This is a genomic window from Paenibacillus sp. J2R1T-4, from assembly GCF_059692235.1.
The window spans coordinates 57,086-172,428 of the sequence record NZ_JCAUBA010000010.1 but is presented as its reverse complement, the minus strand read 5'-3'; the positions used below and the strand labels follow the sequence as shown (position 1 = coordinate 172,428).

110 protein-coding genes, 1 tRNA gene, 1 pseudogene and 1 other annotated feature (2 of these 113 running past the window's edge) are annotated in these 115,343 nt (G+C 46.5%); of the genes and pseudogenes, 36 read left to right on the top strand and 76 right to left on the bottom strand.

Annotated features, from left to right (window positions below; translation table 11 throughout):
* On the bottom strand, nucleotides 1-686 hold the 5' portion of the coding sequence (gene selD / locus AC58QD_RS18125; protein WP_497335890.1) for a selenide, water dikinase SelD. The gene continues 361 nt to the left of window position 1, outside the view; only the first 686 of its 1,047 coding nucleotides appear in the window; its start codon is at nucleotides 684-686; its stop codon lies beyond the left edge, outside the window.
* Between the two features lie 66 nt (nucleotides 687-752).
* Entirely contained in the window at nucleotides 753-1,607 is an 855-nt protein-coding gene (locus AC58QD_RS18120; RefSeq protein ID WP_497335758.1) for a helix-turn-helix domain-containing protein, read from the bottom strand.
* A gap of 183 nt (nucleotides 1,608-1,790) precedes the next feature.
* On the opposite strand from AC58QD_RS18120, the gene AC58QD_RS18115 reads away from it, so the two are divergent.
* Complete coding sequence (locus AC58QD_RS18115; RefSeq protein ID WP_497335756.1) at nucleotides 1,791-2,435, top strand: bifunctional 4-hydroxy-2-oxoglutarate aldolase/2-dehydro-3-deoxy-phosphogluconate aldolase; 645 nt, start codon at nucleotides 1,791-1,793, stop codon at nucleotides 2,433-2,435.
* A gap of 68 nt (nucleotides 2,436-2,503) precedes the next feature.
* On the opposite strand, the gene AC58QD_RS18110 is transcribed toward AC58QD_RS18115, so the two are convergent.
* The 5 genes from AC58QD_RS18110 to mobA all read right to left on the bottom strand — a co-directional run bounded on the left by AC58QD_RS18110 (nucleotide 2,504) and on the right by mobA (nucleotide 5,903).
* On the bottom strand, nucleotides 2,504-3,133 hold the full coding sequence (locus AC58QD_RS18110; RefSeq protein WP_497335888.1) for a helix-turn-helix transcriptional regulator: 630 nt from the start codon (nucleotides 3,131-3,133) through the stop codon (nucleotides 2,504-2,506).
* Nucleotides 3,134-3,196: 63 nt separating this feature from the next.
* Nucleotides 3,197-3,661 (bottom strand): DUF86 domain-containing protein, encoded by a 465-nt coding sequence (locus tag AC58QD_RS18105; RefSeq protein ID WP_497335754.1) that lies wholly within the window; start codon nucleotides 3,659-3,661, stop codon nucleotides 3,197-3,199.
* Between the two features lie 693 nt (nucleotides 3,662-4,354).
* Nucleotides 4,355-4,669: a hypothetical protein gene (locus tag AC58QD_RS18100; RefSeq protein ID WP_497335752.1), complete on the bottom strand. Its 315-nt coding sequence runs from the start codon at nucleotides 4,667-4,669 to the stop codon at nucleotides 4,355-4,357.
* A gap of 231 nt (nucleotides 4,670-4,900) precedes the next feature.
* Nucleotides 4,901-5,137 (bottom strand): hypothetical protein, encoded by a 237-nt coding sequence (locus AC58QD_RS18095; protein ID WP_497335750.1) that lies wholly within the window; start codon nucleotides 5,135-5,137, stop codon nucleotides 4,901-4,903.
* Between the two features lie 133 nt (nucleotides 5,138-5,270).
* Nucleotides 5,271-5,903, bottom strand: coding sequence for a molybdenum cofactor guanylyltransferase (gene mobA / locus AC58QD_RS18090; protein ID WP_497335748.1), 633 nt, complete (start codon nucleotides 5,901-5,903; stop codon nucleotides 5,271-5,273).
* A 173-nt stretch (nucleotides 5,904-6,076) separates the two neighbouring features.
* On the opposite strand from mobA, the gene ilvD reads away from it, so the two are divergent.
* The 3 genes from ilvD to AC58QD_RS18075 all read left to right on the top strand — a co-directional run bounded on the left by ilvD (nucleotide 6,077) and on the right by AC58QD_RS18075 (nucleotide 8,948).
* Nucleotides 6,077-7,762: a dihydroxy-acid dehydratase gene (gene ilvD, locus AC58QD_RS18085; RefSeq protein WP_497335746.1), complete on the top strand. Its 1,686-nt coding sequence runs from the start codon at nucleotides 6,077-6,079 to the stop codon at nucleotides 7,760-7,762.
* Nucleotides 7,763-7,930: 168 nt separating this feature from the next.
* A tRNA-Ala gene (locus tag AC58QD_RS18080) sits at nucleotides 7,931-8,003 on the top strand.
* A 348-nt stretch (nucleotides 8,004-8,351) separates the two neighbouring features.
* Nucleotides 8,352-8,948, top strand: a complete 597-nt coding sequence (locus AC58QD_RS18075) for a TetR/AcrR family transcriptional regulator (protein WP_497335744.1) — start codon at nucleotides 8,352-8,354, stop codon at nucleotides 8,946-8,948.
* A 112-nt stretch (nucleotides 8,949-9,060) separates the two neighbouring features.
* Here the strand turns inward: AC58QD_RS18075 and AC58QD_RS18070 are convergent, their stop codons facing one another.
* Genes AC58QD_RS18070 through AC58QD_RS18060 form a run of 3 tightly spaced genes read right to left on the bottom strand, consistent with a single transcriptional unit; the run spans nucleotide 9,061 to nucleotide 10,665 of the window.
* Nucleotides 9,061-9,606 carry a phage tail protein gene (locus AC58QD_RS18070; RefSeq protein ID WP_497335742.1) on the bottom strand — a complete coding sequence of 182 codons (546 nt, stop codon included), beginning with the start codon at nucleotides 9,604-9,606 and terminating at the stop codon, nucleotides 9,061-9,063.
* 16 nt (nucleotides 9,607-9,622) lie between these two features.
* Nucleotides 9,623-10,117, bottom strand: coding sequence for a phage tail protein (locus tag AC58QD_RS18065; RefSeq protein WP_497335740.1), 495 nt, complete (start codon nucleotides 10,115-10,117; stop codon nucleotides 9,623-9,625).
* 44 nt (nucleotides 10,118-10,161) lie between these two features.
* Entirely contained in the window at nucleotides 10,162-10,665 is a 504-nt protein-coding gene (locus AC58QD_RS18060; protein ID WP_497335738.1) for a phage tail protein, read from the bottom strand.
* Nucleotides 10,666-10,860: 195 nt separating this feature from the next.
* On the opposite strand from AC58QD_RS18060, the gene AC58QD_RS18055 reads away from it, so the two are divergent.
* Nucleotides 10,861-15,402, top strand: a complete 4,542-nt coding sequence (locus AC58QD_RS18055) for an S-layer homology domain-containing protein (RefSeq protein WP_497335736.1) — start codon at nucleotides 10,861-10,863, stop codon at nucleotides 15,400-15,402.
* A gap of 232 nt (nucleotides 15,403-15,634) precedes the next feature.
* On the opposite strand, the gene AC58QD_RS18050 is transcribed toward AC58QD_RS18055, so the two are convergent.
* From AC58QD_RS18050 to AC58QD_RS18040, 3 genes are all read right to left on the bottom strand, one after another.
* Nucleotides 15,635-16,063 (bottom strand): VOC family protein, encoded by a 429-nt coding sequence (locus AC58QD_RS18050; RefSeq protein WP_497335734.1) that lies wholly within the window; start codon nucleotides 16,061-16,063, stop codon nucleotides 15,635-15,637.
* Nucleotides 16,064-16,202: 139 nt separating this feature from the next.
* Nucleotides 16,203-16,526 (bottom strand): TfoX/Sxy family protein, encoded by a 324-nt coding sequence (locus AC58QD_RS18045; RefSeq protein ID WP_497335732.1) that lies wholly within the window; start codon nucleotides 16,524-16,526, stop codon nucleotides 16,203-16,205.
* A 32-nt stretch (nucleotides 16,527-16,558) separates the two neighbouring features.
* Entirely contained in the window at nucleotides 16,559-17,353 is a 795-nt protein-coding gene (locus tag AC58QD_RS18040; protein WP_497335730.1) for an SRPBCC domain-containing protein, read from the bottom strand.
* A gap of 293 nt (nucleotides 17,354-17,646) precedes the next feature.
* On the opposite strand from AC58QD_RS18040, the gene AC58QD_RS18035 reads away from it, so the two are divergent.
* From AC58QD_RS18035 to AC58QD_RS18025, 3 genes are read left to right on the top strand one after another with little or no spacing between them, the layout of a single operon-like run.
* Complete coding sequence (locus AC58QD_RS18035) at nucleotides 17,647-18,201, top strand: NUDIX hydrolase (protein WP_497335728.1); 555 nt, start codon at nucleotides 17,647-17,649, stop codon at nucleotides 18,199-18,201.
* A gap of 49 nt (nucleotides 18,202-18,250) precedes the next feature.
* Nucleotides 18,251-18,508 carry an EamA family transporter gene (locus tag AC58QD_RS18030; protein WP_497335886.1) on the top strand — a complete coding sequence of 86 codons (258 nt, stop codon included), beginning with the start codon at nucleotides 18,251-18,253 and terminating at the stop codon, nucleotides 18,506-18,508.
* Nucleotides 18,505-18,636, top strand: coding sequence for a hypothetical protein (locus AC58QD_RS18025; protein WP_497335726.1), 132 nt, complete (start codon nucleotides 18,505-18,507; stop codon nucleotides 18,634-18,636). Before AC58QD_RS18030 ends, AC58QD_RS18025 begins: the two co-directional genes overlap by 4 nt.
* 12 nt (nucleotides 18,637-18,648) lie before the next feature.
* Here the strand turns inward: AC58QD_RS18025 and AC58QD_RS18020 are convergent, their stop codons facing one another.
* From AC58QD_RS18020 to sda, 8 genes are all read right to left on the bottom strand, one after another.
* Nucleotides 18,649-21,372, bottom strand: coding sequence for an alpha-L-rhamnosidase (locus AC58QD_RS18020; RefSeq protein WP_497335724.1), 2,724 nt, complete (start codon nucleotides 21,370-21,372; stop codon nucleotides 18,649-18,651).
* 218 nt (nucleotides 21,373-21,590) lie between these two features.
* On the bottom strand, nucleotides 21,591-22,718 hold the full coding sequence (locus tag AC58QD_RS18015) for a hypothetical protein (RefSeq protein ID WP_497335722.1): 1,128 nt from the start codon (nucleotides 22,716-22,718) through the stop codon (nucleotides 21,591-21,593).
* Nucleotides 22,719-22,966: 248 nt separating this feature from the next.
* Nucleotides 22,967-23,080 (bottom strand): AgrD family cyclic lactone autoinducer peptide, encoded by a 114-nt coding sequence (locus AC58QD_RS18010; RefSeq protein WP_497335884.1) that lies wholly within the window; start codon nucleotides 23,078-23,080, stop codon nucleotides 22,967-22,969.
* Between the two features lie 17 nt (nucleotides 23,081-23,097).
* Nucleotides 23,098-23,619, bottom strand: coding sequence for an accessory gene regulator ArgB-like protein (locus AC58QD_RS18005; RefSeq protein WP_497335720.1), 522 nt, complete (start codon nucleotides 23,617-23,619; stop codon nucleotides 23,098-23,100).
* The gene (locus AC58QD_RS18000; protein ID WP_497335718.1) at nucleotides 23,612-24,265 is read right to left on the bottom strand and encodes a hypothetical protein; all 654 of its coding nucleotides are present in this window, start codon (nucleotides 24,263-24,265) and stop codon (nucleotides 23,612-23,614) included. The genes AC58QD_RS18005 and AC58QD_RS18000 overlap by 8 nt, the downstream gene beginning before the upstream one ends.
* Nucleotides 24,266-24,446: 181 nt before the next feature.
* Nucleotides 24,447-25,505, bottom strand: coding sequence for a CotH kinase family protein (locus AC58QD_RS17995; protein WP_497335716.1), 1,059 nt, complete (start codon nucleotides 25,503-25,505; stop codon nucleotides 24,447-24,449).
* 70 nt (nucleotides 25,506-25,575) lie between these two features.
* Nucleotides 25,576-25,860, bottom strand: coding sequence for a hypothetical protein (locus tag AC58QD_RS17990; protein WP_497335714.1), 285 nt, complete (start codon nucleotides 25,858-25,860; stop codon nucleotides 25,576-25,578).
* A 111-nt stretch (nucleotides 25,861-25,971) separates the two neighbouring features.
* The gene (gene sda, locus AC58QD_RS17985; RefSeq protein ID WP_497335712.1) at nucleotides 25,972-26,124 is read right to left on the bottom strand and encodes a sporulation histidine kinase inhibitor Sda; all 153 of its coding nucleotides are present in this window, start codon (nucleotides 26,122-26,124) and stop codon (nucleotides 25,972-25,974) included.
* Nucleotides 26,125-26,382: 258 nt separating this feature from the next.
* Here sda and AC58QD_RS17980 point away from each other — a divergent pair, with 258 nt between their 5' ends.
* The gene (locus AC58QD_RS17980) at nucleotides 26,383-27,036 is read left to right on the top strand and encodes a response regulator transcription factor (RefSeq protein ID WP_497335710.1); all 654 of its coding nucleotides are present in this window, start codon (nucleotides 26,383-26,385) and stop codon (nucleotides 27,034-27,036) included.
* The gene (locus AC58QD_RS17975; RefSeq protein WP_497335708.1) at nucleotides 27,036-27,962 is read left to right on the top strand and encodes a polyprenyl synthetase family protein; all 927 of its coding nucleotides are present in this window, start codon (nucleotides 27,036-27,038) and stop codon (nucleotides 27,960-27,962) included. Before AC58QD_RS17980 ends, AC58QD_RS17975 begins: the two co-directional genes overlap by 1 nt.
* 6 nt (nucleotides 27,963-27,968) lie before the next feature.
* Here AC58QD_RS17975 and AC58QD_RS17970 read toward each other — a convergent pair whose 3' ends face one another.
* A complete protein-coding gene (locus AC58QD_RS17970; protein WP_497335706.1) occupies nucleotides 27,969-28,943 on the bottom strand; it encodes a CobW family GTP-binding protein in 975 nt (324 codons plus the stop codon).
* A gap of 87 nt (nucleotides 28,944-29,030) precedes the next feature.
* Here AC58QD_RS17970 and AC58QD_RS17965 point away from each other — a divergent pair, with 87 nt between their 5' ends.
* Nucleotides 29,031-29,207, top strand: a complete 177-nt coding sequence (locus AC58QD_RS17965) for a hypothetical protein (protein WP_497335704.1) — start codon at nucleotides 29,031-29,033, stop codon at nucleotides 29,205-29,207.
* 48 nt (nucleotides 29,208-29,255) lie between these two features.
* Here the strand turns inward: AC58QD_RS17965 and nrdR are convergent, their stop codons facing one another.
* Entirely contained in the window at nucleotides 29,256-29,735 is a 480-nt protein-coding gene (gene nrdR, locus AC58QD_RS17960) for a transcriptional regulator NrdR (RefSeq protein ID WP_497335702.1), read from the bottom strand.
* Between the two features lie 108 nt (nucleotides 29,736-29,843).
* Between nrdR and AC58QD_RS17955 the strand changes: the two genes are divergently transcribed.
* Nucleotides 29,844-30,053 (top strand): alpha/beta-type small acid-soluble spore protein, encoded by a 210-nt coding sequence (locus tag AC58QD_RS17955; RefSeq protein WP_497335700.1) that lies wholly within the window; start codon nucleotides 29,844-29,846, stop codon nucleotides 30,051-30,053.
* Nucleotides 30,054-30,117: 64 nt separating this feature from the next.
* Here AC58QD_RS17955 and AC58QD_RS17950 read toward each other — a convergent pair whose 3' ends face one another.
* The 5 genes from AC58QD_RS17950 to polA form a co-directional block, all read right to left on the bottom strand.
* Nucleotides 30,118-30,708 (bottom strand): lytic transglycosylase domain-containing protein, encoded by a 591-nt coding sequence (locus tag AC58QD_RS17950; protein WP_497335698.1) that lies wholly within the window; start codon nucleotides 30,706-30,708, stop codon nucleotides 30,118-30,120.
* Nucleotides 30,705-31,301 carry a dephospho-CoA kinase gene (gene coaE / locus AC58QD_RS17945; protein ID WP_497335696.1) on the bottom strand — a complete coding sequence of 199 codons (597 nt, stop codon included), beginning with the start codon at nucleotides 31,299-31,301 and terminating at the stop codon, nucleotides 30,705-30,707. Before coaE ends, AC58QD_RS17950 begins: the two co-directional genes overlap by 4 nt.
* Before the next feature lie 17 nt (nucleotides 31,302-31,318).
* A complete protein-coding gene (locus AC58QD_RS17940) occupies nucleotides 31,319-32,044 on the bottom strand; it encodes an MntP/YtaF family protein (protein WP_497335694.1) in 726 nt (241 codons plus the stop codon).
* A gap of 62 nt (nucleotides 32,045-32,106) precedes the next feature.
* A complete protein-coding gene (mutM, locus tag AC58QD_RS17935; RefSeq protein ID WP_497335692.1) occupies nucleotides 32,107-32,967 on the bottom strand; it encodes a DNA-formamidopyrimidine glycosylase in 861 nt (286 codons plus the stop codon).
* Nucleotides 32,968-33,027: 60 nt separating this feature from the next.
* Nucleotides 33,028-35,679, bottom strand: coding sequence for a DNA polymerase I (polA, locus tag AC58QD_RS17930; protein ID WP_497335690.1), 2,652 nt, complete (start codon nucleotides 35,677-35,679; stop codon nucleotides 33,028-33,030).
* Nucleotides 35,680-35,870: 191 nt separating this feature from the next.
* Here polA and AC58QD_RS17925 point away from each other — a divergent pair, with 191 nt between their 5' ends.
* Nucleotides 35,871-36,650 carry an HAD family hydrolase gene (locus tag AC58QD_RS17925; RefSeq protein ID WP_497335688.1) on the top strand — a complete coding sequence of 260 codons (780 nt, stop codon included), beginning with the start codon at nucleotides 35,871-35,873 and terminating at the stop codon, nucleotides 36,648-36,650.
* 5 nt (nucleotides 36,651-36,655) lie between these two features.
* Here AC58QD_RS17925 and AC58QD_RS17920 read toward each other — a convergent pair whose 3' ends face one another.
* The 6 genes from AC58QD_RS17920 to AC58QD_RS17895 form a co-directional block, all read right to left on the bottom strand.
* On the bottom strand, nucleotides 36,656-38,908 hold the full coding sequence (locus AC58QD_RS17920) for a GGDEF domain-containing protein (RefSeq protein ID WP_497335686.1): 2,253 nt from the start codon (nucleotides 38,906-38,908) through the stop codon (nucleotides 36,656-36,658).
* Between the two features lie 51 nt (nucleotides 38,909-38,959).
* Nucleotides 38,960-39,622, bottom strand: a complete 663-nt coding sequence (gene phoU / locus AC58QD_RS17915; protein WP_497335684.1) for a phosphate signaling complex protein PhoU — start codon at nucleotides 39,620-39,622, stop codon at nucleotides 38,960-38,962.
* Between the two features lie 27 nt (nucleotides 39,623-39,649).
* Nucleotides 39,650-40,402, bottom strand: a complete 753-nt coding sequence (gene pstB / locus AC58QD_RS17910) for a phosphate ABC transporter ATP-binding protein PstB (protein ID WP_497335682.1) — start codon at nucleotides 40,400-40,402, stop codon at nucleotides 39,650-39,652.
* Between the two features lie 59 nt (nucleotides 40,403-40,461).
* Entirely contained in the window at nucleotides 40,462-41,331 is an 870-nt protein-coding gene (pstA, locus tag AC58QD_RS17905; protein ID WP_497335680.1) for a phosphate ABC transporter permease PstA, read from the bottom strand.
* The gene (gene pstC / locus AC58QD_RS17900; protein WP_497335678.1) at nucleotides 41,331-42,245 is read right to left on the bottom strand and encodes a phosphate ABC transporter permease subunit PstC; all 915 of its coding nucleotides are present in this window, start codon (nucleotides 42,243-42,245) and stop codon (nucleotides 41,331-41,333) included. Before pstC ends, pstA begins: the two co-directional genes overlap by 1 nt.
* A 97-nt stretch (nucleotides 42,246-42,342) precedes the next feature.
* Nucleotides 42,343-43,329, bottom strand: coding sequence for a PstS family phosphate ABC transporter substrate-binding protein (locus tag AC58QD_RS17895; RefSeq protein WP_497335676.1), 987 nt, complete (start codon nucleotides 43,327-43,329; stop codon nucleotides 42,343-42,345).
* A 240-nt stretch (nucleotides 43,330-43,569) separates the two neighbouring features.
* On the opposite strand from AC58QD_RS17895, the gene AC58QD_RS17890 reads away from it, so the two are divergent.
* Nucleotides 43,570-44,091, top strand: a complete 522-nt coding sequence (locus tag AC58QD_RS17890; protein WP_497335674.1) for a hypothetical protein — start codon at nucleotides 43,570-43,572, stop codon at nucleotides 44,089-44,091.
* Nucleotides 44,092-44,255: 164 nt separating this feature from the next.
* On the top strand, nucleotides 44,256-45,995 hold the full coding sequence (locus AC58QD_RS17885) for a methyl-accepting chemotaxis protein (RefSeq protein WP_497335672.1): 1,740 nt from the start codon (nucleotides 44,256-44,258) through the stop codon (nucleotides 45,993-45,995).
* Nucleotides 45,996-46,497: 502 nt separating this feature from the next.
* On the opposite strand, the gene AC58QD_RS17880 is transcribed toward AC58QD_RS17885, so the two are convergent.
* Both AC58QD_RS17880 and pnpS read right to left on the bottom strand, forming a co-directional pair.
* Entirely contained in the window at nucleotides 46,498-47,214 is a 717-nt protein-coding gene (locus AC58QD_RS17880) for a response regulator transcription factor (protein WP_497335670.1), read from the bottom strand.
* 117 nt (nucleotides 47,215-47,331) lie between these two features.
* Entirely contained in the window at nucleotides 47,332-49,155 is a 1,824-nt protein-coding gene (gene pnpS / locus AC58QD_RS17875) for a two-component system histidine kinase PnpS (protein WP_497335668.1), read from the bottom strand.
* Between the two features lie 183 nt (nucleotides 49,156-49,338).
* Here pnpS and AC58QD_RS17870 point away from each other — a divergent pair, with 183 nt between their 5' ends.
* On the top strand, nucleotides 49,339-49,554 hold the full coding sequence (locus AC58QD_RS17870; RefSeq protein WP_497335666.1) for a CsbD family protein: 216 nt from the start codon (nucleotides 49,339-49,341) through the stop codon (nucleotides 49,552-49,554).
* Between the two features lie 64 nt (nucleotides 49,555-49,618).
* Here the strand turns inward: AC58QD_RS17870 and AC58QD_RS17865 are convergent, their stop codons facing one another.
* Nucleotides 49,619-51,151: a fumarate hydratase gene (locus AC58QD_RS17865; protein WP_497335664.1), complete on the bottom strand. Its 1,533-nt coding sequence runs from the start codon at nucleotides 51,149-51,151 to the stop codon at nucleotides 49,619-49,621.
* A 122-nt stretch (nucleotides 51,152-51,273) separates the two neighbouring features.
* Between AC58QD_RS17865 and AC58QD_RS17860 the strand changes: the two genes are divergently transcribed.
* Nucleotides 51,274-52,122 carry a polysaccharide deacetylase family protein gene (locus AC58QD_RS17860; RefSeq protein WP_497335662.1) on the top strand — a complete coding sequence of 283 codons (849 nt, stop codon included), beginning with the start codon at nucleotides 51,274-51,276 and terminating at the stop codon, nucleotides 52,120-52,122.
* 24 nt (nucleotides 52,123-52,146) lie between these two features.
* Here the strand turns inward: AC58QD_RS17860 and AC58QD_RS17855 are convergent, their stop codons facing one another.
* From AC58QD_RS17855 to AC58QD_RS17825, 7 genes are all read right to left on the bottom strand, one after another.
* On the bottom strand, nucleotides 52,147-53,022 hold the full coding sequence (locus AC58QD_RS17855) for a polysaccharide deacetylase family protein (protein ID WP_497335660.1): 876 nt from the start codon (nucleotides 53,020-53,022) through the stop codon (nucleotides 52,147-52,149).
* On the bottom strand, nucleotides 53,015-53,680 hold the full coding sequence (locus AC58QD_RS17850) for a class I SAM-dependent methyltransferase (RefSeq protein ID WP_497335658.1): 666 nt from the start codon (nucleotides 53,678-53,680) through the stop codon (nucleotides 53,015-53,017). The genes AC58QD_RS17855 and AC58QD_RS17850 overlap by 8 nt, the downstream gene beginning before the upstream one ends.
* Before the next feature lie 87 nt (nucleotides 53,681-53,767).
* Entirely contained in the window at nucleotides 53,768-54,814 is a 1,047-nt protein-coding gene (locus tag AC58QD_RS17845; protein ID WP_497335656.1) for a GNAT family N-acetyltransferase, read from the bottom strand.
* A gap of 7 nt (nucleotides 54,815-54,821) precedes the next feature.
* Entirely contained in the window at nucleotides 54,822-55,142 is a 321-nt protein-coding gene (locus AC58QD_RS17840; RefSeq protein WP_497335654.1) for a hypothetical protein, read from the bottom strand.
* Between the two features lie 26 nt (nucleotides 55,143-55,168).
* A complete protein-coding gene (locus AC58QD_RS17835; protein ID WP_497335652.1) occupies nucleotides 55,169-55,552 on the bottom strand; it encodes a DUF2304 domain-containing protein in 384 nt (127 codons plus the stop codon).
* Nucleotides 55,553-55,558: 6 nt separating this feature from the next.
* Nucleotides 55,559-56,263, bottom strand: a complete 705-nt coding sequence (locus tag AC58QD_RS17830) for a glycosyltransferase family 2 protein (protein ID WP_497335650.1) — start codon at nucleotides 56,261-56,263, stop codon at nucleotides 55,559-55,561.
* Nucleotides 56,242-57,498 carry a glycosyltransferase family 39 protein gene (locus AC58QD_RS17825; protein ID WP_497335648.1) on the bottom strand — a complete coding sequence of 419 codons (1,257 nt, stop codon included), beginning with the start codon at nucleotides 57,496-57,498 and terminating at the stop codon, nucleotides 56,242-56,244. The genes AC58QD_RS17830 and AC58QD_RS17825 overlap by 22 nt, the downstream gene beginning before the upstream one ends.
* 256 nt (nucleotides 57,499-57,754) lie before the next feature.
* On the opposite strand from AC58QD_RS17825, the gene yfbR reads away from it, so the two are divergent.
* On the top strand, nucleotides 57,755-58,360 hold the full coding sequence (yfbR, locus tag AC58QD_RS17820) for a 5'-deoxynucleotidase (RefSeq protein ID WP_497335646.1): 606 nt from the start codon (nucleotides 57,755-57,757) through the stop codon (nucleotides 58,358-58,360).
* A gap of 19 nt (nucleotides 58,361-58,379) precedes the next feature.
* On the opposite strand, the gene AC58QD_RS17815 is transcribed toward yfbR, so the two are convergent.
* From AC58QD_RS17815 to citZ, 11 genes and pseudogenes are all read right to left on the bottom strand, one after another.
* Complete coding sequence (locus tag AC58QD_RS17815) at nucleotides 58,380-58,778, bottom strand: hypothetical protein (RefSeq protein ID WP_497335644.1); 399 nt, start codon at nucleotides 58,776-58,778, stop codon at nucleotides 58,380-58,382.
* 354 nt (nucleotides 58,779-59,132) lie between these two features.
* Nucleotides 59,133-59,870 (bottom strand): annotated as a pseudogene (locus tag AC58QD_RS17810) (protein phosphatase 2C domain-containing protein); the annotation flags it as partial.
* A gap of 23 nt (nucleotides 59,871-59,893) precedes the next feature.
* Entirely contained in the window at nucleotides 59,894-61,057 is a 1,164-nt protein-coding gene (locus AC58QD_RS17805; protein ID WP_497335642.1) for an extracellular solute-binding protein, read from the bottom strand.
* Nucleotides 61,058-61,161: 104 nt separating this feature from the next.
* The gene (locus AC58QD_RS17800) at nucleotides 61,162-62,886 is read right to left on the bottom strand and encodes an ABC transporter permease (RefSeq protein WP_497335640.1); all 1,725 of its coding nucleotides are present in this window, start codon (nucleotides 62,884-62,886) and stop codon (nucleotides 61,162-61,164) included.
* Nucleotides 62,873-63,973 (bottom strand): ABC transporter ATP-binding protein, encoded by a 1,101-nt coding sequence (locus AC58QD_RS17795; RefSeq protein WP_497335638.1) that lies wholly within the window; start codon nucleotides 63,971-63,973, stop codon nucleotides 62,873-62,875. Before AC58QD_RS17795 ends, AC58QD_RS17800 begins: the two co-directional genes overlap by 14 nt.
* A gap of 75 nt (nucleotides 63,974-64,048) precedes the next feature.
* Complete coding sequence (locus AC58QD_RS17790) at nucleotides 64,049-65,107, bottom strand: ABC transporter substrate-binding protein (protein WP_497335636.1); 1,059 nt, start codon at nucleotides 65,105-65,107, stop codon at nucleotides 64,049-64,051.
* A 156-nt stretch (nucleotides 65,108-65,263) separates the two neighbouring features.
* Complete coding sequence (locus AC58QD_RS17785) at nucleotides 65,264-66,847, bottom strand: response regulator (protein ID WP_497335634.1); 1,584 nt, start codon at nucleotides 66,845-66,847, stop codon at nucleotides 65,264-65,266.
* A complete protein-coding gene (locus tag AC58QD_RS17780) occupies nucleotides 66,840-68,660 on the bottom strand; it encodes a sensor histidine kinase (RefSeq protein ID WP_497335632.1) in 1,821 nt (606 codons plus the stop codon). Before AC58QD_RS17780 ends, AC58QD_RS17785 begins: the two co-directional genes overlap by 8 nt.
* 293 nt (nucleotides 68,661-68,953) lie before the next feature.
* Nucleotides 68,954-69,895 carry a malate dehydrogenase gene (mdh, locus tag AC58QD_RS17775; protein WP_497335630.1) on the bottom strand — a complete coding sequence of 314 codons (942 nt, stop codon included), beginning with the start codon at nucleotides 69,893-69,895 and terminating at the stop codon, nucleotides 68,954-68,956.
* Nucleotides 69,896-70,070: 175 nt separating this feature from the next.
* Nucleotides 70,071-71,369: an NADP-dependent isocitrate dehydrogenase gene (gene icd / locus AC58QD_RS17770; protein ID WP_497335628.1), complete on the bottom strand. Its 1,299-nt coding sequence runs from the start codon at nucleotides 71,367-71,369 to the stop codon at nucleotides 70,071-70,073.
* Nucleotides 71,370-71,548: 179 nt separating this feature from the next.
* Nucleotides 71,549-72,661: a citrate synthase gene (citZ, locus tag AC58QD_RS17765; RefSeq protein ID WP_497335626.1), complete on the bottom strand. Its 1,113-nt coding sequence runs from the start codon at nucleotides 72,659-72,661 to the stop codon at nucleotides 71,549-71,551.
* Between the two features lie 217 nt (nucleotides 72,662-72,878).
* Between citZ and AC58QD_RS17760 the strand changes: the two genes are divergently transcribed.
* Complete coding sequence (locus AC58QD_RS17760; RefSeq protein WP_497335624.1) at nucleotides 72,879-74,420, top strand: Ppx/GppA phosphatase family protein; 1,542 nt, start codon at nucleotides 72,879-72,881, stop codon at nucleotides 74,418-74,420.
* Here AC58QD_RS17760 and ppk1 read toward each other — a convergent pair.
* Nucleotides 74,386-76,497 carry a polyphosphate kinase 1 gene (gene ppk1 / locus AC58QD_RS17755; protein ID WP_497335622.1) on the bottom strand — a complete coding sequence of 704 codons (2,112 nt, stop codon included), beginning with the start codon at nucleotides 76,495-76,497 and terminating at the stop codon, nucleotides 74,386-74,388. The genes AC58QD_RS17760 and ppk1 overlap by 35 nt on opposite strands.
* A 159-nt stretch (nucleotides 76,498-76,656) precedes the next feature.
* Between ppk1 and ytvI the strand changes: the two genes are divergently transcribed.
* Nucleotides 76,657-77,778: a sporulation integral membrane protein YtvI gene (ytvI, locus tag AC58QD_RS17750; RefSeq protein WP_497335620.1), complete on the top strand. Its 1,122-nt coding sequence runs from the start codon at nucleotides 76,657-76,659 to the stop codon at nucleotides 77,776-77,778.
* A gap of 5 nt (nucleotides 77,779-77,783) precedes the next feature.
* Here the strand turns inward: ytvI and AC58QD_RS17745 are convergent, their stop codons facing one another.
* The 9 genes from AC58QD_RS17745 to AC58QD_RS17705 form a co-directional block, all read right to left on the bottom strand.
* Nucleotides 77,784-78,179: an FxsA family protein gene (locus AC58QD_RS17745; protein WP_497335618.1), complete on the bottom strand. Its 396-nt coding sequence runs from the start codon at nucleotides 78,177-78,179 to the stop codon at nucleotides 77,784-77,786.
* A gap of 133 nt (nucleotides 78,180-78,312) precedes the next feature.
* Entirely contained in the window at nucleotides 78,313-78,801 is a 489-nt protein-coding gene (locus tag AC58QD_RS17740; RefSeq protein ID WP_497335616.1) for an acyl-CoA thioesterase, read from the bottom strand.
* A 385-nt stretch (nucleotides 78,802-79,186) separates the two neighbouring features.
* Nucleotides 79,187-79,930 (bottom strand): putative endonuclease domain-containing protein, encoded by a 744-nt coding sequence (locus AC58QD_RS17735; RefSeq protein WP_497335614.1) that lies wholly within the window; start codon nucleotides 79,928-79,930, stop codon nucleotides 79,187-79,189.
* Between the two features lie 95 nt (nucleotides 79,931-80,025).
* Nucleotides 80,026-81,780 carry a pyruvate kinase gene (pyk, locus tag AC58QD_RS17730; protein ID WP_497335612.1) on the bottom strand — a complete coding sequence of 585 codons (1,755 nt, stop codon included), beginning with the start codon at nucleotides 81,778-81,780 and terminating at the stop codon, nucleotides 80,026-80,028.
* A gap of 94 nt (nucleotides 81,781-81,874) precedes the next feature.
* Nucleotides 81,875-82,849: an acetyl-CoA carboxylase carboxyltransferase subunit alpha gene (locus AC58QD_RS17725; protein WP_497335610.1), complete on the bottom strand. Its 975-nt coding sequence runs from the start codon at nucleotides 82,847-82,849 to the stop codon at nucleotides 81,875-81,877.
* The gene (gene accD, locus AC58QD_RS17720) at nucleotides 82,842-83,717 is read right to left on the bottom strand and encodes an acetyl-CoA carboxylase, carboxyltransferase subunit beta (RefSeq protein ID WP_497335608.1); all 876 of its coding nucleotides are present in this window, start codon (nucleotides 83,715-83,717) and stop codon (nucleotides 82,842-82,844) included. Before accD ends, AC58QD_RS17725 begins: the two co-directional genes overlap by 8 nt.
* Before the next feature lie 48 nt (nucleotides 83,718-83,765).
* Nucleotides 83,766-83,954 carry a glutamate decarboxylase gene (locus AC58QD_RS17715; RefSeq protein ID WP_497335606.1) on the bottom strand — a complete coding sequence of 63 codons (189 nt, stop codon included), beginning with the start codon at nucleotides 83,952-83,954 and terminating at the stop codon, nucleotides 83,766-83,768.
* A gap of 103 nt (nucleotides 83,955-84,057) precedes the next feature.
* Nucleotides 84,058-84,567, bottom strand: coding sequence for a phosphatidylglycerophosphatase A family protein (locus tag AC58QD_RS17710; RefSeq protein WP_497335604.1), 510 nt, complete (start codon nucleotides 84,565-84,567; stop codon nucleotides 84,058-84,060).
* 209 nt (nucleotides 84,568-84,776) lie between these two features.
* Nucleotides 84,777-88,475 (bottom strand): DNA polymerase III subunit alpha, encoded by a 3,699-nt coding sequence (locus AC58QD_RS17705; protein ID WP_497335602.1) that lies wholly within the window; start codon nucleotides 88,473-88,475, stop codon nucleotides 84,777-84,779.
* A 116-nt stretch (nucleotides 88,476-88,591) separates the two neighbouring features.
* Here AC58QD_RS17705 and AC58QD_RS17700 point away from each other — a divergent pair, with 116 nt between their 5' ends.
* Nucleotides 88,592-88,894 carry a YtpI family protein gene (locus AC58QD_RS17700; protein ID WP_497335600.1) on the top strand — a complete coding sequence of 101 codons (303 nt, stop codon included), beginning with the start codon at nucleotides 88,592-88,594 and terminating at the stop codon, nucleotides 88,892-88,894.
* Between the two features lie 16 nt (nucleotides 88,895-88,910).
* Here the strand turns inward: AC58QD_RS17700 and AC58QD_RS17695 are convergent, their stop codons facing one another.
* A complete protein-coding gene (locus tag AC58QD_RS17695) occupies nucleotides 88,911-90,242 on the bottom strand; it encodes a DRTGG domain-containing protein (protein ID WP_497335598.1) in 1,332 nt (443 codons plus the stop codon).
* Nucleotides 90,243-90,493: 251 nt separating this feature from the next.
* On the opposite strand from AC58QD_RS17695, the gene AC58QD_RS17690 reads away from it, so the two are divergent.
* The 3 genes from AC58QD_RS17690 to AC58QD_RS17680 all read left to right on the top strand — a co-directional run bounded on the left by AC58QD_RS17690 (nucleotide 90,494) and on the right by AC58QD_RS17680 (nucleotide 91,354).
* Nucleotides 90,494-90,865, top strand: coding sequence for a LytTR family DNA-binding domain-containing protein (locus AC58QD_RS17690; RefSeq protein ID WP_497335596.1), 372 nt, complete (start codon nucleotides 90,494-90,496; stop codon nucleotides 90,863-90,865).
* 116 nt (nucleotides 90,866-90,981) lie between these two features.
* On the top strand, nucleotides 90,982-91,194 hold the full coding sequence (locus AC58QD_RS17685; RefSeq protein ID WP_497335594.1) for a hypothetical protein: 213 nt from the start codon (nucleotides 90,982-90,984) through the stop codon (nucleotides 91,192-91,194).
* Nucleotides 91,184-91,354, top strand: a complete 171-nt coding sequence (locus tag AC58QD_RS17680) for a hypothetical protein (protein WP_497335592.1) — start codon at nucleotides 91,184-91,186, stop codon at nucleotides 91,352-91,354. Before AC58QD_RS17685 ends, AC58QD_RS17680 begins: the two co-directional genes overlap by 11 nt.
* A 200-nt stretch (nucleotides 91,355-91,554) precedes the next feature.
* Here the strand turns inward: AC58QD_RS17680 and AC58QD_RS17675 are convergent, their stop codons facing one another.
* The gene (locus AC58QD_RS17675; protein ID WP_497335590.1) at nucleotides 91,555-91,836 is read right to left on the bottom strand and encodes a hypothetical protein; all 282 of its coding nucleotides are present in this window, start codon (nucleotides 91,834-91,836) and stop codon (nucleotides 91,555-91,557) included.
* Nucleotides 91,837-92,095: 259 nt separating this feature from the next.
* Here AC58QD_RS17675 and AC58QD_RS17670 point away from each other — a divergent pair, with 259 nt between their 5' ends.
* The 5 genes from AC58QD_RS17670 to AC58QD_RS17650 all read left to right on the top strand — a co-directional run bounded on the left by AC58QD_RS17670 (nucleotide 92,096) and on the right by AC58QD_RS17650 (nucleotide 98,390).
* Entirely contained in the window at nucleotides 92,096-93,466 is a 1,371-nt protein-coding gene (locus tag AC58QD_RS17670; RefSeq protein WP_497335588.1) for a YheC/YheD family endospore coat-associated protein, read from the top strand.
* A gap of 129 nt (nucleotides 93,467-93,595) precedes the next feature.
* Nucleotides 93,596-94,597: a YheC/YheD family endospore coat-associated protein gene (locus tag AC58QD_RS17665; protein ID WP_497335586.1), complete on the top strand. Its 1,002-nt coding sequence runs from the start codon at nucleotides 93,596-93,598 to the stop codon at nucleotides 94,595-94,597.
* Nucleotides 94,594-95,961, top strand: a complete 1,368-nt coding sequence (locus tag AC58QD_RS17660) for a YheC/YheD family endospore coat-associated protein (RefSeq protein WP_497335584.1) — start codon at nucleotides 94,594-94,596, stop codon at nucleotides 95,959-95,961. The genes AC58QD_RS17665 and AC58QD_RS17660 overlap by 4 nt, the downstream gene beginning before the upstream one ends.
* Nucleotides 95,962-97,125, top strand: a complete 1,164-nt coding sequence (locus AC58QD_RS17655; protein WP_497335582.1) for a YheC/YheD family endospore coat-associated protein — start codon at nucleotides 95,962-95,964, stop codon at nucleotides 97,123-97,125.
* A 53-nt stretch (nucleotides 97,126-97,178) separates the two neighbouring features.
* A complete protein-coding gene (locus AC58QD_RS17650; RefSeq protein WP_497335580.1) occupies nucleotides 97,179-98,390 on the top strand; it encodes a YheC/YheD family endospore coat-associated protein in 1,212 nt (403 codons plus the stop codon).
* A gap of 71 nt (nucleotides 98,391-98,461) precedes the next feature.
* Here AC58QD_RS17650 and AC58QD_RS17645 read toward each other — a convergent pair whose 3' ends face one another.
* The 4 genes from AC58QD_RS17645 to AC58QD_RS17630 form a co-directional block, all read right to left on the bottom strand.
* Nucleotides 98,462-99,817, bottom strand: coding sequence for an ABC transporter permease (locus AC58QD_RS17645; protein WP_497335578.1), 1,356 nt, complete (start codon nucleotides 99,815-99,817; stop codon nucleotides 98,462-98,464).
* Nucleotides 99,814-100,521, bottom strand: coding sequence for an ABC transporter ATP-binding protein (locus AC58QD_RS17640; protein WP_497335576.1), 708 nt, complete (start codon nucleotides 100,519-100,521; stop codon nucleotides 99,814-99,816). Before AC58QD_RS17640 ends, AC58QD_RS17645 begins: the two co-directional genes overlap by 4 nt.
* Nucleotides 100,522-100,729: 208 nt before the next feature.
* Nucleotides 100,730-101,254 carry an ADP-heptose synthase gene (locus tag AC58QD_RS17635; protein WP_497335574.1) on the bottom strand — a complete coding sequence of 175 codons (525 nt, stop codon included), beginning with the start codon at nucleotides 101,252-101,254 and terminating at the stop codon, nucleotides 100,730-100,732.
* A 1-nt stretch (nucleotide 101,255) separates the two neighbouring features.
* Nucleotides 101,256-101,924 carry an HAD family hydrolase gene (locus AC58QD_RS17630; protein WP_497335572.1) on the bottom strand — a complete coding sequence of 223 codons (669 nt, stop codon included), beginning with the start codon at nucleotides 101,922-101,924 and terminating at the stop codon, nucleotides 101,256-101,258.
* Between the two features lie 237 nt (nucleotides 101,925-102,161).
* On the opposite strand from AC58QD_RS17630, the gene AC58QD_RS17625 reads away from it, so the two are divergent.
* From AC58QD_RS17625 to nagA, 3 genes are read left to right on the top strand one after another with little or no spacing between them, the layout of a single operon-like run.
* The gene (locus AC58QD_RS17625; RefSeq protein WP_497335570.1) at nucleotides 102,162-103,019 is read left to right on the top strand and encodes a MurR/RpiR family transcriptional regulator; all 858 of its coding nucleotides are present in this window, start codon (nucleotides 102,162-102,164) and stop codon (nucleotides 103,017-103,019) included.
* A 6-nt stretch (nucleotides 103,020-103,025) separates the two neighbouring features.
* Nucleotides 103,026-103,754 carry a glucosamine-6-phosphate deaminase gene (nagB, locus tag AC58QD_RS17620; RefSeq protein ID WP_497335568.1) on the top strand — a complete coding sequence of 243 codons (729 nt, stop codon included), beginning with the start codon at nucleotides 103,026-103,028 and terminating at the stop codon, nucleotides 103,752-103,754.
* Nucleotides 103,751-104,926 (top strand): N-acetylglucosamine-6-phosphate deacetylase, encoded by a 1,176-nt coding sequence (gene nagA / locus AC58QD_RS17615; protein WP_497335566.1) that lies wholly within the window; start codon nucleotides 103,751-103,753, stop codon nucleotides 104,924-104,926. Before nagB ends, nagA begins: the two co-directional genes overlap by 4 nt.
* Nucleotides 104,927-105,120: 194 nt before the next feature.
* Here nagA and AC58QD_RS17610 read toward each other — a convergent pair whose 3' ends face one another.
* From AC58QD_RS17610 to AC58QD_RS17600, 3 genes are all read right to left on the bottom strand, one after another.
* Entirely contained in the window at nucleotides 105,121-105,396 is a 276-nt protein-coding gene (locus AC58QD_RS17610; RefSeq protein ID WP_497335564.1) for a hypothetical protein, read from the bottom strand.
* Between the two features lie 124 nt (nucleotides 105,397-105,520).
* Nucleotides 105,521-106,147, bottom strand: coding sequence for a hypothetical protein (locus tag AC58QD_RS17605; RefSeq protein WP_497335562.1), 627 nt, complete (start codon nucleotides 106,145-106,147; stop codon nucleotides 105,521-105,523).
* On the bottom strand, nucleotides 106,144-106,698 hold the full coding sequence (locus AC58QD_RS17600; RefSeq protein ID WP_497335560.1) for a hypothetical protein: 555 nt from the start codon (nucleotides 106,696-106,698) through the stop codon (nucleotides 106,144-106,146). Before AC58QD_RS17600 ends, AC58QD_RS17605 begins: the two co-directional genes overlap by 4 nt.
* A gap of 535 nt (nucleotides 106,699-107,233) precedes the next feature.
* Here AC58QD_RS17600 and AC58QD_RS17595 point away from each other — a divergent pair.
* The 3 genes from AC58QD_RS17595 (at nucleotide 107,234) to AC58QD_RS17585 (ending at nucleotide 110,234) form a co-directional block, all read left to right on the top strand.
* Entirely contained in the window at nucleotides 107,234-107,770 is a 537-nt protein-coding gene (locus AC58QD_RS17595) for a hypothetical protein (RefSeq protein ID WP_497335558.1), read from the top strand.
* 24 nt (nucleotides 107,771-107,794) lie between these two features.
* Nucleotides 107,795-108,685, top strand: coding sequence for a helix-turn-helix transcriptional regulator (locus tag AC58QD_RS17590; protein ID WP_497335556.1), 891 nt, complete (start codon nucleotides 107,795-107,797; stop codon nucleotides 108,683-108,685).
* 106 nt (nucleotides 108,686-108,791) lie between these two features.
* Nucleotides 108,792-110,234: an amidase family protein gene (locus AC58QD_RS17585; protein WP_497335554.1), complete on the top strand. Its 1,443-nt coding sequence runs from the start codon at nucleotides 108,792-108,794 to the stop codon at nucleotides 110,232-110,234.
* A 147-nt stretch (nucleotides 110,235-110,381) separates the two neighbouring features.
* On the opposite strand, the gene AC58QD_RS17580 is transcribed toward AC58QD_RS17585, so the two are convergent.
* Both AC58QD_RS17580 and AC58QD_RS17575 read right to left on the bottom strand, forming a co-directional pair.
* Complete coding sequence (locus AC58QD_RS17580; protein WP_497335552.1) at nucleotides 110,382-111,572, bottom strand: hypothetical protein; 1,191 nt, start codon at nucleotides 111,570-111,572, stop codon at nucleotides 110,382-110,384.
* A 5-nt stretch (nucleotides 111,573-111,577) separates the two neighbouring features.
* Nucleotides 111,578-112,864 (bottom strand): DegT/DnrJ/EryC1/StrS family aminotransferase, encoded by a 1,287-nt coding sequence (locus AC58QD_RS17575; protein WP_497335550.1) that lies wholly within the window; start codon nucleotides 112,862-112,864, stop codon nucleotides 111,578-111,580.
* 1,265 nt (nucleotides 112,865-114,129) lie between these two features.
* Nucleotides 114,130-114,418, top strand: a binding site (T-box leader).
* A gap of 44 nt (nucleotides 114,419-114,462) precedes the next feature.
* Here AC58QD_RS17575 and ileS point away from each other — a divergent pair.
* On the top strand, nucleotides 114,463-115,343 hold the start of the coding sequence (ileS, locus tag AC58QD_RS17570; protein ID WP_497335548.1) for an isoleucine--tRNA ligase. It continues 2,218 nt past the right edge of the window; the window shows 881 of its 3,099 coding nt (coding positions 1-881); the start codon lies at nucleotides 114,463-114,465; the stop codon falls past the right edge of the window.

The following is a 115,343-nucleotide window of genomic DNA, read 5'->3' as shown; positions in this document are numbered from 1 at the left end:
AAGCCGGTCACGTCGGTGCAGGCGTGCACCTCGAAGCGCTCCATCGTCTCAGCCGCTGTCTTGTTCAGCGTCGTCATGACACCCGTTACGCGGGCGATCTCATCCGCGCTCAACTGATCCTTCTTGATCGACGTTGTCAGAATGCCAACTCCGATCGGCTTGGTCAGGATCAGTTGATCGCCAGGCTGCGCCCCGGCATTGGTGCGGACACGGTCCGGATGCACCGTCCCGGTCACCGCAAGACCGAACTTGGGCTCCTTGTCATCGATCGAATGGCCGCCGACGAGCGTGGCGCCTGCTTCTCTGACTTTGTCGCCCGCTCCGCGCAGGATGTCCGCTAGCACGGACTTGTCCAGGGTGTGGATAGGAAAGGCCACAATATTAAGCACGGTAAGCGGCTTGCCGCCCATCGCATACACATCGCTGAGCGCATTGGCAGCCGCCACTTGTCCGAAGTCATAGGGGTCGTCCACAATCGGTGTGAAGAAATCGACGGTCTGAACAATGGCAAGCTCGTCCGTTAGCTTGTATACGCCTGCGTCATCGCTGGTATCCAGCCCCACCAGCAGATTGGCATTAGGCACCGACGGCGGCAACGAACGCAATACTTGCGATAGATCGGCTGGTCCTATTTTACAACCGCATCCGCCTTTTGAAGACAGAGACGTTAATTTGACTTTCTCCATTGATCCGCTCATTATGTTCCTCCTCTTGACTTACGAATGAAGGTGAGTCAATCCGTAAGCATGGTCTTAGTTATCTGTATCTGTATCTGTAAGGGTAGGCTCTCCATCCAGGTCTCGGTAGCGTTTGCGGTATAGATTGGGAGATAAATTAACGACACCTTTGAATGTTCGATAGAAAGTCGATAGGTTCTCGTAACCCACCTCGAAACAGATCGAAACGATATCTTTATCCGATTCCTGAAGAAGCTTCTGTGCAACCTGAACCCGCACCTCGGTTAAATACTGGGTAGGCGTCAGCTGATACTGGTCTTTAAAAATTTGGTTGACATGCCGGGCGCTTATCCCTAGCTTGCTGCCGAGATCTCCTGCCTGCAGCGGCTCGTAATAATTCATATCAATGTAGGAGCGGATGCGTTCGGCACGTAATTGATTGGAATCACTGATCGGTAATGGATTCTTAGATCGAGCGAGCAAGAGCAGCATCTCAAGCAAATAGATTCGCATAGCCCAGCCGCCAAGCTGGCTCGGTCGAGATTGCTCGAACAGCATTTTGCGGAGCAATTGCCGAAGCTCACTCGCGGTGAACCCGTTAAGCTGCATATAGGCAGACTTTGGGAATGACGCGTTCAATAACTCACTGCGTACGGATGAATCCAGCATGCCGCTGTCAAAAGCTAACACAAGAAGAGTCAATCTGCCATCCGAAAATATAGAATGATTGGATTGAGGAGTCAGTACCACCGCATTATCCATCGTAAAATCATAGGTTGTCCCGTCTGCCGTAATTTTACCCTGTCCTTCCAGTGCAAACAGCATCTGGTGCACCGAATGATGGTGCGGATCGATATGATCGCCTTCCTGATGCTTGCTCTCATATAAAGATACGCCGCTCGGAGGCAGCGATATGGGTCGGAGCTTCATCCTCTGGCCTCCACCTCTATCGTCACAATAATGGGTTAACCTTGTTCTTGTTCATTGTATGCTTTGACTAGCCCGCATTCAAGCGGAACCGTGCTTTTTCTACAAATGTGAGGGTGCATTCGGCGGCTCCGATCCATTTATGTTATAATACGATCATTCTACTAAGATCGGAGTCACGAACCCATGAATCGCGAACAAGGCTTGAAGCAGGTTGAGAACACCAGAATCGTAACGATTGTGCGAGGAGTAGAGAAGCAGCATATCCTTCCTTTGGCAGAAGCATTGCTTGCAGGAGGCATTACCGTTGTAGAAATCACCTTGAATACGCCCGGAGCACCAGAGATGATTGGGCAGCTTCAGCAAGCTTATGGAGACCGGATGTATATCGGAGCGGGAACCGTGCTTGATGTAAATGATGTAAATATAGCACTGGAAGCGGGAGCTTCGTTCATCGTTACCCCTAACACAGATGAAGCAGTCATTCAGCGTTGCGTTGAAGTCGGTGTACCGATCTATCCTGGAGCCATGACTCCAACAGAAATTGTTCGTGCCTGGAAAGCTGGAGCAACTGCAGTGAAGATCTTCCCTAGCGCAAGCTTAGGAATCGGGTACTTGAAAGAGCTCCAAGGTCCGCTGAATCATATTCCAATGATCGCAGTTGGCGGGGTAAGCGTAGATAACATTCAAGAATTCATCCGTATCGGTTGTCAGGCAGTAGGGATCGGCGGCTCCTTGATTAACTTGAAAGAAATCCAAGCAGGCAATTTCGCGTGGATCACTTCCAAAGCCAAAGCACTAACGGAACAAACCATCCCAGCTCGACAGTAATTAATTAGGCTCATATAGAACCTCCCTATTCCAAGACTTACGTCTGGAATAGGGAGGTTGTTCTATTACTATTGAGATTGAATAACGTAGACACATTTGCCGCCGCCTTTAGCCATGCATTCCGTTTGCTCCACCTCAGTCCCAAGCAATCGCTCGAACAACTCAAGCTCACAACGGCAGGCTTGGTTGAATTGACGGGCAACCTGGGCAATGGGACAGTTGAACTCCTGCAATATATATTGGCCCTCTGTCCCCTGCTTCCAATCGACCATATATCCATTCGCATTCTGAATGTCTGCAAGCAGCGCTACTTTGTCTTCCAGAGCCTTTCCCTCTAATGATTTGGCATATTTGTTCAACAGCTTATCCCGGCGTTTCTCGAAGAGACGGTCAATCTTCTCCTCCCCTTCATCCTCGGACAGCTCCATTAATAGATCTAGCGCTAGTACGTTATAATTTTTGGGAAAGAGGGAATCCGCGGCTTCTGTTAACCGGTAGCTATGCGTAGGGCGTCCCATCGGTTGTCTGACAATAAAAGAATCAATCAAGGCATCCCGCTCTAACGTCTGCAGATGGCGTCTGACAGCCATTTCAGTTACCCCGAGACTTCTCGCCATCTCGCTGACGCTTAGAGGGCCTGAAGTCTTCAACATCGTTAAAATGGTCTTTTTAGTAGAGGATTCATGTTCCAAGTCCATATCCATCTGCCTCCCTCCTTGATCGATTCTCTATGCATGACAACCAATAAGCTTGATTTGGTGTTAAATGTGTCCTAATTCTTTGGCGATAAATCGTCTTACTCCCAACTCAAATTGCGGAAGCAATCCTGATAGCTGCTGAATTAATGGGTGCAAACCTTGTGCATCCCAAGTCATATACTCCTGCACGAGCGGCCTGCGAAGCTTAACGAGCTCCTGCAGCTGAACAACCTGCTCATCCGGAAATACATCTTCTACACGCAAGATTTCTATAATATCCTCATAACTGCTTGCATCCCGCAGCAGAAATCCATCAATTAGCAAGCTTCCAACATCGGTTACAAGTTCAATCGCAAGATGCAGCGTTCTCTCCTGTGCCAATCTGGCTATAAGCGGTAGAAGAAGAGAGTCGGAACCCTTCGCTCCGTCCGCTGCCGCCCCTTGCTGCTGGATTTCACCGCAGGCCTCGATCAGAACAGGTATAACGGCTAATCGTTGCTCGATTTGTTCTATATTGACATAATACATGAGAGGTATACGCCTACTTTCTCATCCGCTTCTTTTTGTTCCTTTTCGCCCACAAGATGACAATTAGGAACGTGAGCACCACAACGAGCACAAAAAACATTGCTTCGCCCATGTCTTTCATGTCAACCTTGACTGCTAGCGGTAAGCCAACCATTTGTTTCACCTTCTATCGTCGATCTTTGCTATCACCTATGTTTAGTTTAGCCCCCGCTGAGCCCATCGTCAAGAAACGACCCGGGGATAGCCAAAAAACCGCTTGAGAAGATCACTCTTGCGGTTCTAGGCGGTTGAGACCGCTGAATATCGTGGCCAGTTGGATTATAGTGGCATGCTGCTTACAAATAAGCCATTTTACTACTGTTTATTTGCGCCTTTTCATCATTCCAGCACTAATTAGCCAATCTCAGTATCCTCTAATTTCACATTCTGGACCGATTTTCCTCAAAACCAAGCCAATAACAAGAAGTAAAACTTGCTATTCCAGAAAAAGCGCTCACTTCCGCCCAAATAACCTATACTATCATGGCTAACTGATCTCCAAAGAACCTAAGTAGTAATATGAAACTTGTCACTCCAAGGTTTGCTTTCTAATATAACCAAAAAACCGCATTTGCTAACAGCAAAAGCGGTTTTTTGCCCATCTCCACAGTGTAAACGAGTTACTTTCCTACCCACACGTATATCACAAGTGTATCAAGCTTGCAGAACATTCATACTTTCAATATGCTTCTTCGTCTCGGGTGTCCCCACTTCATGTATGAACTGATAGATTCTGAGCAAGCCCTCATCATACTCCTCAACACGCGCTTCCGCTGGCTTTTTGTCGGACATATAGCCGAACATACTGCTCACTGAATGCGAATCCGCTTGGGACCATACATCCATCATATCTTGAAGCAGAGCCACTTGTATGTCAGTCGCTTCTATCTCGAATTCAAAAGCAGCCGCATGCGGGTCATCCAGAATATCCCCTGCTTGTACCGATACATAGTATGTTTTTTTGTTCATGGGAATCCTCCTCCTTTACCATTCGTGAAACAAATGAAATGCAAACACAAAAGCTCCACAATTGTTGGCTCTTCAACTCTTCCCCTAATCCGATGATGATGTTACGCATGTGTTAATCATTATGGATTTCGTGTATAGTGAAAGAACATCGTTATAGAAAAGGCAGGGATTTTCATATGGTAGGCATCTGGATTCTAGTTGGTATTATGACTATAGTGATTGTAGCAATCTTTATGTTCGCTCTGAGTAAAGGGTATTCTCGTAAGTGGGATGAATAAATGGCATAGCGACAACCGTGTTGTCCTTAGGCTTCAATTCGAGCATCTGAATGGAAACTGATGCCTTCTGCTCCTTAATAATCTCCAATTGATTGAAGCAACGGCTTAGAGCACTCACCTTTTCTTCAGCTTCTGCTCTGGTTAAGGCGGAACCTAGCTTTTTACCTTTGTACCCAATGTAATACGGCATCTTTGTTCATACCTCCCGGTTTAGAGAACGGATATGGATTCATTCTTATTGTGCTAGACGAGATGTCAACATCAAATGTTACAAAAGGATTCGTATCTCTTTCCAGATTTGCGTCTGAGATTTAATATCCATTTTATTCCTTACGTTTGCTTTCTGAGGTAATTCGGAGCTCATCGGCCTGTACTTGCTGCCATTCTGCTGGCGTGTTCGCATTAATAGTGAAGTTCGTTGGAATACTAGCTTCAAGGAATGATTGTTCCTCAACCTTCACCCAGCGAATATGATCCAATAATCCCATTACACGATAACGCTGTTGGAGTAACAACTGTTCAACCTGCAGCGCGGCGCTTTTCCTATAAATGCCATGTAAGGGATGCAGCTTACCCCCAATTTCAGGGATAGCCGCTGCAAGCTCTTTATTTTGTATTAGTTGGTCATACATGAATCCGGCAGCAAGGTGCGATACAAACGGCATGTCACAGCCCGTAATCCATAGCACGGAATGACTTGCATGCTTGAATGCGGCATCCATTCCTCCGAGTGGTCCTGCGTCCTTGGATAGGTCGGATATGATGTCCACGTTTTCCGGTAAATGCTCCCTATATAGTCCAGGCTCGTTCGCTACTACCAGGAGTTCGTTACAAATTGGATGCATGCGGCGTATGATTCTGGTCACCATCACTTCACCAGATAAAGTTAACAGCCCCTTGGGCTGACCGCCCATTCTCCGGCTCAATCCTCCAGCTAAAACAACTCCAGTTATCATAAGAAAGTTATGCTCCAATCTGTATTTTGCTTATTACCCTATTATACAAACTTTGAAACGACCACCTCAAGATTACTAGATTGGATGAGATGTTCACTTGTCAGATAGGTGGATTTTCGATACTATAAAAGGTATATGTATGGGGTTGCTTTCATCTAAGGGAGGAAAAATAAATGTCTAAGGCCAAAATGAGATCCGATATGATTAAAAAAGGCTTCGACCGCGCACCGCACCGCAGCTTACTGCGTGCCGCTGGTGTTCAGGAAGAAGATTTCGGTAAACCATTCATCGCAGTATGTAATTCTTATATTGATATTGTACCGGGCCACGTTCATTTACAAGAGTTCGGTAAACTGGTAAAAGAAGCGATTCGCGAAGCGGGTGGTGTTCCATTCGAATTCAATACGATCGGTGTTGATGATGGTATTGCGATGGGTCATATTGGAATGCGCTATTCCTTGCCAAGCCGTGAGATTATTGCAGATTCCGTAGAAACAATGGTTGCTGCTCACTGGTTCGACGGCATGGTCTGTATCCCGAACTGTGACAAGATTACACCCGGCATGATGATGGGCGCATTACGCGTGAACATCCCAACTGTGTTTGTCAGCGGCGGCCCAATGAAAGCCGGTAAAGATAGCAATGGCAAGTCGATTTCTTTGTCTTCGGTATTCGAAGGTGTAGGCGCTTATCAAGCGGGTAAAATCGATGATAAAGGTCTTCTTGAGCTAGAGCAGTATGGCTGTCCGACTTGCGGCTCCTGTTCCGGTATGTTTACCGCCAACTCCATGAACTGTCTGGCTGAAGGTCTTGGCCTTGCCCTTCCTGGGAACGGTACAATTCTTGCAGTTGCGCCAGAACGCCGCGATTTCGTGAAGAAGTCTGCTAAACAGCTGATGGAATTGATCAAACAAGATATCAAACCTCGCGACATCGTAACCATTGAAGCGATCGACAATGCATTCGCACTCGACATGGCAATGGGCGGATCGACTAACACCGTGCTTCACACATTGGCTTTGGCTCATGAAGCAGGCTTCGAATATCCAGTTGCACGGATCAATGAAGTGGCTGCGCGTGTTCCTCACTTAGCCAAGATTGCACCGGCTTCCGATTACCACATCGAAGACGTGCATAATGCTGGCGGCGTATCCGCTATTATTAATGAATTATTCAAGAAGCCAGGCGCCTTGAACGGGGATTGCATCACAGCTACTGGTAAGACGCTTCGCGAGAATGTGGCGGGCTGTGATATCCTGAACCATGATGTAATTCGTCCAATCGATAACCCGCATAGCGAGCAAGGCGGATTGGCCGTATTGTTCGGTAATCTTGCTCCTCAAGGCTCCATCATTAAAGTGGGTGCTGTAGACAAGTCCGTAGGCGGTCGTCACGTTGGTCCTGCGATCGTGTTCGAATCCCAAGAAGAGGCATTGTCTGGGATCGCGAACGGCAAAGTCAAGGAAGGCCACGTTGTCGTTATCCGTTACGAAGGTCCTAAGGGCGGTCCTGGAATGCCAGAGATGCTTGCTCCGACCTCACAGATCGTCGGTATGGGCCTCGGCGCCAAAGTCGGCTTGATCACTGACGGACGCTTCTCCGGCGCATCCCGCGGGATCAGCATCGGCCACATCTCTCCTGAAGCCGCTGAAGGCGGCCCGATCGCATTCGTCGAAGATGGCGACATCATCGACCTCGACTTGGTCAATCGCAAGATTGATCTGCAGATCAGCGACGAAGAGATGGAACGTCGCCGCGCGAACTGGAAGCCGTTCGAGCCGAAGGTGAAGACTGGCTACCTGGCCCGTTACTCCAAGCTCGTTACTTCCGCAAGCACAGGCGGAGTTATGAAGATCTAATTGATTATTTGGGAGCTCCTTAAGTTGGGGGCTCCTTTTTATTATTTCACTATCAATAGCTCATTAGGTTAGCTCAATATTAATCCGATTATTCTAAATCGTCTGACTTTAAACAAGCTTCTTGCAAAACGCGATACCTCCATTGTATAATGTAAAAAGTCACTTCGCGGGGCCTTAGCTCAGCTGGGAGAGCGCATCGCTGGCAGCGATGAGGTCAGGGGTTCGATCCCCCTAGGCTCCATAAAGAAAAAGCCACCTACGGGTGGCTTTTTTCTTTATGTGCACTTGGGGAGCGAACCCCTGAAAGGGGGGCGTCCCGCGCGCAGGGAGCCGAAGGTGGACGAGCACGGCGTCTGAATCTACCGCTAAAAGTCCTCGTCGAGTCCCTTCGTCAGCCTATAATCAAGATTCATACATCCCCCTAGGCTCCATAAAAAGAAATGCCACCTTTGGAGTGTATTTTGTTTGTCAAATCAACATCGTAAGATTTAACGATTATTGCTATAATAGAGCCAAGCCTCTCATCGAAGAGGCTATTTCTTCTAGCATACGAATACTACCTACGGATTCATGGCAAGGAGCGGTAAATTTGAAGAAAAATAAATTTCAACTAAAACGAGAAGCAACCTATCAACTCCTGATCGAAGCAGGCATGACTTGTTTTTCGGAAAAAGGATACGCCGCTACGACGCTCGGGGATATCGTGGCGCGTACCGGGCATACGAAGGGCGCGTTTTACGGTCATTTCGAGAGCAAGGAGCAACTGTTTCTGCATATCCTGGATTACCAGTTGCAAATCACGAACGGCTGGACGAACGTTCCCAAAGATTTTAGCCCGGCCGACACGACGCTGGAAGAAGTGCTAGTGATCACGCTAACACGGCTTGGACAGATGTTGAAAGGGATTCATAACTGGATCTTGGTGCTGGTCGACTTCTACCAACAAACGAAACATCTACCGGAAATTCAGGCCAAGCTTAAGGAGAAGTACCGGGAATGGGTGGCCGGGATTGAGGTTTTAATCACGGTGTTGCAGGAGCAAGGATGGGTCTCAAGAGAGAAAGATACTCGTCTGATCGCCATGCAAGTGATTGCCTTCAACGAAGGGTATACCATTTTTTCGGTTCTGTTTGAAGGTACGAATACGGATGCACTTATTAAAGGACTGTCCAAGCTGATGTCATAGTGTCCCGAGCTTTCAACAATACCGTCTCCTAGAAGCAACACAGAGCTATCCCAAGTCATCGCATGCGACTAAGGGACAGCTCTCTTTTTGTGTTCAAACCCAGTTCATATGTTTAGTCTGCGTTTGGAAACTCGCCTTCCACCGAAATGATGAAATTTAAAGCAAGAAACGCCTGCATATTATTGTGAGGCTGGTTGTCGCCTGTAGGCTGGAGTGCCTTCGGGTTCATTGATACATTGGAAGTTTGGGAATAAAAGGGGGCCGATATAGGAGGACGACCCGCTTCCGGACCCTGTGCCCATATGTTTCCAGAACCAGCCGTAGTCGAACCTGGTTTAGCAAAACCATTAGCCTGATGAGTATGGTTGGGTAGCTGCTCTACCGACAATCCCACCGCAGGTTCCCCGCCCTTATCATTGATGCTGCGCGGAGTTAACCCAGGCCCATGCCCTTGGTGGATGGGCACTCGGCCGCTAAGATTAGGAAGAGCGAATGTTTGGGGAGACGAGCCTCCGTACTGATTCCCTATGACAGTGTATAACTTATTGTACTTGGAGATCGGCACCTCCTGACCGTTGCAGAACAACCATCCGTCCGGAGCGTAATTTCCTGCGAAGATTCGAATTTCTCCTATGTAAGCGTCATATGTGTCGATCATAACAAAATTCCTCCTTCTAAGGTCGATCTGGGTAGATCCCTACTAAAGCAATACAGTAGTTAAGGACTAAATAGGGCTGCATATTGTTGTGAGGTTGACTATCTCCGCTATGGGCTATAGCAGTGGGGTTCATACGCAGATCGGCTGTCTTGCTGAACATAGAGGGTGCGTTCGCCCAGAAGTTGTTAGTAATCGTGCCTGTGAAGGCAGTTGACGAAGACCCCCTAACAACATGCGTATGACTGGGCATTTCGGGAATCGTCAGGGCATGAGCGTTTTCACCGCCTGCTCTCCCTAGAGGAATGGCATCGTTAGGGTGGACGGGTACTCTTTCACGCAAATCGGGCAAAGCAAAAGTCGTGGTGCCCTCCCCACCGTAAGTTGTACCTAATAAGGAAAAAAGAGCTTGATTCTGATTTCTAGCCAGGTGCTGCCCGTTGCATAAAGCCCAGCCTTTGGGAGCGAATTTCATCGGAAATAACCGGATTTCTCCTAACATGGGTTCTGACATTCTGATTCCTCCTCAATGTCGAATGGGATTTTTATTTACACAGACTATGATTCTACGGGGAAAATCCCCCATGTCGAGATCATAAAAGAGATCGTGGTGAAAGGCATCATGTTATTGTGGGGCAGGTTGCCTCCGCTACCTGCTACGGCTGACTCATTCATCGCTGAGAGCGGTGTTGTAATAGAGGTATATGTAGTTGTTGTCGACTGAGCCCAAAATTGATTTTCCGGGTTCCCCGTTTCTCCCTTGGCCGTTTGAACTTGAGCGTAATGGGTATGAGCGGGCAATTCATTTGTCTTTAAGGTTACCTCCTCAAGTCCTGCCGATTGGCCCAGTGCAAAGCTGCTGCTTTGATGGACAGGCGCTCTTCCCCGAAGATCAGGCAGGCCAAAAGTGCTGATCCCGTCCCCGCCATAGGTTGTTCCGAGCAAGGTATACAGCGCCTCGTTCCCTGAAATCTGCAGCAATTGACCGTCGCATAATGCCCAGCCTCGGGGAGCGCGACTGCCTGCGAACATTCGAATCTCGCCTAAATAACTCTCAACCATAAATTTCCTCCTCACATGGGATAAATAAGTCTTATTAAAAATATATGTGTAATATTGGGAATCCGTCAACAATTAAATACTGTCCGGAATGTAAATACTTTTCAAATGTAAAATATTAGTATAGACTATCAGAGATAGAGGACGCATTTTTTGTTATTTTGCTAGAATTCGGATGGTTTAAAGGAGGAAAATTTTGTGCAAAAAGAAATACAAACATTCCAGCGACTGCCCTTGATTTTTATTGTGGTTCTATTTGTTGCGGTTATTTTTATGCACGCAAACAAGGTACATGCAACTGCTATCGGTCTAACTAACGGAACCTATGACTTTGGCGGTACGGTAGGGGCCGATAATAGCGGAGGCCCAGGATTTGCAACCTTTTCCGACAAATTCGTTGTTAGCAATGGGTTTAGGGTGGATGGAACTCAGCTCTGGTCCGAAAAGCAGAATGCTGAAAACACAACCGGCACTCTTGTGATCAAAGTCGAGGGAACGACGACCGGATCTTTTACATTCAAGGATCTAGGAATAAGCTCTTATGATCCCGTTGGTGATGCCTCCGATCTTAGTTTGCTATCCGTAAATTTCAAAGATTCGAACGACAACGATATTGCAACTCTGACAAATTCGGGGACCGTGGACCTTAATCAAACCACTTCCCAACTAAGCCATTTATTAAATGGCGGTGCTCCGTATACGTATAACAATGTAGCTAAGATTACGATTTCATGGGATTTCGTAAGCAATCCTGCGCCATCTAACTTGAATTTGGACAATATCACGATTTCGAATGTCAGTGCTCCGACGTACACCATTGGCTCGTTGTCGAATCAGACACTGACCGTCTTGCCAGCGGGTTACACATCGGGGACGCAGCAAACGAAAACGGTGACGGTAACGCGCACGGGAACAGGCAACTTGGCGAGCTTGACGACCGCGCTCAGCGGGACGAACGCGAGCAGCTTTACGATCACGCAGCCAGCAGCGACAACGCTCAACAGCGGGACGCCGTCCACGACCTTCACCGTGAAAGCGAAGGACGGCCTCCCTGCCGGAACGTATACGGCTACCGTATCGGTATCGGCCGCCAGCATGACACCGGCGACCTTTACGGTGACACAGGTTGTGAATCCCCCGCCGACGTACACCATTGGCTCATTGTCCAATCAGACGCTGAACGCGCTGACGGCGGGTTATGCATCGGGGACGCAAGAAACGAAAACGGTGACGGTGACGCGCACGGGAACAGGCAACTTGGCGAGCTTGGCGACCGCGCTCAGCGGGACGAACGCGAGCAGCTTTACGATCACGCAGCCAGCGGCTACGACACTCAACAGCGGGACGCCGTCCACGACCTTCACGGTGAAAGCGAAGGATGGTCTCCCTGCCGGAACGTATACGGCAACCGTAACGGTATCGGCCACCAATATGACGCCGGTGACCTTTATGGTGACGCAGGTAGTCAATACGCCGACATACACCATCAGTGCGCTGTCGAACCAGACACTGAACGCGCTGACCGAAGGCTACGCATCGGGGATGCAGGATACGAAAACTGTGACCGTGACGCGAACGGGAACAGGCAACTTGGCGAGCTTGGCGACCGCGCTCAGCGGGACGAACGCGAGCAGCTTTACGATCACGCAGCCAGCAGCGACAACGCTCAACAGCGGGACGCCGTCCACGACCTTCACGGTGAAAGCGAAGGATGGTCTCCCTGCCGGAACGTATACGGCAACCGTAACGGTATCGGCCTCCAGTATGACGCCGGTGACCTTTGTGGTGACGCAGGTTGTTTATACCCCGCCGACGTACACTATTGGTGCGCTTTCGAACCAGACACTGAACACGCTGACCGAAGGTTACGCATCGGGGATGCAGGAGACTGGCACGATGACCGTGACGCGCACAGGAACTGGCGACTTAGCGAGCTTGGCGACCGCGCTCAGCGGGACGGACGCGGGCAGCTTTACGATCACGCAGCCAGCCGCGACAACGCTCAACAGCGGGACGCCGTCCACGACCTTTAGTGTGAAAGCGAATGACGGTCTCCCTGCCGGAACATATACGGCAACCGTGACGGTGTCGGCCACCAGCATGACGACGGTGACCTTTACGGTGACGCAGGTTGTTAATACCCCGCCGACGTACACCATCAATGCGTTGTCGAATCTGTCACTGAACGCGCTGACCGAAGGTTACGCATCGGGGACGCAGGAGACTGGCACGATGACCGTGACGCGCACGGGAACTGGCGACTTAGCGAGCTTGGCGACCGCGCTCAGCGGGACGGACGCGGGCAGCTTTACGATCACGCAGCCAGCCGCGACAACGCTCAATAGCGGGACACCGTCCACGACCTTTACGGTGATAGCGAACGTCGGGCTCCCTGCAGGGACATATACAGCAACGGTTACGGTGTCGGCCACCAGCATGACGACGGCGACCTTTACGGTGACGCAGGTTGTTTATACACCGCCGACGTACACCATTGCTACGTTACCGAACTTGACGCTGAACGCGCTGACGGAAGGCTACGCAGCGGCTGCGCAGGAGACTCGAACGATGACCGTGACGCGCACGGGAACTGACGACTTAGCAAGCTTGGCGACCGCGCTCAGCGGGACGGACGCGGGCAGCTTTACGATCACGCAGCCAGCCGCGACAACGCTTAACAGCGGGACGCCGTCCACGATCTTCACGGTGAGAGCGAACGACGGGCTCGCCGCAGGAACATATACGGCAACCGTGACGGTGTCGGCCACCAGCATGACGACGGTGACCTTTACGGTGACGCAGGTTATTTATACCCCGCCGACGTACACCATTGCTACGTTACCGAACTTGACGCTGAACGCGCTGACGGAAGGCTACGCAGCGGCTGCGCAGGAGACTCGAACGGTGACCGTGACGCGCACGGGAACAGGCGACTTAGTGAGCTTAGCGACCGCGCTCAGCGGGACGAACGCGAGCAGCTTTACGATTACGCAGCCAGCGGCGACAACACTTAACAGCGGGACGCCGTCCACGGTCATCACGGTGAAAGCGAATGACGGGCTCCCCGTCGGGACGTATACAGCAACGGTAACGGTGTCGGCCACCAGTATGACGCCGGTTACCTTTACGGTGACGCAGGTTATTTATACCCCGCCGACGTACACCATTGCTACGTTACCGAACTTGACCCTGAACACGCTGACGGAAGGCTACGCAGCGGCTGCGCAGGAGACTCGAACGGTTACCGTGACGCGCACGGGAACAGGCGAGTTGGCGAGCTTAGCGACCGCGCTCAGCGGGACGAACGCGAGCAGCTTTACGATCACGCCGCCGGCAGCCACAACGCTCAACAGCGGGACTTCGTCCACGACCTTTACGGTGAAAGCGAACGACGGTCTCCCTGCCGGAACTTATACGGTAACGGTTACGGTGTCGGCCACGAACATGATACCGGTAACATTTGTAGTGACGCAGCTTGTTAGTAGCCGAATAAGTGGCGACAGTGGCGACAGTTCAACTTCTCCGGTTGCGCCTATCATAACCAATTCGGTCATCGACCAAAATGGCATAATGCTTGACCCGGATAAGATTGACACCACAAGGCCCACCGTCACGCTTGAATCTACACCAAAGGACGGCGTGTTCTACGTCAGCATTCCGGCAAGTAGTTTAACTAGATTAGAAGACAAGAACGTCAACTTTATCATTGAGATTAAAGCACCTTACGGCAGCTACCAGGTGCCAGTCAATTTAGCGTCGCTCATCCCGGGACTAGTGGACGTTCTAGCTGCAAAAAACCTCAAGGCCGAGGATATCAGCTTCAAGATCATGCTGTCCGACAAGTCGAAAAACAAGGATATTCAAGCTGCGTTTGCGAGCGGCTTGCCGAATGGCAAAAGCTTGGGTGCGATTGTGGACTTTCAAATGGATATCGTGGTCACCAAGACAGGACAAAACATCGGAAAAGCTGACAAGTTCAGCAAGCCGCTTATAAGAGTGATTCCAGTGCAGAAGAACATGACGGGCATGCCGGAGCAATGGGGAGCATTCCGGTATAACGAAACAACAAAAAAGTTTGAATTTGTCGCTGCGACAAAGGAACAGATCGGCGGCGTGTGGGTTGTAATGATTAGTTCATATTCCAACAGCGTGTACGTCGTGGCGCAAAATACGGCGAGCTTCACCGATATACAGATGCATTGGGGCCAATCGTTTGTAGAGCTTGCCTCAGCGAAAGGGCTTGTTGACGGTGTTGGTGACGGTCAGTACGCCCCTGACAAAGCCGTAACAAGAGCTGAATTCACCGCCATGTTAGTTCGGGCGCTAGGACGCGGTACATCAACCGTCAGTTCAGCACCCTATGTCGATGTAAAGTCCGGCGCGTGGTATATCGACGAGGTAGCCAAAGCGAAGGAGCTTGGACTCTTGAACTTTGTAAGTGGCGATAGCTTCAAGCCTGATCAGCCGCTGACCCGCGAGGAAATGGCGAGCATGCTCGCGGCAGTTTTTGCTCTAGAGAAACTGCCGATAACAAAGGAGCTTGTCAGCTTGGACAGTTACAAGGATATTGGAAGCGTGGACGCGGCCTATTTGGAGGACGTTCGCCTGATGGTCAAGCTTAAAATCATGACTGGCAACCGTACAGATGCATTCAGTCCGAAGGGGGAAGCGACACGCGCACAGGCGGCAGTCGTGTTCATTAGGACACTACAAGCGCTTGGATGGACGGATATAAATTAGAAACTCATATTAGAATCCCGCTTGAGTTACTCTTCACAATGTGAAGCTGAGCAAGAAGCACGGCATCTAAAACGGTAAACATACAGAAAAAAGCTCTGTCGATAACTAAGCGACAGAGCTTTACTGTTGTACTTGTATTATTCTAAAACTAGGTGTCGCAACACAGTATGGGCAAATTTCGGGATTGAATCGTCGTGCCAAGCACCAAACGGAGCAGCATGGTAACGATCATTTATTGCTGTTGGCCTTCTGTGTATATTTGGAAGGTTACACCGAACTTGTCAACTACAATAGCGTACGCTGGGCTAAAAAAAGTTTCTTGCATCGGCATGTTAACAATACCGCCTTGCTGCAAGCCATCATAAATTTGTTGAGACCTTTCCTTGTCTTTCGTTGAAATGCAAATGGTCACTTGATTGCCACTTTGAAATGGTGTGCCTGGAAAATTATCCGAAAACATAAGATCCGTTTCCCCAACTTTAAGCATTGCATGTCCAATTCGGTTCTTAGCTTCTTCCGGTAAAGGAAATTCAGGGTTTTCCGGCATCTCTCCGAAAGTTTGGCTAAAAAGAACTTGGGCATCCAATGTTTTTACGTAAAAATCAATAGCTTCCTTAGCATTTCCGTCCATCATTAAATAGGGGGATAAGCGTAATGTCATAATTAACAGCTCCCTTGTTTCTAAATTATTGTTAATAAATCGCTTGTGTCGTGCTTCGATGCGTACTTGTTACTGAAATCAATCCTGACTTTTATAATACCCATACTCCGATTATAAGTTATAGAACATACGTTTGCAATCATTGCTCGTTAAGGCTTTTGACATAATTCATCGCTTTAAAGGATAGATCTTCCCAACTCTCCGAATGACTCGCTGGCACTTCAACCCAACCATTCATTTTACGTCCAGGCATGGGTTCGAAGTTACGGACTCCCTCCAACACGAACATGCTTTCATAGAGCGAAGGAGAGATCTTGAAGACCATCTTCTCATTATGAAGCATGGCAAAAGCTTTTCCGTTAGTCTTTAGGCATTTCGCGCCGAACATAGATCCTTTGGCGACATTATCCGTGTGTTTCATATGATCCGCTATTTCAGTAAATTTATCCAAAGCTTCGGTCATTATTAATCCCCTTACCTTCTTTAATATACTTATTAATTTTGACCTTCTACATATTGTTTCAAAAGATTACCGAGCAGTTGCTTCCAGCCTTGTGCATGATTTTCTTTCCAATCGGGATCGATCAAACCGGATGCCGTATGCGATAGTTTCAAAATCGTCGTACCTTCCCGTTCTTCCAAAAAGTAAGTGTAACAGCTGTTTACCGCGCCCCTCATACCAAGGTGACCGTGTAGACGAATCTCTTCCGGGAACTTGATATAATAGATGGTCCCCCACACGGCGCCTTCATGGTCTCCCCATGTTTCGAGAAATTGTCCGTTGACTTTGGGCTCGAAAGAAAATTGCGAGCTCTCTCCACCCAGACGGAACGCCCACCACTTGCCGATATCCTGAGTTAATGCTTGGAATACCTTCTCTCGTGAAGCTTTTATCGTCACTTCCTGTTCAATTTGAAAAAAACTATGCTCAAGTTGCGTATCTTTCATATTGTTATGTTCCTCCCTCTCATTCTCGATGAAGTTCTTCAAATCCATTAATGATTCAGCGAATGTCGCTTCGTATCGGCTGACCCATCTATTCATCAATTGTTGCAAAGGAACCGGGTTTAAGAAGTTTAATCTGGAACGTCCTTGCCGCCGAACCAGTATCAAGTTGGATTGCACTAGAATTTCCAAATGTTTCATAATCGCAAAACGTGTCACAGTTTGGAATTGTTCAACCAATTGTCCTGTTGTTTGTGGACCGTTCTTCAAGATGTCTAACATATTTCTGCGGATCGGATGACCCAACGCTTTAAATACATCGGTAAGTTCATCTGCATCGCTCATAGCGCGTGAATCACGTCTCCTTTCTATTCTGTCTCCTATCACCTCATTATGTTACTAAATAGTCACATTTAATTTGTGACCTAATAGTAACATATCAGATGAAGCATAATCAACAGTGGTTCATATTCAAATATTTCCTGAGCCCGCAGCAACCCAGTATGTATAATAGCTCCATTTTGATTTATGTATTTTACGAATAAAGGGAAATTCCGGAAAATGTCGAATTGTACAGCTCATTAACATGTAGGATGAGATACTACTATGCACTACTATGGCACTCGGAGGTAATTGGGATGGAGTATTTTGATGTATATGATAGAAATGGCAATCAAACAGGAGATGTTGTTGAGAGAAAGGAAGCACATACAAATGGAATTTGCCACAAAGTGATTCATGTATGGGTAATCAATTCTAAGGATGAACTGCTTCTACAAAAAAGAAGTAAGAACAAGGACTTGAATCCTGATATGTGGTATGTATCTCTTGGTGGTCATATACAGAGCGGTGAGGATAATAAGCAAACAATAATAAGAGAATTTAGCGAAGAACTTGGATTAGATGTATCTTTACAGATTAATGATGTCAGTTACTTGTATACTTTCAAGGAACTTATAATAGCAAATGATGGAGCTTTTATTGATCATTCTTTTTATGATGTCTATATTCTAAGAATGGATTTGAATTTAGAGGAATTAATACTTCAGGATGATGAAGTGCAGGAAGTGAAATTCCTTAAATATGATGATTTTAAGCTGGCTGTACAAAACCGCGATAAAGATTTATGGGTACATGAAGAAGGATTTTCTCTGCTGTTCCATCATTGGGATAAACATAATTTCAAAGATTAGTTATTTGATTACTTAAAGTAAGGGGCGTATGATAGTACCTTAGAGTTTTATATTTAATAAAGGAGAACTAAGGGACATCATAAGAGAATTATCACGCTCCAAGACAATTGGTCTTATTACATTTTTAGTTTTTGTATGGGGGATTTCCTGGCCTATTTACAAAATTGCTTTAGCCTACACACCTCCTCTTTTGTTCGCTGGTATGCGCACATTATTAGGAGGTTTTCTGTTAGCTTTTCTAAATGTAGCTAAGTGGAAACAGATTCGTTGGAGGGAAAATTGGCTGATATATGTGGAGGTTCGATGAGTGAACGTCGGGAAGTCGTGGATATGTGTATGCTGATTTTCTATATACCCGCAAAAGGGAAGCTCGGAATATGGGAGTATACTGAGGAATTAGCTGTCAAAGGATACTTATCCTTGACAGCTTTTTAGGATAAGAATATGTCAATTCTTGTGGATCATAAACTGGTACTCGCCAGAGCCTACATACAAGTAGATAGCATCCGAGGTACGTTGCTCGATTGTCACCCCTATCGCTGTCTCGATCCCTCTGCCGCTCTCTTCAACATGCTCACTGAGTCGGGCGGGAAGACGGACGGTCGCGGTCGTGCCTGCAGGGATGCCCACATCAATGAACAGTCGGTTATCCTCCAGCCGCCAATTGCAAGTGATCGGCCCTTGGATCGACTCGTAGCGGCAGTTGACATAGGCCAGTCCGCCGCCGATCCGAGGATGAATGCGGATGTGCTTGTAGCCTGGCACTTCGTCGTCCAGATCGATCCCGCCCACGAACCGGTAGATCCATTCTCCAACCGAACCAAGCGCGTAATGATTGAAGGAGTTCATTCCCGGCCGCTGAAAGCCTTTCTCCTCCGTCCAACCGTCCCACCTTTCCCAGATAGTAGTTGCGCCTTGGAGAACGGAATAGAACCAGGAGGGATAGCCCGTCTGTGTGAGTAGGCGGTAAGCGATATCCTCATGTCCGGACTCGACCAACACCGTAAGCAGCCACCGGGTTCCGTGAATGCCTGTGGAGAGGTGCCAGTCGCGTTGTTCGAGTAATTGCAGGATGCGGCTGACGGCGAATGAACGCTTACCTTCAGGAAGCAGCTCCATGGCTAGCGCCATCGTGTAGACCGCCTGGGTATCGCCCTTGATCTTTCCTTCTGCATCCACGTAGGCCGTGTTGAAAGCAGCCTTGATGTCGGCTAGCAGCAGCTCATACCGGGCAGCATCCTCACTCTTGCCGATTACCGTCGCCATTCGAGCTAATAGTCCTGTGGAATACGCATAATAGGCCGTGGCGAATACGTCATACGGCGTAGTGGAAAATGGCGACACGTTCGTGAAGTCGCCTAATCCCGATGACTCCGAAATGGAGAGCCAATCTCCAAACTGCGGCAAATCTTCACGTAGATGCCCGGGATGCATGTCCCCCAGAAAACGTATCCACTTGGTCATCGCCTCGTAGTGCCGCTCAATAATTCCCTTATCTCCATACACCCGGTACATCATCCAAGGAATAATGACACCGGCATCCCCCCAACCTGCGGAGGCTGTATGATCATAAGTCATGTCCCCACCATGCTCCGTCTTTCCCCCCGGAATGAATGGAGCGAAGTCCGTAAAGGCTCCCGTAGGACGCTGCGCATCGGACAGATCAGTCAACCATTTGGTAAAGAACGGGGCGACATTCTGGAAATAACTCGATGTTCGGAAAAACACTTGAGCGTCTCCGCTCCATCCAAGACGTTCGTCCCTTTGCGGACAATCGGTGGGGACACTTACGAAATTCCCACGCTGCGTCCATTCGATGTTGTCTAACAGCCGGTTGAGAAGCGGACTCGACGTTTCCATCTGACCCGCTTTGTCCAACGCGGAATGGTACACAACACCTGTGAGATCTGACGCTTGCAGCTCACCGGGATATCCGGAAATCTCCACATATCGGAAGCCGTGCAGAGTAAAGCTTGGCTCATATACCTCTACACCGCTGCCGTTCAGCGTGTAGATATCCGTCTGTCGTGTCAATCGCAAGTTATCCGTATACAACGCCTTCGTCTCATCCAGCGCTTCACCGTGACGAAGCGTTATGACGGTTCCAGCTTCACCTTGCAGGCGAATGCGAATTCGGCCTACCATGTTCTGCCCCATATCCACAAGCCAGACACCGCTCAGGTGACGCGTGATGGATTGTGGCGCCAATTCCATCATGGCTTGGACGGGGGGACAGCTGTCGGATACGATATAACCTTTATACTCATAGAATACGTTCGCCATAGACCAACCACTGTCATCGAATCCCGAAGTCTTCCAGCCCGGCATTTCCAACCGGGCATCATACGTTTCGCCCATGTGATAATCGGTAGCGAGCAGCGGACCAAATGATACCTTCCATGAGGGATTAGTGACAATCGATTGCTGCGACCCATCCTCGTACTCAATGTTCAACTGAACGAGGATGCGCGGGTCCTTGCCATACCGATGATAGCCGAACATGCCGATATAGCCCGAATACCATCCGTGACCGAGCAGGATGCTTATGGCATTATCTCCCCCATTCAGCTCTCCAGTCACATCATACATCTGTGCAGGGACTCGGATATTGTACTCCGTCCAGTCCGGCACCAGCCGGTCGCCGCCAATTCGGTTACCATTCATGTACAACTCATAAGCGCCAAGAGCAGCACAATGAAGTGTTGCTCTAAGGATGCGCCGTTGTGTATAGAATGTGCTTCGCAAGTATACGGCTGGCTTAGGCTCAGCATGTGTGGGGGCATGGTTCGATTTCAACCCAATCCACTTGCCTTCCCACTCCCTGCGAGACAGTAGTCCCATCGACCAACTCGCCGGCTCGCTCCAGACGGATCGGGTACCATTTTCGTCCCAGACCATCACTTTCCATATATAGGTTTGGCCAGATAAAAGCTCTGCGCCAGCATACCGAATATGTTGGGACTGCACGGATTCGACTCTCCCCGAATCCCAAGCGTCGCCAATATCGCGAATGAGCCCCTCTAAGCTAGTCGCAACGAGCACTCGGTAAGCACTCTGCCCGACTCCTCTCCGGTCCGAATTCAGCACCCAACTCAATTCAGGTTGCTTGCCAACTAAACCAGTCGGATTGTGCATGTAGTTCGTTAGCAACCGATGGATATGTACACTCATCTTCTGTTCCTCCTTAAAGAACGTCTCCCTGTGTTGACCATCTCACTGGGTTGAATAGTACCAAGATCCCTTCTAATGTAAACTACATTGTAAGCGGTTAACATTCTGAATTTTTACCTTTTTATTAGATTTCTTTACATTCTCAAAAGCTTACACTTTCCAAATAAGCACAAAAAAGTGGAGCATCTCCAATCATCCGTGGAGATCTCCATCCAAGCTCAATAAAACTTACTCCAATCAACATGATATAGCCTGTCAATCGGATATGTTGTCGTAGAACGATAGGCTGCTGCTCCGGATTCAAACAAAACGGTAAGCGTATGTTGTCTCTCGACCACCCCTTCTGCCAGCGGCGGAGCGACCACATTCGCCTTCAGACTGAACCTATCCAAGAACCATGACGGCACGGTAATCCCGTTCACTGTTGAATAGTAGTGGGGAGATTGGCTTAATACATCCTCGAAGAACAGTAATCTGGAGTCCACGGTTCGACCATACGAGCGGCTCAAGACGATACTGTTATCATATAGAATTGCCGCTCCTTGCAATTTATCAGGTATGGACACAATATAGTCTGGGGTGACGGCAGTAGAATCATCGTTTTTTGTACCGGATGGCAACCTTCCAGTTGCATCAAGTGCAAACCCCACCATCCATGCGTGATTGGTGGTTCCGGCGCGAGTCACTTTATAATGCGATACGTCTGTTACAAAACGAGAATAATTATGATGCTCCCCGATCCACAAAATACCGTTCGCATAAGTTGTAAAAGATGAGCGCACCCCCGTCCGAAATCGATCCTCTATATAGACCCGATTGTTAAAATCCATCTCTTGAATACTATGCAGAGGGATGCGGTTCACATAAGCACCTGATACAACCCACACGTCCGTTGGAGTAACTGCAATCCCACCTGCATGTCCCAAATATGGAGTACCGTCCGAGTTATAGATCGACATCGATTTCACAAAAGTACCCGTTGCAGCATCGACCACAGTAATCATAGCTGCTTTGTTTTTACGGTAAGAAGATATCAGAAACCAGTCCTGAGTACTATCATAGGTTATTCCTTGTGGAATCAAGTCCTGAGCAAGACCAGGAATGACTGGGCCCCTCTTGCTTGCTCCGAAGAATGTATTATACCTAACAGGTTGTGATCTCGGGAGCAAAACGGACTGTTGGGTTATATTCTCAATTAAAGCCGCTGTTCTCATGTCCATTGGCGATGACAGGGCTTGAAATTTATCGTTCGCTTGAACGTTGAACGGAGGCTTAATAATGATTGCTGCTCCTGCAAATAGCATACTAAACAAAACAATGAGTCTAAAGCGCCTTCTCACTGTCATAAGGATTCAACCAGCTCCTTGCAGCAAATGATATTGTAATTCTTCTTAGTTGTAAGCGCTTTAGTAATTTGCGACAAAGGAGCTACTTTTATGTATGTATATGTCCAAAATGTGCGGCGGTATTATTACTCGTTCGTAGTGAGACTCGCTAAAGGGAAGTTTAAGTGTTCGTTATTCAATCTAGGATCAAAGAAAAAAAGGTAGAAGCTCAGCGCCTCTATCCTTGTTGGTTCATTTTTAAATGAATATTATTTTCTAAGAAGTTCTTGTGGTACTTTTGGGTTATGTACCCATAATGGGCAAGCAACACTAACAAATGCTACAGCGACTACAGACAAAACTGAGGACGAGTATTTAGCCATTAATTTTTTCAATGTTTTCACCTCCTTTTTTGAAAATTAATTAGTGTAAGCGATTGTACAAAAAATCCAAATGATAGAACGGGAATCGTGAAAATAAAGTTGCTAGATACTAGCAATAAACCAAATACTTTTAAATGAGGGTAGTATTTTGGCGGAATTCTTGTTTGTCCCTCAATATTTGCAGGTGCAAAAATCAGAATTAGAATTAAGCTAATAACTTGGAAAATAAACATCATTTGATATGTAATGGGTATTTGTGGAAATAGACTTGCCATACAAGTGGATACAATTGTACATTTAACTGAAGAATCAAGATGGAATCCACCAGTGGCACTTCTTAATATAATAAAAGCAAGTGAGAACAAAATGGTTTCTATTAACTTACCAGTAAATAATCCAACAGATAGGGCAATAATTATTGTTATTGATGTATTAATTAACAATATTAGTGCATATCGCATTACATCTATACTAGCCGTCTTTTCTGGATTAGCGTTCTTAATGCTTGTAGCTATCCTTCCAGCAATTGAATCAATCATTACTGTATTCCTTTCTAATTGAAAGATAGATAATTACAATAAATATTGCAATTAGTACCCCTGTCATTAATAATAATAAGGGTTTATTTTCAAGTTCAATTAAAACTGATATAGCTATTGTGCCAAGAATAATAAAATAAAGAAAAATTTTATTGAGCCCTTTATAAGCAACAAATGCACGTTGTCCATGAGGGACGTATGCAAATCCAAAATTTTTCTTTTTTATCAGAAATGTAATGGTGAAAGCTAGTAGGCAAGAAATGATTTGGATCAGATAACCACCCCAAGTGTTTGGTTGAGTTTCACCAAATGTTACAACTCCTGAAAAACTCAGAATAACTAAAGTGATGGTTTGAATTATTCCATATGCTAAAAAGCCTGTTACAGACATGATCCCTGAGTAAAAAACTTGTACCTGAAAGATGTAATACAAGAATGCAAAAATTAGAATTATATGCACAATTGGGCCTAAAAAATCTTGATCGAAACCATATCTTAAGGAATAGGAAACGAATGATAAAACTCCACATATAAATAAGACACTATTATGGTAAAACTTGTATTCAAATCTAAACAATGCAAACATTATAGCAAATATAGCCAGGTATTCCATAGAAGAGAATAAAACAAACAACAAAAAATCCATTAGACTCAATACCCCTTTATAATAGGAAAAATTCTACTACTATAAATATACCACTTTTAGCACTATTGACAATACAATTCTTCTAGCCTAGCAAGATAATTGCTAGTTCTTGACATCCTATGTAACAAAAACAGCCAATAAGGCCCGAAACCTTATGGAATCTAGGACTTCGGGCCCAAAATTACACTTTTATCCCAATTGCGTCGTTTATGATTTCCCTCCTTTCTTGAATGTACGTCCTAATAAACTTGGGTTCATTTCGGAACAAAGAATAGGACCATTTGCGTTCCTTGTCTTTATAAATATAAGGAGCAATACGTTCCACCATTTCCTCTATTACTGGGTCTAGCTTTCTCAGTGTGAATGTAGAATCTAGGTGGGTACTGAGGATTTCCTTATAGCGCGAATGAGCTCTAGGAATGGCTAACAATTTTCGAGTTAACTGATTATAGCCTCGGACCCGTACTAAATCGCTTCCACAAGTATTACCATAACAGTTCCTTCCCCAAGTACCTTCGTAGTCCCAAGGAACCATTCGGTAACAGCCTTTCAATTTATGCCTATAGATTGCGTAATTCTGATCAAATCCGTCATAATTCCCAGTAAATACGGCTCCAGCCAGCCAGTGCAAGTAATTGTTAACATCTAGTTTACTGTACAGGAATGGCTCCAGCTTGGAGGAGGGCAGCTTATTCAAATTGGAGATAAATGTCTGCAAGTTTCTTCGCTCCAAGTCCCCCCCAATAATAAGCTCATATCCTGCCGTCATGGACTTTTTGACACTATGCGTATCGGGATCCATTCGACTGAAATTAGCCTTGTCGTTCACTGCATACAGAAGTGCCCGTACTGGAATATGCCTACGCAGGAAGAACCGCGAGTTAACCGCTTCAATCTCAAGATAGACCCCTATGTTTCTACCGTTAAGCCTCACTAAACAATGATTCGTCTTAGGACTAGGTACACCAATCCATTCAAAAAAACGGAAAGACAAGGCATTGCGGATCATCGAGGGGTCATCATATTCAGCATTAAGATGAATCGTCTTGCCTTTTCTTATAATATCATACGATTTCTTAGGATAATCTCGTGTATGTCCGCCACGATAACGAAGCTTGATTGGTTCCCTGACACCGCCGACGATCATAAAGGCAGCCACGAATTTATTATTCCACACATTGTGTTCCAACTGCCTAAGTTCATCCTCTTCAATAACAATTTGTCGAACAGGCAGATCCATTACGACCCTCCCCCTTCCTCCGTTAGATACAAAAAAGCCTATCTAGGTTAGATAGGCTTAATAACATGCTTTACTCTATGCCGTCACATTCGCAATCGCCACGGCTCTTGTCACGCCGTCTTCCAAGACTGCGATCCGGATTAATGCCATTACTTCTGCGGCGGCAAATTATCGAGCCGAATGGAGGGAAGGGAGGGAAACAAACCGACCCTATGCCTCGCACACCGCGACTGCGATCAACACGACTGCGATCACCGCGACTGCGATTAACACGACTGCGATGACTTTTACTGCGATTCCCTCTACTGAAATGGCCTCCAAGATTACGTGTTCTTACAACTCTACGAATAGACATATGAAACTACCTCCTAGTTTGAGATAGTACATAGTATGAGAGTTACTATAAAAAGGACACAGTTACTAGTATAGTAAACTGTCCATTTATGAAATTAAGAGAGTGGAAGGTTTATAACCACATCAGGTTCTTATACTCGTTATTGACTTTAAGTTTGCGCTTCTCTATTTCGGAGTATAGCAAGTGAATAAAATCAGCTTCAAGCTCCATTTCAACGGCCTGCAAATACACATCAATTAAGTGATCGTCTCTGAGTTTGTTCATGTTACTTCCCTTCTAATTCTGTAATTGCTTCCCATCTCTTACTACTATAATAGTACTAGTTGCAATCAAACTCAGCACATTCCTACTGCAACACCGTGCATTCTTATTTACAATAATTTGCATTATATCCTGCATTAAGATGTAAAACGGAGAGCTTATGCAGAAGCTTGCCCCCAATATACAATTTCACTATCATTTGATAAGATTATGAAAGATTAAGAGCCCTAACCCATTCCTGTCTAAGAGGTGATGTCTGTTGTGAGCAAGTTAATGAAGGTGCTTGTAGTGGATGACCACCCTTTATTTGCCCAAGCCACGAAACAATTATTGGAGCAAATTGAACGAATTGAGGTAGTTGGAGTTGTAGGAAATGCCCACCAATGCATGAATGCCATACATACGCACGATCTTGATATTATCTTCCTTGATTACCAATTGCCCGATCAATTCGGGACAGAACTCGCAGCGACGATCAAGGAAAACTTCCCGCACATCCACATCGTAATTTTTACTGGTAAAGACATTAGTGATCTCATGAATAATTTTCTGGAGCTTCAAGTTAGCGGCATTCTGTCCAAAGAATCAAGTGAAAGCACGATTATTCAATTAGTGCATTGCATCATGAACAATCATACGATGATCCCCCTGTCTCTCTTTCACCAGCTTAGACGTGTCACCCGAAGATTGGATGTTGAGTCCATTCTAACTCCTGATGAAGTACAAATTATGGTTTTGCTTGTCAGAGGTGAAACCCACGAACAAATCGCCGCGTTTATCCGCATTAGCAAAAGGTCCGTCGACAATTATTTGAAGAAAATATATCAAAAGCTCAATGTCCAATCCCGCATTCAAGCCATTGAGAAGTTCATACAAAGTGATTACTATGTACATTCAATTAAAGGGGAATCATAATGAATGCGGAAACTTTGCTAGAATTGAACCGAATAGCCGATCGGTATACATCAGGCAGCACTCTTAACGCCCTACTTAAACTTTTTTTTCAGCGCAAAATCGTAGAGCAATCTATCTGGGCCGAGCTTACGACGGTAACGCATCGTATGTTCATGGGTTCTTCCCCGAATATCACTCGAATTGCTGCCGTGACAGAGATGTTATTACTCGCATTGGACGTTGTGGATGATCTGCAGGACGGAGATAATCCCGATGTCCCTTGGATGCAAAGCGATCCTCGTTACGCCCTGAACGCTGTGTTGTCCCTTATTTTCGCAACGCTTGGAGAACTTGGCTCCCTTGTACAACACGAAAGCGAGCCAATAGCACTTCTGAAGATTAGCAATCTGTTGTCTGCCTCTGTTCTTGGTCAACATCTCGATCTAAGCAATTCGATCCAATCCGAGCAAGATTATATGACTATGATTCGAGAGAAATCAGGTTCACTTCTAAGACTTTCATGTTTTATTGGCTATTCAACTGCTGGGGTTCAAGACAAGGCAACATCCGAAGTAATGGACGAGTTGGCCGATACGATTGGAATTATATGTCAGATCAGAAATGATATACAAGATGTAAAAAATTGGGAAACGAAAAGTGATTTATTGCAGAAGAAAAAAACATTACCGGTGTTGTATATGTTAGCCGATGAGGGAGAAGGATTTGCACCCCTTCAGAATTATTACGAGGGAAAAATCAGTCAAGCTGAGTTTCTGAATCACAAAGAAGCATGCATGGAATATATAGAACGATGCGGCTGCATAGAGTACGCCTTAATTATTATGACCCTGTTCAAGAACAGGGCCGATCAATTACTAGAGCTCCTGGACGTTGACTCTGAGTGGAAGATAGTCTTTCGCAAGCTGACTCTCGGTTCATCCTCTTGAAGACTCTTACAACAATTCCTCCAGATTCCGCTTTACTACTTCCGCATCAAAATGTTCTCCGATAAACACTGCCACATCAGGAACTTCTTTCTGAGGCATAATCTTCATGAAATCCAGTTGACGGTAAGCATATTGGAACATGAATCTTGAATTGGTATCGGTAAATGTTAGTATTCCTTTGGCTCGATACACTTCTGCAGGCATCGTTTGCATGAATTGTTCGAAGCGTTCACTATCTACTGGCTTATCCATATAGTGAGTGAATACCATTACATGGTTATGTGAAGGGTGAAAAGGAAATAGCGGCTTGGGCCCTTCAACATCCGGCACATTGTTTTTTTGCTCTGACCTGCTAGGACGGCTGCTCAAGCTCCATACCAGATTCCATTCCAACTCACATTTTACGGTCTGTACGATCTGCGCTCGTTCGTTCCATTCCTGGATAAGAGTAAGCAGTGATTGTGCTTGCTCCGATGAAACTAGATCCATCTTATTCAATACAATGAGGGATGCGGCGCGCAGCTGTTCCTTCATTAATCGATATGTCTGACCTTTTGCCGTCTCATTTTGTTCCAGCAGGTGGGCAGCATCCATGACGGTTACGATGCCTTTAACATCCATTCTTACTAACAATGAAGCTTCTGTAACTCCATCGAGAAGCTCCATCGGATTAGCTACCCCTGAGCACTCCACGAATATTACATCTGGTTGGTGTTCCTCCGCCAGTCTAAGAATCTCCATGCTCAAATCTCCGCTGACCGTGCAGCATATGCAGCCGCTTAACATTTCCTTCATCGGAATATCGGCTTCAACCTCTAGTCCATCCAGATTGACATCGCCAATCTCGTTCATTAGGACAGCCGCTTTCATCCCTTGCTGCTTGGCTTGCTCAAGCAAATGAAGAAGAAGGGTTGTTTTCCCGCTTCCTAGAAAACCTGCCAATATATAGACCGGAATTAAGTTATTGTGCTTGTTGTCCATTATATGCATCCTTACCTTTCGTAACGTATCCGTATAGTCGTTCCTGAATCATGGGATTCTAATCAGCGAAGGAGGTGGCACCCTAAGATGGATCCAGAAGAAATCAAAGCAATGGAACCGAAATACACGGGTAACACCAGACATTTGACAGAAGGCGAAGCTGCTGCCATCAAGAATAACGATCCCACATACGATGATAATGAGGATAGCTTGCTTGAGGACATACCAGCAGTCGCCCTTATGGGCGCAAATCGCCCGCAGTAAACAACAGGAAACAAGAACCTTATCCGTCAGGATGGGTCCTTGTTTCTTTTAAGGTTTGGGTACTCCGTCCGAATTATGCTTCCCTAGCAGTTGCGTTAGCTCCTTCATAAACATGTTGATGTCTTTGAATTGACGATAGACGGAAGCAAACCGGACAAAAGCCACTTCGTCAACAGGATGCAGTTGCTCCATAACGAGCTCGCCTATCTCGCGGCTTGCTACTTCTGCATGAGCTTGACTGCGTAATTCTTTCTCTACCTCTGATACGATATACTCTAATTGTTCCATAGAAACAGGACGTTTCTCGCACGCTCGTATGAGCCCTCGCAACATCTTGTCCCGGCTGAACTCTTCTCTGCTTCCGTCTTTTTTGATTACGATTAGCGGAGTTTCCTCAATCATCTCGAAGGTAGTGAACCTTCTCAAGCATCGATCACATTCTCTTCGTCTGCGAATGGATTTGTTCTCATTGGCAGGTCTAGAATCCAGCACCTTTGTGCCTGCATTGTCGCAAAATGGGCATTTCATCCGTCTTCCCTCCTTCTATTGGTGCTCGCATTATTTTCCAAGTATTCTCTGAATGATTTATTTTCACACGAGCATAATACATTTACGAACGACAAGGAGGTGAACATAATGGCATCAAGAAACTCTCTTGTAGTCCCACAGGCAAATCAAGCTTTGGACCAACTGAAGTACGAGGTTGCCCAGGAGCTGGGTATCTCCATTCCGCAAGACGGATACTATGGAAATATGGCTACTCGTGACGCAGGTTCAATAGGTGGAAGTATAACTCGCCGTTTGGTACAAATCGCTGAGCAAACGTTAGCAGGTTCCTCTTACTAATCACAAAAATCACAATTTATGGAAGTGTCGGATTGCTCTAATACGGAGCTTGTCCGGCACTATATTAACGTTCTGAAGAAAGCGCAAGACCTAACTCTTCCTGATAAAGATTCGAATACTTATTGTGATAGTATATCACTCGTTGGATATAGTGACGAGTCTCCCCAAAAGGAATCTGATCGATATTCTTGAGCGTACCGTCCCAAGTGTTATTTTGCAACCATTTACGAACATTGCCTGGGCCAGCGTTGTAAGCTCCTAACATAGCAATGCGGTTGCCATTGAACTGATTAGAGAGGGAATTTAAGTACCAAGCCCCGACCTCTATATTAACATCCGGTCTCTCCAGTGCATTCAACGTTCGATCCGAATAATCCGCTTTGTCTACAATCCATTGAGCAGTATCCGGCATGAGCTGCATAAGTCCAATCGCCCCTTTTCGAGACGTCTTATCTGGATTGTAGTTCGTCTCAACCCGAATGATCGCTGCAATAAGAAAGGGGTCCACACTATAATTTTGAGCGCTAATCTTTATATCGTCTTTATAATAAATCGGGTACATCCATGTTCCCAGAAGCTTCGTATTATAGAACAGAAACACAACAAAAAGTAACAGCAACAAAGCAAATATACGTTTTTTTCGAAAAAACTTCATCCCAATCCCTTTCTGTACCAGAATGCTTCAACCTGTTTTTCGGTCTCTTCTAACGTTCCGCTATTATCAATAATAATGTCAGCCAACAGCTTCTTGTCCTCAATCGGCATTTGTGAACATAACCGCAGTTCCGCTTGCTCTTGAGTAAGGGAATCACGCTTCATTAATCGCTCCAACTGTAAAGCTGCAGGGATATAGACTAATAGCACTTCCGAAAACATATAAGAAAGCTGTGATTCAAACAAAAGAGGAACATCAACGACAACAAGCTTGTCCGGTTCAGCAAGCTCCAAAGCCGCCATTTGCTCTCGCATTGAAGCACGAATGGGTGGATGGAGAATGGCCTCTAAATCCTTACGTGCTGAAGTCTGATTGAAAATCATCTCACCTAGTCGTTTGCGATTCAAGCTTCCATCCGGTAATAATACATCTACCCCAAATCTCTCAGCTACTTGCTTAAGAACAGGGGTGCCCGGGAGTACTACTTCCCGAGCAATTTGATCGGCGTCTATAAGATATGCGCCTCGGCGCACCAGCATCGCAGCTACTGTGCTTTTCCCGCATGCGATTCCTCCGGTTAATCCAATATTCAACTTCTCACGCCCCATTCCTACAGCAATTTCATTAGTCCCATTATAATCAAGAGAACTCCAGGTAAGAACGACAAATTCTTCATCCATGCCCGGTCCGCACATAGGGTCCCCACCCGAAGCCCCGTTGCAATAAAAAATCCGCTTGAGCAAGCAATTAATACAGCAGTCAGTAAAGAGGTGAAGCCTATAAATGCAGCTCCTATTCCTGCTCCGAATGCATCCAATGATAGTGCGATCCCTAACAGCACAGCCTCTGATGCCGAAATAATTCCAGAACGATCCATATCGGCTAGTGCAGGCTTCCGCAAAATCTGAATGACCAGACCAATACGTTTCCATTCAATTACGACAACCGTCCGTATTTCCCCATTGGATTCATTCGCCACTGTTGCTCGATGAACATCTACTTTTCCAGTTACGTCCAGACTTGGGAGCGATCGTTCGATATGTTCCTCAGGACTTTCGGTGCCCGATTTGTTCCTGAATATTTGGGTAAGTGCCCATATCCCGACCCCGATTAGGATCAGAGCTCCTGCCACGGTTGCGACATGAGGGGAAAGGAATTTCGAAGCGAACCCTCCTAATTGCATGGCCATCCAGAAAATAAGTCCAGAACATCCCGAAATGATCATGATCGATAGAAATGGAATTCGAATTCTTCGCAGTCCATAGGTCATACCCACACCGAAGCCGTCCAAGCTGACAGCTAATGCTAAGAAGCTCAACGAAATGATAGACAGCATAAGCACATTCCTCCACGCTCTAGGCTCCTACCCACTATATGGCGGAGAGAACGAAAAAGTGCTTATCGATTCGTTGCTGTTCTCGTACGATTCTGTTTCTGCTTCTGACAGGCCGGACAAAAATGCGTTCCCCTACCGCCGACAACTGTCTTTAAGATCAATTGCTCGCAACGTGTACATGGTTGGCCATTCCGACCGTACACTAATAATTGTTGTTGGAACATTCCCATCTCCCCTTGACCATTCACGTAGGATTTGATGGAAGATCCCCCAGCATCAACAGCTTCTTGCAGAATAGTGACGATGGCCTCATGTAAGCTGGCTAACTCCTTACGGCTTAAAGAATTGGCAGTCCGTTCAGGATGTATACCCGAGCGATGCAGCGATTCATCCACATAAATATTACCGATCCCTGTTATGATTTCTTGATTGAGAAGCAACGGCTTAATCTTGGTGGTGCGCGATGCTACCCTCACTCGGAAATCGTCAAGCGTGAAGGCTGCATCAAGCGGCTCACGTCCCAGCTTGTTGAGCGGCGGCAACGTGTCCTCCTCACCCAAGGCGAACAGATGCATCGTACCGAATTGGCGAACATCCTTGTAGCGAAGCTCGGTACCGTCATCGAAGTGAAACACAACATGTGTATGCTTCTCCAAGGGCTCATCAGCACTGTACAACCCGTATCGTCCTTCCATCCGCAGATGGGATACTAGGACCAACTGATCCATTACAAGACGGAGAAACTTGCCCCTTCGCTCAACAGTGTTAATCGTCTGACCTTGCAGCATCAGGCTGAACTGATGAATATCATCAGGCCGTTGTATAATTCGAGGCAGATGAACCGTAACTCTCTCGATGTGTTTGCCGGCTACCAGCACATTTAACGTCCTGCGGACAGTTTCTACCTCTGGTAATTCAGGCATGTGTAGTTTCTCCTCTCAAGCATTATGAAGTCGAAGTAAGTACACTTCGTAAGCATAATCTTACTTGGCTTCGTACCAATTGACACCATAATTGACATCAACCTTTAATGGAACATCCAGTGACAAGGCACTTTCCATCACTTCCGGAACGAGTACTTTCATAAGCTCCAGTTCTTCCTTCGGCACTTCAAATACAAGTTCATCATGAACCTGGAGCAGCATTCGGCTCTTCACATTCTCTGAAGTCATCCGATCGGATAGCTGGACCATGGCCAATTTGATAATATCCGCGGCTGTCCCTTGGATCGGGGTATTCATAGCCGTACGCTCCGCGAATGAACGAAGGTTAAAGTTGGATGCATTGATGTCAGATAAGTACCTGCGTCTTTGCAGCAATGTTGTAACATAACCATTCGTTCTAGCTTGTTTAATAATATCATCCATATATTTACGAACGCCTTGGAACACGGCAAAATATTGCTCTATAAATTGGGAGGCGTCTTTACGTGTAATGTTCAAGTTCTGTGATAATCCGTAATCGCTGATTCCATAGACGATACCGAAGTTAACAGCCTTTGCCTGGCGTCTCATATTGGAATCTACAGCAGATTCCGGTACGCCGAATACGTCCATAGCCGTCTTCGTATGAATATCCATATTGTTCTGGAATGCCTCTATCAGCTTCTCATCCTTGGAAATATGAGCAAGCACGCGCAGTTCGATCTGCGAATAATCGGCAGCAAGGATGTACCATGACGGCTCTGAAGGTACGAATACTTTGCGGACTTTACGTCCTTCCTCCAAGCGAATCGGGATGTTCTGAAGATTAGGAAACTGACTGCTGAGACGTCCCGTCGCCGCAATGGTTTGTTGATAGTACGTATGCACTTTTCCTGTTTCAGGACGAATTTCCTTCAGCAAACCTTCCACATAAGTAGATTGAAGCTTCGCCAGCTGACGATAATGTAGAATGCTTGTGACAATCTCATGGTAAGGAGCCAGCTTCTCCAACACCTCAGCATCCGTAGAATATCCTGTCTTCGTCTTCTTAATAACGGGAAGCATCAACTTATCGAATAATAAATCACCTAGCTGTTTGGGAGAATTGATATTAAATTCAGTCCCAGCTAATTCATAGATTGTATTCACGAGTTTATCGACGGATTTGGCCAACTCACCGCCAAACTTGCGGAGTCCATCCGCATCAACAGTGATCCCTGTTTTCTCCATAGTGGCAAGGACGCAAGCCAGAGGCTTCTCAAGCTCGTAATACAAATGATTCATCTCATTCTTCTCCAGGTCAGCGCGCAAGAGAGGGACAAGTCTATGAATAACAGCCGCTTTGCGGCACAAGTGCTCGCTAAGTACGGCTACCTCAGGAAGCTTAAACTTCGCTCCCTTGCCGAATACATCTTCATCCGCAGTAATGTTGGGATTGTCGTAACGGCGTGCTAGAGCGTTCAATGTATGATTAGATTCAGTAGGATCTAACAAGTAAGCCGCGATTAGAATATCGAAGTTAACTCCTTGCAGATCTATGCTGTGTCTGCTTAATGCAATCTCAGCTCGATGCATGTCGTACACCGTCTTCTTGGCATCCCGGTCCGCAAGCCAAGCTCGAACAGGCTCAGCAACTGCATCTTTCAATAATGGGAATGCCATGTAGTAACAGCAGGTTTCCGCATAAAAGGATAGTCCAACTACAGTTGAGATATGCGGATTGTCCCCGATTGCCTCCACATGCAGAGTCTCGATATTACCCTCCTGCAGCAGCTTCACGAAATCGGGCAGAATTGCGCTATCCAGCACAACTATTGTCAGGTCCTCCTGAGGCTCTGCCGACTGTTGTGACGTTGGAAGGTCCAGCTTGTCCAATAACGATTTGAACTCTAGCTTGCGGAATATATCGCCAAGTCTCTGAGGATCATAACCATCGTATTTCAACCCATCCCAAGGAAGGTCCAATGGGACCTCGCGATAGATCGTGGCTAGCTCTTTGCTCATCGTAGCACTGGCAGCATGCTCACGAATCTTCTCTTGCATCTTGCCCGATATTTCTTCAACCGCGGAGAGCACACCCTCCACACTCCCATACTGATGAAGGAGCTTGAGGGCTGTTTTCTCCCCTACTCCTGGAATACCGGGGATATTATCGGATGCGTCACCCATCAAGCCTTTGAGATCGATAATTTGATGCGGCTTCAGTCCGTATGTTTCTTGGATATGCTCTGGAGTGAAGCGTTCAACTTCGCTAACGCCTTTACGAGTAATCGCTACTGTAACGTATTCTGAAGACAGCTGGAGCATATCTTTATCTCCAGATACAATGACAACCGGGAACTGATTCGCATCCGCTAGCCGGGTCATCGTGCCGATAATGTCATCCGCTTCATAACCTTCAATTTCGAATTGAGAAATACCAAATGAACGCAGCAATTCCTTAACAACAGGGAATTGTTCGGAGAGCTCGGGCGGTGTTTTGGCCCGACCTCCTTTATAATCCTCGTAGCCTTTATGTCTGAACGTTAATTTACCGGCATCAAATGCGACTAGAAAATGGGTGGGTTGTTCTTCTTCAATTAATTTGAGCAGCATCGTAGTAAATCCGAACACAGCATTCGTATGCAATCCAGATGAGTTGCTAAGTAAAGGCAGTGCGAAAAAAGCTCGGTAAGCGACACTATTGCCGTCAATAATAATCAATTTGGTCATGGATACACCTCATTATATACAGTCCTTGTTACATCATAGCACAAAGCTTATCTGTTCGCGAAAACGAGTTATCTGATTCGAACGTTGTCCTATCGGAAAGTTTCATATTCGGCTTACCTGCTTCATATGTATCAAGGATAGGGATAGTTAGCTATCCCTCGATTAGCAAGATCACGAGAGGTGTCGACATCATGAAAAAAATAGTTGTGCCGCCAGCAGTTCGTACCATTTTTCTGGATATGAATAACACTATGATAGACCCGGAACGATCCTTCGAACAATGCTTCAAAAACATCCTGATTGATTTCACGGGAAGATGGGAATCGGATGACCAAGAAGCAACCCCGAAGAAGGCAGTTGAAATGTATTTGACGGAATGGAACAAGCGAAAGATTAAGATTAAGCCGCAGTCCGGTGACTCGGGCGCAGCCGTTATGGAGCTTCGCAAAGGATGCTTAAAAGCTGCGTTGAAACATTATCCCTTCGCAATTAACGATTCCTTCGTACAATCCTTCTTCCGTGAAATGAAAAAACAACAGCGCCAACATGCCGTCTTATTCCCTCATACCGCAGATACCATTCGCGAGCTTGCCAAGCAACATCAATTAGGCATCATCAGCAATGGCAATAAAGATGTTCAGGAAGAGATGATACACCGTTTTGGACTGTCAGCGGAGTTGCCTAGGGAACGTATTTTCACTTCAAAAAAAGGAGAGTATCGTAAGCCGGATTCCGCTATTTTCCTGCAAGCGCTGAAAGGAACAGCAACGGAACCCTCTCAGGCTGCTATGGTAGGGGATTCATGGACCAACGATATTGTAGGAGCGCTAAAATGCGGGATGAGAGCAATCTGGCTTAACAAGCATAATCCCAAAAAAATAACCCAACGCAAAGTTGGGAAACACAAAATTATAGTCATACGGCAATTTCAACAGCTAGGAGACTTATTTGAAGGCCAAACTCGAGTATAAGCAGGTTAAGCTTCCTGATATTTGAGAGGCAGACTCTCGTCCCCGTACTCATTCAAATGTTTATACAAATAAATGCTGCCTTTATAAGCTTTGGCCTGTTTCTTCAGCTTGGCTGCTTCCTGGGAGATTTGTTCAGCGTTCAGGTCTGCATAACAAGTACACACGACAAGTGAGAGCGATATACTGACGCCTTCCGCATCGGTAATCCGTCCTTCCCGATCAACAACTTCATGACTTTCAGCTTCATAAAATGCAATTACCCCCTGGTCGAACTGGCGGATAATCTCCTCACATAATCGGTTGGGGAATTCCACGTCCGTTAAGACTATGAAATCATCTCCTCCAATATGGCCTACGAAATCGAAAGAATGTCCACAAGTTCGAGAGGCCTCTTGCAGAACGTCTGCCGTAAACTGGATCATTTGATCCCCTTTGTGAAACCCGTAGCGATCATTGAACCATTTGAAGAAATCAAGATCGGCATAAATGACGGAAAAAGCGCTGCCTTCTAACAATCGCTTACTCAGCTCGCGTTGAATTTGTACGTTCCCCGGGAGACCCGTCAATGGATTTGCAACCCGAGCATACTCCACACGGGCTTTCGTAATAGACTCCAGAATGGATCTTATGGAAGCCGTTCCAAGATATCGGCCTTCACTTGTAATAATAACGTAATCGTACAGTTGATTAATGTCTCGTGAGGTAGCCATCTGCGACACCTGATCTAACGATATCTTATCATCGACGATCAAGGGATATTGATCCATCAGCTGGCTAATCGGTCTGCTCCAATACAAGGAGATTCCATATTGCCCAGCTAACTGCTGGAATAGCTTGTCCCTCATGATTAACCCCTTGGGAACTCCTCGTGAGACAATAACTGCTCCAATGGCCCGTTCGTTCCCTTTGAAATAATTGGCTACCTCTGAGATGTAAGTCTCTGGCTCGAAGCTTGTTATAGGAGTCGCGAGCTGACCTATCGTCATACGCCCATTAGAGCTCTTCCATCTGCGTTGCCGCAAAATCTGTTCTGTCAGGCCTTTGTCCATAGAAATCATTTGTTTGGAGGGCTTGGCGATTAAATAACCTTGTCCAAAATGAATCCCCATCTGCATCAGCTTCATTAGCTCTTCCGTCTTCTCAATTCCTTCGGCAATGATTCGAATATTCATTTTCTCAGCGAAAGAGACGAACGTTTCTAATATGCTTTCTTTGATCTTGTCTTTGTGGATGTCTTGAATGAGGGAACGGTCTACTTTGATAAAATCCGGTTGTAACTCGGCTATGGCCTGGAGGGATGAATACCCTGCACCGGCATCATCAATCGCAATTTGGTAGCCTTGACTGCGGTAATGCTGCAAAAGCTTCTTGGTTGTGGAAAAATCCTCGATTGAGCTTCTTTCGGTAATTTCGAACACAACATTCTGAGGCTTCAAACCGCGAGCTTCAAGCAGCTTGAGTGTCTGTCCCGGCGTAAAATGCGGATCATGAATCACATGAGCCGGAATATTAATAAATACCTTCTCTGAGTCCTGAAGCTCGATACAACCGGCAATAGCTTTCTCCCTCGCAAGTCGGTCTAACGTATACAACATATTCTCCCGTTCAGCGAATTCGAACAAAGAGACCGGAGAGTGGAAGATCGAATCCGATGGTCCTCTGGTAAGCGCCTCATATCCGAAAATCCGGGCATCCTCGAAAGAAACGATCGGTTGGTACACGGATGATATAAGCTGCTTATCCATAATATCCAGAAATTCGTTCACTTTGCTGGAGACATTCGAATCCTCCTGCTGCCTCGCCATGCCAATTGATTGTTTGACCGCTCTATAGATAACGGTATCCATGTCGGTCTCCAATTGATCAGACAATAAAGACGTTCCCATACGAAGCTCCAGCGATAAATCTGTTTCTTTCTGTCGAACAATAGGAAGCATTGTCCGTTCAATCTCAAGCTTAATGCGTATTGCCATTTCCAATAAATCTTTCGACTGACGGTCCTCGGATTGTTTCCGATTCAGGGCAACGAAGAACAAGAAATCGTCGCTCATGCTGCACACTTTTAATATGGAAGGGTTCTGCGCCTGGAGCTTCAATGTACATGTCTTGATCGAAGACAGAACATGTTCACAATAGGCTCTTCCTCTGCCTTGCTCCCATTCATTGAATTGAATAATATCTAAATAAACTAATCCTATACGGCTTCTCTTCCAATGATACTTAATATGCTCCAGCTCTTCGCTGTCTAATCGGAACATGAGGATCCCTCGCAGTGTGTGAATGGTCGGATGGGGAGAGAACGAATATCACTAAGAATTCAGATCTGGACGTTTCCCTTTCACTAAATACACTACACTTTCACCGATATTGGTAGCGTGGTCTGCCATCCGTTCCAAGTATCTGCTTACGAAGCATAACAGCATGGATTGGTTAACCGTCTTCGGTTTATCAACCATAAATACGAATAATTCACGCATAATTTGACTGTGAAGCTGGTCAACGTCGTCATCCATCTTAGCCATTTTGTAGGCGAGCTCTACATTCTCATTCACATAAGCATCAATGCTCTCATGGGTCATCAATTGAACGATCTCGGCCATCCTTGGGATATCTAGAAGCGGCTTGATCAGCGGCTCATCTCCGATGCGAAGCGTGACTTTGGCGATATCAACAGCCAGATCAGCCATTCGCTCAAGATCACTCGCCATCCTGAAAGCAATAATAATTCTGCGTAAGTCTTTTGCTACAGGTTGCTGAGTCGCAATTAAGTTCGTGCCGATCTCTACAATCATTTCTTCCCTTGAGTTAATGGCTGCATCTGATGTAATGACTTGCTGAGCGAGCTCGAGATCGCCCTCCTTCAATGATCGAACTGAGTCTATGATGGCTTGTTCTACACTACCGCCCATTTCGATTAATTGTTTGCGAAGTCCGTTCAAGGCCGTATCGAACTGTTGACGTTTCATTACCATAACAATAGTCCCCCCAAATGGATATAATCAGCCGAATCGGCCTGTAATGTAATCTTCCGTACGCTGATCTTCCGGATTCGAGAACAGCTTGACGGTTTCAGCAAATTCAATGACTTCCCCATTGAGGAAGAAAGCAGTTTGATTCGATACACGTGCAGCCTGCTGCATATTGTGCGTCACGATTACGATCGTGTATTGATCTTTCAATTCTTGAACCAATTCTTCAATCTTCAAGGTGGAGATCGGATCAAGAGCCGAAGTCGGCTCATCCATCAGGAGAATCTGTGGATTAACCGCTAATGCGCGAGCAATACATAGCCGCTGCTGCTGGCCTCCTGATAGACCATAAGCGGATTTCTTCATATAGTCCTTTACTTCTTCCCACAATGCAGCAGAACGGAGGCTGTTTTCCACGATATCGTCCAATTCTGACTTCTTGGTTACACCATGAATACGAGGACCATACGCAACATTATCATAAATGGATTTCGGGAAAGGATTCGGCTGTTGAAAAACCATCCCTATATTTTTACGAAGCAGCTCTACATTCACGTCTGCATCATAAATGTTCGTTCCATTAATCATCACTTTACCGGTAATTCTTACACCCTTGGTCATATCGTTCATCCGATTCAAAGTACGCAGAAGAGTGGATTTCCCGCAACCTGACGGACCAATGAACGCAGTAATGGATTTCTCTTCAATCACCATCTTGACGTTCTTCAAAGCATGAAATTCTCCGTAATGTAAATTTAGTCCCTCAATATCAATAATAGGCATGAAGGATCCCCCTCTTAGAATGTTTAGTAGTTTATTTGCAAGTGTATGCTTCGTTTCGTTTATACTTTTTTCTGATATTTGTTGCGCAGATAGATCGCTAAGGCATTCATACTTAACAGCATAAGGAGCAAGACTATAATACCCGCTGCCGCAACATTCTGGAATTCCGCTTGGGGTAAGCTTGACCAACTATAGATTTGAATCGGCATCGCCGTGAAACCGTCAAATACGGAATGCGGAAGGAAAGCAATGTAAGACACAGCTCCGATCACGACTAGCGGCGCAGTTTCTCCAAGGGCTCGCGACAAGGAAAGGATCGCCCCTGTAAGAATACCTGGTATGGCTGAAGGAAGAACTACCCGGACAATCGTCTGCCATCTGTTCGCTCCTAATGCAAAGGAGGCATGCCGCTGATTCATAGGGATAGCGCGGATCGCTTCTTGGGAAGCCACAATAATGATCGGAAGCACGAGTAATGTCATTGTAAGAGCACCGGAGAGAATACTTCGCTCAAATCCCAATACCCGAACGAATACCGTTAACCCAAGCAAACCATAGACGATAGACGGAACCCCCGCTAAGTTAGCAATATTCGTCTGAATAATTCGACTTAGCTTAGTATCCTTGGAATATTCCTCCAAATAAATTGCAGTTGCTACACCAATAATAAAAGTGAGCGGAGTCGTTATAGCCATAAGCCAAATCGTACCGAAGATTGCTGCTTTAATCCCTGCATTCTCAGGAATACGCGAGGAGAAGTTAGTGATGAAATCCCAGTTTATCCACCCTATTCCTTTAATGAATACTTGTCCTAAAAGCAATACTAATGCTAAAACTCCTATGCTCGTAGACAGGAAGAATAAGCCGTGAAATAGTTGATTCTTCCGTTTGCGCTTCAAAATATGCTTCAATTCATTAGAAGGCTGCATCAATAGTCCTCCTTAAACTTTCTGGAAATGTAGCCTGCCACAATATTCATTAGCAGTGTAATAACGAACAACGTAATACCCACTGCATAGATCGTCAAATATTCAACAGTTCCGTGCTGCGTATCTCCCGAGCTCACAGCAACGATGTACGCTGTAAGAGTCTGGATACTTTCTAGTGGATTATAGGACATCTGTGACAGGTTACCTGCCGCGAGTGTTACAATCATCGTCTCCCCAACTGCCCGAGATAAACCGAGAACAAATGAAGCAACAATTCCAGAGAATGCTGCTGGTACGACAATCTTGATCGCTACTTCCAGCTTGGTCGATCCAAGCGCATAAGCAGCGGCGCGCAGCGATTTCGGAACAGCCATCATGGCATCCTCGCTAAGTGAAGAGATCATTGGAATAATCATAATTCCTACGACGATCCCTGCGCTTAATGCGTTAAACACATCTGTCGCGGGCAAAATCATCTGTAACACGGGTGTGACGAATGTAAGGGCGAAGAATCCATATACGATGGTTGGAATGCCCGCTAATATTTCAAGCACCGGCTTCAAAACCGTGCGTACGCGGTCCGGTGCGTATTCGCTCAAATAAATGGCGCTTCCCAAGCCAACAGGAAGTGCAACGATGCTTGCAATTAGTGTAATCATCAACGTACCGGTTAAAAGCGGCAGCACACCGAATTCAGGCTCGGAGAACAGCGGGGTCCACTTCGTTCCCGTCAAAAAATCCAATATAGGTACTTCTCGGAAAAATCCAATGGATTCTATTACCAGGATCAATACGATACCTACTGTTGTGAAGATAGAAATGATGGCGAATAGCAGGAGCAATCTTGGCATGAATTGATCCGTGGAGAGCCATTTCTTTTTCTGTTTATACGATGCTTTCTCTGAATGCGGCATATTGAGCCCCCTGACTACAAGGTTTAAACAAGCGGATAACCGTGGCACTTCAAAGGTTTTACCCTCGATGCACCACGGCTTTTAAAGAATGAGAATGTTACTTCACAGCTTCAAGGTTCTTGTTGTACATGTCTTGTGGAAGCTTGATGTATTTCGCTGCTTCTACAAGTTTTTGACCTTCAGCACTGTTGTAGTACTTGATGAATTCTTTTACATGCGGTTTAGCAAGTGCGCTTTTCAACGGGTAGATGAAGATTGGGCGGGAAAGCGGCTTGTAAGTCAATTTCTCAATTGTTTCATGGGATGGCGCTATTGCTGGTGCTGCTGCATCTACTTTGATGGAAACGGCATTCAATTTGGACTCATTTTCTTTGAAGTAAGAGTAGCCGAAGTATGCCATAGCGTACTCGTCACCAGCAACACCTTTTACTAACACGTTATCGTCTTCAGAAGGTGTGAAATCTGTGCGGGATTCCTTGGCTTTACCATTAATCGCTTCTGTGAAGAATTCAAATGTTCCAGATGCTGTACCAGGACCAAATAACTTGATTTCTTTATCCGGCCATTCAGGGCGAACTTGGTTCCATTTCGTGATTTTGCTGTCCTTCTCCCAAATCTTCTTCAGTTCAGCAACTGTCATTTCTTTTGCAAAAGTATTCTTCTTGTTAACAACAACGGTAATTCCGTCATAAGCAATTGGCATTTCAACTACTTCTTCATTTTTTGCTTTCAAGTCTGTAACTTCTTGCTCTTTTATTTTACGGGAGGAGTCCGCGATTTCGATTTCCTGGCTGATCAGTTTTTTCAATCCATTGGAGCTTCCGGATTCACCGACAGTGATCTTAACATCTTTGTTCTTTTTCATGAACTCTTCAGCTACGGCCTGGGAGATCGGGAACACAGTGGATGAACCGTCGATTCTGATGTCTCCTGCAAGCTTTGCTGGTTCTGCTGTCTTGGCTGGAGTGGATCCGCCTGCATTAGTTTTTGGAGTGTCCGAAGTTTTCTCCCCGCAAGCTGCTAGTGATAATGCTAATACCGCTGTTGAAAGTACGATTGTTCCTTTGCTCCATACCTTATTCATAATTCTCGACCACTCCTTCGTATTTGTGCTTACAACGTAATACTAACGTCCTACTGTTATCGCAAATTTCATGATTTGTAAACGCAATGTAAAACTTTTCGTGCATTGTTTCATAGAATTTACATCTCTGCGCGACTTTATTCCTAGATAGGCAGCCAATTGAATCCCCACGGATCTAGTAGAACCTTTCCTTCTCTCATGCATAGTATAGTTTAGTAGATTAGGGAGGGAACTGGAACGATGGTGAAAAACCTATTAACATCAAAAGATAGGAAGAAAATTAAAAAATGGATTACAAAATTAGAAACAAGAGAATATACCCCGAATAATAAAAGAGTAGCTGCTAGGTCGAATCTAAAACTGTCCTTCAAAGAAATGAGTGGGGGCGCACATAGGATCGTTTATGACATGGAAAATGGCTTCGTATTGAAAGTAGCTATTTCGAAAAAAGGAATACAATGTAATAAAGTTGAAGCAGAGCTATACAAAACAGCACATTCCTCCCTCAAATCGTACCTTGCAAAAGTTGAGGATAATGGATTGGGGTGGATTATTATGGAGAAAATCAAAGATAGAGTTCGTAAAACCGATGTAAACAGGAGAAAACTAATAAATATTCATAAAAAGTTTTCAAAAATGGGGGTAAACGCCAGAGATACCATCCGTCGAATGAATAAAGAGCCTAGATGGGGCAATATTCGTTACCTCAAGAAATCTAAATCCATTATAATTATCGATTATGGTGATTTTGAGTATCTATAAATTATTTAACTATCTTCTAGGTTCGTAATGGCATTTCTTACTCGGACTTATGGCAAGTTTGGATTAGTAACGATTTACAATCCGCTTACATAACCCGCGCTGTCTGTTAATGATTCTTGATTAAGATGAAAGAAAAAAAGAATTGCAACAGGGGAGCTGGGAAAATGAATAGGATTTTATATCGTGCTACTCATTGGACGATGAGAATGAAATTGGTCATTAGCTTCACATTGATCGTAAGCTTGTTTGCTGCTGCAGGATGGTTCCAGATGCTCCAGCAGCAAAATATTCGAACACAGATTGATTTACAGAACCTCGAGGTCAGCAGAAATCTGTTATCTATGCATCTAAAGCAAAGTACGGAGCAATTGGCGGCGATCCATGCATCAGTTGTCATTTCTAAGGAATTAGATGACGCATCTGAGTTATATAGGGAGAAAAAAAAGCTGTTTCTGGACTATATCAAGCAAGTAGGGGAAACCGCTTCTACAGGGGAGGAACGTAAATGGAGAGCCAAGCTTGCAACCGTGTCAGAGGAATACACTGCTACATTCGCAGCTGCAGAAGAACTCATGAACACTCCGATTCCCCCCGCAGAGCTAGCTAAGCAATTGGAGCAACAATTCGCCTTATCGCAAACCCACAAAGAGTACTTGTTCGAGCTTGTAGACCAATTTAACACTACTTATACGAAAGCCACAGAAGCAGCCGTTGCTCGTTCACAAGAGCTGTTTCATCAGTCCGAGCTATTTACATATTGGTCCATGGCCATAGCTATCCTGCTCGCGATTAGTATTTCTATTGTACTGATTCGTTCTTACTCGAAACCGATCCGCAGCTTGTATCGAACCATGTCGCTCATTGCAGAGGGAGATTTGAGGAATCGGGTCGCATCTACTGCTCAAGATGAGCTGGGCGTGCTCAGTCGCCATTTCGATCAGATGATGGACAAGGTCCGTAATCTATTAGTACACATGAGCATGATTGGAACTTCATTAACTGCACAATCCGAGGGCTTTCAATTATTCGCAAGATCGACCGCTACATCCAATCATGACATCTTGCGTGCTATAAATGAGATTTCCGTGGGGGCTGACCAACAAGCTGCACAGACGGAGAAAAGCACCCAGCTTGTCCTTGAATTGGCTGATGAAGTTGCCGATATTGCAAGACAAACCGGTGAAATGCAGGAGCTCAGCTCGTTAGCCAAATCTAACACTCATTCAGGTGCACAAGCTGTTCTGCATCTTAAAACGGCTGCGAATCGCTCGGAGGAGCTGCTTCTCCAAGTATCCGAGACTATGAACAACTTTATCTCAGACTCGGTAAAAATTGGGCATATCGTCCGCACCATCAGCGAGATCTCTACAGAAACGAATGTGTTAGCGGTCAATGCAGCCATTGAAGCTGCGCGGGCAGGCCAACACGGTCGCAGCTTCTCTGTTATCGCGGAGCAGATTCGGCAGCTATCGGATCAAACCGGGCAATCCGCCAAATCCATAGCAGCTCTCACCTCATCTCTGAAAGGTCAGATTGCTGATGTTCGTGAGCATATGGATAGTGTAATAGAAGCAACCAATATGCAGGACAAGCAGCTGCATAACACTTTAGTATCCTTTCATTCCATTGAGAGCTCGATTGAGCGGCTGCATGAGTATATGGATCAAATTCACAGCAAAGTGCGTAACGCCAAAGGACGCAATTCTGAATTTGCCGACTCCCTTGCTCTAGTTGCAGCAATTTCACAAGAAACGGCTGCAGGTGTTCAAGAGGTTAACTCTACATCCGCTCAACAGGACGCAGCTATCCAACAAATCGCTTCCCAATCGGTGGATATGTATGGGTTGGCCCAGCAACTTTTTGATGAGATGCGGCAATTTAAGTTTGAGGGGGAAAATAAATAATGATGAATATTGCATTGGTCAGTGCAGGGGAGAGCACGTCAATGGGATTCCGACCGCTGTTGTCCTCAGGTTCCTTTGATTATATTTTTTATTGGTAGGAACCCCAGGACAAAGGCGGACGCTTCGCTTCTCCACCCCATTGACATGCTCACTTGGAGTTACGATGCTGCATGGAGTTCATTATTTATTTTCATGAGGGTAGGGTAGAAAGAAGATGGTTCAGTGCAGGGGAGAGCACGTCAATGGGATTCCGACCACTGTTGTCCTCTGGTTCCTTTTATTATATTTTTTATAGGTAGGAACCCCAGGACAAAGGCGGACGCTTCGCTTCTCCACCCCATTGACATGCTCTCTTGGAGTTACGATGCTGCATGGAGTTCATTATTTATTTTCATGAGGGTAGGATAGAAAAGAACGGTTAGTGCAGGGAGTAGGATAGAAAAGAAGCCGGGGGGCGTCTGGCCTCCTTCGGCTTCCGTTTCAAAAGAAAATGAATATTTGACTACTTCTTTGAGCTGTGAACGACCAATTTGTAGCCTAGACCGCGGATCGAATCAATTTGAACACTCTCTTGGTTCATCTCCAGCTTCTTGCGGAGTGAACTTACATGTACATCGACGGTACGTTGTCCGCCAATGTAATCGAAGCCCCAGACGATATTCATAAGGTCATCGCGTGTGATGACTACCCCTGGACGTTGTGCCAAGTAGAGCAATACCTCGAACTCCTTAGGTCGAAGGGGAATGGATTCTCCATTCAAGTTCACTTCGTACTTCTCAGGATAGATTCTCAAATCCCCGATCTGAATAACCTTGTCGTGATTATTATCGTCCATGAACGTCCCTTCATCGGACTTCGTTCTACGAATGACCGCAGATACCCGCGCCAACAGCTCAGCCACTCCAAAAGGCTTAGTAATATAGTCATCTGCCCCGCTTTTTAACCCTTGAACAACTTCCTCTTCAGCATTACGGGCAGTTAATATAATAATTGGAGTTTTATTGCCCTTCTGGCGCAGCTTCTGCAGCACTTCAAACCCATTCAATCCAGGTAGCATAATATCGAGAATGATCAAATCGTAATTGCCTTGTTGAGCTGCTTGCAGCCCTTCTCCGCCGTGATCAATAACTTTAGTTTCGTACCCTTCCTGTGATAAGTTGTAGGTTAGCAATCTCGCCAAGGTCGGCTCATCCTCGACAACCAGAATCTTCTTAGACATGCGAACCCCCCGATTTGTATTCCGTGACATATAGTCCTATTATAGCATACAGCTCATCCTATCATACGATTGTAAAGCTTGTTTGAAGTGTTTGTTAATTTTGTGTAAACAGGCTTCTTAACTCTGAATGATAGGTAAATCAATGGTGAATCGAGATCCTATTCCAAGATCACTTTCTACCCGTATGGTTCCTCCATGAAGCTCCACGAGATGCTTTACGATGGATAGACCAAGACCTGTCCCTCCGGAGCTGCGTGAACGCGCTTTGTCCACCCTATAGAAGCGTTCGAATATTCTCGGCAAGTCTTTCTTTGGGATCCCGATTCCCGTATCAGAGATTACTATGCGAATTCGTTCCGCTTCCTGATTCTCTCCTAGCAGAGTCATGACCTTAACCCTTACTTTACCGCCCTCAGGTGTATAATTGATGCCATTGGACAACAGGTTAATTATAATCTGTCCAAACCGATCCTCATCTGCTTCAATGTACAGCTCCTCATTGGCTTGAAAGGCGAGGTCAATAGACTTCTTCTCGGCTTCCGTCCTCATCATTTCCAAGGTCTTCCCTAGGAAGCTGTTAATATGCACGGGAGAAAATTGCAGCGGAATACGCTTGGACTCGATTTTGGACAGCTCTAGTATATCCCCGATCAACCGATTAAGCCGCTCGCTCTCATCATAGATGATCTGTAGAAATTGCTTGGCAATCACAGGGTCATTCATAGCACCTGCTAGCAAGGTTTCAGCGAATCCTTTTACAGCTGCAACTGGAGTTTTCAGCTCATGGGAGACGTTGGCCACGAACTCGCTCCTGACCTTCTCCAGTCGACGTATCGCTGTTATATCGTGCAACACGATAACAAGACCTGCCCACTCACGTTCTACTTGTATCATCGGCACCAAATTGACTTCCAGAATTCGATCTTCCGGAAAATAGAAATTCATCTCATCACGAATCCGTTCATTCCGCTCCCTGCATTCTTGAATCATTTGGATGAGCTCATACGGCTGCTTGGCATTGTCGAATCGTTTGCCGATTAGCTCCTTGGAGGAATATCCAAGTATCTCCTCTGCCTGACGATTCAATAATACGATATAGCCTTGCTCATCAATCATTACAACGGCGCTTATCATATTGTCCAGCACGCTGGATAAACGAGTCTCATTCTCGCGAATTCGATTCATCTGCACATACAAGCTGTCCGCCATCGTATTAATCGCTTGACCCAGTTGGCCAATCTCGTCCTGATTGCGTATATGCACACGCGACTTGTAGTTCATATTCGTTATTTGCACCGCAACCCGGGTCATCTTCTCGAGCGGTTTCGTTAATTGAAAGGCAATTCGGTAGCTTACTGCACCAGCGATGATAAAGACAACGAGCAAGCCGCCAATCAACCCCCACCACAAGGTGCGAATCGTAGCTTCTACCTCCTCGAGTGACATCGACAAGCGAGCATAACCAATAATTCGATCCTGCTGCTTAATGGGAAGCGCAACATAGAGCATCGTTCGATTGGTTGTGTCGCTATATCTGCGTGCAAAGCCTTCGCCGGTTTCGCGAGCCTCCCGGATTTCTTCCCGTTGATAATGATTATCCATAACCTTAGGATCGTTATCGGAATCTCCAATAACCGCCCCGTCGGCAGAAATAAACGTAATCCGCGCACCAGCAGATTGCTTCAAGCGATTCGCAATATGAGAGAACTGCTCCGTAGTCATATTCGCATACGGGCTCTGGTTTTCCTCAATGCCTATGGCTGCAATCATAATCTGGATTTCCCGCTGCATGCTGTTCTGCAGAGCAGATACCTTAGACTTGTCGATCATAATAGCCATGAATATACCGGCGACCAAGACGGAACAACCGATTAATGCAATGAATAATAGGGTTAATTTAGTGCGAAACTGCATGCTGTACCCTTCCTTCTTCCATTTCATGATAGGGATCTGTCCCAGCCATTGTATCTCGTGCGCGCCTTATTTTCCAGTTTAGTTATTGTAAAGACAAAGTGGAAGACTTTGCAGACAATTGTTTGAAAACGACCCCATTCGGGTATATAAATGACAAGTCACACCGTTTAGTATCTTATACTTTTATCATTTATATAAGGAGGAATAACTATGGACAGCAACGTTATGAAGGGCAAATGGAAGCAAGTAAAAGGTGAAGCTCAAAAACAGTGGGGAAAATTAACCAATGACGACCTGGATGTCATCAACGGAGAAACGGAAAAGCTCATAGGGAAGCTCCAGGAGCGATACGGTCACACCAAAGAACAGGCAGAAGATGAATATAGCAAATGGGACCGTGCCAGAGCACAGGAAACAATCGTATAAAGTAAACTTATCTATACAACAGCCCTACTCTCAAGGAGTAGGGCTGTGCGTATTTCTGCCACTTTTACTTGAATACCGGTTCCTTGAACGATGCCAGTTTCTCTAATGAATTCTTCTCCACTTCCGCATGAAGACTATTGCCATGGGAATCCATCGTCACGATCGCCGCGAATCCTTCAACCTGCAAATGCCACATCGCTTCCGGAATGCCAAACTCCATCAAATCCACGCTGTTTACTTTCTTGATACATTCCGCATAATACTGAGCAGCACCGCCTATAGCATTCAAATATACGGCGCCATACTCACCAAGTGCAGCCAACGTCTTAGGCCCCATACCGCCTTTGCCAATAACAGCGCGAATGCCGAATTTCTTGATAATATCGCCTTGATAAGGCTCCTCGCGAATACTGGTTGTAGGCCCAGCTGCCTTAACATGCCATTCACCGTTATCATCCTTAGCCATAACCGGTCCGCAGTGATAGATAATATGGCCGCTCAGATCAACCGGTGAGTCGTGATCCATCAAATAACTATGCAAGGCATCACGGCCTGTGTGCATTTCCCCATTGATGACAACGACATCTCCTACGCGAAGCTGACGAATCTGGTCTTCAGTAATAGGAGCTTGGAGAACGATCTCGCGACGTTCTTCTTCAACCTTCTCGACCGGCGCTTCAACCGTCATTGGCACCGATTGCCCGCCTTCATAGATCCACTCCTGGATCTCACCTGTCTCGGCATCCAGCAGCACGCCTTGACGACGGAAAGCCCAACAATTGTAAGCTACCGATACGAAGAAGCTGGCCGGGAGGCGATTCATTACCCCAACCTTGCAGCCTAGCAAAGTTACTTGTCCGCCAAACCCCATCGTTCCGATACCAAGCTTATTTGCATTATCCATTACGTACTCTTCCAGCTTCAGAAGGTCTGGATTAGGGTTCACGTCATCAACAGCACGGAACAATTGATGTTTGGCAAGCTCATAACCAGTCGTACGGTCTCCGCCGATCCCGACTCCGATGAAACCTGCGCTGCAGCCTTGTCCTTGTGCCTGATAGACCGCATGCATAATACATTTGCGAATGCCGTCAAGATCACGGCCAGCCTTGCCTAAGCCTTCCAGCTGAGCAGGCAAGCTATATTGAATGTTCTTGTTCTCGCAGCCGCCGCCCTTCAGGATCAGACGCATGTCGATCGTATCTTTCTCCCATTGCTCGAAATGAATAACTGGAGTACCAGGACCCAGATTGTCGCCGCTATTCGTACCCGTTAAAGAGTCTACTGAGTTCGGACGAAGCTTGCTTGCCTTTGTTGCCTGGCGAACAGCCTCGAGAATTTGCTTCTTCATAATGATTTGGTTTGCGCCTACTGGACAATGTATAATGAAGGTCGGCATTCCAGTATCCTGACATATCGGAGATACGTTACATTCCGCCATCGTAATGTTCTCTGCAATTGTGGAGAGTGACAGGGCAGAACGTGTTCCTGCATCCTCTTGCTGCTGGGCTTTCTGAACCTCTCTTCTTACATCTGCCGGAAGGTTCGTTGAAGTTTCAACAATTAATTTGTACACACTTTCTTGAAAAGAATTCATGATGACAATCTATCTCCTCTCCATACTCTTTACAACTAATATACCACTTTTTCAGGTCATTTTGATATGATCTGTGCTATCATAACTTATACTAATGACAGTATCTAGAAGGGATCCTGATTGTGACTACCTTTACACTCCGAACGCTTATTATATTCCTGATCGCTACAGCCTTCGTCCTGCCTCAATGGAATGCCTCGCATGATGAGGTGTTGTTCAAGGATCAGGTCGCTGTCCTTATGTACCATCATATTCATGATACAGAGGAAAGCTCAGGCACCATCACTTCTACTTTGTTCCGAGAGCAACTTGAATACTTGCAGCAAAAAGGGTATTCTTTCATTTCATTGCAGGATTTTCATAGATTCTTGGATGGTGAGGCCGTACCGAACAACGCAGTCTTAGTCACCTTTGACGACGGATATGAGAGCTTTTACAAGAACGCTTATCCTCTTCTCTTAGAGATGAACATACCTGCTGTAAATTTCATCATAACCGAGACGCTGAACGATCCTGCTGCCAGTAACATACCGTACATGTCACGTGATCAGATTCGAGACATGACCAGTCGTTCCAGCTTGATCCAAGCGGAATGTCACACCCATGGTCTTCATCATAAAGGGGATACAGATAACGCATTCTTGACTTCACGGTTGCCTTGGAATAACGTACTGGAATCAGAAGATTCCTATCAGCAACGCATCCTGAATGATACGGCTGCATGCCTCCAAGAGGTAAGTTCGATCACGGGTGCAAAGACTGAGGATCTGGCCTATCCATTCGGGATATACTCCAAGCTGGCCTCCGAGCTTATTCAGCAGGCTGGCGTCAACTATGCCTACACGATTGTCCCGGAGATGACTACACGTGATGTGAATCGAATGCAGATTCCACGTATTAATGGGGGAAGCCCATTCATTACACCAGAAAGACTGCATCAGACGATTCTAAGACGAGCCCTCGCCGATTAATCTATGCTTCCTTGCAATCGGATTTCAAATGTCCAATCCGTATTGCTGCTTCAAATGCTCCGAGATGGATGTGAATGTAAAGCTGTTCAAGACTCGTTCCAGCTTCCTCTCGGTGCCTCCGACATTGTAATAATGAATGAGATTTTCTTTGAAAGGCAGGCTGAGTCTGCTGTCTTGCGCATTCACTTCTCTTGGATGCAGATACACGATAGAATTCTTCCCTTGCTTGTTAGCGGCGCGAATTGATCGTTTGATGAAAAATTCAGGGAAGAAGCGGAAATAAAACCCTCCTGAATACCCTATGTTTCTACCCACCAACCTAGTTACGGACATCGGCACCTCATAAATACCGAGTTCTCTGCCGTTTACACGGGGCTTGTGAATTTCTGTTGGGGCGTCCGGGATGCCGTAAAGGAATGTTCGGACAGGAAAAATACTCGCGTCATATATCATCCCAAGCTCTTCAAGTGCCTCGAGGTAATGCAGATTACTCTCAACAATCGACCATGAAGGCGCCCGATACCCTAGTACCTTCGTCCCCGTAATATTCTCGAGTATATCTACCGACTTCTTCACATCGGCTTTGAATTCGGCATAGGACTGTCTGTACGCCAACTGATGAGCGTACCCGTGAGAAGCCACGTCATGCCCTTCTTGTGCGATCGCCTTAACGACATCCGGATAATGCTCCCCAATATACCCGAGCACGAAGAAAGTGGCCTTGCAATTCGCTTCCCGGCAAAGTCTGAGCAGCGTGTCCATATTGGATCTGAAGCCCGAAGGCTTGGTCAGATCGGGACGGACGTCATCATAATTAGCGTGATACCACTCTTCAATGTCAAACGTAAGCATATTGGAGACGGATTGCGGCTTAGTTGAACTCGCAGTTTGGTTATTCACCTTTCTTGCGCCCCTTTATGGCAAATGAAGTACTGAACATGTTCGTAAACAAGCCTCCGCCGTTACTCTTCGTCACAAACTTGAACGGATGATAAATATTCATGAACTCAATTTGCTCGAAGCCATTTTCTTCAAATACTTTCTTGAGCTCATCCATGGCATACATTTGATCGAATTTAGTGCCCTTCTCGAACAATCTCAAAAGCTTTCTCTGGATTGAACCCTTGTTCAAGGTTTCAATGAGCAGAGTGCCTCCTGGTTTGGTTACCCTTGCCAGCTCCTTCAGCACCTTCTTATACTGAGGAATGAGCTGGATTACACCGATACATAAGACAACATCGAATTTATTACTCTCAAAATGAAGCCCGGTCAAATCATCTGTTGCCGTAATTAGTCCTCGATCAGCTGCAAACTGCAAACTCTTCTCAGAGAAGTCTACCCCGTAAACGGTATTATTGTTCACCAATGGCTCACTGAAAGCACCAACACCGCAGCCGGCATCCAACACCACTTTATCTTTGCATGGACCTAACCAGTTTAATGTATGATCCCGCTGAATGAAGAAGCTTTCTTCATTGAAATAATCCGATGTTTGAACAGATGCCCCGTGTGTTTCAGCCTTTTTGTCAAAATATTGCTTCCAGTTGGAATTACTCATGGAATGTATCCTCCGTAGTGCGTTTCTCTAAAACGCTTAAGTTAGTGAGCTTCGCTATGATGTGCATCTATCCAATAGGTTTGGCGTCTATGGCAGCAAGTACTTAATCAATCGCTTCCCCACGGGGTTCGTAATGAAGCTGGGGGCGACTTTCCACATCTTGATGAAGAAGCTCAGGCTTTCTTTATCCGGAGCACCCGATGCCTTATTAAGGCCTCCATCATAAGTGAGATAATTCAGCTGCTGCGGCTCGGCACCCCATTGCTGTTTGTACTTGTAGGTTCCTGAGCCTGTCTGAGACCTGCCCAGGTCCAAGCGGCTGTATCCATTACGTATGCCGAACTTCACCGCTTCCCAATACATGAAATTGTTCAAATACTTGCTGTTATACTCAGACAAATTCGCTCCATAGGGATAATAAACCGTGGAATTTCTTGGACTTGTGAGCAGAATCATCCCGCCCGCGACTTGTCCAGTCTCTTTATCCAATACAGATAACAGATAAGCATGCTCTGGCAAATATTCGAACAGTTTTTGGAAGAAGAGAATATCCTGAGCGGGAGAACCTAACTGCTTCATCCTTCTTACATATACTTTGTAGAATGAATCCAGATTCAGCGGATCAAAAGAAACATCGAACCAATCATTCTTGTATACTTTTCGAACATGATTGCGATTGCTGCCGCTGGACATAGCCAACACCTTCTCCTCTCCTTCTGACAAGGAAAGCACAAAGGTATGATTATGATCATCTAGACTCCAGCTTGGATCAGCCAATTTATCTTCTTTTAAGCGCAACTGAATATATCCAAGCTTATGCTTGTCTTTGAGCTCTTGAAGAGCTGCAATGGCAAAATGAAAGGCTTCTTCAGAAGCCGCGCATAGATCGATATAATTGACAAAAGGAAGCGAAACGCCTGCCTTCTTCCATGCAAGATTGCGTCCGACTACAAGCGGGATAATCGCACAGATCTGGTCATCGCGATCTAAGATAGCATGATACAACGAGGTATAACCAAACGAATGAACCAAAACTTGTTGGAATGCTGTAGTATGATACACGGTGCCTGCGGACCAAGCGAATTGGTCCCACTTATCCTTCATTGATTCTGTATAGGCTACACATTGGAACATCTATCGTCTATCCTTTCATCCAGAAAAATACCCCAATCATAATAAAAAGGCTTCCCGCCCATTGCATGAGACTGATGTGTTCTTTGAATATCTGAATAGAGACCAGCAGCAGCAATATGTATTGCGCACTGGTTACGAAGGTAACATAGCTGAGCTCGAACTGGGACAAGCAGTATACCCAAAGAAAGGCAGCAAGAGCATATACCACGAAGCCAGCGAGAATAACTGGGGAGGTCATATAGCTGAGCAGAATTCCGAATAACGCGCCTTCAAATTTAATCGTCCGGCTTCCAATCTTAAGTAAGGTACTGCCGGCTACGGTCATCATTATATTTGCAAGAAGCAACCAGTATTTTATTGCGATTCACCCACGTTCATTTTCTTTTCTAACTCCTCAAGTCTGAGCTTGGTTAAGCCCAACTCTTGTGTTAGCGTCTTGTTGTGCATTTTGAGTCCCGAGATGCTGATGCTCATGTTGAGCAGGAGTAAATAAGCGCATACAATCAGAATGGCAAAAAATGCCGATGGCGCATAGTCCACCCCGATTAAATTGGAGAACCAATCCATCAGCTCTTTAAAAACCGACATCACCAAGGTAAACGTTCCGATCAAGAACCAGACTAAAGAGTATTTCTCTCTAATCATTCTTGCCCGAACCATAATAAAAACCGAAACAATTAATACTAGACTAAACGCAATCCCCATGAGCTGAACGCTGAAAATGTTGCCGTTCTCCATAGTCTCTCACCACCTTGTCCTGACATAGGAGAAGAATATCGATAATATAACCTTCACCATGTAATATGGGCTTTTGATCAATGTAATCGAAGAGGCTCCATGCTCCCGGTGTCTCATCTCAACGCCTATCTCACAGAATCGCAAACCATGCTTTTTCAATAAAATAATAGCATCCGGCTCCGGATAATCGTCAGGATAATGCTTGCTGAGCAGGGCTATGCTTTTCTTATTGTAGAGGCGAAACCCCGATGTGCTGTCCGTCACCTTCGTGTGGATCAAGAGGCGGAACAGAACTTCAAACACCTTAATGCCGAACCTTCGTGTCCGAGTCGTGCGGAAAGATTGAATATCCAAAAATCTCGAACCAATAACCATATCACTATTCGTTCGGATCATCTCGTTCAGAAGCTTGTCCACTTGATTAGGAGAATGCTGACCGTCACCGTCAATCTGTACCGAGTATTCATAACCCTTAGCATAAGCATACTTGAATCCTGTCTGTACCGCTCCTCCAATACCAAGGTTGTATGGAAGATCTACTACCTTCACCCCAGCCGCCTTCGCAATCGACGAAGTAGAATCACGGGAGCAATCGTTAATCACGAGAATGTCACTATCCGCAATGCTTTCACGTATATCCCGGATTACTTTCAGTATGTTACCTTGCTCATTATAGGCTGGGACGATTATTAATATTTTCCCTTGTTCCATGGCAACTTCCCCGTATAGTTATTAGCAATTCGAATTGCCCCATCAATCACTCTGTCTGCCCCATAAGCAACCGCAATCGCAATAAAAGGTATGCCTGGCGCCCTGTACCTGTACAGACCGTCAATAAAGAGAACGATACAAAAAATATAAACAGCGAGCACAACAAGCCACACAATCGAAGCTTTTCGGAACGTTTTGTTCACGATCGTAGCAATTAAACCTATAAAGAAGAAGGCAGATACCAGGGCATGCACCAGGAATTTGAAGATGCCTGAGATACTTCTCATATCTGTCATCCATACCCATCTTCCAAGGAAAGCTACAGTTCTTTTTAAGTAAAGAACGGCGATATGATCCCAATTATTAATTATAAAACTTAAGATCAGGCTATTCAATATATTAATATTGTAATCTGGAACATAGACTACATCATGCGGTGATGGAATATCGTATATCCACCCGCTGCCATATACATTATAGAGCACCAGCTTGGCATTATATTGGAGAGACGTAATGAACGGATCCAGTATGTTAGCTAAGATCAGATAAACAAGAGCAGCTATCCCCGCAATCAAGAATCCCCCGATGGACCATCTATGTTTTTTGAAAAAATGAACCATGGTTGGTTTAGGGATATTCATTATGATATAAATCACGATGAAGGACAACGATACGATTCCTGTCGGCCTGAAGATAACCATATAGATAGCGGTCAGAATGAACAGAATCTTATCTACCCTTCGATAATCCCTCATATACTTAAGCAGGAAATAGACATTTAACAGCAGAAGGCTTATGAAGAAGCTGTCGGTAAGTATGTATGTGGTCCATAGCGTGATATCCCAGGAAATACAGTAAATAAGGGAAGCAATAATCGCCGTCCTCCTATTAAACAGCATCCTTGCAATTTGGTAAACAAGAATCACACTTACGGCAGCCGTGAACGTCTGTATGAACAGGATAATATCCGTATTCCTGAATACAGCAAGCAGCAGAGCGAGTAAAAAGTTGTAACCCATATATAAAATATCGTTCAAGTGAAGGCCAATTCGGAAATTTTCCAACAATCCATGCGCATAATTCAAGTACCACTGAGCGTCTGCTGAATCAGGAAAGCCTTTCTCAGAAAATAACATTTTGAAGTAGTAACGCAGTCTGACTGCTAAAGATAAAAGTACGAGCGGTATAAGGTACAGAATCTCTCGGTCCTTATATTTGAGATAGATTGAATACACTTCGTTTAACAGCTCCATATGTTCATGTCAATTTCCACTCTACTCTCTCATTTTGCACAACTTCCATCATTTCGGCAACTCTTTTCTTCGCAATTCCATCATAGAAATTTTACAATTTATTCACTTTTGATATTTCATAAGAAAAGGGAAGCAAAAGTCAGCCGCGACAGTCCGAAATGTATCCAGATTTACCGCGCAGGCTAACTCTTGTATAATGACAGCATTACTTATCTTTCATTGAGAGGTGTCTGCTGAAGTGGAAAGTCATTTCTACGCGTACTTGTACCGTCTGAGATATATAGAACGCTGGAGTCTGATGCGCAATGTGCTCAAGGAGAACGTAGCAGAGCATACGTTTCAGGTAGCATTGCTGACCCATGCCCTCTGCACGATAGCGAATGTGGTGTATAATCGTTCGGTGCCTACGGAACACATCGTCACACGCGCTTTGTTCCATGATGTAACGGAAGTGTTCACAGGTGATATTCCAACCCCCGTCAAACATCACAACAAAGAAATCTTGCATAACTTTCGAGAGATCGAGGATATAGCCGCTTCACGACTCATCGCCATGGTTCCGGATTCTTTGAGACATGTGTATGCCCCCTTAATCGGGGACCAGAGTGATTCCCCTGAGCAACAGACGCATAAGCGTTATATTAAAGGAGCAGACTTGCTCGATGCCTATCTGAAATGTGTTACCGAGCTATCCGCCGGCAACAAAGAATTCACGATGGCCAAAAAACAAATCGAGCAGTCCATCGCGAAGATGAACATGCCCGAATTGAATTACTTCCTGGAGCATATGGCGCCAAGCTTCGAGAAGACGCTTGACGAGCTGTCCGAAGAGAGCGGAGAGTAATCTCATGCTCTCCTCTTTACTAAATGATTGTTGGGTTATACATGAGCACAAGGATTAACACAAATGCACCAGCTGCAATAATACTGAAGGTGCGCAGCTTCTTGATCGATTCTGCTGTGCCGGAATTACCCGCCTTTAACCGCTTGAGCGGTCCGCCCATCATTCCCGCCATTGCAAACATAACAAGTATAAGCACAATTGCAACAGCCATCCATGCGCCAGACATACCTGCCTTACTAACCATATAACCGCCTGTCAGGAAGGCAACAATTAATAAATACTGCCCGATCCGATTCAATCCATGAAGTCTGGAGGCGCCATTGGGTCTGGCAGCGCTTCCGCTTATGAGAGGTAACACCAAATACAAAAGCAGTGCGATCGCTGAAATTACATGAGCCCATTTCATTGCATTGTACATCGTCGAAAGTCCCCCTGTCCATGTTAGGTTTTCCTCTTGTAGTATAGCGGAAATCAGGACAAGGTACAAATGAAGACTGGCCCAAATCCTTACAATTCAGTGACGGTTGACCGTAAAGACCCAGCCTCTCAACTTGGCATCTTATGGAATGCATCTAATCAGTAATCGCAAGGTTCAAAAAAATCATCCCCAAAAGGCAAGCGATGAAGCAGGTTAGTTCAATTGAATCCAAATGCCAGTTTTATCATCGGATATCTTAAATCTCGGATACCGTTGGCATTCCTTGTCCTCATACTCAAGATTGATCAACCAGTCTGAATAGTCAGCCAGTGTGCGGTTCTCAATTTGTGCAACTAATTGTTCTAAGTCATTTGAGGGCAGCGAGCTTGCTTGCATCGGTAAAAAAAGTCCGTCCGTCACGAGCAGCAGCGATTTTAAGCGTATCCTGTTGATCGTCCCGTATTCCACAAGCTCCGCTGCTTCCGGTTCGCCGCTCATCACGGAGTAGCCTTCGAGGGTGTTCATTTTCGATTTATTTTGTAGAATGACCGGCTGCACCATGCTCCACAGCTGTTCCCGTGAAGTAATTCCTCTTTGGATGCCGTCCTGCCATATTTTTTTTGACTGCTGGTCAATGTGCTCCACTTGATCGCGTGAAATCGTCCGAACGGAGCCGTCTTCGTACTTGGCGGCGATCATGCAGTCGCCAACCTGAGCATAATCGACAGAATGCTCGCGAATTCGAATGAGCGCCAGCGAGCTTGTCCATAAGGATGTTTTATCCGTCAGATCGATGCCGACTTCGGCCATTTTTTGCCTTAATCGGACGTTAGCTTGAACGACCAGCTGCTTAAGGCTTGCGTCTGCCACATCCTCCTTGCGAAGCGACTCCAAGTATTGCTTGATCGCCTGAGAAGCCAAATAACCTCCGGTTTCCCCTCCCGCTCCGCGGTAAGGGTGGAGCGAAGTGGCGCCATCGAGCACCCCATACAACTGCAGCCGTTCATTGAGAACTAACGCATCTTCGTTCCATTGCGCAGTACCTTGTATCGTGATCGATTCTATGTTCAAATCAATACCTCCTAATCCCATCATTTGCCTACCATAGATGGACGTTATTCCGCAAGCTGCTCCAGCTGCTCCAGCTTCCCTGTAATCTGTAACCATCGATCATAATCGTCCTCATCCGGTTGACGCACGCTTAACGACCGGACGGCATCGAGAATCGTCCTTTGCCGGGCTGAAGTTGACGTTTCCCCTGCTAGCCGACGTACGACATCGGCCTTGACCGGAATGTAGCCCATATGTGTCCAGACGAACGATTGAGCGGTGTTGTCCACCATAAAATCGACAAAGCTATGAGCCGCTTTTTCCTTGGCAGGCGGCGAATGCATCTGCACTAAACCGTTGACGACCGGGAGGATCCCAGTCAAATCGGAACTCGGAAACCTCGTAAGATCGAATTGAAATTTCCCGCCGATATATCGCTCAATCATTGGCAATTTGTCTGAAGAGCTGGCTAACACCCCGACCTTTCCGTTAATGAAATCACTTACAGCCAGCAGATGGCTTAATGGCTGCATAACGCGGATCTTGTGCACCCAACGGCTCCATATGTCAAATGTCTGTTCTGAAACTGGGCCGCCCCCAATGTTCTCCGCATACCATGGAAGTTCCTTATCAATGGTCAATTGCCAACGTTCTTGGGATAACAGCAGCCCCTCTTTAACCGGAAGCGCTGCCGCTTTCTCGACATCAATCCAATCGTGAAAGCCGCTTGAGGGCAATCCCGTCCTGCTCAGCACCTCATCCCGATAATACAATAGAGGAACACTGCCACCGATTGGCAATGCCCACAGCTTCCCCTGATAACGGAACGGCTCGACAAAGGGGGGCAGCAGCTGAGAGCTGGCGGGCAGTTCGTGTTCATTAATTGCCGAAACAACACCCGTTAAAGCCAGTTCAGGAATACCATAGAAGCTTTGGATTTCGGCCAGCTGCGGCGCGGCATTAGCCGATATGGACGCTAGCAGCTCCTTATAAAGCTGCTCCGCCGAACGAAAGGTGCGAAGATCGATGGTGATTTGCGGATATATTTTTTGAAATTCCGAGAGAGGAGCGTCCCAACCTTTACTGAACACCCATATAGACAAAATGACCGAATCCTGCGTTTTATCATCTGCCCTGCTTGACAGAGGACGGTTTGCTATATTCCAAATAACCGCTCCCACGAGCATCAAGACTACTGCTATCGTTAAGAACCAGATACGCCGATTCATAAATGCCTCCTTGATCAGACCCGATTTAAGCTGAGCCGGGCCTTACCGATCTTCATTGTAACACGGCTTGACCAAGAAGACCTCATGGACGGGCGTTCCTCTATTTACAGCTGAAGTCCCTTTTTGCTCAGCTTATTGGCAATCAACAAGGAAACAAGGGTCGATATCGATAAGATAGAGGCGAGTGCAGCTCCCGTACCGTAGTTGGACGTAAACACCTCACTGTAAATGGTCACGGAAATGGTCGCCGTTGCTCCGTAATATAGTACGATGGTGGAGCTGAGCTCATTGATTGTTGTAATCCAGCTTAGAATCGCGCCGGACAATACGCCTGGAGCCATTAAACGCCCGGTTGTTTTAAAAAACGTTTTCATCGGAGGAACTCCAAGACTGATTGACGCCTCCTCGACACTGCGGTCAAGCTGGTGCAAAATTGCTGTACTTGATCTGATCGTATAAGGCAGCTTGCGCACCACATAAGCTATAACCAGAATGACCCAAGTCCCTGTCAACACGATCGGCGGCTTATTAAATGCGATAATCAAGCTGATTCCGAGTACGGTACCCGGCATGACGTAAGGGATCATAATAAGCCCGTCGAGCATCGCGGTGAGCTTCGATTTGCGGCGAACGAGCACGTATGCAACGAGCATACCCATTACGACCATGATGACGATAGATATTGCTGAAAAACTGTACGTGTTGATAATTGCCTTCGGTACGCGAAACATGATTTCCTTATAGCTGTTCAAGCTGAAGCCGGAATGGAACACGGGCCCTTTCGTTTTGATGAACGAAGTGATAATAACGGTGGCCTGAGGGATCATCGACACGCACGCGACGAGTAATGCGCCAGCGGTAAGCAGTATCTTAGGCAGTGGCCGCAGCGTCTCCACCTTCGGTGTTCTCATGCCGGTCATCGTGTAATTTTTTCTTGAAACGAAGTATCGCTGTACAAAAAGGATGCTAGTCGAACAAGCGATCAAGATCACACTGAGCGTGCTTGCCATCGCTGGATTACCGCCCATTTCGCTGATGAACTGCTCATAAGCGAGAATCGGCAGCACCTTAAAGCCTTGACCGAGCAGCATCGGTGTCCCGAAGTCGGCGAAAGCAGCCATGAATACCATTAGCGCTCCTGCGGACAACGTCGGGAATATAAGCGGCAGCGTGATCGTTACCAGCCGCTGAAAGGAGGAGCGCCCAAGGCTTTCCGCCGCTTCCTCAAGCGAAGTATCAATCGTGCGCAGGGCACCGGACACATACAGGAAGATGTGCGGGTAGAATTGCAGTGTGAATACGAACACGATACCCTTCCAACCATAAACGGACGAGAACGGAATGCCGATCTCATGGAAGAAACGGGTCAGAAAACCATTATTGCCAAGCATAAGAATCCACGAATATGCGCCGATGAATGGCGGTGAGAGAAGGGACATGATCACCATAATCTGGATCAGGCCCTTACACTTGATGTTGTAGCGAGTCATGATATAGGCGAGCGGAACGCCTATCAAGATGGAGAATAAAGTCGTGAAAGCAGACACCTTGAAGCTGTTCCACAGCGCGATATAATAATATTTCAACTTAACAAAATTGGCGTAGTTCTCCAACGATAACACGCCCTTATCGTTTAAGAAGCTGTTCATGAGCAAGGAAAAGAGCGGGTATACAATAAAGGCAAGCAGGAACAAATATACAATAAATGTGACCCACGACCAAAAATCCCATTTCTTCATATTAAGCCGATTCATCCATCCCGGTTGTTTGCGGGTTCCAGTACTACCCGATGCCGTTCCCGCAGTTGCGCTTTGTTTAGAAGGCTGCACGGTAGAGCACCTCCTGGCCGGTCTCATCGAATACAGTCGTCTTATCAAGCTGCAGGTTCACGAGAACCGACTCGTTCTCTTGTCTTAAATGATGCGGTTGGACCGCATGCTCTTGCACATCGATCAAAGAGCCGTCGTTAAGCCGCACAAGGTAGCTGACTTTTTCCCCCAGGAAAGTGACGCTCTCCACAGTGCCCGGGATTAGTGGGGAGCCGGATATTTCCGCCTCCAGCCTAATGCGTTCCGGCCTTAGCGCGAGCACGACCTTACCCTCATAGGCTCTGACGAGCGGCAGCCGGAAAGACGCTCCGGACAGCTGAACCGCAGCCTCACCGGAATTGCTGCTATAGGTGTTGCAATCGCCTGTAATAAAATTGGACGTCCCGATAAAATTAGCTACAAACCGGTTTGCAGGGTATGCATAAATATCTTCGGGGGATGCGATCTGCTGAACCCGTCCCTCGCTCATAACGGCGATTCGGTCGGAAACAGCGAGCGCCTCCTCCTGGTCGTGCGTGACGTAAATGGTGGTGATATTGAGCTCCTTTTGCAGTCGGCGGATGTCCGATCTCATCTTCACTCTCAGCTTGGCGTCGAGGTTGGACAGAGGCTCATCCATAAGCAGGAGCCCCGGACGAATCACAATCGCGCGTGCAAGGGCGATCCGCTGCTGCTGCCCGCCGCTCATGTCGGAAGGCACACGGTCGCGCAGGTGAGACAACTCGACCATCTCAAGCGCTTCCATCACGCGGGTTTGTATTTCTTGCTTCGGAACCTTGCGGGCTTTAAGGCCGTAAGCGACATTTTCGAACACCGTCATGTGCGGGAAGATGGCGTAGTTTTGAAAAACCATCCCGATATTTCTTTCATGCGTAGGAACTTCGTTTACTTTTTTGTCGCCGAAGTAGATGTCGCCTTCCTCCTGCCGATAAAATCCAGCAATCGTGCGAAGCAGCGTTGTTTTGCCGCAGCCGCTAGGACCAAGCAGCGTAAAAAACTCACCGGCTTCTATAGTGAAATGGGCGTCATTGACTGCCTTGTTCGTTCCGAAATATTTGGTGACATGATCAAATACAACTTTTTGCATGGCACTACCCTCCGTTCAAATTGCCGATAAAAATGGTGCCTTATCGACCGATTAAGGCACCAAATGGCTTATTAATTACTCTTGTCCGGTTACGATTCTGCCGAAACGTTTGATGTTTTCATCCTTTTTCGTTGCCGCGAAATCAAAGTCGTATTCCACCAGTTTGATGTCCTTCGTTTGAGCGACTCCTTGCATCGTTTCTGCATCCTTGCGCACAGAACGGCGTTTGAACTCTTTTTGAATCAGCGTCTGTACATCTTTCCCGACAAGGAAATCGATGAATTGCTTGGCTTGATCCATGTTCTTCGCACCCTTGATCACTGCAGCTCCGTCTGGAACCGCAGATGTGCCTTCAGAAGGATAAATGATGCCGACTTTAGCTCCTCCTTCTACGTAACGCAGCGCCGCTTCTTCCAACGTAACACCAAGCGCGAATTCCTTATCGGCTACGCCTTTATACACAAGACCGGAGCCTGAGAGCACTTTGCCATCCAGGTTTTTCACGAATTTCTTGACGAAATCCCAACCTTTTTCATCCTTGCCGAAAGCGGTCAGCATAGTGATAAGCTGCGTGTAGGAGGAACCAGATTTGGCCGGATCAGCAAATGCGATTTTGCCCTTCCACTTCGCGTCAAGCAAATCGTTCCAGCTCTTCGGCTCTTCGCCCGCTTTGACTAGCTCCTTATTGTACATGATGATCATCGGCAGCGCCGCGAAGGGCGTCCACACATTGTTTTTATCCACATATTGCGGAGCCAGGTAGTCGAATTCTTTTGTCTTATACGGCTCAAAATATTTTTTGTACGCTTCGAGCGAATCCGCTCCTCCAGCCCAGAAAACATCGCCTAACGGATTAGCCGCCTCGGCTTGTACACGCTTCAACAAATCGCCCGTACCGCCGGAAATGAGCTGAACTTCAATCCCGGTGCGTTCCTGAAATTCTTTGATGATCGGGTTATTCACTTCCGCGGCGTTCGGCGAGTACAGAGCGAGCTTGCCACCTTTTTTGGCTTCTGCAGGCTGTTGCGCAGCTGCTCCTTCTGGTTTCTTCTCAGGTGCTGCTTGTTGGCCGCATCCTGTAATAGACACAGCTAACAGCAAGGTAGCCAATATACCGGAAACTGCTTTTTTCATTGTTGTTTACCCCTCCATATAATCTAAGATTCGACATGAGCTTACCTTTCATGCGGCAGTTGCTACAGTCCTACTATAAACTTTCCGATGAAGCGCTTTCAATGCGACAAAATTTCTTATTTGTTGAAATTTTTGCAGATACAAAAAAGCCCCGCCTTATAGCGGGGAAAACTCAATGCCGAGACGCTTTCGGAACTCCGTAGGCGTCTCACCGGTATATTTACGGTATATTTGGCTGAAGTAGCGGGAATCTTGATACCCGACCTGCAGCGCAACTTCGTATATTTTGAGCTTGGGTCTCACCAGAAGCTCTTTCGCTTTCTGTACCCGCACCTTAGTTAAATATTCAAGAAAGCTGGTCCCCACCTGCTGCTTAAACAGTCTGCTGAAGTGGCTTTCACTCATGTGATGGCGTTCTGCTATTTCCTGCAAGGTAATATCTTCGCCATAATGCTGCCGGATATAGGTTTCGATCTGTGCGAACCCGCCACCATCCCCGCCTTGCTCCCGATATCTTCGCTGCCATTCCAGCAACATCCCGCACAGCCGCGATAGTCGCTGATCCGGCGACTCTGATTCTTCCAGGGGCGCTAACAGTAAATGCGGATCCAAGCCGATGTACCGCAGCTCCTCATCTTTGAGCAGGCCAGAATATAACGCGACCAGCCACTCATAGAAACGGGCCTGTTCTTCAATGCCTCTTCCAAGCTGATGCAGCCAATACGATTTCCAACTTGCCAGCTGTTCTTCGATCGATGCCGGTGTTCCGCGTTTGATGAGCTCCGTTAACGGCAACTCCATCAGGGGTGCGGACAGCGCTTGCAGCAACTGGGCCTGCATGTCTTCGTACCAGAGCAGTCGGCTCCCCCCGTCCCAGAGCGTTCCATATAGTGCCTGTAGTGCCTCCTCATAGGCCGTAGCTATCGTCTCCACCCCATGATGGTAGGCACTTATGCCGATGGAGAATCGCTCGCCCCATAACTGACCGGAGCTCACCATCAATTGAATCAGCGGGTCCATGTCCACACGTTGAGTTATCCGATTGGCTAGCAGCGCATACCCGTTTTTTCCGACTCGCACTGGCGGGAAAGAAGTTAGCTTCTCCCCCATGGCCATGGCCATCTGCCATTGTTCGGTGCGGTATAACTTCGCCTGTTCCGTTTCAGCGATGATCGAGTTCAACAGCACGATGCGTATTGCTCCGCTGATCTCTTTATCCTCTAAGCAATATTCGTTAAAAAGCTCAAGCTCGAACGTACCAGCATGATCAAGCATCATATCGAACAGCAGCTTCTCCATAATAAAAGGTTGGCCGAGCGCCAGCCTAAGCTCCATACGCTCCGACTGCTCCCGGTTAGCGTCTTCTTCATCAAGCTTGGCCTTTATCCGGCCCAATACATCCAACAGCTCGTCGGGATTCGTCGGCTTCAGTACGAAATCCGCCGCTCCAAGCTTGATCGCTTTCTGTGCAATAACAAAATCGTCAAAGCCGGTCAAAAATACGATTTTCGGTTGCGGATGCTGCTGCGAGAGCCGCTCAGCCAGTCCTATTCCGTCCAGACCCGGCATGCGAATGTCAGACAGCACGATATCCGGCTTCAATTGTTCGATCAGCTCAAGCGCGGCAATCCCGTCGCTCGCTTCCCCAACAAACTCACACCCGACCTGTTCCCAGGGGATCGTTCGCTTCAGCCCTTCCCGTACAAGCCATTCGTCTTCAACAATCAATACTTTATACATGTGTTTGCCCTCCTGCTGTATGCAAGACCGGTATTTCAATCGTCACGGTGGTGCCCCGTTGCGGCGCACTTTCTATCGCGAACCGGCCTTGATCGCCAAAATACAGCTGAACACGCTTGATTAAATTTTCCAAACCGATACCGGTTTTTTGCTCACTCGCTGTAGTGAAGCAGCCATTCTCGATACGCTCTAATATTTCCCGTGGCATGCCGACTCCGTCGTCCTTTACCTGAAAGATCACTCTGTCCCCAGCAAGCCGGCCTGTAATTTCAAGACTGCCTTTGCCAAGCTTCATTTCAAGCCCATGCGTAATCGCATTTTCAACAATCGGCTGCAGCAGCAGCTTCAACGTGTACAATTCCTCAATCCCTGGAGCGATATCGATTTGCGCTTCAAACTTATCACCGTAGCGCATTTTTTGGATAAACAGATAATTACGGATTTGCTGCATATCCTCACGGATCGGAATGAGCGGGTCACCCTTTCGAATACTGAAACGAAGCAGTTCCCCGAGAGAGATCGCCGTTCTGCTAATGTCCTCAAGTTTGTGAATGCGGGCCATCCAATTGATCGAATCCAGTGCGTTGTACAAAAAATGCGGATTGAATTGCGCTTGAATCGCCTTTATTTCTGCCTGCTGCACCATCAACTGCTTGTTATACACCTCATCGATCAACTGCTTAATCCGTTGGATCATAGCGTTAAAGCTGTGTCCCAGCTGACCTACCTCATCCTTATATTTCGAAGTGAACGAAACATCCAAATTGCCGTTCTCAACGGAGTACATAAGTGACTTTAACTTGCGGAGCGGACTAGTGATCGTGATGGACAGCACCAAAGCAAGCCAGCAAGCAACCAGTGCACCGATCGCCATAACCCAGAAAGTCAAGTCGCGGATGCTTGTGCTCTCCTTGGTCAACACTGCCGTTGGAACGACGCTGACCAGCTTGAAGCCGGTGACCTCAGACGTATCATAAATGACCATGACCGGCGGTTCGCCCTTCTCCATTTCTTGATTGAAATAGCCTTTGCTGCCCGACAACACATCATCCATAAAGGGCTCGTCCAGCTTCGTGCCTACTTTATGCTTTGACGGGGTGCTAGAGATGATATAGCCGTTGCGGTCCAGCAACAAGACCTGTCCACCCGGCTGCAGGCGGGCTTTGTTGTATTTGTCCGCCAAGCCACTCTCCATGATGTCAACGACAATGTAGCCTAGCGGCTGGTTGGTGTTAATCTTTTTCAACAGACGGCCGCTGCTTAGGACGATCCCGAAATCTTCTGTTTTTTTCATACTATAGTGGGTATCCCATATGACGTTGCCTTCGGCCAGCCTCATTTTGCGAAACAGGCCCCAGTTAGGGTTGTAGTCGTCGTATTGACCCGGGAGCAAATCGCCCGAAAAATAGCGGTCCCCGTTCTCGCCGAGCAGGTAGATCGCGATATCCCAGCTTTTGAATCCAAGAAACGTTTCCAAAATGTCGCCGATGCGCTTCTGATCCTGATGTTTCTCTGACAGCGGTCGGTTGTGATCCTTGGCTAGCACCTCTTGAATATCACGATTGCTGTATACATACATCGACAACTGTTCAATATCCCTGACAAAATAGTTCAAGCTATAATTGACCTGCGACAAGTTCTCGAGAATGGTCCGGCACACTTGGTCACGAACGACCTGTGACGATTTATAATAGGAAAAAGCACCGAGCACTGCTAAAGGGATTATTGCCAGCGGCAAAAAAAAGAGCATAAGCTTCTTCTGCAGACTCGTGCTGAACAAAGCATCCCGCAGCTTGTGGATATGGGACTGCACAAAATTCACTTCCTTTGCGGTCAGTCTAACGCGGTTAGGCTACCGGTTATAGTGTGCCCATTTTCGTAAGAATGGAGGACAAGTCATTCTATTACGATTCGCCAGAAAGCGTCAACGAGAAACTTTGAAATAAGCTTAGGGGAAAGGTAAACAGCAAAGCAATTGGAGAGTATGAGTAGTAGGAAATCAAGCATAGAAGAGAATCTGTTGTGTTGTGCATGCAAACAAGCCCCAGGTGTCAATTTCACCCAGGGCTTATTATTATTCACAATTCGATTTATAGGAGCTGTGGATTAACCTTTTACTACTTGAATCACGTTGCGTACGGATTGAGCTGATTTGTCCATAGCGGCTTTCTCTTCTGCAGTCAGTTCCAGCTCGATTACTTTCTCGATGCCGTCGCCGCCAAGAACCGTCAGAACGCCCATGAACAAGTTCTCATACCCATACTCACCTTGAAGCAAAGCAATGGTAGGAAGGATACGCTTCTTGTCCTTCAGAATGGCTTCTGTCATTTGTACGAGTGAAGCTGCAGGAGCATAGTAAGCACTGCCGTTACCAAGCAGGTTCACGATCTCGCCGCCGCCTGTACGAGTACGGGCAACGATAGCTTCAATGCGGTCAGCCGGGATCAGCTTATCGATCGGTACTCCGCCTACGTTCGTATAACGAACGAGTGGAACCATGTCATCCCCGTGGCCGCCAAGCACGACACCGCGCACGTCTTCAACAGATACATTCAGCTCTTGCGCGATGAATGTGCAATAACGAGCCGTGTCCAGAACACCGGATTGACCAATTACGCGGTTTTTAGGGAAGCCAAGAGCTTCGAATGCCGCGTAAGTCATAGCATCAACTGGATTACTAAGAATGATAACGATAGATTCAGGGCAATACTTCTTAACGTTCTCACATACGGATTTCACGATACCAGCGTTAGTCGCAACTAGATCGTCACGGCTCATACCAGGCTTACGCGCAATACCAGCAGTGATGATTACGATGTCGGAGTCAGCTGCATCTTCGTAGTTAGCTGTACCCACGATGTTGCTGTCGAACCCTTGGACCGGACTAGCCTCGAGCATGTCGAGCGCTTTACCTTTAGTCGGGTTTTCAAGAGGAGCGATATCAAGCAAGACAACATCGCCCAATTCCTTTTGTGCCAACATAAGAGCTGTAGTCGCTCCTGTAAATCCCGCACCTACTACTGTAATTTTTCTGCGTTTGATCGCCATTTCATAGTACCTCCTCATTAGTTGATTGCTATACTTTTTGGGGTCGAAAAACAGGATCCCCGAAAAGTAATCGGACTATGCTCCAAAGCTTCACTTCACTTTTTGGGGTCGAAAACGGGGCCCCCGAAAAGTATTCGGACTATGCTCCAAAGCTTTACTTCACTTTTTGGGGTTGCTATTCCATGTTTTTGATAACTTGGTTAGCGAATTCGGAGCATTTTACTTCAGTTGCGCCTTCCATCAGACGGGCGAAGTCATAAGTAACGGTTTTGTTGTTGATCGACTTTTCCATCCCTTTGTAGATCAGGTCAGCCGCTTCCTGCCAGCCCAAGTGCTCCAGCATCATAACACCGGACAATGTTACAGAACCCGGGTTAACTACGTCAAGACCAGCATACTTAGGAGCTGTACCATGAGTAGCTTCAAAGATCGCGTGACCTGTCAGGTAGTTGATGTTCGCTCCAGGTGCGATCCCGATTCCGCCTACTTGCGCTGCCAATGCATCGGACAAGTAGTCACCGTTCAGGTTCAAGGTTGCGATTACGTCGAAGTCAGTCGGACGAGTCAATACTTGCTGCAGAGCGATGTCAGCAATTGCATCTTTTACGATGATTTTGCCAGCTGCTTCTGCTGCTTTTTGGGCTGCGTTTGCTGCTTCCGTGCCTTTGTCAGCTTTGATGCGGTCGTACTCGGACCATGTGAATACTTGATCGCCGAACTCACGCTCAGCAAGCTCATAACCCCAGTTCTTGAACGCGCCTTCTGTGTACTTCATGATGTTACCTTTGTGGACAAGTGTAAGGCTCTTGCGGCCATGTTTAATAGTATATTCAATAGCTGCGCGAACAAGACGTTCCGAACCTTCTTTGGAAACTGGCTTAATGCCGATACCGGAAGTTTCAGGGAAACGGATTTTGTTAACGCCCATTTCTTTTTGCAAGAACTCGAGCACTTTTTTCACTTCTGCAGAACCTTCCTGCCACTCCACGCCAGCATAGATGTCCTCTGTGTTCTCACGGAAAATAACCATGTCCACAAGCTCAGGGCGTTTGACCGGTGAAGGAACTCCGTCGAAGTAGCGAACCGGACGCAAGCAAGTGTATAGATCAAGCTCTTGACGAAGAGCAACGTTCAGGGAACGGATACCGCCGCCAACAGGTGTAGTCAATGGACCTTTGATTGCGACGATATATTCGCGAATGGCTGTTAATGTATCTGCAGGCAACCAGCTGTTGTATTGGTTGAATGCTTTTTCACCAGCAAATACTTCGTACCAAGCGATTTTCTTCTCGCCTTTGTATGCCTTCTCAACTGCTGCATCCAATACGCGCTTGGAAGCCGCCCAAATATCAGGGCCTGTCCCGTCGCCTTCGATAAAAGGAATAATCGGGTTATTAGGAACTTGTAAGACGCCGTTCTCAATCGTAATGCGCTCGCCCTCAGTTGGGAGTGAATATTGTTCGAATTTTGCCATGGAATGTACCCTCCAGATAAGTATATTTTGGAAAAGCTGTAAATCATGAATTTATTATGGAAAATGGCCGCAAAAGAACGGGGGTCATAAGACATCTTGTGCGTCCCAACCACCCGTTGCCTTGCAAAAGGTATCCTATTGGTAAACATCTTACTCGTGATTATAATCGATTGAACGGATTAGCGGTTCTCGATTGGAACGTACTTCTGACTTACAGGACCTGTGTACTCAGCGCGAGGGCGAATCAGACGATTGTTCTCGTATTGCTCCAAGATATGAGCGGTCCAACCGGAAACACGGCTGATCGCAAAGATTGGCGTGAACAGGTCGCGAGGAATTTCTAACGACGTATATACGGAGGCAGAATAGAAATCAACGTTAGGCTTAAGCCCCTTCTGTCCAGTTACCAGATCTTCGATCTTGATCGACATGTCGTACCAAGTCATGTTATTAGTAATTTTCCCTAGTTCACGGGACATCTTCAATAAGTGCTTCGCACGAGGGTCTCCGTTCTTGTATACGCGGTGACCAAAGCCCATAATTTTCTCTTTGTTAGCAAGCTTCCCGGAGATATAGGCTTCCACGTTATCCACGCCGCCCACTTCTTCAAGCATAGCCATAACGGCTTCATTAGCTCCACCATGCAGAGGTCCCTTAAGGGCGCCAATTGCTGAAGTTACACCAGAGTAAATGTCTGACAGAGTAGCAACCGTAACACGTGCAGCGAATGTAGATGCATTCAGCTCGTGATCCGCATGAAGCACAAGAGCTTTGTCCAAAGCTTCAACAGCAATGGCTTCTGGCTCCTTACCAGTAAGCATGTACAAGAAATTGTAGGAGATCGATACACCGGACTTAGGTGCAATCGGCTCTTTGCCTTCACGAATACGGGCAAAAGCAGCTACAAGTGTAGGAAGCTGAGCTTGCAAGCGGATTGCCTTGCGGAGATTCGCTTCCGAGCTCATATCATTCGCTTCATCATCGTACAGAGCAAGGGATGAAACAGCTGTGCGAAGAGCAGCCATTGCGTTCGTACCTTTTGGGTACAGCTTGATTTGTTGAATGACAGAATCCGAAATAGCGGCGTTGTCGTTCAATTGGCTTCTCAGCTGATCTAGCTCAGACTTGGCAGGAAGCTTGCCGTACCAAAGCAGGTAGGCTACTTCTTCAAAGGAGGCATGCTCAGCCAACTCGTCGATGTCGATTCCGCGGTATGTTAATACTCCGTCTATGATCGAGCTAATCGAAGAGGTTGTAGCTACAATGCCTTCAAGACCTTTAGTTGCAGTCATACGTTTATCGCTCCTTTATGGTAAAATGGTGAACAAACAGTAAGCTATAAATAGAACCGATAAGAAATGCGCAAGGTGCTAAGAAATACTTATCAGTACTATGATAAATGATTTGAGGCCAGAAGTGAAGAAAATGAGACATAAAACTTCATTATCAGAGTAATAAAGATTTTTTGGTATAATAAATGTGGAATTTGCGCTAAGGAGGCTGAATTTGATGAAAAGCAAGCGCAGCGGCATCATCGACATTGGATCTAACTCAATCCGACTTGTGATTTATGAACAAATAGGCCTTGATGCACACCATGTAATAGATGAAAGCAAACACCCGGCAAGACTTAGTGAGAAAGTGAATACGGAAGGAATAATCCCTCTAGAAAGCCTGGAGCCGATCGTTCGCATTCTAAAAGATTTCCGATTGTTGTGTCGCGTACACCGCGTTGAAACGATACGAGCTGTAGCTACTGCTGCAATCCGCAATGCCGCCAATAGCAATCAAGTCAGACAGTTTCTCGAACAACAAGCAGGTTTTCCGATCGAAGTTCTGTCAGGTGAAGAGGAAGCCCGACTCGGCTTCGTGGGTATGATCAACACCATTGATGTTCAAAATGGTTTCGTCGTCGACATTGGCGGGGGCAGTACCGAAGTTTCTCTCTTCGTCAATCGAATGCTCCTTCACAGCATCTCGCTGCCATTCGGCGCAGTCAATATGGCCAAGCAATACACACAGAATGATGGCAGCCTAAGTAAGGAGAATTCAGCCAAGCTGCGCACAAGGGTGCTGCATGCGCTTGAAGCCGAGCCGTGGCTGAGAAGCCAGCGTAATAATGGCTTTCCGTTAATTGGCCTAGGCGGAACGATACGTTCACTGTGTAAAATCGACCAAAAGCAATTTAAATATGCATTAGACACGGCTCACAACTATGTGATTCAAGCAGAGAGAGTGGAACAGTTATTGGAATGGCTGCCTACTTTGTCTGCCGACAAACGTAAAAAAGTCGATGGATTGTCCAATGACCGTTCTGATATTATTATTCCGGGGTTGCTCATCCTGCACACCGTATTCGCGTATATAGGGGCTTCCCACTATGTAGTGAGCGGCGCGGGACTTCGAGACGGCTTATTCTTCGAAACGGTATATCCAGAATCGCCGATCTGCGCCGATGTATTGAATTACAGTGTGCTCAACTTGCTAGCCCTTCATCCAGCCGTACCGCTTGCCCATGTGGAGCATGTCCACAGGCTCGCGACAAAGATGTTCGATGACCTGAGTCTAGACGATACTTACGGAATAAGAGCCCGTCGTTTCCTGCAAACGGCTGCGCTGCTGTATCGGATCGGCGTTACGGTTCACTACTACAGCTACTATAAACATACGTTCTACCTTATGGCCAACTCACGGATTGACGGCTTATCTCACCGAGAAATTATAGTATGTGCACTGATCGCAGCCTATAAGTCCAAGAGCCGGAACCGACAACTTATGCAGCCTTACAAAGAACTGCTGCATGATGGGGATTCAGAGCTCATCGAGAGGCTCGGTTCCCTCTTGCACCTCGCGATCGCGTTGGACCGAAGTGAAACTCAGCCTGTTCAAGACGTCACAGCCACAGTGAATCAGCATACGTTGCAATTATTGCTGCAATTCGATCAGAAGCCTTTGATTGAGCTGCGCGAGCTGGAGAGAATCGCCAAAGACTTCAATAAATCTTGGGGTTTGCGCCTTAAAGTTTCGGACCGGATTGCTTCCAAGTCTTAATATTCAAAGCTGCGAATTGGCTCCTGAATCGAGGCAATTCGCCTTCAGGGCGCGAGTACTGGCCATTAGGCTGTAGTATTCGCGCTTTTACGTTATCCATCAGACTCAATTCGAGAATTCGAATCACAACTTGGCATAGCTTTGAATCAAATACGGGACACATCAATTCGATTCTTCGGGTTAAGTTACGAGTCATCCAATCTGCGCTGGACAACCATGCTTCACGCTCTCCCCCATTCTCGAAGTAAAAGATTCTCGAGTGCTCCAGGAATCGATCCACAATGCTGCGAACGGTAATATTCTCACTGAGACCTGGTACTCCTGGCTTTAAGCAGCATATCCCTCGCACGATCAAGTCAATTTTCACTCCTGCTTTGGAAGCTTCATACAATTGATCCACCATCTCTTGATTGGATAAGGAGTTCATCTTGGCAATGATCCGAGCTGGTTTGCCGGCTGCAGCATTAACCGACTCTCTCTTGATCAGCTCGAACAGCTTGGATTTCATATCAGCGGGAGCGACTCCGAACGCCTTCCAATCATGCGGAGCGGAGTAACCTGTCATCTCATTGAACAGGACGGAAGCATCATCTCCAACATCCGGATGAGTAGTGAATAATCCTATGTCCGTATACATACGCGCAGTACTGCCATTGTAATTCCCTGTCCCAACATGGACATAACGGCGTAAGCCTTCTTCTTCTTGCCTCACAACAAGCGTAATTTTGGCATGTGTCTTCAACCCGATTAACCCGTATACAACATGGCAACCTGACTTCTCTAGCTTGCGAGCCCAGGCAATATTGCGCTCTTCATCGAATCGAGCCTTCAATTCCACGACCACGGTTACCTGCTTGCCGGCTTCTGCTGCTCTGGAAAGCGATTGAATGAGTGTGGAATTGCCGCTAACCCGGTACAAGGTCATCTTGATCGCCATGACGGCAGGGTCTAGAGCAGCTTCTTCAAGAAAGTCATCAACCGCGATAAACGATTCGTAAGGATGATACAGCAGCATGTCCCGTTCGCGGAGTACGCTGAACAAATCTTCCGTTTCTTCGAATTCTCTAGGATATACAGGTTCAAGCTTCGGATAACGCAAGGAGTCAAAACCTGGAAGATCGACAGAAAATTTCATCAAACAGCTCAAATCAAGCGGACCATCAATGACGAATATATTGTTCCCAATTTCGAATTCTTCCTTCAACACTTCCATTGCATAGGGGTGAAAACCTTTCGCGACCTCCAGCCTAACTGGAGATCCCCATCTGCGGCGTTTTAGCTCTTTCTCAATTTCTTCTAAAAGATCCTCTGCGCCCTCCTCATTTAGGGTAAGGTCGGCGTTCCGTGTGATTCGGAAAGGATGTACAGCAGTAGAAGTATAGCCTGGGAATAACGTATGAATGTGAACTTCAATCAGATCTTCCAATAGAATGAAATCCTGTCTCTTGCTATTAGCCCTCCCGTGGACTCGAATGGTGCGTGTTAAGTTAGAAGGGACCTGTACAATGGCAAAATAAGGCTCCTCTTCCGGGATCTCGTTTTCCCTTTGCAATAATACGGCCAGATACAGCTGAAGGGTGTGCACTAACGGAAAGGGCCTGCTCTGATCTACCGCCATTGGTGTGAGAACAGGGAATACGATATCGTGAAAATATATGTCCATCTGTTTCTTTTGCGAAATATTAAGATCCTCGTAAGTTGTGAATACAAGGCCTTCCTTGGACAAAGAACGAGACAGCTCCCGCAGCGACTTATATTGCTCCTGCACCATTTTATCCGTTCGCTTCATGATCCGGCGCAGTAAGCCTTCCGGCGTATATCCTGTGAAATCGGTCTTGGTGTAACCCGCTTTGAGTTGATCTGTTAGACCTGCTACCCGCACACTCATAAATTCATCCAGATTGGTGGACACGATCGACAGAAACTTGATTCTTTCTAATAATGGCGTTGTAGGATCCTGTGCTTCAGCCAAAACTCTGCGATTGAACTCGATCCAGCTCAAATCTCGGTTGATGTACATGGCCACTTGCTCCTTGCTCTCTTTGGTAGGTCTCACCTTCAGCATAAGATTCCCCATAATCGCTCCTCCGTCCAATAGTCCTACCTTCATTATGGAGGGTCTGTGTTATCGCTATGTTAAATTTATGTGAAATTTAAGTCGAATTTTGTAATCGTTTCACACCTCATTCGTCATATGGTAAAATAATGCCATGACCTTACTGTGAGGAGACTAGGGATGGATATAATGCTGCAGAAACAAATATGGAGGGGAATATGGGTTATTCTGTTAGTGCTTGCAGGCGCTGCGTTCTTGTATTTCGTTACGCCGCTAGTCTACCCGTTTCTGATCGGCTGGTTAATCGCTTATATCATGAATCCCTTTGTTCACGGTCTGCAAAAGAAGGCTCGCATGCCTAGGTGGCTAGCTGTTACGATTTCACTTCTGGTCTTCCTTGGAGCTACAGCTGCTCTGGTTGGTATTCTAGTAACGAACATCGTGTATGAGATTTCAGACTTGTCCATTTACCTGCAGAATAATATCGATTCCTGGAAATCCAAGTTTGTGGAATTTGTCAATTCGGACATGCTTCAGGGATTCATCGACCGGATCAATAACTTTTACAATGATAACCCGCAGTATCAGAGCACAATTGACGAGAATCTATCCTCAACCGGAACTAAACTGGCTTCAGCCGGCTCAGCCTTGATTGGACTAGTATTAAATGGACTTGTCTCCCTGATCAAATCCTTGCCTAATTTTGCAACCATTCTTATTATTGCACTATTAGCTGCTTTCTTTATCAGTAAAGATTGGTATCGGATCAAGAAAAAAGTGGCCTCTTGGATCCCGGACAGAGTGTTACTGGTTGGCGGGACCATTTGGGGAGATTTACAAAAAGCTCTGTTCGGTTACTTGCGTGCACAATTTATCCTGATCTCCATAACAGCAGCTTTTGTAATAATAGGCTTGCTTATCATGCAGGTACCTTACGCGATCTCGATTGGATTGTTGATCGGTCTCGTTGATCTGCTTCCCTACTTAGGCACGGGAGCGGTAATGGTACCCTGGATTATTATCGTTTTTATTCAAGGAAACCTCACTTTGGGAATTGGACTTAGTGTTCTTTACGGGGTCATTCTGGTGGCCAGGCAAATTCTGGAGCCCAAGGTGCTGGCAACAAGTGTCGGAATGGACCCTCTTGCAATTCTTATTGCTTTATTCATCGGCCTTCAGTTGTTCGGTATCGTCGGACTTATTATCGGTCCCGTTACCCTCATTCTGTTGATGGCCTTTCACCGGGCAAATGTGTTCCGCGATGTGTGGAACTATGTGATCGCTGGGAATAACAGGATATGAATTCCTTAACTACGAAAGAAAGTAATTGTTCCGCCACTAGCTAACTTTTTACGTATCCACCCAAGCAAGAGCGTTCGGAAAAATGGACGGGTGATGGGTAACAACAGCAGAATTCCCATCGTATCGGACAAGAAGCCTGGAGTCAGCAGAAAAAGTCCTCCTGCGAATACGCAGATGCCGTCTAGAATCGATTGTCCAGGAACTTGGCCCATAGCCAGCTGTTGTTGAGCGTTCCTCCACACCTTGCGTCCTTCACGCTTCGCCAAAAAAGCGCCAACGAACCCGGATAGAATGATTAATCCAAAGGTTTGCCAGCCGCCAATCAAATTGCCCATTGCGAATAAACCGGCAAGCTCTAGTGCAGGAACAAGGATAAATAGCAAAAGTACGATGCGCTGCATAGGTACTCATCCCCTTTAAGTAGAAGCATAATTAAGCTCTTCTTTATCCCTATTATAAGGGTTAGGTAAGCTATTCTCCAGTTGCTTCAGAATCGACAGACCGTCCGTCACTGCGACCGGACGGTCTGTCGATTTATTGCGAGAGTTCGCCGAACGCTTGCTCAAGCAACGCAAATAATTCCGGCGCTTCACTATGAATTCGTACTGGCTTCCAGCTTCGATTGAGCCATATGTGTTTGGTTCCGCCGCTGACGAGCAGCTCCCCCGTTGGTAATTGAATCGGGTCAGCAGGCTTGACGGACAGTTCCTGGCTAGTGACGGCCATTCGAATCTCCGATTCGAATCTTATGGTAAGTGAGCTAAACTCAACGATTCTCGTCCACACTGCAACCTCATCGTCATACCTCGCCGGCGCGCGAAACTTGGACGTCAGCTCAATAACGGGCAGGAATAAGCCAGCCTCTTCCAACTTCTTATAGGGTAATCCCAGCTCCCTGATCAGCTCCGTGCGCCCAATCTCGAACCAATTCATATAATTGGCGTGGTATACGACCCCCATCTGGTCTGTCTCCTGATAGCGGACTCTTAGTCGGTGTGTAAACCAGCGCGATTGCTGCTCCATAATTATCAGCCCCTGATCCTGTGTATCTCTTAGTAACCATAAAGTAACTTCATACCATCAACTTTTCTCATATTGTATATCGGAAATACTTTAAACACCATAACTTGGACCATTTTTATAATTCCATGCGCAATACTATCATCACATAGCGAGATTAGTTGCATTTTCGGCATCTAAATGAATAAAAAGTCAATGGAAGAGGGATTAATTGCGTATTTTACAACTATTTAGTCGTTTCTCTTTACATGAGTAGAGATTTCTATGATTAATTGTATTTTCCGCAACTATTTCTAGTAAAATGATAACCCATAATAATTTAGTTGCATTTTACGCAATTAAATTCCGAAATCATATTTCACAATCATGTATTGAACACGAGCATGACCTACAGAGAGGGTTTACTATTTATTGTCAAAACCCAGGAATGAACTCGCTCTTTTTTCCCTCCATTCGGTGTCAAAAATCCCTTAATCTCTAAACTGCTTATTATCGCTCTTGCACTTCTGTAACCACAATCCAAAAGCAACTCCACATCCTTCAATTTTATTGCTCTGCCCTCGCGTGTCGCCATCCGAATCACCTCACGCTCAACGTAGTTCGTAATCTTCTCATGTTCTGAAAGATCCCCATATAATCTCCCAATCATTTGCTGTAAAAGTTGCTGCCATATGCGTGGACGTTCCTTAACATCATCGAAACCTATTCTCACCACAATCCATCCATCATTGATCAAATGCATCTGGCGTACCCATTGATCGCAGAACTGACGTCGGGATAAGTCACGTACATGAGGTCCAAAACCATCAATTTCAAACGCAATTTTGAATGGCGGACGAATATAAGCGAAGTCAATATAACGTGGTCCTTCCTTATAGTCAATTACTTCATATTCCGCATGCAGCCACTTCAAGCTACTGAATGCCGGCCACCATATGTGCTTCAACATTTCTTTCTCTGCATGTGCGTGACCTGTCTCTAATCTGCGATTGCTCTCAGCAGTTCCATTCTTTGTGCGCTCCTGGATCTGTTCCTTGAACCATTCCTCATAAGCTTGCTCAAACCCAACACCAATTACCACATCCATCCACTCTCCCTTAACTTCTAAAATGACACAAAAAAACCGTTCCATAAGGGAATAAACCCTCAATGGAACGGCGCATGCTTTGCGACCGAATAATCGAATGACAGAATATAGGATTGTTAATTATTGTATGTCATAACTAATTATAATACTTTAGCTTGTCCCGTGTAAATGACACCGATTTCCGAGTACACCGTTACTTCCATGCCGTCATACATTAGATTCATAGCTTCGTTAACTCCGACAATAACCGGGATGCCTAAGCTCAAGCCCACAACAGCCGCATGGGAAGTAATTCCGCCCATCACGGTAATAACGGCAGAAGCCTGCTCGAAGGCAGGGATCGACTCTTTGTCAGTAGCGACCATTACAAGAATAGCTCCAGGTGTCATTTTGTCCACTGCTTCTTGGGACGTGCGCGCTACAACGACTTTACCTGTTGCAGACTGGCTGCCGATGCCTTGTCCTTTGGCAATCAATTCGCCTACATGGTGAACCTTCATCAGGTTCGTAGTCCCTGAACGGCCTACTGGAACGCCTGCTGTAATAATGACCAGGTCACCTAAGCGGATCAATCCGGCTTTCATCGAGTTGTCGACGGCAAGCTGGAACATCTCGTCTGTATTGTGCGCGTCTTCGCCCTTAATCGGGATTACACCCCAGATCAAACATAAGCGGCGCATCACTTGCTCATTTGGTGTTACGGCCAATATCGATGACTTCGGACGATACTTGGATACCATCCGAGCCGTATAACCGCTCTCGGTTGGGGTAATGATCGCTTTGGCTTCCAAATCCAATGCAGAATTGGCAACAGATTGGCTAATTGCTTCTGTGATGGTGCGTTGCTGCGCTGTGCTCTGCTTGACGAACATCTCGCGGTAATCCAAAGCATGTTCAGCCCGCTCTGCAATTCTAGACATCGTCTGAACCGATTCAATCGGATACTTACCTGCAGCCGTCTCCCCTGACAACATGATAGCATCCGTACCATCAAAGATGGCGTTTGCTACGTCACTTGCTTCCGCACGTGTTGGACGCGGGTTGCGTTGCATCGAATCCAACATCTGGGTCGCTGTAATAACAGGCTTGCCTACGTAATTACCTTTCTTGATCATGTTCTTCTGAACAAGCGGCACTTCTTCAGCAGGAATCTCCACACCCAAGTCTCCGCGTGCAACCATCAGACCGTCGGACACTTCTAGAATTTCATCCAGATTCGCAACGCCCTCTTGATTCTCAATCTTCGAAATGATCTGAATGTGCTGCGCATCATAACGCTCAAGCAGATGACGAATCTCAAGAACGTCGCTTGCTTTGCGCACGAATGAAGCGGCGATGAAATCGACACCTTGCTCAATTCCGAATATTATATCGTTTGCATCCTTCTCGGTAATACCAGGAAGGGATATTTTGACACCTGGCACATTGACGCCCTTCTTGCTCTTGATCGTCCCGCCATTAACAATCCGGCACTCGATCTCGCTTCCGCGAATATCAACAACCGTTAGTCCGATTAGACCATCATCGATCAGAATCGTAGACCCGATATGTAGATCGTTAGGCAGCTCCTTATACGTAATCGAGAGACGTCTGTTATCCCCGATAATATCTTCGGTAGTCAGCACAATATGCTCGTCCTGAACAAGCTCATAAGAATCGGCCTGTAATTTGCCTGTGCGAATTTCTGGACCTTTGGTATCCAAGAGGATCGCCACGGTGCAATTCAATTCTTTGCAAGCTTGACGAATATTGCGTATCCGGTTGCCGTGTTCTTCGAAATCTCCATGTGAAAAGTTCAAGCGTGCTACATTCATTCCTGCTGTTATAAGTTGCTTCAGCATAGGCAGGGATTCGCTGGATGGTCCGATAGTACATACAATTTTAGTTTTACGCATGGTTGTGAGTGGCCTCCTAAATAATATCACCCGCAAGGAGGATAGGATCGTATACCTCAGATCCATTTCTTTGCGGGGAGTACGTTCCTTTATTCTATCTTTGCTCGACAAGCTCTTGCGGAAACGTGAACCTGCCCATTTTTCTGAACTTCTGGTAACGGTCTTCTCGCAATTGCTGATCGTTCATATTCATAAGCTGTTGCAAGTGACGCCAAATCGCTTCTTTCATCGTCTGATATTGCTGCTCAGGTGCACGATGCGCTCCGCCTTTGGGCTCACTAATAATTTCATCAATAACCTCAAAACTCAACAAGTCGTCCGCTGTTATTCTCATAGCTTCTGCAGCCTTGAGCGACAAGGAAGCATCTTTATACAGAATTGTAGCGGCTCCCTCTGGTGAGATAACCGAGTAAACAGAATGCTCCATCATCAGTACCCGATTCCCGACGCCTAGTGCTAATGCCCCTCCACTACCGCCTTCACCAATCACAATACAAATAATAGGAACACCGAAACCGGCCATTTCCATCATGCTGCGAGCAATCGCTTCACCAGGACCGCGCTCCTCAGCTTCTTTACCAGGATGCGCTCCCTTTGTATCCAGAAAGGTGATGATCGGACGCTTGAACTTATTGGCCTGCTGCATAAGGCGAAGTGCCTTACGGAATCCTTCTGGATTCGGACTGCCGAAATTACGAGCGATATTATCCTTCGTATCCTTGCCCTTCTGATGACCTACAATCGTGACGGGTATTCCGTTCAATTTGGCAATTCCACCTACAATAGCCATATCTTCCCCATACACGCGATCCCCATGCAGCTCAATGAAATCGGAAAAAACACTTTGGATGTAGTCCAGCGTCTTAGGCCGTTGAGGATGTCTCGCAATCTGCAGCTTCTGGGAAGCTGACATGCTGCCGTACATCTCTTCCTCGAGCTTGATGTACTTTTCTTCGAGCTTGGCAATCTCGTCTGAGAAGTCGATCTGCTTCTCCGCACCGAATCGACGCAATTCTTCGATCTTGGCCTTCAGCTCTGCCAGCGGACGTTCAAAAGGCATTTCAGCCATGTACGCTTGCTCCCTTCGTTCCTTTTACCGTATGCAGCTCGATCAGCTTGGCCAAGGTGGTCTTCAATTCTTTGCGGTGCACGACTTTATCCAATTGTCCGTGCTCCATATTGAACTCTGCAGTCTGGAAATAATCCGGAAGTTTCTGGCGAATGGTCTGCTCCACAACCATGCGTCCTGCAAATCCAAAACGAGCCCCAGGCTCTGCAATAATAATATCCCCTAACATGGCAAAACTTGCCGTTACCCCACCATATGTAGGATCGGTAATGACCGAAACGAAAAAGCCTCCACTTTCGTGAAAACGTGAAATAGCTGCGCTTGTCTTCGCCATCTGCATCAAACTAAGAATACTCTCCTGCATTCTGGCGCCACCGGAAGTAGAGAATATGATGAGCGGATATCCTTTTTGTATGGCCGCTTCTATGGCCCTCGTAATCTTCTCTCCTACGACAGAACCTAGCGTTCCTTGGAAGAAATCAAACGTAATGACGGCTATCACAACTGGAAAGCCGCCAATCGTCCCTTCTCCGGTTATTACAGCATCGCGAAGTCCAGTCGATTCCATCGAACGGGCCAGCTTCTCCTTATACCCCTCAAATTGGAGCGGGTCTTCCGACACCATATCGCGGTCATACTCAAAAATCCGTCCATCATCCAATGTATATTCAATCCGTTCCATCACACCAAGTCCGTGATGATAGCCGCATTCCGTACAAACCTTGAGGTTCTTCTCAAGCTCTTTGCTGTACTGGATTTTCCCGCATTTCGGGCATTTGCTCATGATGCCTTCAGGTATTTCGCGCTTCGTTTTTTCCGAGGGGATGGTTGCGTATTTCCGCTTCTTCTGAAAAATATCTTTTAACACTGCTACACCTCACCAATCCGTTATCAGACCGCGCGGTTGAACCGTTGATCATCCATGTAATATCGCATTCAACACTTCTTGAACCTCTTCCAACTCGCCTTCAGGGACCAATATCTCGAACTGACTCTTCGAAAGGTTGATCGGACGCAATTGTACCAGGAACCCTTCATCCGTCAGCCTATTCCTTATACGTTCTGCAATCTTAACAGTAGGAGCAATATAAATTACAGTCCACATGGCTATTTATAAACCTCCCTGAAACCCCACTCAAGCCGATACATTGCCATAATGATATCATAACTATTGTTTTTCCCGCAACCAAGCGGATAGAGACCTATACTCAGATATCAGCGGCTTCCGATTGTTTCGACAAATATTCCATTACATTTTTGTTCTGATGTGCGATACGCGCGGATGCAGCAGCTGCCACACCTGCTACCAAGTCGTCCAAAAAAACGTGAATGCTCGTATCATGATTGTTAAGTTCGCGAATAATACCCATCTTCTTTTTATCCAAGTATCCAAAGCTTGTTAGCCCGATCATCCCATACACATGCACAATCCCGAGCGCCAACGTCTCGTCGACACCGAATAGCGGCTCGTCGTGCTCCATAATCGCCTGCAAAGGATGAGGCAGCAGCTTACGTTCCGCAAGCTCGTCTAATGCAATTCCCGTATATAAAGTAAATTGAACCTCTCTTTTATTCAGGACTGCCAGAACACTCTCCGCACACTCTTCTTTGGTTAATGTGTTGTTGTAGGGCATTTGCAGCGTTAACACGATCTCGGCAATATCATTCAGGGTGACACCGCGTTTGGCAAGCATTTGCAGGGCCAGTTGGTTCGACATGTGTATTCCTCCCTTTAAGCTTTTACGAAGTCGAGCACTTCATAACGAGCTTTATAAGCAAGCATTTGTATGGAAATCGGCTGCGCCGCGAAGGGCGTTCAGCTCGAAAACGGGTTATAAAACAGTCTGCTCACACTCATGTGACAACCCGTGGTTTTACAAATGTATGCGGAAGGAATAACAAATGTTCTTAAATAAAATAGACATGTTTATTTCACGCGGGCAGCCCCTTCGCCCATGATGACTTCGATAGCCTGAATGAGCGGCGGGGACGGCTTGACTTGATATTGTTCGCCAAGCGCCCGGAGCTTCTGCTCCCGCTCGTAGAACAACACAACCGGCATGAAGCCGTCGTGCTCGCGCAGCACGGCTTGCAGGCTTGTCAAGATCGCGGCTGTCTCACGGTCCGCCGCGATCTTGACGTACAGCCGCTGCGCCTTCGCAGCAGCGGGCGCACTGTGCGCCGCAGGCGCATCGCCAGGCGAGCCCGCCGGGGCTCCGCCTGCGGCTGGCGCCGAGCGCGTGCTCGCGCTTGCCGGCGCGGGCGCGGGCGCCGCGGCGGGCGCGCTGGCAGCGGCGCTGGCGACGCTTGGCGCGCTGCGGCCGCTGCGTTGGCGCGATGCAGCAGGGCGGCGCTGCGCGGCGACCTGCTGCGCCAGATCAGGCGCGGCCAGGGAATACAGCTGATCGACGAGCAGCTTCACGTCCTCGTCTTGATGCTGCAGCTTCGCCTTGACCAGCAAAGCCGCTCCTTTGTTCAGCAGCGAGCTGTATTTGCTCCACGCCTCCGGGAATAAAACAGCCTCGGCTCGAGCGATTCTATTCTCGATCTCAATGAAGCCCATCGCTTTTCCTTTACGGGTCATGACGGACTTGGTTGACACCACCATACCTGCAGTCCACACTTCTTGTTGATCCGGGTATTCTGCCAGCTCGTGCAAGGCGTCTGTATCCAGTTCTCGCGTCAACTCTTCATAAGTATCCAACGGATGTCCGGATAAATAGAGGCCTAACAGCTCCCGCTCCAGATCCAACTGCTGCATGGGAGCATAAGCTCGAACTTCAGGGTACTCCATGCTCCAGTTCACTTCCTCTGTGAACCCGAACAGATGGAGCTGAAGGTCCTCGCGTTCCTTTTTCCATTTCTGTGCGGCCTCAACGGTTTCATCCAATATGGCAATCAATTGAGAACGATGACCTGGCAACGAATCCGCAGCTCCCCCTTGGATTAGCGACTCCAGAACCCGTTTGTTGCAAGCACGCAGATCAATGCGTCGACAGAAATCGAGCAAGTTCTCATATGGAGAATCTCTTCGCTCCTTGATAATCGACTCCATCGCCTGTACACCGACATTCTTAATCGCCGCTAGTCCAAATCGAATAGCCTGCTCCCGAACATCAGCATCTGAATTTTCTTCACCGTCTCCTCGTCTTACTCCGCCAACCGGGGTAAACTGGACACCGCTCTCATTCACATCAGGCGGCAGCACTTGAATGCCCATGCGCCTCGCTTCATCCGCGTATTCAGCCACCTTGCGATGGTTGCCCATAACCGAAGCCAGCATGGAGGCCATGAACTCCACTGGATAATGGACCTTCAAGTAAGCCGTCTGGAACGCCAGAACACCATAGGCAGTTGCATGTGCTCGAGGGAAGCCGTAATCGGCAAACCGTACGATCATGTCATATACTTTATTGGCATCCTCGACAGCATATCCTTGGCTCTGACTCCCGCTGACAAATTTCGCACGCTGCTCGTCAAGCACATCACGCTTTTTCTTGCTCACCGCTTTGCGCAGCAAATCCGCCTCACCCAGACTGAAGCCGGCCATCTTGGAAGCAATTAGCATGATTTGCTCTTGATATACGATAATGCCGTATGTATCGGCCAGTATCGGTTTCAAGGACTCATGAGGATAATCGATCTCGACAAGTCCATGCTTTCCTTGAATATATTTCGGAATGAATTCCATTGGACCCGGACGGAATAGCGCCACTACCGATATAATGTCTTCGAACCCGGTTGGCTTCAGATCTTTTAATACGCGACGCATGCCAGCTGATTCTAACTGGAATATTCCTGTTGTGTCCCCTCGGCTCAGCATTTCATACGTCTTGGGGTCATTGTCCGGAATGCGGCTGAAATCAATGCGGATTCCATGCCGCTCTTCTACCCATTTCATCGTCCGTTCAATGATCGATAAGTACCGAAGACCAAGAAAATCCATCTTGAGAAGGCCGACCGCTTCCAGATGCTCCATGGAATATTGAGTAAGTGCTACCTTCTCAGTACCTTCTTGCAACGGCACATAATTGGTTAAGGGCTCACGAGATATGACGACCCCCGCAGCATGTGTTGAGGCATGACGCGGCATCCCCTCCACTTTCCTGGCCATTGCGATCAAGTCCCCTGTGCTTCGCTGTTTCACACAGAGCTCCTTAAGCTCGTCACTCACCTTGAGCGCTTCCTCGATCGTCATCCCAAGCTGGGCCGGGATTAGCTTGGCCGCGCGGTCTACTTCCCCATAAGGCAAATTCATGACACGTCCCACATCCCGAACAGCAGCCTTGGCCGCCATCGTACCGAATGTGATAATCTGAGCCACATGCTCTTGGCCATACTTATGAACGACATATTCTATAACTTCGTCGCGCCGCTCATCACTGAAATCAATATCAATATCAGGCATGGACACCCGCTCCGGGTTCAAGAACCGTTCGAACAACAGCCCATAACGAATCGGATCGACATCCGTGATACGCAGCACATAAGCGACTAGACTGCCTGCTGAGGATCCTCTTCCCGGTCCTGTAACAATGCCATGCTCGTGAGCATAACGAATGAAATCCCACACAATCAAAAAATAATCCGAGAAGCCCATATTGCTAATAACGCCCAGCTCATATTGAAGTCTTTGTTCAACTAATGTGCGGTGTTCCGAGTCTGGTGTATTCCAGCCCTCATAATCTTTATATCTAGCTTCAAGCCCTTGCCGACAGAGAGCTTCCAGATAACGCGCTGCTTGCCCCTCATAAAGATCCGGTATGGGCTGGTATTGAGGTAGAATCGAACGGCCGAATTCCAGCTTCAACTCGCACTTCTCCGCAATCTTGAGCGTATTCGTCAGGGCATCTGGGACAAAAGAGAACAGTTTGGCCATTTCTTCGGCGCTTTTCAAATATAATTGATCCGTCTGGAACTTCAACCTTTCGGAATCCTCTAACGTCTTGCCTGTGCCGATACAAATTAATACATCCTGAACCACTTGGTCCGAAGAGTGAATGTAATGTACATCGTTAGTCGCCGCTAGAGGGATACCTGTCAGTTCACTAAGCTCAATCATCGCGAGCAGCACTTTTTTCTGCTCCAACAAGCCATGATCCTGAAGCTCCAGATAATAATCGTCACCGAAAATGGCGCGATATCGTTCCGCCGCTGCCCTCGCCTCATCTTTGCGATCATGCAGCAAATGCTGGGAAACTTCTCCGCCTAAACAAGAGCTGAGGCACACAAGTCCTTCCGAATAACGCGCCAGCTGCTCCATATCCGTGCGAGGCTTATAATAAAACCCTTCCAGATGAGCATTCGAGCAAATGCGCATCAGATTGCGGTACCCAACCTCATTCTTAGCCAGCAATATCAAATGATAGGTTGGATTATCTTGGCGGGAAGCTTTATTCAGCCTGGAACCAGCTGTCATATATACTTCGCAGCCGATAATCGGCTTGATGCCATTGGCTAGACAAGCCCGATAGAACGGGATTGCACCATACATGACACCATGGTCGGTCAGGGCAAGGGCCGACATCCCCAGTTTCGCTGCGCCAGCTGCCAGCTCCTCAATACGAGCCGCGCCATCCAGCAAGCTATATTCGCTGTGCACATGCAGATGCACGAATCCGCTCATCCCGTTCTCCCTCCTCTCCATACGTTTAACTCTATTGAAGAGCACAAGAATAATTGATTTTATTCATAAAAATCGCTAAAGTATAAACATTCCCTTACGAAGGAGTCCGACCTCTTATGTTTGTTCAAATTACCCAAACCGTTCTTATGGCTATCATCGTATTAACTCTGTTCGGTTCTGTCTATTTCAGCTTCAAGTATAGAAGCCAGACCGATCATAAGCTTCGCGGTCTCTTTGCTGCAAAGATGAACATGAGCATGGGAATTATGATGATTGCCATCTCATTCATTCAAATGCTGCTTTTCAGCGGCTCAACCGTTCGTGTAGTCATTGGGGCTGTCTTTTTGTTAATCGGACTTTTCAATTTATTTGCAGGTATTCGCAACCACGGTTTCTTCAGCCGTATGAAATCCAATTGATGAACGGAGCCAATCCCTAGTCAATAACTTGGGCGGCAAGCATAGCTTTGCATATCAGAGATCCGTTGTGATAAATTTCCACATCGGCTTTACCAAATTTTCGGCTTAGCTCAATAATTCTGGGCTTTACCTCAATACGGCTCTCCAACTGAAGAGGACGCAAAAAGTAGGCCGAGAAGTTCTCCAACACATAATCGCTTTTCTTCTGCGCCTTAAGCGCACGGTACGCGCATTGGGTCATAAGAGTTGTAAGTACCCCTTCTGACACGGTACCCAAATGACTGGTCATCTGCGGAGTAATAACTCCTCGGTACACGAATTGTCCAGACTCGTCCTTATGCTCCTCGAAGCCCATCAAGATCAAATCCTCGAAGGTCTCTCCAATTTGCGGCTGTTTCTGGATATATTGTAAAGCTTTCAACACATCCTGCCGATTAATGACCGCAATCAGCTTCCCTTTGTTGTCTACAACCGGGAGCAGCTCGATGCCTTCCCACACCATCATATGAGCGGCTGAGGTTACTGACGTATGCGGGTTCACCGTAAGCGGATTACGCGTCATGATTTTGTCGAGTGTCTGCTCCTTGGCAGCACCGATGAAATCCTTCGAAGCTACCATCCCGATCACTCGGTTCCACTCGTCAACAATCGCGAAGCGGCTGACTCCAGTTTCTTCGAGCAGTTTCTCCCAATCCGCCACAGTACTGCTGCCCTTCAATGCCCTGGTTGTAGCAAGCGGATCGATGATATCTTCCACTAGTGTAATTTTCTTCTTGATAAGCCGGTCGTAGATCGCACGATTAATAAGAGACGCAACTGTAAAGGTATCGTAGCTGGAAGAAATAATCGGCAGCTCCAGTTCATCGGCCAACCGTTTGATTTCGTCATTCGTGTCGAAGCCCCCTGTTATTAGTACAGCAGCTTCATGTTCAAGCGCATATCTGTGCACTTGATACCGATTACCCACAATTAATAGGTTGCCCGCCTCAATATATCGAGCCATCGCTTCTACTTCCATAGCTCCGATAACAAACTTGTTGAGAGACTTGCCTAACCCCTGTGCGCCCCCGAGTACTTGACCATCCACTATATTGACTACTTCGGCATAGGTCAGCTTATCAATATTCGTGCGCAGCTTCCGTTCAACTCGAATAGTTCCGATTCGTTCGCGTGTGCTGACATAACCTTGATTCTCCGCTTCCTTTATAGCCCGGTATGCCGTTCCTTCACTTACTTCCATTTCCTTTGCAATTTTGCGTACGGATATTTTGGTGCCTAATTTAAGACCTGCAATGTATTGGATCAATTGTTCGTGCTTCGTTACCGCTTCGTGAAGCATCTCATCCATCTCTTTCCCCCCGGGTAACTTGATCTGTATCTGACTGTATTACTTTTTATTATAGTAAGTTGCAGAAATAAGCACAAATACTCTATCATTTTGGTAAAATAATGTAAGGATTTACTTTTCAATTGATTTACATTGTAGTAACATTAATTTTAATATCATATGGAACTGTTTTCATTAATTTCCATCCCTTTTTAGCAAAAAAGTGGGCCTCAAGGCTCAACTACCAACAAGCTATTTTTGGAGTGAACCGGATGAAATTCCCTGTTACTCGCGATCTAGTCAACGATCAATCTATGATCCTGCTGGATGCTGAGGATGTGTTGTATATGGAAGTCGAGGAACGAACCGTCGTATTTCATACTGCAGATGACAAGTTTTATTTATTGGATACTTTGTCTGAGCTCGCTAAGCGAATGGGTTCGATTGGCTTCCAGAAGCTCGATCGTATTAATTTGGTTAATATGAACAAAATCAAGCAGTTCGACGATAAGGACTGTAAAGTGTTCTTCGACTCGGAAACTTCCGAGCACTCAAAAAGTACTACTGTCTCTTACACTAATAAAAATATGCTTATGGAACATGTTCGCCTAATAAAAGGAAATAATAATACCATAGATCTGTAAACTAGTAAACAAAAATACGAGTGATTCTAATTAGATATACACCCTCTATAAAATCCTTTATTCTGGAAATAGTCCTAGGATAAAGGATTTTTCTTTTCTTCCGAGAGGTGCATATTATGTCAAATGTAGTAGTTGACCGTCAAAATCTGGAGATCGCGATCCAAACCGTTCTCCACCGGTATCAGTCTGAACTAGAGCTGCTGCTCAGTCCGCAGAAGGATGCAATTATTAAAGAAATGGCCGAAGAGATCAGCCGTAAGGCCCATTTATTCCAAGCCTTATCTGAGAGCATGGCATCAACATTGGAGGCCGAGGCCCATGAGTTATAAATGTATCTCTCCACAGTTGAAGTCCAGTTGTTACAATTGCAAGTTCTATCAAGTCGGTGTTGACATGCTGAACGGACTTTGCTTTTATCTCAAAAAGGACGTTGGACAAGCAGCCATCGGGATCGGAACCTGCAATAACTTCGAGAAGAAATCTTCATGAATTGTACCAAATAGCAGATAACGGACACTCCTTATTCAAGGAGTTCTTTTTTTTAATTTTACCAGAACGTATGTTCGTTAACAAGAATAAATAATCTGAATGAGAAAAACCGCTAGAGAAGATCACTCGAGCGGCCCTTTGCGAGTTCATTTTGGTGCAATCGTTCAGTTTAACTAACAACTATGCAGCATCTGTTCCATCTATTTTCCGTTGTTCTGAGTAGGGCGGATTTGTCTTTGCAGCCACTGCTCACGCCGATGTCTCGCCAACCTTCTGACTTGCTTCAGCTCTTCTTCCTTCGCTTCATCCACACCAATAATCCGATGCAGATGGGCAGCAATAATGGTCAACGCGAACAAGATCCATACGACGCCAAATACGGTGGGTAATGTCAGGCCTTCGCCAATCGTCAGTCTCGGCACCGCATATATGAGCATACCTAGTGCTAAACTGAGATAACATACATTTTTCCATATTTTCATTGTATTCGCACTCCCCTAACTTGTACATATTGATTCATCCTATGCGCCTGGGAGCAGGCTTATTCCTTATTCCTATAATACGGTGTACAGCTATCTCCAAACTTTAGCGGGAGGCTCTGCAATAATTGCCCTTACTTTGACCAGGCTAAAAGCCGAAAATGCCAATCACCACTAGATATATGTCCTCATATGATGAAGTAGTTATTTCTCAAACTTAAGCTCGCGAACAACTAGAAGGTGCTTATGAAGGAGACCAATCATGGCTGGTACGAAAATAACCATTCAAGTGCAAAGCTCGAGCACCCTGATCGGCGAACAGACGATTATGATGAACGAACGCATAATCAAGCAACACAAGATTCCCGTTAACTCCTCGGTTGTCTTACGGTTCGGCACCTTCAAAACTCAAGTGACGATCATTTCCGCTCAGCACGCGGAGGGCATACGGATGGGGGAATCATTAGCCCACAGACTCGGTCTGCACCACAACACCCAACTCGGATTTCAGTACAAATCAGCCAGCCGCACGCTAACGATCGGCCCATTAATAGGTGTAATGATGAGCCGCATCTATACCGCTTCTTCCGATCGTCCATTTGGTTCGACCACTACATTCTGCAAGGAGCTGGTCGATGCATGCCACTCGTACGGGGCATTTGTGTTCTTCTTCACCACGAGTGATATTCCTGCCAGTCATCAGCATTTGGAAGGCTGGACCTATTCAGGTCGTTGGCACAAGTCCGAATTCCCAATTCCAGACGTCATTTACAACCGTCTCACCACTCGCAAATTGGAGAACAAACCCAGCGTTCAACATTTTATGAGGGAAGTAACATCTCGATTTGGCACTTCTATATTTAACGAAAAGTACTTGAACAAGACGGATGTATTCGATGCTCTGCGCAACGATGGGGTCTTAATCAAATACTTGCCTGAATCTCATCTCTTCAAAAATTACACCATGCTGAAATCGATGTCAGCCAAATATCCGGTTGTATTTCTTAAACCCATTACCGGCAGCCTGGGAAAAGGAATCATACGAATTACACGTATGAGCAATCAATCCTATGTATGTCACTTGACGAGTATGACAGGCACCAACAAGCAGACTTTTCCAAGCCTTGTGGCCTTTTTCTCTACCATCTCAAGCAAATTCAAGCAGACTCGATATCAGATCCAACAAGGCTTGCAGCTTATCGAGATCGGCGGGAGGCCTGTGGACTTTCGTGCGTTAGTACAGCGGGGAAGCGGCGGTGAGTGGCTCGTCACTTCAATCGTAGGCCGCATTGCCGGCAACAACCATTTCGTATCCAATCTGGCGCGAGGCGGCTCACTCAGCAAGGTACGTGAAGCGCTTGAGAAATCAAGCCTTCCCGCTTCCGTGAAACGAACAGTCTATGCACGGCTTAAGAAGGCGGCGCTCGATATTGCCAATGGAATAGAAAAACAAGTACAAGGGCATTTCGGGGAGCTTGGTGTTGATCTGGCCGTTGATTCGAACGGCAAAGTATGGCTGCTAGAAGTGAACTCCAAGCCGTCCAAGAACGATGGAACGCCGATGTCGGAGGGAACGATTCGTCCTTCTGTGAAACAAACGATTCTATACGCCCGCTATTTGTCGGGCTTCTGAGGTATGACTATGAATGATCGAAAGAAACGCTCGTATGTAGGAATCATGGTTTGTCAAAAACAATTGAGCCCCCCGTTCTCTGATCAGCGCTTTTATAGCCGTTTATGTCGAATAGGGCGCAAGCTCGGAATGGTCGTTTTTGTTTTTTTCCCGAACCGATTCATGATTGAAGAACAAAGTGTTGAAGGCTACACGCTTCTGCCGGGTGAAGACAACTGGTCAGTTGGTCGATTCCCCCTGCCGCAGGTGGTCTATGACAGGTGCTTCTATACGACTAGTTCCAATTACGGTGAATACCGGAAATGTATTCGCAAGTTGAAGGAGCACCCCGACATTCGGTTTCTTGGTTACGGCCTCAAGGGGAAATGGGATGTGCACCAGATGCTTATGCGTCATGAAAGCTTGCGCACCTATTTGCCAGATACGAAAAAACTGCTAAGCCAGAAAACGCTAATAGATGAATTGAATCGATCGGAAGCTCTTTTCCTCAAGCCTGAAGCAGGCTCACAAGGAAAAGGTGTGCTCCGCCTAACCCGTAAAGGTAGCTTTTACCATCTTCTCGGTCGAAACAGACGCAATGAGAGGATTGAGCGGACATTCCATTCAGAACGGTTCTTGCTTCAATGGCTGTCATCCTTCATAGCTGGCCGCCCCTATCTGGTTCAACCTTATCTTTTACTGAACACTCGCGATGGCGACCCTTTTGATGTTCGTTGTTTAATACAAAAAAATCGCAAGGGTATCTGGGAAGTTGCAGGCATCGCTGTACGGCGCGGGAAGTCTGGAAATGTCACTTCCAACTTGCACGGCGGCGGCGTCGCTGTAGAGCTTATGCCATTCCTGCTCAAGGAGTTCGGCCAAGAGAAAGCATCACAAATTCATCGCACATTACTCGAGATCGCGACACAAATTCCAGAAACATTGGAGCAACACCATGGAAGATTAGCAGAGCTTGGCATCGATCTTGGAATCGATACCGCCGGAAATGTATGGATCCTGGAAGCAAACTCAAAGCCAGGTCGGTCAGCGTTCACCCACTTTTCCGACCCAGCCGCCAGAAACGCTTCAATCCGTAATCCGATCTACTATGCACGCTATCTTCTGGACACTACTAGGAGGGTCATTTCATGAGCTTGACGTCATGCTCGATTCAATTTGCACAGCGAACCGACCGGGTAGTCCATATGTCCTCGGCCCTTGTGAAAGCACTTCAGCTCACCGGTACCAACTCGCTCACATTGAAGCTCGGCAGTAAAACGGCAACCGTTTCATTAAGAACGATAAAGAAGCCAGGTAAACATATGGTTCTCCCGAGCACCATCAAAAACCAATTGCTTGTACCCAGAAGCGGAACCATTATGGTAATGACGAACGGTCCCAGGGAAGTCCAAATTGGCCCCCTGATTGGAATATTGACGAATGCATCCAGTTCAAGTGTGATCCAGCCCTTTGGAATCCGTTCTTCCTTGTTGAAGCACTATATCCGGGTAGGCAGCAAGCAATCCTACTACTTCGCCTTCCTCCCGAACGATATTAATTGGCAGGAAGAAACGGTGCTTGGCTATTTCCCGACTGTAGAAGGTTGGGTTCGCAAAGTCGTCCCGATACCTGATTCGGTCTATAACAGGCTTGCGAATCGACGAGTCGACCGCTCAATGTCCATGAATCATATCAAGGAGCGGTTCGTACGAAGAGGAACGAGTCTTTTCAATTGGAGCTTCTTCGACAAATCCGATGTCTACAAGCTGCTCGAGGATGAGAAAGAAGCGAATAAACATGTCCCTGAATCCCATAACAACCCTTCGCCAGACCGAATAAAGGAGATGCTGGAGAAACATCGCTTCGTATACTTGAAACCAACCGCAGGCAGTCTGGGAATAGGTATTTATAGATTGACTTATCATCCGAAGCGGGGGTACTTCGCTCGTTTCCGCCGTCAGGGCAAAAATGTGTTATTCCGTTTCACTCATATAAACGGCTTATACAAATTGCTTAGTTCCCACAGCCGGATGCGCAGTTATGTAGTCCAACAGGGGATCCGACTGATTGAGCTGGATACATGTCCTATTGATTTCCGCTTCCATCTCAATAAGAATGCGAGCAATCAGTGGGTCGTTGCTGGAATTGGAGCCAAGAAAGCAGGAAAAGGCAGTGTTACGACCCATGTCAAAAACGGCGGCCAAATCATGACCCCTGAGAATGTGTTAAGTCGTGTTTTCGGAGCAAAAGGAGACACGATTCTGCAGGACGCCAAGAATGCCGCCATCAAATTAGCCGAAGCTATTGAGCGCAACGGTCGACATAACCTGGGTGAGCTGGGCCTTGATATCGGAATCGATCAGAACGAACGAATCTGGATGTTCGAAGCGAATTCCAAGCCTGGACGCTCCATCTTCAAGCACCCTCTGTTGAAAGCACAAGGCTACGCATCCCTCCAATATATTTATGAGCATCTCACTTACCTTGCTAATTTCAGAGCGAGGAGGGACAATTAGGTGGATATTTCCAGTCATCAAGCACTGCATCGCCCCGTTCTAGCTATCTTAACAATGGATGATGAGAATGAGCAATTTCGCGGTAATCGCAGCAATTTCATTGATTTGATCCAAACAGGATACGAAATGGGTGTATCCGTTTGTGTCGTCACCGTGAAAGACCTTAAGCTTAGAAACAAACGCATTATTGGTTATCTCTACAATCCGGAATCGAACATGTGGATCCAACAATGGATAGCCATCCCTCATGTGATCTACAATCGGATTCCCTTTCGACAAGATGAAGCGTTGCAGGAAGTGCAGCTGACGCTTCAATCTTGTCTTAGAAACCCGCATGTCCGATTGTTCAATGCAGCCTTCTTCAATAAATGGACCTTGTTCGAGTGGTTGAACAAGGCCAAGACTACGGCAAAGCACATTCCAGCCACTAGAAAAATGACATCCAGTATTGAACTTGAAACGTTGCTTAAAATGTATCCCACCGTCTATTTGAAACCGATTCGCGGCAAAGCTGGCAAAGGGATTATGAAGGTACACCGCAAGTACCGGCACACTCTCCGCAGACCGGAATTCAGGCTGAGCGTTCAGGAAACAAAAGGCAGTCATGTCTTTAAATCTGGTACAATACCCCAGCTGTGGACGAAAGTTCAAGAGCAGATGGAAGACGAAGAATACATTATCCAGCAAGGCATCACGCTTGCCCGTCACAAAAGGAGACCGTTCGACCTGCGCGTTCTCGTTCAGAAAAACGCCAAAGGCGAGTGGGATCTCACTGGAATCGGTGCCCGATTGGCTGGAAGGAGCAGTATCACGACCCACGTCCCTCGCGGAGGCTCCATCGACGATCCAGCGAAATTACTCGCTTCCAGCTTCGGCTCCGCAGGAGCTCGCCGAATATTAATGCGAGCCAAGAAAGCGTCACTTGCCATTGCCAGACAAATCGAGAAAAAGTCGGGTCATCTGTTGGGCGAGATGTCCATGGATCTAGGAATTGACGTTGGCGGGCATATCTGGTTCTTCGAAGCGAATTCCAAGCCAATGAAATTCGACGAGCCGCATATTCGCAAAAAATCATTGGAACGAATCATACATTACTCGCTTCACCTCATTCGTTTGAAGCATGCAAAGGCTTCCGGGACTACAACCACAGCTGTTCAAGTGTAAATTACCCTACAAAATATAAATGCATAAATGTTAAAAAGAAGGTGAACCTGTACTTGTCAAAGCCAACATTGGGTGTTATGACGTTGTATTTGAATTCCAACCATCATCTGGAGGAGCGAGTCTACTTTCGTAAACTGATTGCCCAAGGTAAGAAGCTTGGGCTTCAGGTTATCGTCTTCACTCCTCAGGATGTCGATTATAAGAACGAAAAAGTTCACGCTCACCTCTATGATCTCACAGAAAAAACATGGAGCCGGAAGTGGGTAGGCTTCCCTCATATTATCTATGATCGCTGCCGGTATCAACCGAACGAGCGCTTCCGGCAGTTCCAGAGATTCCGCGCCGTCTACGGAAACAGACTGACCTTCCTGAATCGGCCGATCGGCAACAAATGGGCCGTTCATCAACTGCTGTATCGAAACGCGTCGATTCGCCCTTATCTTCCAGTAACGAAAGTGTACCGCTCATCCAGCGATTTAACGGAATTCGTAAAGCGTCGTAGTCTGGTTTATATGAAACCGATTAATGGCACTGGAGGGCGGGGCATTCTGCGCATTGAAAAAAAGCGAAGCGGATTGTTCCTCATTCAGGGCAGAGACCGCAGCCGCAGAATCATATCTCCCCGTCTGGCATCGGATAAACAGATTGGCATTAAGCTTGCAGGATGGGATTTGAAAGACCGATATTTGATCCAACAAGGGATCCAGAGTAAGATGAGTGACGGCAGAGTACACGACTTCCGTCTCCTCATCCAGAAAAACGGAGAGGGGCAATGGGAAGTGACCGGCTGCGCCGGTCGCGTCGGACCCAAACGCAGTATCACCTCCAATCTGCACGGGGGCGGTGAAGCAGTGCCGCTGCTTACGTTGCTCAGACAAAAGTTCTCTCCGGATACCGTCACCCAGATTACTAAGGAAATTAACACTATGAGCCATGCGGTAGCGGAGTTTCTGGAGAAAAATTACGGCAAGCTGTGCGAGCTGGGCTTGGACATCGCTGTTGATCCGGGTGGTCATCCCTGGCTGTTGGAGTTAAATCCCAAGCCTGCTCGTGAGGTGTTTGCACGGATCGGAGAGCTGGATACGTATTCCAAGGCCGTCTCAAGACCTCTCGAATACGCTTTGTGGGTTTATCATAAAGGCAAGCGCCAACCTGATTCAAGCACCAAGTCCGATGCAGATTGGATCAAGGAGTTCTCTGGCAGCGGAACCAACATCGGCAGCAGCAATGACGGCAGCCCTGTCAGCAGCGATGTCAGCAGCTAGCTTAAGTCTTTATCATTAAGGTGAAATATAAGAACCTGACCGGGGAACGTCCCAGTCAGGTTTCTTTGTAATTAAACGTCGCGTCTGAGTGCTTTCAGAACGTCTACTTGGGTTGCGCGGATTGCTGGACGGAGTCCGGACAGCATGGCAACCAGCAAGCTAATGGCAACGCATATGACCGTAAGCGTAATAGGAATGTAAGAGAAGATCAACCCTTCAGGAGGGGTCTCATTAAGAAAGTTGGATATCACGAACGGCAGCGCCAAATTCACGGAGATGCTGATTGCATAAGAGACAACCGTTCCTATAATAGCTCCGAGCAGCCCTATATAGGTACTCTCAATCAAGAAAATACTTTTCACTGTGGACGGATGCGCTCCGATCGCCTTCATAATTCCAATGTCTTGCGAACGTTCCGTAACGGCCATCGACATCGTATTGAAAATTCCGATCGAAGCGATCAATACCGCAATCGTGCCTACGAGCAAAAGGCCTATTTTCATAATCGTAAATATCATATTAACTTGCTTCAGTTCATTCACAATCGAATGACTGGCATAATTTTTATCACTCATTGCCGCATCGATCGCCTTCACATGCTCCACATCGTTTGCGTACACATGCACATCATCATACACCCTGGCTGCCAACGGACTAGCCTTAGGAATATCACTATTTTGATCCGGAAAATTGATCTGTCCTCTAGGGGTCTGAGTGAAAGCCTCAATCTCTTTCAATACCGCTTCGGAAATATAGACGGATTGGTCTTTTGCCCATTCTCTCGTTGGCGCTTGTGTAACCCCTACGATAGTGACCGGAATGACTTTCTTTTGTTCCACTTTATTTACAAATTGTTTGACTTCCATATCCAGCTTCTGGTTCAACACTTGAGGCACATTTTTGTTTGCTTCCTGTTTGGATCCGTCACCCGACGGTACTTCCTTCGGCTCTTCACCAGGCTTGCGAAGGGATTCAGCGAAGTTATAACCGACAATAATCTCATTGTCTGCTTGAGGCATCCGCCCTTCGGAAAGCTCGAATCCTGCTTTGATCTCAGATGGCATATGCACAACCATTGCCTGGCTCTGTGTAGTTAAACCGCCAACCGTGTGCACGAGAGACTGCCGCACCATTTGTCTGCGTGTGACACTTTTTACATTTGGGATCGATTCCAGAAAGGTAAGATCTTCTTCTGTTAATTGCTGGTAGTTCTGTTTATCATCTTTTTTTCCGTACACATTAATGTCGGTCAACAGGCGGCCTTCGGTAATTTCATCAACAACACTCTTCTGCAAGCCGAAGCCAACGGAGGCCAATACGATCAGGAAGGAGCATCCCATAGCGGTAGCAAGAACGGTCATGAATACGCGGGATCGGTTCTTTTTCATATTTTGCCGGACGAAGCGGAACTTATCTTTCCATTTCATTGGAGAACCCCCTTCGCTGTGCTTAAGGATTCCACCATACGACCATCTTGGATCAATAAAGTCCTGTGTCCGATGGATGCGACTTGATCATCATGCGTAATGATTAGAAAAGTGATGCCTTGTTCTTCATTCAGCTGGCGTATAAAGGCGAGCAAGGACTGCTCATTCTCACTGTCCAGGCTTCCCGTAGGTTCATCAGCTAACAGGATCGGCGGGTTTACAATTAAGGCTCGCGCTATACTGACCCGCTGCTGCTGCCCTCCAGATAATTCACCCGGGTAATGCCCTCCCAGCTCCTCCAAGCCGACCTGCTTCATCATCGCTTCTGTCCGAGCCTTGCGTTCCTTCTCATCGACACCCTTCAACACAAGCGGAAGCTCGACATTCTCAAAAGCCGTCATGCTCGGAATAAGCTGGAAGCTTTGAAAAATAAAACCGAACTTCTCCAGCCGGAAATCCGCCCATTCCCCTTCACTAAGCTTCGTAACATTACGTCCGTCAACTATAATATTGCCTGCCGTTGCTTTCATGTAGCCGCTGATCAGGTTAAGCAATGTAGACTTCCCTGACCCGCTCCGTCCGACAATGGTGACGATCTCTCCCTTTTTGACATGCAGGTTTATTTGATGCAGCACAGGAACAACACGTTCCTTGCCTTTTTTGCCTATGCGAAATTCATGGTTCAAATCAGATACGGTAATCATAGAATCCTCCAATTAAATTGATTGCCCTTCCTTTTACTTCTTATGGACACTCATGACTATACAGGTAGAATCTTAAGTTACATGAAACAAAATCTTAAGAAGATCTTAAACTCTTGGGAGGCGCCCAAAACAGAAAGAGGTTTATGCCGAAGGACCTTCATCCTTACTCTGCACAAACCTCTTCATATAAACTAGCAATTGGTTGTACTCACAATGTACCCCAGTCATTCGACGAAGGATCTTGCTCCAGCGCAAATTCGAAATCATCCACATCAAAGATTTGCACGGGAATATCGGATTGAATCACTTTGTCCAGAAATTCGAGTTGATCGCTTAACATCGGGATCTTCTCACGAATGGCAGTTAAGATCATCTCGGTCTCGATCGGATCGAAGATTTCCCCATACTGTTCACTATCAACCGCATACATAACCGATATCGTTACTTCATCATTGACGAGCAAGCTCGGGCTCATCCGCCATGGTGCAAGTAATGCACGCTCCAGCTTGAGTTTGTTAAAGGGCGTTTCCAGAAAAGCGATTAGTTCACTAATCTTCAGCTTCACATGGGCATCATCCTCAGAATCGGGCATGACTGGCTCGCTGCTCTCCCGCATTTCATATAATTCCAGAATCGTCGAATGAGGAATTACATACTCAACTGGCACTCCTGGAACCATTAATTCACCGTAGGTCGCGAGCATAACCGCTTCGATAACGAATCTTCTTTTCATCTTACTCCACCCAATCCAGTAATTGGGCGAACGAGGTGATGATCATATCCGCCCCATCCAGCTCCATTGCTTTACCGAACTCTGCATATCGGCAGCCCACAACAGGCAAACCATTCTCCTTACCTGCTTCCACGTCCGAAGAGCGGTCTCCGACCATCCAGGCTGAGGTAATCCCGTGTGTCTCCAGCAAAATATGCACCAGGTCAACCTTCGATCTAGTTTCATACTGACCGGCGCTGTATAGATCCGTGAACAAATGGCCTAGTCCAAGGTTAGCAATAACTTCGCGCACGTACACTTCTAATCCGTTACTCGCTACGAACAGCTTCACTCCTCGTGCATGTAAGGCGGTCAAGATTTCCAGCACACCTGGATACAGAGCGCCGATACCTTGCTCCAGCATCACCTTCTGATGGTGCAGCAGCAGCACATCTGCCCGATTGCGGACTTCGATGGATGATTCCGGCAATACTCGCTCCCAAATGTGTTCAAGCAGCATACCCAGACTGCTCAAGATCCGTTCAGCAGGAGGTGTTTCCCCTGTATATGTACCTTCCGCGCGCATTTCATCGAATGCAGCATCATAAGCAGGTAACAATAATGTTTCCGTCTGGAACAAAGTTCCGTCCAAATCGAATAACATGGCTTCTGGACATTGTCGTTTATTCATAAAAGCTACTCCTCATTCCTGTCTACTCTACTTTTTTTGAGATCAAATTTATTTTTAATACAAACATGATTTGCAGTGGAAGTCAATGGTTAAACCCAATGAAATCAGGTAACCCTTCAAAAGGGATAATATATTGCGAAAATATTACATATTTTGACTAGCTACGTAAATAATTTTCGTGTAATATAAGTATATTAGTAAAATTATTTACACTAGTGTTTGGGGTGATGATTATCCATGTCCGACATTTTGCGTGCCATACAGGCTAACCTTGATAGCTTTAACCCGAAGGAGTATAACTTGGCCGCCTATATTGCCGAGCACCCTGGGCAGGTAGTAAGAATGGGCATTACGGAGCTTGCTGAACAAGCCGATACCAGTACGGCCACGATCTCCCGTTTCTGTAAAAGCTTCCATCCTGGCGGCTTCACCGGTCTCAAGATGCAGCTCGCTACGGAATTGGCCCAAATCCAGCCAGCCGGGTCCTATCAGGATATCGTAGCAGGCAACTCCCTTGAAAGCATTATTGCCGCCATGGAGGCCAACCACCTGCGCTCGATCTCGGACACGTCCAGAATGTTGGACTTGAAGCAGCTAAGGCGGACATTGGACGCACTCCATCAAGCAGGTCAGATTGATATTTATGGGGTTGCCACATCGGGCATAGTTGCAGAGGATTTCTATCAGAAGCTCATTCGGATTGGCAAACGCGCCCGTTCATTCTCAGATCCTCACATGCAGGTAACCTCAGCATCGAATCTGACCGAAAGCGATGTAGCTATCGCCATTTCTTATTCAGGGGAAACCTTAGAGACTATTGATGCCTTACGTTGTGCCAAGGAGAGCGGAGCTACTACGGTCTCTCTAACCAAGTACGGGCCTAATACGTTGTCCTCGCTAGCAGACATTACGCTTACGCTATCCTCTCTTGAGGAGGGTATGCGCCGAGGTGATATGGCATCCAGAATGGCACAGCTTCATGTCATCGATATCCTGTTCATGGGTCTCGTCAGCGAATCATTCGATGAATACGTCCCTAAGCTTGAACAGTCTTACCAAATGGTCCGCAAATATCGTAAAGAAAGAGGAAGATAATTCACTATGAATATTCTAAAATTCGCATCCCAAGACAAACTGAATGAGGCTGGAGCAGGCATTATTGCAGGCTTGGTGCAAACGAACCCAAGAGCCGTTCTAGGTCTGGCAACTGGCGGTACACCTATTGGCATCTACAAAGACCTGGTGGAGTCTCACAAAGCCGGGATGGTTAGCTTCAAATCGGTGACTACCTTTAATCTGGATGAGTATGTAGGCATCCCGGAAGACCACCCTGAGAGCTACCACAACTATATGAACGAGCATTTATTCCAGTATATCGACGCTAATCCAGATAAGATCTATATTCCCAACGGGAACGCAGCTGATCTGGAACAAGAATGCGCACGTTATAACGCTTTGTTAGATGAAGCCAAACAAATGGATCTGCAGCTGCTCGGCCTTGGCCATAATGGCCACATCGGCTTCAACGAGCCTGATCACGCTCTAATGAGCGGGACTCATATTGTGAAGCTTAAGGCAGAGACTCGCTCGGCGAACGCCCGCTTCTTCGACTCCATTGATCAGGTGCCCACACATGCTCTGACAATGGGTGTAGGCACGATTTTGAAGGCAAAGATGATCCTTCTTGTCGTCCGCGGAGCGGATAAAGCCGAGATTGTCCATCGCGCCCTGACAGGACCGATCACCACGGAGTGTCCAGCTTCCTTGTTGCAAACTCATCCTCATGTTGTCGTTCTATTAGATTCTGAATCAGGGAGGTTGTTCGAATGAAACCTACTCGTATCATAAATGCTTCTGTCGTTACCGAAGAAGGAGTCGTTGAAGAAGGAACAATTGTATTTGACAAAGGTGTCATCATTTCCATTTCAGCTGGAGCGGCCTCAGACAGCTCCTTCGATGGTGAAACGATTGACGCCGGCGGCGCATGGGTCCTGCCTGGCTTTATTGACGTTCATGTCCACGGAGGCGCTGGCGGAGATTTCATGGATGCCAGCACTGAATCGTTGGACAAGATCACTCGCTTCCACGGAGGAAACGGCACAACCACTATCCTTGCTACGACTATGACCGCATCCAAGAGCGATATCGAACATGTGCTTGCCAGCGTCCATGCCTACCAACAACAAGAGATGCCGGGAGCCCAAGTGCTGGGTGTTCATCTCGAAGGTCCATTCATTAACCCGAAATGGAAAGGTGCGCAGAACCCTGCTCATATGCTTGCGCCGCAATTAGAATGGATGAAGGAATGGGTTGAGCAATATCCCGGTCTTATTCGTCAGCTTACGTTGGCTCCAGAATCAGAGGGTGCTTTGGACTTTATTGCGTGGCTAAGAAAGAATGGCATTAATGCCGCAGCCGGTCATACCGACGCAACCTTTGAGCAGATTGAAGAGGCGGTTCAACACGGCTTGAACCAGGCTGTGCACACGTATAATGCGATGACACCGCTGCACCACCGTAAGCCTGGGACTGTAGGCGCTGTGTTAACGAACCCGCAAATTTATGCAGAGGTTATCGCAGACGGACATCATGTACATCCGGTTGCGATCCGCCTCGTCACGATGGTTAAGAATAACAACAACCTGATCCTTATTACAGATGCCATGGCGGCTGCCGGGTTGGGTGACGGCCTGTATGACCTCGGCGGATTGGCGGTTGTGGTCAACGACGGCGTTGCTACTTTGAAGGAAGGCAACAGCCTTGCCGGAAGTACGCTGACCATGATCGAAGCCTTGCGCTACGTTGTTGAAAAAGTTGGCTTATCGGTACCCGAAGCAAGCGCAATGACCAGCTCCAACGCTGCTCGTCAGCTAGGCATATTCGAGCTGACAGGCAGTCTGCAGGTTGGCAAACAAGCCGACGTCTTGCTAGTATCCCCGGAGCTCCAATTGGAACGTGTCTGGGCTAAGGGAAAAGAAATCCCTACATTCCTCAAATCATAAAATAAGCTCACTCCTTGCGAAGATTATACCGGGTTGTTCGCCGTATAATTCTCGCTTAGGGGTGAGCTTTTTTTATTTGATCTGATCTTACTAGCAAGGAAGATCATCTTAGCTCGATTACCTAACGTGAGAAGTAAGACGGAAAAGGGACGATAATAGGCATAGAAAAACCCGCTCCAGAATCAGGCGGGTCTTCAATTACTGTTGTATTGGCAATAGAGATTTGGATCACCATTGCGCTCAAACTGAGCAATAGCAACTTTTCCAAATCGGATCAAGCTTCCAGTTCCATATGTTTCCTCTCCGCAGTTCAAACACTGACGAACACGAAAATTATGCATTCTTAACGTAATACCTTTGTAAGGCTTATCCAACGTCTTATGATTGATAACCATTGGATGTTCACACGAAGAACAACGTCCCATTTGGGGTGCAACGGTAATCTTTTTGTCCATGACCTGAGCTCCCATAAAAGTCCCCTCCTCCATGGTATTTAACCTCATTTTACTTGGTAGAACCTTGAAATACAAGGGGAACAGTAATTATATAAGAAGATATTCCATAGTATGGACAAAAAAGAACCGGTATAACCGATTATATTAGCGGTTTCCGGTCCAAAACAGTTACTATCAAGAAAATATCAATAACAATTCCGTTTTCATCTAAAACGGTGTCAAATTTAAAAGTAAGCCTGCCTTCATATCCTCCATGATTACCTGAGACAGTGTAAGTCATATTTTCCAAACTCTCTCCGTTAGCGTGAAACTTTACCGTTGCCTTATGGACATCTACAAGATTGCATAATATTTGGGCCATTTCCTTGAGGAGTTCATCCTCCTCTATCGACCAGCCTCGTTTAGTTAATACCTGTGGATCGTCCCTTAAGTAATCTTCACGGACATGTTTATGTATCTGTATAACATCATTATCTAGGCAATATTCGTAATCCTTCTTAGTTACTTCCGCCACTGCCGTTAGAATAATTAATTTCTGCTCTTGACTAAGCGAATTCCGAATGGCAATACCATTCTTAAAGACGACGTTATCTTTAGGCAGTTTGCCAATTTCTTTTGATACTTCCTGAATATTTTCTTCCGAAAGATCAAACTTGCAATTAACCTTTAGTTTAAAAGATTTTGCTTCTTCTTTAGTTTTGTATATAAATTCTGATGCCGTCGTCTGGACAGTATTCAAAGCACTTTCCGTTGATTCAGAACTCATTCAATTTCCCCCTCACCATTATGTACCTTTATTTCTTCCCTAGGTATCCACCAGAACTTTGTAATTTGTAAAGCCCATATCTTCTTGTCTACAATGTGTCTCCGAATTGTGATCTCACTTTTTCCAGCAAGTTTCGCCGCCCACGATATAGTACCGATTTGACTCGCGACAAGTCCTGTATCTAATAAGTATTGCTGGCGAACAGCACTCTTCTCCAGCTTTTCAACGTACTGACGTAACTCCATGAATTGTTGGGTAAGTTGGTTGATGAGAGCAGCCTTCTCCATATCAGTCTTTATTGTTTCACCCATTTTATATGATTGCATTGCTACTTGGTTAAGTGGGTTCCAAAAAAAAAGATCATCTTTTGTAAACAGGTCAATCCTAAAATCATGAACTAGCCTCCAAATACCACCGAGCAAATTATTAGCGTTCGAGTAATGTTTTTGTTTGGAAAAGAACCAACGGTTCAGATTATGCATTTTTGATTTCAACAAGATGATTAGTTCAAAGAGATTGTCTAACTCCACTTGGGATAAATGATCATTCACTGGCCTTCTCCTCCAAACTTTATTAATAAGGGTTCCAGATATATCTAAAGATATATATTTGTTTATCATTTTGCTATAAGGACATTCTAACAGGCTATAATTGGAAAATCAAGGTCATAATATAAATAAAAAAGCTCCCTTCAATTTGGGAGCGAAGCATTGCTATATTAAATGCACCTGTTCTCTATCCTTCAACTAATTCTAGTCAGTACTATTATGTGGAATCTGAAACTCGAGCTCCTACAAAACCTTTGGCGCGTCTAATTGAGTGACGGCAAGTTGAAGCTTGGCGTTTGAATCTACCGCCGGAATGAAACGTGATTTCGCCTGCGCCCCCTACGCCCTCCTGATCTGTAGTTTTTATTTCAGGTCGTCCTTAAGTTGATATTTTTTCTCGTTCAATTGGAAGAAGCTTATTGAACATTATTTCGATTTTTTGGTTCAATCGTCCTGCCCGTCAGTTTCATTATTAATTTTGTTGAAACAGGTTTATACTAATAGTACTAACTCATTCATTGAAGCGGAGGTCACTCTTATGCCACGAACCGTTACGCATGTCCCCTATGGATACGAGCCTGAGAAAGAAACGATTCGAGGCACGTTGATTGTCTACGATGCTTTCGATATCCATTACACGCTGAGCGATTTGCAAGCTTTGTGTGATTGGGCAGAGCAGCATGACATGGCTCGTGTGGTGTTATACCCGCTTCATGAGCAAACGATTAAACGAATGGTCTCCAAACCGGAGGCAGCCGCTGTTGAACCTTATCATGTCCGGCTTGAGCGGTTAGAGGAGCTGAGCGGTCATATCAAGAACATATCTATCGATATCGATGAGTGGGAGCGCAAACGCAAGAAATACACGCCGATGGATTCGGCTCTGCAATTTCTAACGGACAAATATAAAGGCCCTCACTTTCTCGGTATTTCCGGTAAAAATGCAAATTCGTTTGCCGCCTATTCGAGCTTCGAGCCTTGGATTCGGAAGCTGCGACTAGTCATCTACTCGGTAGATCAACTCCACCCTCACCCCAAATTAATCAAATTTGAGAACCGCTGGGAAGCGATTTAGTACGTTTGAAGCGGAGGAAGCAAGATGACAACTTATCCAATCTATCAGGATGCCCTGTCTGTTTCTAAGCAAAAAAGCGGTTATTTTCCATTCTATATCTTACTGAACAGAATCCCTTATCAATCTCAATTGCATCATCATGATTTTGCCGAGCTTTCGTTTGTCCTGTCTGGCAGCGGCTATGAGATTATTAATGGTCAGAAGCATCGCATGTCGCCTGGAACGGTGTCATTACTGCTTCCTCATCACATTCATTCGATTGAAAGCGATCCTGAGAATCCCATCTCCCTGTATTCTTGCATGTTTGACCTAAGTATTCTTCTGGATTCGGAGTATGATAGTGTGTTAAGCAACCTCATTCTTACAATCGGGGTTAAAATGCCATCCTTTCTCGAAATACAGTCTCATCGAGCGGCGAGGATTAAGCGGAATCTGGATGAAATGATCGAAGAGTCTGAACGTGATTATTTCGGGAAAAATATTTTCATCCGTCACAAATTGATTGAAACCTTACTTCTCGTGATGCGCGAACATCAGACACAAGTGACAACATCCAACGCGGACACATTATCGGATTCCTCTTCCGACATCATAAGGAGCATTCTTCAATATACGCATACTCATTACCTTGAACCTTTATCACTCAAGCTGTTGGCCGATATGTATCATAAAAGCAGTCCCTATCTTAGCCGTATCTTCAAGAATCATATGGGACAAAGCTTTCAGGACTACTTAAACTTGCTTAGAGTCAGTAGGGCATCCACACTGCTCGTCACCTCCGATATAACGATCACGGATGTTGCCATAGAATCTGGCTTTGAGCATTTCCGAACTTTTTCTCGTGTCTTCAAAGAGGTTAAAGGCCTCACACCCAAGGAATACCGCAGCTCTAATAAAACAACAACAGATCATTAAGAATTCATTCGCAGCGTCTAGTTTAAATAAATGAATCTTTACCCTTTTCTCTTCCTGTCCGCTCTGCTACGTTTGTTGTATCCTAGAGCAGCAAGGAGAGATTTTTTTGCATTTTCAATTGGAAGAAACGACAATCCGTACCATACGGGCAGCCTTCGATCGCGGTGAAATAACTTCACACGGCCTCACTCTCCTTTATCTGGAGCGTATTGCTCGGATCGACAAATCCGGACCAGCCCTCAACGCCGTACTCGAATTAAATCCGGATGCTCTGTACATTGCAGAAAAGCTCGATCAGGAAAGAAAATCAGGCATGATTAGAGGACCACTGCACGGTATACCGATTCTATTGAAGGATAACATCAATACAGCGGATAAAATGCATACAAGCGCAGGCACATTAGCATTGGCTAACTCCTTTGCAACCGAGGATGCCTTCCTGGTTACCCAACTAAGAAATGCCGGGGCAGTCATTCTGGGTAAAACCAATATGACCGAGCTTGCCAATTTCATGACGACCGGTATGCCTAACGGTTATAGCTCAAGAGGCGGGCAAGTGCTTAATCCTTATGGGCCAGGGGACATTCGCGCTGGAGGTTCAAGCTCCGGTTCTGCCGTTGCCGTCGCTTCCAATCTGTGCGTAGTTGCGGTTGGAACAGAGACGTCAGGTTCCATCCTTAATCCAGCCTATTACAACAGTCTGGTTGGGATTAAGCCGACTGTAGGTCTTATCAGTCGATCGGGGATCATCCCGATCTCTTACACGCAAGACACAGCAGGTCCCATGGCCCGTACTGTCGAGGATGCAGCCATCCTGCTCAGTGTTATGGCCGCGGTATCCGACCCTGCGGATGCATCTACCCTGCTCGCTCCAAGCCGGGAAGGACCTGATTATCAATTAGCCTTGGACACCGAAGGACTTCGGGGAGCACGCATTGGGATAAATCGCGGATATATCGAGGATTTCTCGGATGAAGAGAAGCAGTTAATTGAACAAGCCATCCTACAAATGAAGGAAGCAGGAGCGGTAATTATAGAGCAGACCAACTTGCCTCACATCGCCAATAGCTCTTCTGTCCTGCTCTATGAGTTCAAATCTGCGATTAACCGTTATTTGGCATCGCTCGGACCTCATGCTCCTATACGTACGCTTAGAGATCTCATAGATTACAATAATCTTAATCATCTGCAAACGTTGAAATATGGACAGAGAACATTAGAGAAAGCAGAGTACGAAACCTCAGGGACTATGACCGAAACCAAATACATTCTCGACCGTTTACGTGACTGGCGAGCTTCAAGAGAGGACGGAATCGACAAACTGGTTGCCGAACACCGTCTTGATGCGCTCTTCTGTCCGGGCATAACAGATTCAGCAGCTGTCTCGGGCTACCCGTCCATAATCGTTCCGGCAGGCTTCCAGGACAACGGCTCACCCTTCGGTATTGCCTTTACTGGGAAAGCCTACAGCGAGTCTGCTTTAATCCGAATCGCTTACAGCTTCGAACAGAAGGTTAACGCTCGAATCCCGCCGAGGTTGCAAGATTAATGCTTAAAACAGAGACAAAGAAATTTGTAACACAAATGTAATGTAATTTTCACACTCCCTTAATGTTAATTGGTTATTCTATGGATGACCCCCTTTTTAAAATATAAATTTTAAGACCCGCAGCTCATGCTGCGGGTCTCTTTCTGTCTAAATTACCTCTGCAATCAAGGCATGGATCTGTTGAATGAAAATAGACTCTACCTTCTCGTCGAACGGCGTTGTATTCATCTCATAGCCGCCCAGTCCATCCCGAAACGCCTCAATGGTCGGGATGTAGCCCGTGTAACCATTCGCCACACCTGAGAACATGACAAAGCGACTGGAGAGGAATGGTTTAATTTTCTCTATATACCCGTTAAAGACTTCTCCTGATACAGATATCAGAACCAGCTCTCCGAGACTCACCACGGATATGGTGACGTCTAACTCAGGAACATGAAAATCATCACGAGTAGGGAGGCTGACACGGCGTTTACCGCATTGTATCGGTCTGCTGACAATAGTGTGACGAGCAGCAATTGCAAGCTTGATATCTTCGTATAGCTGTTGCGACGTTGAGATCATATGGTTATAAGTATCTTCCGTTGAGCCATATCCGGGGAAGATCGGGCATATGTCGCCGCTGAAGCCTTGCGTGAACAAGGAAACAAAGCGGTTCCCTACTTCAACCTCCAGCTTTCCCATAGCTAGCCCGACAAACTCGGATGACACACGATTCACAGGATTCCGCAGCAATGTAGGATGAGCAGCATAATTCACGAGCGCAGCATAGGGTTCTCCTGACACAGTCTCCATATAGGCAACCGTTAAGGTTTGATCAATGGGGATGTCATAATTAGGTGTAAGGGTTGGACGACGGTTGGAGGAGATCTTGCACTCTGTCACCCCTACGCTTACTCGAACAGGCACAAGCTCTGAGCCTAGCTGCGATATTGCAGCCTTAATTCTTGAAGTATACTTCTCTGGAAAGTGAGCAGGCGCACTGTGGGTATGTGTTGCATGAACCGATAAGCAGGCTTCCTCAATGCCTGCTGCTTCGGCCCATTGTCTGGAAGTACCTTCAGGAAAGGTGTTGATAAATTCTCGCATCGGCCCCCCCGGTACTCCAGATGGATTGGCTACCTTGCTGATCTTTTCGTTGGTCAAGCAGCAATCAATACTGACGATTACGCTTCGAGCATGACCGTCGTCGAGCATAAGAATCCTGGCATACAAGTCATCTACTATATCTTCAGGCGGCGTGGCAATGTGTTTGTCCGGGTCATACCCTTGTAGAGGAGCCCTTTCCTCTGGTGTGATCAATACTTTGGCAGCCGCAGCGTACAGGTTGTCGCGCATCACACTCACACTCCCTTCTTGTTATCATTCTGGCGTAATCTTAATGAAGCCTTCCTTATCGCCTGAATAGCATCCTCACAATCTTCATCCGTAAGGGATTGATGGAGAGAGATGCTCACGGCACGACTTAAAAAGCCAAGTGTGCGCGGGCACATATCAGGGCTGTAGGTGACGTTGCCTTTGTAGCTTTGACAAGTCCAGGGATTATCGTGTTCTGACGCTCCCCGTTTGTTCATAATGTACTCCCAGTTGGAGTAGATATGGCGATCTGCAATCCCTTTGTTGTGCATTGTTCCGTTCGGAATGCCTTCCTCTCTCAGATAAGTAGAGAATTCCAATGCCGCTTCCTCATCAGCCGCAAATAGAATCAAGCTGTAAGAAACGTCGCCGGCCTCGTCGGGGATTCTCTGCAATTGCAGTTCCGGGATATCGCTTATTCCTTGTACGATCTTCTGTTTGATCCTCTGAAGCTGGGCGACCAGCTTATCAATTCTCTGTGATTGGGCCAAACCAAGCGCAGCATTAATCTCACTCATCCGATAATTCTCACCTGGAAATGGAGCGACATCGCCCAGTTTATTAGCTCCCCAGTAAGTTAAAGCAGAATCATGGTAAATACAAGCGCGCGCATAAATACGCTGTTGATCCGTAACAACCAGTCCACCTTCACCTGATGTGATTAGCTTGTATTGTTGAAAGCTGTAGCAGCCCACATCGCCGATTGTCCCCAGAGGCTTGCCCTTATAAGAGCCTCCATTGGCTTGTGCAACATCTTCAACGACGAGAAGTTTATGCTTGCGCGCTATGGATACAATCTCATCCATCTGACAGGGAATACCCTTCATATGAACAGGAATGACCGCCTTGGTGTACGGAGTGACGGCCGCTTCAAATGCCTGAGGATCCATAGTCAAAGTATCATCCACCTCAACAATGACAGGGACGGCGCGAGCAATCAGGACCGCTGCTGCTGTTGCTATGTAAGTATAAGAAGGGACAATTACTTCGTCGCCTGGACCTATCCCCGCTCCAATCAATGCAGATACCAAGGCAGACGTTCCCGAATTGACGGCAAGCGCATGCTCGACCCCCAACCTTTCACAGTATAATTGCTCTAGCCGTGAAGCCTCAGATTGTTCAATCTCTCCTGAATAAAACCGGAAGACGCGTTTTTTGTCCAGAACGTTCAGCACGTATTCACGTTCTAGCTCTCCAAACTCTTCAGAGCTAATAAAATTTGGTACCCATGGCTTTGATCGTATCGGAGTGTGTGATATTTGTTCTGATTTCATGGCTTCCCTCCAGCAATATAATTTAATAAATAAATTATATAAGAATATATAGAGGGTGTATACTGGTTACTATATATTTTATAGGTCATTTTAAGGCGGCTTATTTCCTGGGAAATCCCGTAAATAATAAACAGTCCGATACGGATTGGTCTATATGGTTGAGTTCAGTTAGACGCTTGGGAGGACAGTTAGAGGGATCGGATGCTGAGCAGCGTTTCACGAGCTGTAGAGCGGATTTTCCGCTTTAAAGCAACGCCAAGCAGCGCTTCACACGTGCTGTAGCGCGGATTTTCCGCTTTAGAGCAATGCGAGGCAGCGTTTCGCGAGCTGTAGCGCGGATTTCCGCTTTAGAGCAATGCGAAGCAGCGCTTCACGTGCTGTAGCGCGGATTTTTCCTTTAGAGCAATGCGAAGCAGCGCTTCGCGAGCTGTAGCGCGGATTTTCCGCTTTAGAGCAATGCCAAGCAGCGTTTCGCGAGCTGTAGCGCGGATTTTCCGCTTTAGAGCAACGCCAAGCAGCGCTTCACACGTGCTGTAGCGCGGATTTTCCGCTTTAGAGCAATGCGAAGCAGCGTTTCGCGAGCTGTAGCGCGGATTTTCCGCTTTAGAGCAATGCGAAGCAGCGCTTCACGTGCTGTAGCGCGGATTTTTCCTTTATTTCGAATCAACAATTGTCAGATTAGTGAGAAAACGGTCTGATTACCGGAAGGTCTTTACGTGGTTGAGTTTAGTTAGCGCGTGGGTGGGCAGGAAGATGGGTTATAATTAATGAAGTGTTTGGGTTACTTGAACTAATGCTTCCAGAAAGCATAGTTGGAGTTCAACTCGTCTTGTATAAAAAGAACCCCTTTCGGGGTTCTTCTCAACGGTGTTTGGATTAGGTACAACTGTCTCGAACGTTTTCGAATCTTGGGTCTTACCTTCATTGACACTTTGCAGTTAGGAACTACAATAACGTCTCTGCGGCACATCCCCTCGCTTCTATTATAATTCTATAACAACTTCCCTGGTATTTCTCGTTAAATAGCTCAACGGAACCACACCTCGCTTACACCGTGCTATTAATATGTCATTGAAGGTCTCATAATATTCATCATCTATATACACATTCCAATCAAACTATGCTTCGCAACTAATAAGGCACCCATGATACCCTGCTTGGTACCGTAAGTCGGACAATAAACCATATTTTACCGATTGTGTTAAGCACAACTTGACACACATGGCTACCGCATGTTATAAAGCTAATCATACAGTCATGACTGATTAAATTCAATGAAGAGAACAAGTAAGCTGCCTATTCTGTTCCCCAGAGAGCCGGTAACTGCTGCAAGCCGGTGTTCAGATCACAGCCGAACATCATCTCCGAGAAATGAAGCTGAAAGTCCGGAAGCAACGAGCTTGTCCGCAGACGAATAAGCTGAATCGGATTTCCTCCGTTACAGGGGACGCGTATGGTGGTACGTGTATCGAGTGCTGCGATCATTCCTTTTGTATGGATACGGGGAGGATTGTGGAATTAGGGTGGTAACGCGAGTCATAACTCGTCCCTTATGGGGCGGGTTTTTTGTTTTTTTCTAATAAGGAGTGGGATAAAGAATGGAAAAAGTAGACGTAAGAGAAAAATCGAGAACACGCGAGCTTCGGGTATTAGACTATTGGCAAGAAAATGATACATTCCGCGAATCCATTCGCCGCAGTGAAGGAAAACCGGCGTTTGTATTCTACGAAGGACCTCCTACTGCTAACGGTGTGCCTCATATTGGCCATGCGTTAGGCCGAGTTATTAAAGATTTCATGGGCCGCTACAAAACGATGGCAGGATACAAGGTCATTCGCAAAGCAGGCTGGGATACACACGGTTTGCCCGTTGAGCTTGGGGTTGAGAAGCAGCTTGGTATTTCTGGAAAAGGCGATATTGAGAATTACGGTGTGGAGAAGTTTGTAAAGAAGTGTAAAGAAAGCGTATTTGAATACGAAAAGCAGTGGCGTGAATTGACGGAAGCCATCGGCTACTGGACCGATCTCGACAACCCTTATGTTACTTTGACAAATGATTATATCGAAAGCGTGTGGCATATCCTTGCCACCATTCATCGGAAAGGCTTGTTATATCGCGGACACCGGGTAAGTCCTTACTGCCCTTGCTGTCAAACGACTTTGAGCTCACACGAAGTGGCTCAGGGCTATGAAGATGTGAAGGATTTAAGTGCGACCGTTGCATTCCCATTGACTGGCGGACCATCACAGGAATCGATTCTGGCATGGACCACCACTCCTTGGACCCTTCCTGCTAACGTAGCTCTTGCTGTGAACCCCAACCTTGAGTACTCCCGGGTGAAGCAAGCGAATCAGGTATACATTGTCGCCTCTAATCTTGTTGAATCCGTGATGAAGGGTGAATATGAAGTTTTGTCTACTCTGATCGGAGCAGAGTTAGTCGGAAGAACCTATGAACCGCCTTTCCATTACGCCACCGT

Excerpts from the sequence above, each read along its gene's own strand:
- AC58QD_RS18120 (WP_497335758.1), bottom strand. The coding sequence starts at position 1,607 with ATGAAGCTCCGACCCATATCGCTGCCTCCGAGCGGCGTATCTTTATAT.
- AC58QD_RS18115 (WP_497335756.1), top strand. The coding sequence starts at position 1,791 with ATGAATCGCGAACAAGGCTTGAAGCAGGTTGAGAACACCAGAATCGTA.
- AC58QD_RS18110 (WP_497335888.1), bottom strand. The coding sequence starts at position 3,133 with ATGGACTTGGAACATGAATCCTCTACTAAAAAGACCATTTTAACGATG.
- AC58QD_RS18105 (WP_497335754.1), bottom strand. The coding sequence starts at position 3,661 with ATGTATTATGTCAATATAGAACAAATCGAGCAACGATTAGCCGTTATA.
- AC58QD_RS18100 (WP_497335752.1), bottom strand. The coding sequence starts at position 4,669 with ATGAACAAAAAAACATACTATGTATCGGTACAAGCAGGGGATATTCTG.
- AC58QD_RS18095 (WP_497335750.1), bottom strand. The coding sequence starts at position 5,137 with ATGCCGTATTACATTGGGTACAAAGGTAAAAAGCTAGGTTCCGCCTTA.
- mobA (WP_497335748.1), bottom strand. The coding sequence starts at position 5,903 with ATGATAACTGGAGTTGTTTTAGCTGGAGGATTGAGCCGGAGAATGGGC.
- ilvD (WP_497335746.1), top strand. The coding sequence starts at position 6,077 with ATGTCTAAGGCCAAAATGAGATCCGATATGATTAAAAAAGGCTTCGAC.
- AC58QD_RS18070 (WP_497335742.1), bottom strand. The coding sequence starts at position 9,606 with ATGATCGACACATATGACGCTTACATAGGAGAAATTCGAATCTTCGCA.
- AC58QD_RS18065 (WP_497335740.1), bottom strand. The coding sequence starts at position 10,117 with ATGTCAGAACCCATGTTAGGAGAAATCCGGTTATTTCCGATGAAATTC.
- AC58QD_RS18060 (WP_497335738.1), bottom strand. The coding sequence starts at position 10,665 with ATGGTTGAGAGTTATTTAGGCGAGATTCGAATGTTCGCAGGCAGTCGC.
- AC58QD_RS18050 (WP_497335734.1), bottom strand. The coding sequence starts at position 16,063 with ATGACATTACGCTTATCCCCCTATTTAATGATGGACGGAAATGCTAAG.
- AC58QD_RS18045 (WP_497335732.1), bottom strand. The coding sequence starts at position 16,526 with ATGACCGAAGCTTTGGATAAATTTACTGAAATAGCGGATCATATGAAA.
- AC58QD_RS18040 (WP_497335730.1), bottom strand. The coding sequence starts at position 17,353 with ATGAGCGATGCAGATGAACTTACCGATGTATTTAAAGCGTTGGGTCAT.
- AC58QD_RS18035 (WP_497335728.1), top strand. The coding sequence starts at position 17,647 with ATGGAGTATTTTGATGTATATGATAGAAATGGCAATCAAACAGGAGAT.
- AC58QD_RS18025 (WP_497335726.1), top strand. The coding sequence starts at position 18,505 with ATGAGTGAACGTCGGGAAGTCGTGGATATGTGTATGCTGATTTTCTAT.
- AC58QD_RS18020 (WP_497335724.1), bottom strand. The coding sequence starts at position 21,372 with ATGAGTGTACATATCCATCGGTTGCTAACGAACTACATGCACAATCCG.
- AC58QD_RS18015 (WP_497335722.1), bottom strand. The coding sequence starts at position 22,718 with ATGACAGTGAGAAGGCGCTTTAGACTCATTGTTTTGTTTAGTATGCTA.
- AC58QD_RS18010 (WP_497335884.1), bottom strand. The coding sequence starts at position 23,080 with ATGGCTAAATACTCGTCCTCAGTTTTGTCTGTAGTCGCTGTAGCATTT.
- AC58QD_RS18005 (WP_497335720.1), bottom strand. The coding sequence starts at position 23,619 with ATGATTGATTCAATTGCTGGAAGGATAGCTACAAGCATTAAGAACGCT.
- AC58QD_RS18000 (WP_497335718.1), bottom strand. The coding sequence starts at position 24,265 with ATGGATTTTTTGTTGTTTGTTTTATTCTCTTCTATGGAATACCTGGCT.
- AC58QD_RS17995 (WP_497335716.1), bottom strand. The coding sequence starts at position 25,505 with ATGGATCTGCCTGTTCGACAAATTGTTATTGAAGAGGATGAACTTAGG.
- AC58QD_RS17990 (WP_497335714.1), bottom strand. The coding sequence starts at position 25,860 with ATGTCTATTCGTAGAGTTGTAAGAACACGTAATCTTGGAGGCCATTTC.
- sda (WP_497335712.1), bottom strand. The coding sequence starts at position 26,124 with ATGAACAAACTCAGAGACGATCACTTAATTGATGTGTATTTGCAGGCC.
- AC58QD_RS17975 (WP_497335708.1), top strand. The coding sequence starts at position 27,036 with ATGAATGCGGAAACTTTGCTAGAATTGAACCGAATAGCCGATCGGTAT.
- AC58QD_RS17970 (WP_497335706.1), bottom strand. The coding sequence starts at position 28,943 with ATGGACAACAAGCACAATAACTTAATTCCGGTCTATATATTGGCAGGT.
- AC58QD_RS17965 (WP_497335704.1), top strand. The coding sequence starts at position 29,031 with ATGGATCCAGAAGAAATCAAAGCAATGGAACCGAAATACACGGGTAAC.
- nrdR (WP_497335702.1), bottom strand. The coding sequence starts at position 29,735 with ATGAAATGCCCATTTTGCGACAATGCAGGCACAAAGGTGCTGGATTCT.
- AC58QD_RS17955 (WP_497335700.1), top strand. The coding sequence starts at position 29,844 with ATGGCATCAAGAAACTCTCTTGTAGTCCCACAGGCAAATCAAGCTTTG.
- AC58QD_RS17950 (WP_497335698.1), bottom strand. The coding sequence starts at position 30,708 with ATGAAGTTTTTTCGAAAAAAACGTATATTTGCTTTGTTGCTGTTACTT.
- AC58QD_RS17940 (WP_497335694.1), bottom strand. The coding sequence starts at position 32,044 with ATGCTGTCTATCATTTCGTTGAGCTTCTTAGCATTAGCTGTCAGCTTG.
- mutM (WP_497335692.1), bottom strand. The coding sequence starts at position 32,967 with ATGCCTGAATTACCAGAGGTAGAAACTGTCCGCAGGACGTTAAATGTG.
- polA (WP_497335690.1), bottom strand. The coding sequence starts at position 35,679 with ATGACCAAATTGATTATTATTGACGGCAATAGTGTCGCTTACCGAGCT.
- AC58QD_RS17925 (WP_497335688.1), top strand. The coding sequence starts at position 35,871 with ATGAAAAAAATAGTTGTGCCGCCAGCAGTTCGTACCATTTTTCTGGAT.
- AC58QD_RS17920 (WP_497335686.1), bottom strand. The coding sequence starts at position 38,908 with ATGTTCCGATTAGACAGCGAAGAGCTGGAGCATATTAAGTATCATTGG.
- phoU (WP_497335684.1), bottom strand. The coding sequence starts at position 39,622 with ATGGTAATGAAACGTCAACAGTTCGATACGGCCTTGAACGGACTTCGC.
- pstB (WP_497335682.1), bottom strand. The coding sequence starts at position 40,402 with ATGCCTATTATTGATATTGAGGGACTAAATTTACATTACGGAGAATTT.
- pstA (WP_497335680.1), bottom strand. The coding sequence starts at position 41,331 with ATGCAGCCTTCTAATGAATTGAAGCATATTTTGAAGCGCAAACGGAAG.
- pstC (WP_497335678.1), bottom strand. The coding sequence starts at position 42,245 with ATGCCGCATTCAGAGAAAGCATCGTATAAACAGAAAAAGAAATGGCTC.
- AC58QD_RS17895 (WP_497335676.1), bottom strand. The coding sequence starts at position 43,329 with ATGAATAAGGTATGGAGCAAAGGAACAATCGTACTTTCAACAGCGGTA.
- AC58QD_RS17890 (WP_497335674.1), top strand. The coding sequence starts at position 43,570 with ATGGTGAAAAACCTATTAACATCAAAAGATAGGAAGAAAATTAAAAAA.
- AC58QD_RS17885 (WP_497335672.1), top strand. The coding sequence starts at position 44,256 with ATGAATAGGATTTTATATCGTGCTACTCATTGGACGATGAGAATGAAA.
- AC58QD_RS17880 (WP_497335670.1), bottom strand. The coding sequence starts at position 47,214 with ATGTCTAAGAAGATTCTGGTTGTCGAGGATGAGCCGACCTTGGCGAGA.
- pnpS (WP_497335668.1), bottom strand. The coding sequence starts at position 49,155 with ATGAAATGGAAGAAGGAAGGGTACAGCATGCAGTTTCGCACTAAATTA.
- AC58QD_RS17870 (WP_497335666.1), top strand. The coding sequence starts at position 49,339 with ATGGACAGCAACGTTATGAAGGGCAAATGGAAGCAAGTAAAAGGTGAA.
- AC58QD_RS17865 (WP_497335664.1), bottom strand. The coding sequence starts at position 51,151 with ATGAATTCTTTTCAAGAAAGTGTGTACAAATTAATTGTTGAAACTTCA.
- AC58QD_RS17850 (WP_497335658.1), bottom strand. The coding sequence starts at position 53,680 with ATGAGTAATTCCAACTGGAAGCAATATTTTGACAAAAAGGCTGAAACA.
- AC58QD_RS17845 (WP_497335656.1), bottom strand. The coding sequence starts at position 54,814 with ATGTTCCAATGTGTAGCCTATACAGAATCAATGAAGGATAAGTGGGAC.
- AC58QD_RS17840 (WP_497335654.1), bottom strand. The coding sequence starts at position 55,142 with ATGATGACCGTAGCCGGCAGTACCTTACTTAAGATTGGAAGCCGGACG.
- AC58QD_RS17835 (WP_497335652.1), bottom strand. The coding sequence starts at position 55,552 with ATGGAGAACGGCAACATTTTCAGCGTTCAGCTCATGGGGATTGCGTTT.
- AC58QD_RS17830 (WP_497335650.1), bottom strand. The coding sequence starts at position 56,263 with ATGGAACAAGGGAAAATATTAATAATCGTCCCAGCCTATAATGAGCAA.
- AC58QD_RS17815 (WP_497335644.1), bottom strand. The coding sequence starts at position 58,778 with ATGTACAATGCAATGAAATGGGCTCATGTAATTTCAGCGATCGCACTG.
- AC58QD_RS17805 (WP_497335642.1), bottom strand. The coding sequence starts at position 61,057 with ATGAATCGGCGTATCTGGTTCTTAACGATAGCAGTAGTCTTGATGCTC.
- AC58QD_RS17795 (WP_497335638.1), bottom strand. The coding sequence starts at position 63,973 with ATGCAAAAAGTTGTATTTGATCATGTCACCAAATATTTCGGAACGAAC.
- AC58QD_RS17790 (WP_497335636.1), bottom strand. The coding sequence starts at position 65,107 with ATGAAAAAAGCAGTTTCCGGTATATTGGCTACCTTGCTGTTAGCTGTG.
- AC58QD_RS17785 (WP_497335634.1), bottom strand. The coding sequence starts at position 66,847 with ATGTATAAAGTATTGATTGTTGAAGACGAATGGCTTGTACGGGAAGGG.
- mdh (WP_497335630.1), bottom strand. The coding sequence starts at position 69,895 with ATGGCGATCAAACGCAGAAAAATTACAGTAGTAGGTGCGGGATTTACA.
- icd (WP_497335628.1), bottom strand. The coding sequence starts at position 71,369 with ATGGCAAAATTCGAACAATATTCACTCCCAACTGAGGGCGAGCGCATT.
- citZ (WP_497335626.1), bottom strand. The coding sequence starts at position 72,661 with ATGACTGCAACTAAAGGTCTTGAAGGCATTGTAGCTACAACCTCTTCG.
- AC58QD_RS17760 (WP_497335624.1), top strand. The coding sequence starts at position 72,879 with ATGAAAAGCAAGCGCAGCGGCATCATCGACATTGGATCTAACTCAATC.
- ppk1 (WP_497335622.1), bottom strand. The coding sequence starts at position 76,497 with ATGGGGAATCTTATGCTGAAGGTGAGACCTACCAAAGAGAGCAAGGAG.
- ytvI (WP_497335620.1), top strand. The coding sequence starts at position 76,657 with ATGGATATAATGCTGCAGAAACAAATATGGAGGGGAATATGGGTTATT.
- AC58QD_RS17745 (WP_497335618.1), bottom strand. The coding sequence starts at position 78,179 with ATGCAGCGCATCGTACTTTTGCTATTTATCCTTGTTCCTGCACTAGAG.
- AC58QD_RS17740 (WP_497335616.1), bottom strand. The coding sequence starts at position 78,801 with ATGGAGCAGCAATCGCGCTGGTTTACACACCGACTAAGAGTCCGCTAT.
- AC58QD_RS17735 (WP_497335614.1), bottom strand. The coding sequence starts at position 79,930 with ATGGAACGGTTTTTTTGTGTCATTTTAGAAGTTAAGGGAGAGTGGATG.
- pyk (WP_497335612.1), bottom strand. The coding sequence starts at position 81,780 with ATGCGTAAAACTAAAATTGTATGTACTATCGGACCATCCAGCGAATCC.
- AC58QD_RS17725 (WP_497335610.1), bottom strand. The coding sequence starts at position 82,849 with ATGGCTGAAATGCCTTTTGAACGTCCGCTGGCAGAGCTGAAGGCCAAG.
- AC58QD_RS17715 (WP_497335606.1), bottom strand. The coding sequence starts at position 83,954 with ATGTGGACTGTAATTTATATTGCTCCTACTGTTAAGATTGCAGAACGT.
- AC58QD_RS17710 (WP_497335604.1), bottom strand. The coding sequence starts at position 84,567 with ATGTCGAACCAACTGGCCCTGCAAATGCTTGCCAAACGCGGTGTCACC.
- AC58QD_RS17705 (WP_497335602.1), bottom strand. The coding sequence starts at position 88,475 with ATGAGCGGATTCGTGCATCTGCATGTGCACAGCGAATATAGCTTGCTG.
- AC58QD_RS17700 (WP_497335600.1), top strand. The coding sequence starts at position 88,592 with ATGTTTGTTCAAATTACCCAAACCGTTCTTATGGCTATCATCGTATTA.
- AC58QD_RS17695 (WP_497335598.1), bottom strand. The coding sequence starts at position 90,242 with ATGGATGAGATGCTTCACGAAGCGGTAACGAAGCACGAACAATTGATC.
- AC58QD_RS17690 (WP_497335596.1), top strand. The coding sequence starts at position 90,494 with ATGAAATTCCCTGTTACTCGCGATCTAGTCAACGATCAATCTATGATC.
- AC58QD_RS17685 (WP_497335594.1), top strand. The coding sequence starts at position 90,982 with ATGTCAAATGTAGTAGTTGACCGTCAAAATCTGGAGATCGCGATCCAA.
- AC58QD_RS17680 (WP_497335592.1), top strand. The coding sequence starts at position 91,184 with ATGAGTTATAAATGTATCTCTCCACAGTTGAAGTCCAGTTGTTACAAT.
- AC58QD_RS17675 (WP_497335590.1), bottom strand. The coding sequence starts at position 91,836 with ATGAAAATATGGAAAAATGTATGTTATCTCAGTTTAGCACTAGGTATG.
- AC58QD_RS17670 (WP_497335588.1), top strand. The coding sequence starts at position 92,096 with ATGGCTGGTACGAAAATAACCATTCAAGTGCAAAGCTCGAGCACCCTG.
- AC58QD_RS17665 (WP_497335586.1), top strand. The coding sequence starts at position 93,596 with ATGGTCGTTTTTGTTTTTTTCCCGAACCGATTCATGATTGAAGAACAA.
- AC58QD_RS17660 (WP_497335584.1), top strand. The coding sequence starts at position 94,594 with ATGAGCTTGACGTCATGCTCGATTCAATTTGCACAGCGAACCGACCGG.
- AC58QD_RS17645 (WP_497335578.1), bottom strand. The coding sequence starts at position 99,817 with ATGAAATGGAAAGATAAGTTCCGCTTCGTCCGGCAAAATATGAAAAAG.
- AC58QD_RS17640 (WP_497335576.1), bottom strand. The coding sequence starts at position 100,521 with ATGATTACCGTATCTGATTTGAACCATGAATTTCGCATAGGCAAAAAA.
- AC58QD_RS17635 (WP_497335574.1), bottom strand. The coding sequence starts at position 101,254 with ATGAAAAGAAGATTCGTTATCGAAGCGGTTATGCTCGCGACCTACGGT.
- AC58QD_RS17630 (WP_497335572.1), bottom strand. The coding sequence starts at position 101,924 with ATGAATAAACGACAATGTCCAGAAGCCATGTTATTCGATTTGGACGGA.
- AC58QD_RS17625 (WP_497335570.1), top strand. The coding sequence starts at position 102,162 with ATGTCCGACATTTTGCGTGCCATACAGGCTAACCTTGATAGCTTTAAC.
- nagB (WP_497335568.1), top strand. The coding sequence starts at position 103,026 with ATGAATATTCTAAAATTCGCATCCCAAGACAAACTGAATGAGGCTGGA.
- nagA (WP_497335566.1), top strand. The coding sequence starts at position 103,751 with ATGAAACCTACTCGTATCATAAATGCTTCTGTCGTTACCGAAGAAGGA.
- AC58QD_RS17610 (WP_497335564.1), bottom strand. The coding sequence starts at position 105,396 with ATGGGAGCTCAGGTCATGGACAAAAAGATTACCGTTGCACCCCAAATG.
- AC58QD_RS17605 (WP_497335562.1), bottom strand. The coding sequence starts at position 106,147 with ATGAGTTCTGAATCAACGGAAAGTGCTTTGAATACTGTCCAGACGACG.
- AC58QD_RS17595 (WP_497335558.1), top strand. The coding sequence starts at position 107,234 with ATGCCACGAACCGTTACGCATGTCCCCTATGGATACGAGCCTGAGAAA.
- AC58QD_RS17590 (WP_497335556.1), top strand. The coding sequence starts at position 107,795 with ATGACAACTTATCCAATCTATCAGGATGCCCTGTCTGTTTCTAAGCAA.
- AC58QD_RS17580 (WP_497335552.1), bottom strand. The coding sequence starts at position 111,572 with ATGCGCGACAACCTGTACGCTGCGGCTGCCAAAGTATTGATCACACCA.
- AC58QD_RS17575 (WP_497335550.1), bottom strand. The coding sequence starts at position 112,864 with ATGAAATCAGAACAAATATCACACACTCCGATACGATCAAAGCCATGG.